The organism is Antarctobacter sediminis (assembly GCF_019218285.1).
In the GTDB taxonomy this organism is placed as follows: Bacteria; Pseudomonadota; Alphaproteobacteria; order Rhodobacterales; family Rhodobacteraceae; genus Antarctobacter; species Antarctobacter sediminis.
On the sequence record NZ_JAHUZG010000009.1, the window covers coordinates 1 to 95,684 of the forward strand.

The window sequence follows — 95,684 nt, forward strand, 5'->3', positions numbered from 1 at the left end:
ACGCGCGCATCAGGATGTCCCGGTGCAGCTCTGTCTTGCCGGGGCAATCGCCACCGATGGCATTCACGTGGACACCGGCCCCAACCATATTGTCGGTCAGGATCGTCGCATATTGTTTGTCGGCGGTGCAGGTTGTGATGATCTGGGCCCCTTCAATCGCCTCTTGCCCCGAACGGCAGGGCACGACGGTCAACCCGCTGTGTTTCAGGTTCGCCGCGCAGCGCGCGGTTGCGGCCGGGTCGATGTCATACAGCCGCACGGTGTCGATCCCGCAGATCGCCTTGAAGGCCAGACATTGAAATTCTGATTGCGCACCGTTGCCGATCATCGCCATGGTTCGCGCCTCCTTGGGCGCAAGATGCCGCGCGGCCATCGCGCTGGTTGCAGCGGTGCGCAGGGCCGTCAGCAAGGTCATTTCGGACAACAGCTTGGGATACCCCGAGGCAACATCCGCCAAAAGGCCAAAGGCGGTCACCGTTTGCAGCCCCTCGGCCATGTTCTTGGGATGACCGTTGACATATTTGAAGCCATAGGTCTCGCCGTCCGAAGTGGGCATCAACTCGATCACGCCGACATCGGAATGCGAAGCCATGCGCGGCGTCTTGTCGAACAAGGGCCAGCGGCGAAAATCAGCCTCGATTTCCGAGGCGAGGTCGCTCAGCACCTTCTCGACGCCGATATGATGAACAAGCGCCATCATGTGTTCGACCGAGACGAAAGGAACATAGGCAAGTTTGGACGGGAGGGGGGACATGGGCACCTCTTCAGCAGGGTCGGGGCGTGCGGGCGCTGAGATGCAGCCCGGCAAGCATGCAACGGACAGAGCCGCCCGCATGTTCGATGGTGGGAATTTCCAGTGGCAAAAGCCGCACATGGCGTTCCAGTGTCTTTCGTTGCTGCGCATCCAATGAACGCAACGCGCGAGATGACAGGGCCAGAACAAAACCGTCGCGGCCCTGCAATTCGATCGCATTTCCGGCGAAATCGGAGATCTGTTCATGGCTGAGCGCGATCATGTCGCGTTCGCCGCGGTACAGCCGTTCGGCCACCTCTTGGCGGCGGGCGGTGTCGGGGATGGACTCCAGCCCGACCATCGCGAAATCGGTCCCGATGCACATCAGGACGTTGGTGTGATAGATCGGCTGCCCCCGCGCATCGACCGCGTCAAAGACCACCGGTTCATAGTTGAAATGGGTGCAAAAGCGTTCCAGCAGGATCTCGCTCGTCCGTTTCGACCGGGCGGCATAGGCGACGCGTTCAAGATGATCGATCACCATGGCCCCGGTGCCTTCGAGAAAAAGACCGTCCTGCTCCAGCCCCGAGTAATCGATGATGTCCTGCACGCGGTAGTCTTGTTTGAGCCTTTCCAGCACGTCCTGTCGGCGTTCCGCCCGGCGGTTGGGCGAATACATCGGATAGACGGCAACATGGCCGCCCGAATGCGTGGAAAACCAGTTGTTCGGAAATACCGAATCCGGGGTCTCGGTGCTTTCGTCCTCGAACAGGTGAACGCACACACCGGCGGCTCGCAGGGTCTCGGCCGCGCGCGTCACCTCGGCATGGGCGGTCCGCGCCACGAGCGACGCATCAGCCGCGGCCTCGGTCTGAAAATGGTTGTCGCGGGCGGTTTCCGCGTTCGGTGTGAAATGATGCGGGCGGATCATGACGACCGCGGCCGGAGCCTGAAGCGAGGATCGTGGCATGGGCTGGGCTTTCCTGAACGAAACGACAGGCAAAACTTACCGGCCCGTGTTGACGGATTGCAGAGCCATGCTGAAAGATATGCTCAGAAGTTTTGCGCATATTGCTCAACCCCACTGTGAGATTTGCATGCACATCTATGATGGCCTCGACCGCAAACTGATTGCCATCCTCCGCGAGGATGGGCGCGCCCCGGTGTCCAAATTGGCCAGTCTGTTGGGGGTGTCGCGGGGCACGGTCCAGACCCGGCTGGACCGGCTACTGGACAGCGGCGCGGTGCTGGGTTTCACCATTCGGGCGCGCGAAGACAGCGGGCCGCAAAGCGTGCGGGCCATCATGATGATCGAGGTTTCGGGCCAGTCGACGACTCAGGTGATCCGCAGCCTGCGCGGCATTCCGGCGCTGGTCCAACTGCATTCGACGAATGGCAATTGGGACCTTGTCGCGCAACTCAGCGCCGAAAGCCTCGCCGATTTCGACCGCGTTCTGCGCGAAGTGCGCGGAATTCCCGGCATCACCAACAGCGAAACCTCGATCCTGCTCAGCTCGGTCTGACTGGGGCGCAGGACCTGGACGCCCGCATCGGCATGCGCACAACCTCCCCTATAAAGGAATCGTTGACAGTGGGCTGGAAGAGAATTAAACAAACGCTTGTTTGGCTAAGAGGCGATCATGAAACCCGAAACGCGTTCGAACAATCGGCTGGATATTCTTCTGGACAGCGCGGCCGAGCTATTTTCGACGCGCGGCTATCAGGCGACCACCATGCGCGACATCGCCAAGGCCTGCGGGATGCTGCCCGGGTCGATCTATTACCACTACGCCAACAAGGAGGCGCTTCTGGTCGCGGTCTACGATGAAGGCGTCAAACGTCTGACCGACCGCGTGACCGAAGCCCAGAACGCGACGGACGACCCCTGGACCCGTCTGGAAAAGACGTTGGCCACCCATATCGAGATGATCATCGAACCAACCGCCTATGCCAGCGTGATCATCCGCATCCTGCCCGGCACCGTCCCCTCGGCCGAGCAGGACCTGATCGACCTGCGGAACCGCTACGAAACCGTTCTGCGCGACCTGGTAGAGGCTTTGCCGCTGCCTGTTGACGTCGATCGCCGCCTGTTGCGGCTGTTCCTGATCGGCGCGGTCAACCACGTGCCGCTTTGGCACAAGCCCGGCGGGTCCACCCCTGCGGACATCGCCCGCGAGCTGGTGCGCTTTGCAAGATGCCCGGCTCTCATCCAGTCAAAAGGATCTGAATAATGGGATACCCGGAACGAGTTCTGGTCACGAAGATCGGATTTGACGGTCATGACCGCGGCAGCCGTGTGGTTGCAGCCTATCTGCGCGATGCCGGGATGGAGGTGATCTATACCCCGCCATGGCAGGAAATCGCAGCCGTGGTGAAGCTGGCCATGCAAGAGGACGTGGATGTGGTGGGCGTCAGCTCTCTGGCGACCGATCACCTGATCCTGCCCGACCTGATGGAGGCGCTGCGAGCCTCCGGTCTGGGCCATGTGCGCGTCATCGTGGGTGGCATCATTCCGCAAAACGAACAACCCGACCTGATCGCGGCGGGCGTCAGCGCGATCTTCAACCCCGGCGCGACCAGTCAGGAAATCGTCGACACCGTGCGCGGACTGGCCGCCGAGGCCCGCACCGCCCGCGAAGAAGCGGAGATGGCATGATGACCACCGATCCCAAGCTGAAGACCGCGTTCGACAATTGGTCTGAACGGTATGACCGCGAGATCGGGCAGGACCGGACCGTGGTGAACCGGTCTGGCATCGAGGTTCAGCCGCTTTACACGCCGCTGGACTGGTCCGAAGACCGCTATCAGGCGGATTTGGGCATGCCCGGCGAGGCCCCCTATACGCGCGGCATCTACAACACGATGCACCGGGGCCGGACATGGACCCAGCGCCAGCTGATCGGGCTGGGCACGCCGCAGGATTACAATGCGCGGGTACAGATGCTTCTTCAGCAGGGGGCTTCGGCCATCAGCCTGCTGCCCTGCAACTCGGGGTTTCGCGGCATCGACTGCGATGAAAGCCCGGTGCCGCTGTTGGGCACCTGCGGCACGGTCATCAACACGGTCGATCACATGGAAGCCGCGCTGGACGGCGTGCCGATTGACCGGATCTCGACCGCGATGAACGATCCCACACCCTTCACGCTGTTCGCCTTTCTCTTGGGCGTGGCACAGCGGCGCGGCATCCCCTTTGACAAGATCACCGGCACGGCGAACCAGTCCGACTATATCTCGCACTACGTTGCCAATCACATGTTCTATCGCCTCAGCCAGCCGGGCGCGCGGCGGATGTTCGTGGATCACGTCAAGTTCTGCCGCGAGAACGTGCCCAACTGGAACCCCGTATCGGTGGTGGGCCAGCATATGCAGCAGGCGGGCGCGACCCCGGCCGAAACCATGGGGCTGACCCTGTCGACGGCGATCCAATACGCCGAGGATTGCATCAACGCGGGCATGGACCCCGACAATATCCTGCCCCGCTTTACCTATTTCTTCGACATCTCGATCAGCGTCTTTGAAGAGGTGGCCAAGTTCCGCGCCGGGCGGCGCATCTGGGCGCGGATCACACGCGACCGTTTCGGAGCCAAGGATCCCCGGTCGTGGCGGTTCAAGTTCCACGGCCAGACCTCTGGCGTCGACCTGACCCAACAGCAACCGCTCAACAATATTGCGCGGGTGACGGCTCAGGCCATCGCCGGGATCTTTGGCGGGTTGCAGTCGATGCACACCGACGGTTTCGACGAGGCGCTGGCCTGCCCGACCGAAGACTCCGCCCGGATCGCCGTCGCCACGCAGAACATCCTGCGCGAAGAGGCACATCTGTGTGACGTCATCGACCCGCTGGGGGGTTCGTACTATGTCGAGGCGCTGACCAACCAGATGGAGGAAAAGATCCTCGAGGTCATGGACGTGATCGAACAGGCAGGCGGCATGTACAAGGCCGTCGATGCCGGCATCGTCCAGCGCATGATCGGAAAATCCGCCTTTGAATATCAGAACCGCATCGAAACGGGGGGCGAAAAGGTCGTCGGCGTGAACTGCTATCAGGCCGACACGGAACAGCAAGAGGTCGACACCTACCGCCCAAACCGCGCCGCGATGGAGGCGCAGGTGGCCCAGTTCCGCGCCTTCAAGGCAGGTCGCGATCAGGACGTTGTGCGCAAGGCGCTGGAGGATCTGGCCCGCGCGGCAACCGGCACCGAAAATGCCTATCAAAAGGTGGTCGACGCGGCGCTGGTCGGTGTCACCCATGGCGAAATCATCGCCTGCCTGCGACGCGAGCTTGGCTTTGGCCATCCGCAGATGGTGGCCTGAATGTCCATGGCAGAGACATCGCGCATCGAACGATTGGCGCAAAAGGTCCGGCAAGGTGACCCCATGGCGCTTGGCCGCGCGCTGACCATCGCCGAAAACGGCGGGGAAGAGGGCAAGGCGCTGTTGCGCCTGCTGGAGGCCGATACCGGCAAGGCCCGGATCATCGGCTTTACCGGCCCGCCGGGCGCGGGAAAGTCCACACTTGTCGACGCGCTGATCCGCGAATGGCGCAAGACAGGTCAGCCGGTGGCGGTGCTGGCCATCGACCCGGTCAGCCCGGTCTCGGGCGGGGCGGTTCTGGGCGACCGCACGCGCATGGGTGCGCACAGTCTGGATGACGGTGTTTTCATCCGCTCGGTTTCGGCGCGCGGGCATCTGGGCGGACTGTGCCTTGCGGCGCATGACATGGCCGACGTGATAGATGCCGCGGGCTGGCCCTTGATCCTGATCGAAACCGTCGGCGCGGGCCAGTCGGAAACCGAAATCACGCAGGTCGCGGACCAGAGCGTTGTCATTTCGGCCCCGGGTCTGGGCGACGAATTGCAGGCCATCAAGGCCGGCATCCTCGAAATCGCCGACGTGCTGGTCGTCAACAAGGCCGACCGCCCGGAGGCCGAACAGACTGCCAAGCACCTCGAAGCGATGCTGGCGCTGCGGGCCAGCGACCGGCAGGACATTCCGGTGCTGCGCGTGGCGGCCTCGACCGGCGCAGGCGTGGATGACCTGCGGGCCGTTCTGGACAGCCGCGTAACCCAAGCCCGCGCCGACCGCCGGGCCAAGCGCAACTCGCGCAGGCTGGCGCTGGCCGCGCTGGAACTGGCCAGCCGTATTTCAGCCGGGATTCCCGAAGACGGGCTGGCCGAACTGGATCAAACCGATATCGAACGGGTGCTGCGGCAATCGCTGGCCACCCTGACGGCAGAAACGGAGACCTGACATGCCTCTCGACACCTCTTGGATGACCGATGAGCACCTGATGTTCAGCGAGACCATCCGCCGTTTCTTTGCCGATGAGATCCTGCCCAACGAACCCCGCTGGGAACAGGCAGGACAAGTGGAACCGTCCCTGTGGACCCGCGCCGGCGCGATGGGCCTGCTGGGCGGCGGCATCCCCGCCGAATATGGCGGTCTGGACGCCGAAAGCGCCAACAGCAGCGGCATCGACGCGCTGATCTGCATGGAACAGGGCCGGGTGAACGCGCTTGGCTGGGGTTTTATCGTTCAGAGCATCGTCAAGAACTACGTGGTGATGCACGGCACCCCCGAGCAAAAGGCCAAATGGTTGCCAATGCTGGCCACGGGCGAGGCGATCCCCTCGATCGTGATGAGCGAACCGGGCGCAGGGTCCGACCTGAAAGGCATTCGCACACGTGCGGTGCGGGACGGCAACGACCTTGTGCTGGACGGGTCCAAGATCTTTATCAGCAACGGGCAGACCTCGAATTTCATGCTGGTGGTGGCCCGGACCGGCGACACCGGCTCTGCCCGCGACATCTCGTTGGTGGCGGTCGAGCCGGAACAGATCGGCGCGGTGGTGCGCGGCGCGAACCTCGACAAGATCGGGATGAAGGCGCAGGACACCTCGGAACTGCGATTTGACGCGGTGCGGGTGCCTGCGGCCAACATCCTTGGCGGGGTCGAAGGCCGGGGCTTTTCGCAGTTGATGCAGGAACTGCCCTGGGAACGTCTGTTGATTGCCTATTGGTCGCTGGGTGCCATCGAAGGCGCGCTGGACCTGACCCGAACCTATGTTGCCGAGCGTCAGGCCTTTGGCAAACGCATCATGGATTTCCAGAACACGCGCTTTGCCCTGGCCCGCTGCAAGGTCAAGCTGGAGGTCACCCGCGCCTTTGTCGACAAATGCATGGCCCAGTACCTCGCAGGCGACCTGGATGCCGCAACGGCCTCGATCGCCAAGCTATGGGCGACCGAGGCACAGGGAGAGGTCATCGACACCTGCCTGCAACTGCATGGCGGATATGGCTATATGACCGAATATCCGATCAGCCAGTTCTACACCAACGCCCGGGTCCAGCGGATCTATGGCGGCACATCCGAAATCATGCTGGAGCTGATTTCACGATCACTGGATCAGTGACAGGACACGCGCCGCCGGCATGGGAGGTGCCGGGCGGGGGGGTGTCCAAAAATTTTTGCCCACAGATTCCTTTATAATAGAGGCTTCTCAGGGATAAAGCAGAGAAGGGGAGGGGAATGCTTTCACTGCAGGACTACACGACCTTGTTCGTGACCGGCGCCAGCCAGGGCTGCGCCTATGGCCTGATCGCACTGGGTTTCGTGCTGATCTACAAGGCCACCGAGGTGGTCAACTTTGCACATGGCGAATTCATGATGCTGGGCGCCTTTGCGGCCATCACCTTGACCAGCCTGTTCGGCTTCTGGCCCGGCTTGATCTGCGCGGTGCTTGCGGTGGGAACCGTGGGCTATCTGCTGGACGCGGTGGTCATGCGCCGGATCATCGGGCAAAGCCAGACCAGCGTCTTTATCCTGACGGTCGCCTTCGGCTTTATCTTTCGGTCCATCGCCGGGATGATCTGGGGCTGGGACCTGCTGTCGCTGAGTACGCCCTTCTCGGGCAGCTTTGACATGGGATCAGTGTCAATCCGCAGCGACAGGATCGCGATCATCGTCCTGACCGTGGTCATGTGCGCCGGGCTGTTCTTTTTCTTTGCCCGCTCACGTCTGGGCGTTGCCATGCAGGCCGCCAGCCAGAACCAGTTGGCCGCCTACTACATGGGCATCCCTGTCAAACGTCTGGTTTCGATCGTCTGGGCCATCGGCGCGATGATCGCGGCGCTGGCGGGCGTCTTCAATGCCCCGCTGACGCAGGTCGACACGCAGATCGGCGCGCTGGGGCTCAAGGCGCTGGCCGGGTCGGTGATCGGCGGTTTTGGGTCGATCCCCGGGGCCTTGCTGGGCTGCCTGCTGATCGGCGTGGCCGAACCCTTTGCCGACTACTTCCTGCCCGCGATCAAGGGCGTCTCTGCCTACATCCTGATGCTTGTGGTCCTCTTCATCAAACCCGAGGGCCTGATCGTCCAGACCTTCCAGAAAAAGGTGTGAGCCATGCAGGTTTTGTTCAAAACCAGCTATGATCAGGACATCGACCACCTGCCCAAACGCGGAGAGAAGATCCGCGTCGGGCTGGCCCTTCTGGCCGCTGCCCTCCTGCCCCTGCTGGTCGATCCCTATTACCTGACCGAAATCGGGATGCTGTTTGTCTACATCGTGGCCGGGGTCGGCCTGATGCTGCTGGTGGGGTTTACCGGGCAGGTCAGCTTTGGTCACTCGGCCTTTCTGGGCATCGGTGCCTATGGGCATGCCGTGTTCCTGACCATGGGGCTGCCCTTTCTTGTGTCGCTGGCGCTGTCGGTTGCACTGGCCGGGATTGCGGGCCTGATCCTTGGCCGGTCGGCGTCGCGAATGCACGGGTTCTACCTTGCCATTGCGACGCTGGTCTTCGCCGTGCTGGTCGAAACCATGATCGGCGAATGGGAACATGTGACCGGCGGCCATGCCGGGATCGCGGTGCCCGACATTCAGATCCTTGGCCTGTACCTGACCGACCCGGCGCAACAGTATTACCTTGACCTTGTCATCACCGTTTTCGTTCTGCTGGCTGTCGCGAACCTGATGCGCGGACCAACCGGGCGGGCCTTTCAGGCGATCCGCGACTCGGAACTTTCGGCGCGGTCGCTGGGGGTGAATGTCGCCTGGCACAAGATCAAGGCCTTTGGTCTGAGCGCGGCCATCACCGGGCTGGCCGGGGTGCTGATGGCGCATCACCTGTTTTACCTCTCGCCCGAAACCTTTGGCATCAATGAATCGCTGCGCCTGCTGTTGATGGTTGTGGTGGGCGGCATGGGTTCGTTGCTGGGGGCGGTTCTGGGGGCGATCTTTATCACCGCACTGCCCTTCGGAATCAGCCTGTTGCGCAGCGCGCTGCCCGACGGCATCGCCAATCAGGCCGGGCTGGAGCCGCTGCTGTTCGGCGTCGTGATCGTGCTGGTGCTGATCTATGCACCCGAAGGCATGGCTGGCCGCTGGCACAAGTTCCGGCTCTTTCTTGAAACCTTCCCCTACTACAAGCGCGCGAGCTTCGTGCGGCAGAAAAGCTATCTCAAGACGGAGCGGATGCGATGAACCGGCTTGAAGTTGAAAACCTGTCCGTCGAATTCGGTGGCGTGCGGGCCGTGGACGGCGTGTCCTTCATGGTCGAACCGGGCGAGATCTTTGCCATCATCGGCCCCAACGGCGCGGGCAAATCGACGATCTTCAACCTGCTCAGCCGGATCTACACCCCTTCCGGAGGCACGCTGCGCTATGGGGCGCATGACCTGCTGGCCGCCGAACCGCACCGCGTGGTGGATTTCGGCATCGCACGGACCTTTCAGAACATCGAATTGTTCGAAAACGCGACCGTGCTGCAAAACCTGCTGGTCGGGCGTCATCGCCACACCCGCCGCAACCTGCTGGCCGAGATGATCTTTCCCGGAAAGGTCCGCGCCGAGGAACGCGAACACCGCATGGCGGTCGAGGGCGTGATCGATCTGCTCGACATGTCCCATCTGCGCGATGAACGCATCCGCGACCTGCCCTATGGCGCGCGCAAGAACGTCGAGATCGCCCGCGCCCTGTGCTCCGAACCTTCGCTGTTGCTGCTGGATGAACCGGCCTCGGGTCTGAACAACGAGGAAACCGACGATCTGGCCTTTTGGCTGGAGGACATCCGCGACGATCTGGGCATCACCATGATGATGGTCGAACACGACATGTCGCTGGTCAACCGCATGGCCGACAGAGTGCTGGCGCTGAACAACGGCGCGCCTCTCGCGCTTGGCACGGCGGCCGAGGTGCAATCCGACCCCACGGTGCAGGCCGCCTACCTTGGAGGAGCCAATGCCTGACCCTTTGCTGGAGGTGCGCAACCTCGAAACCTACTATGGCCCGATCATGGCGATCCGCGGTGTCAGCCTGTCGGTTGAACCGGGCGAGATGGTCGCCGTTCTGGGTGCCAATGGCGCGGGCAAGACCACGCTGATGAAATCCATCTCGGGCGCGCTGGACACCCGCAAGGGGCGGGTCCTGCTGGAAGGGCAGGAAATTCAGGGACGCGATCCCGACTGGGTTGCCGCGCAGGGCGTGGCCCATGTGCCCGAGGGACGCGAGGTCTTTCCCTTTCTCAGCGTCCGCGAAAACCTTGCCATGGGGGCTTTCCGGCGTCGCGACCGCCGGGCCGTCGCCGAGGACCTTGAAAAGGTCTTTGAGTTCTTCCCGGTGCTGCGCACCTACGAGGCAAAGATGGCGGGATACCTGTCCGGCGGTCAGCAACAGATGCTGGCGATCGGGCGCGGATACATGTCCCGCCCGCGCCTGATGATCCTCGACGAACCCAGCCTTGGGCTGTCACCCAAGCTGGTCGAAGAAATCTTTGGAATCGTCAAACGGCTGAACGACGAGGACGGCATGACCATCCTGCTGGTCGAGCAGAACGCCAACGTGGCGCTTCAGGTTTCGCGCCGCGCCTACGTGATGGAGGTCGGCGGCGTGGTCATGGACGGCCGATCCCGGGACCTGCTGCAAAGTCAGGACATCAAGGAATTCTACCTCGGCCAAAAGGAACAGGGCGCGCGGGAAAACCGCCGCTGGAAAAAGCAGAAAACCTGGAGGTAGGCGTGAGATGAACCAGATATCCTCGATTGACGGCAGCGCGTTTGACCCCAAGGTTCACAGGATCGACGGCTGCGACACGGTGCCAAAGCTGTTCCTGAAAAAAGCGGCCGAGCGTGGCGACCGCATCGCCATGCGCGAAAAGGACTTTGGCCTCTGGCAGACCTATTCTTGGAAGGATTTTCACGACCGGGCCATGCGCATTGCCCATGGGCTGCGCAAACTGGGCCTGAACAAAGGCGATGTGGTTTCGATCCTGTCCGAGGACTGCAAGGAATGGGTCTGGGCCGATATGGGCGTGATGCTGGCTGGTGGCACCGTCAACGGCATCTATCCCACCTACCAGCCCGCGCAATTGTCTTATGTCCTGTCCGACAGCGGCACCCGCGTGCTGTTCGTCGAGGGCGAGGAACAACTCGACAAATACATCGAGATCCGCGACGAGGTGCCCGGCGTCGAAGCCGTGTTCTTCTTCGATGACAAAGGCCTGCGTACCTTTCGGGACGACCGCATCCAGCCCATCGAACACCTGTATGAAACCGGCGGGCTGGCCTGGCGCGAACATCCGGGCGAGATCGAAAAGATCGTTGCGGACACCTCGCCCGACGATCTTGGCATCCTTTGCTACACGTCCGGCACCACCGGGCGGCCCAAGGGGGCGATGATCCCGCAGCGGGCGCTGGTCTTTCAGATGACGCTGGCCCCGGATCATTTCCGCATCGGGCCGGATGACGAACTGTTGACCTACCTGCCGCTGTGCCATGTGGCGGAACGGCTGTTTTCGCTTTGCATGCCGCTGGCGACGGGGGCGACCATCAACTTTGCCGAATCCCCGGACTCGGTGCCTCAGAACCTCAAGGAACTGTCGCCGACGGTGGTTTTCGGCGTGCCCCGCATCTGGGAGAAATCCTATTCCCGGATCAACACGCTGATGAGCGAGGCCACATGGATCGGCAAGACTGTCTATGGGCTGGCCCGCAAGCTGGGCGAACGGCGCGCGGACAAGCTGATCGCGGGTCAGCCGCTTTCACCGCTGGACAGGCTGGGGTTCGCGCTGGCCGACCGGTTGGTGTTCCACAACATCAAGCAGTTGATCGGGCTGGACCGGGCACAGTTCCTTGCCTCGGGGGCGGCACCGATTTCGGAAAGCCTGCTGCGCTGGTATCTCAGCCTCGGCCTGCCCATCGTCGAGGTCTATGGCCAGACCGAGATGGGGATCGCCACGCTGACCCGCGCGGGCACGTTCAAACCGGGCACCGTCGGCCCCGCCGTGCCCGGTGTCAGCCTCAAGCTGGCCGAAAGCGGCGAAATCCTGATCCGCTCGGACGGCGGGTTCACCGGCTACCTGAACCTGCCCGAGAAAACCGCCGAAACGCTTGTGGACGGCTGGATTCACACCGGCGATGTGGGCCAGCTGGACGAGGATGGCAGCCTGCGGATCACCGACCGGATCAAGGACATCATTATCACCGCGGGCGGCAAGAACATCACCCCCAGCCAGATCGAGAACGAGCTGAAATTCTCGCCCTACATTTCGGACAGCGTGGTGGTGGGCGACAAGCGCAAGTACCTGACGGTGCTCATCATGATCGACAAGGAAAACGTCGAACATTTCGCCCAGATGAACGCCATCCCCTTCACCGACTACCGTTCACTTTGTGCGCGGCCCGAGATCGTCGATCTGATCGACGGCGAGATCGCCAAGGTAAACACGCGGTTCTCGCCGGTGGAGCAGATCAAGAAGTTCCGCCTGATCGACGTGCTGCTGACCGCCGAGGATGAGGAACTGACGCCCACGATGAAGCTCAAGCGCAGCTTCGTCAGCGAGAAATACAGCGCGCTGATCGACCAGATGTACGGCGCGTAAACCGACGGCCAGCCATGCCGACAGATATTCAGGGAGGAGACCAGAATGACACGCAGAACACTTCAGGCCGCCGCGCTTGCGCTTTGCCTTGGCGGGGCCGCGCTGGCCGATACGCAGGGTGTGACCGATACGGAAATCCGTATAGGATCGTATTCGGACCTGTCCGGGCCGGTTGCAGTCTGGGGCGTCGCGGCCACCAACGGCCAGCGCATGCGCTATGACGAGGTGAACGCCGAAGGCGGCATTCACGGCCGCAAGATCACCTTCCTTGTCGAGGACATGCAGTATCAGGTGCCGCTGGCCGTCCGTGCCGCCAACCGCCTTGTGAACCGAGACAAGGTTTTCGCCATGGTGGCCAATGTCGGCACGCCGCACAATAACGCCACCATGCCGAAACAGCTTGCAGCGGGCGTTCCCAACGTCTTTCCGCTGACCGCGGCGCTGTCGATGTTCGAACCGGCCAACCCGCTGACCATCGGCTATCTGACCAGCTACCGCGACCAGACCGTCGGCGGGATGAAATACCTCGTCGAAGCGACCGGCAAGAAAAAGGTCTGCCTGCAAACCCAGGCCACCGATTTCGGCGCCGAGGTCGAACTTGGCTTTGACGCGGCGGTCAGGGATCTGGGCCTTGAGGTCACCGCCGTCGGACGCCACCGCACCGCCGAAACCGAATTCACCGGTTCGGTGACCAGCCTCAAGAATTCGGGCTGTGAGATCCTTGTGCTGGGCACTTTCGTCCGGGACACGTTGCAAATGTACACCGCCGTGCGCGAGGCGGGCTGGGACGTGCCGGTGATCGGGAACATGGTGCCGCTGATCCCGCTGATCGCGGAAACGCCCGAGATGGACGGATTGTACGTGGCCGCGCCTTTTGCCCTGCCGGATTTCGAGGCCGCCCGGGAAACCGCCCCAGCCGTGCACGACTGGTACACCCGCTACGTCGCGGAATTCGGGCAGGAGCCGAACCCGCAGGCGCAGATCGGCTATGTCATGGCCGACCTCGTGGTGACTGCGCTCAAGGCGGCGGGTCCGGATGTGACGGCGGAAAGCTTCATGCAGGCGTTCAACGGGATTTCCGACTATCGCGATATCTTTGACGGCCCCAATATCTCGTACAGCAAGACCAAGCGCAGCGGCATGGACAGCCTGATCCTGTCACAGGTGCAGAACGGCGAATGGGTCGTTATAAAGGAAGAACTTCCGTTTTGAGTGACAGGCGCCCGGTCCCGGCCGGGCGCAACGATACATGGAGCCCGCAATGACCGCACCCCGCGTCCGTACCATCGGTCAGGAATTCGAAGGCCAGACCGCTTCGGCGGAACCGGACCTGTTCACGATCTCGGAAATCGCCGAACAGGTCGGCGTCAGTGAAAAGACCATTCGGTTCTACGAAGAAAAAGGCCTGATCAAACCGGCGAGGCTGGGCGGGCAGCGGGTCTTTACCCGTGCCGATCGGGGGCGGATCCGGATCATCGTCCGGTCGAGCCAGCAGATCGGCCTGTCCCTGCACCAGATCGGCAAATACCTCGAAGCCTATGACGCCAGCGCCGACGAACTGGACGCGATCAAGACCCTGTATCGCTACACCTACGGCTTTCTCGAAGATTTCCAGAAACGGCGCGCCGCGCTGGACGAAGGAATCCGCGGGCTGGACCAGATCCTGACATTCGCCGTCGAACGGTTGCAGGAAAACGGCGTGACTCAGGAAGAATTCGAAGAGCTCGACCGCACGGCAGAGGCCCCGGCCCGCGCCCGCACCGGACGCAAGCCCAAAGACGCCAAGCCGGCCGGGACCGAACCGGACGGTTGATCCGCCCGGTCTGACAGACCCGGCCCGGACGGGCACAGCATCATCAGTTTCACAAGACCAGGAGTTGGGCATCCCATGACCCAAGACATCTTTCTTTGTGCCGGAAAACGGACACCCTTCGGAGATTTTGGAAAATCTCTCAAGGACATAGAAGGCACGGATCTGGCAATTCATGCCGCCCGCGCGACGCTGGCCGCCAATGCCCTGGACGCTGAGAAGGTCGATCACCTCGTCTGCGGGAATGTCATTCCCGTGGGGCAGGGCGGGCTGTTTTCGTCGCGGGTGACGGCGCTGGGGGCCGGAATGCGCGAGGACAGTTGCGCGCTGAACGTGTCGCGCGCCTGCGGGTCGGGCACACAGGCCATTGTTTCTGCCGCCGAACAGATCATCTCGGGGCACAGCCGCCTTGCGCTGGCGGGAGGCTATGAAAACGCCTCGCGCGTGCCCTACGTGCTGACCGGTGGCCGCTGGGGCATGAAGCGGGGTGCCGGAGAGGTGCTCGACATGATCGACTACGCCTACCGCGACCCGTTCGACCTGTCGCTGATGGGCGAAACCGCCGAAAACCTGACCGAGGATTACGGCTATCTGCGCCAAGACATGGACGACTATGCGCTGACTTCGCAGCAGCGCGCCGGCGCCGCGATCAGCTCTGGTTTTCTGGCCCGCCAGATTGCGCCCATCGACGTGCCCGAGAAAAAGGGCACGCGGCTGTTCGAAACGGACGAATTTCCCCGCCCCCAGATCACCCGCGACAAGCTGGCGACGCTGAAACCGGCGTTCCGCGCGGGCGGGCAGGTCACGGCTGGCAATTCCAGCGGTCTGACCGACGGCGCGGCCTTCCTTTTGGTCTGCAACAGCGATGCGGCCCGCGCCAACGGGCTCACCCCGCGCGCGCGGCTGGTAGACTGGGAAATCGTCGGTGTGCCGCCGCGCATCATGGGCTGTGGTCCGGTGCCCGCCATCGACCGGCTGCTGAAACGGCGCGGTATGACCGTGGACGACATCGACTATTTCGAGATCAACGAAGCCTTTGCCGTCGTGAACCTGCACGCCGAACGGATGCTGAACATCCCGCGTGACCGGACCAACCTTTACGGCGGCGGCATTTCCATCGGCCACCCGCCCGGCGCAACCGGCGTGCGCATGACGCTGACGGCTTTCGACCATCTTGATGACACCGGCGGGCGCTATGCGATCATCTCGATGTGTCTTGGCGCGGGGCAGGGCATGGCCGTGCTGATCGAACGTGCGGGCTGAGACCGTCATGGACGCCGCCGCGCACCCTGGCTTGTTCGACCGGCAGACGGTCGGCCAAGCCACCACGCCGCAAGAAATCCACGTCGACCGCGCCAGCCTGATCCGCTTTGCCGAGGTCATTGGCGAAACCGATCCGGTCTTTCTAAGCGTCAAGGCCGCGCGCGCGGCGGGGCACCCGGACATCGTGGCCCCGCCAACCTACGCGGCGGTCATCGACATGGCGGCGATGCAGGATGCGGCCCGTGCCGGGGTGCCGGATGTACACGCGCTGATCCGGGCCGATTTCCGCTATCTCCTGCATGGCGAGGAAACCTATCACTATCACGGTCCGATCCACGCCGGGGACAGGCTGTACCATCAGACCACCGTTCTTGGCTTTTCGGACGCAGGCGGCGGACGGATGGAACTGGCCCGGCTGGAAACCGTGATCCGCCATCCCGATCGCGGACCTTTGGTGACCTGCCAGCGGACGCTGGTGCATCGGCTGGACACAGGAGCAGAGCGATGACCGCCACGCAACCGCCCCCTGAGACCGCCCGGACAGGCGACAGCATCGGAAAGCTGACCTTCGGCCCCATCTCGCGCCGGACGCTGGCGCTTTATGCGGGGGTATCGCTGGATCACAACCCGATCCACATCGACATCGACTTTGCCCGCAAGGCAGGTCAGCCGGATGTCTTTGCGCATGGCATGTTGGGCATGGCGCAATTCGGGCGGCTGGTGACGGGATGGGCCGGGGCCGCGCGGATCAGCGCCCTGTCCGCCCGCTTTGTCGCCATCGTTCCGGTCCACGCGGAACTGCACGTGACAGGCACGGTAACGGACCGCCGCGCCCAAGGTGACGAAACTGAACTGGAGCTCGCACTGCGGGCTGTTCTTCAGGATGGAACGCCGGTGCTGAAAGGCAGCGCCACGGTCCACCTTGCCGCCGCTTCACAGATTTCCTGAACAGAAAGACGACAGATGGACAACCAAAGACTCAAGGGCAAGACAGCCTATGTCACCGGTGCCGGACGCGGGATCGGCCGTGCCGTGGCGCTGAAACTGGCGCGCGAAGGGGCGCATGTGGTCCTCAACGATCTGGACGCCGCCCCCGCCGCCGAGGTGGTCGAGGCGATCAATGCGCTTGGCGGTCGGGCCCATGCGGTGGTCGGCAGCGTGACCGAGGCGGGCTTTGCCGAACGGTTCATCCAATCCGGAATGGAAAGTTTTGGCGGCGTCGACATCATCGTGAACAACGCCGGGTACACTTGGGATTCCTTCGTCGGCAAAATGACGGACGCCCAGTTCGACGCCATGCTGAACGTCCACGTCAAAGCCCCCTTCCAGGTGCTGCGCGCCGCCGCCCCGCATATCCGCAACTTTGCCGAGACCGAGGCGACACAAGGGCAGGAAGTGTTCCGCAAGGTGGTGAATATCTCGTCCATCGCCGGGCTGGGCGGCAATGTGGGGCAGGCCAATTATGCCTCGGGCAAGGCCGCCGTCGTCGGGCTGACCAAGACGCTGGCCAAGGAATGGGGCCGCTACAAGGTCAATGTAAACTGCGCCGCTTTCGGCTTTATCGAAACCCGCCTGACCGAGGCCCGCGACACCAAGGCCAGCGTTGTCGTCGATGGAAATACTGTCGGGGTCGGCATCCCCAAGGCCGCCGCCGACGCCTTTGGCGCGCAGGTTCCGCTGGGCCGTGGCGGCACCCCCGAAGAGGCGGCGGATGGCGTCTACCTGCTCTGCGCTCCGGAATCGAATTACGTCTCGGGGCAGGTTCTGGTCATCGGCGGGGGGCTGACGATCTGACCGGCTGCCGCCGGACCCCGAAACCGGCCGGTCGGCAAGGTGCCTCCTCCGCAGCCTGACCCGGCCTGCCGCACCCTGCCCGGTCACGCGACCGGGCAGGGTTTTTTCATTTGCCGGTCAAAGGAAGGTCAGACCAACCGCAATGATGATCCCCGACAGGATCAGATGCACCACGCAAAAGCCCATGATGTCCTTGGCCCGCAGCCCCGCGATCCCAAGGATCGGCAGCGCCCAGAAAGGTTGCACCATGTTGGTCCATGCATCCCCCCAGGCCACTGCCATCGAGGTCCGCGCAATATCCGCGCCAAGCGCCTCTGCCGCAGGAAGGATCACCGGGGCCTGCACCGCCCATTGACCGCCGCCCGAAGGCACGAAAAAGTTCACGATCCCCGCCGAGATAAAGGACCAGAACGGCAGGGTCGCCGCCGAAGCCAGCCCGACCAGTTGTTCCGAGATGCTCGCCGCAAGACCGGATTTCACCATGATTGCCATGATCCCCGCGTAAAAGGGGAACTGGATCACGATGCCCGCGCCGCCTTTGACCGCGTCGGTCAGCGCGTTCAGCAGGTTCTTGGGCGTGCCATGCAACAGGATCGCCAGCGTCAGGAACAAGAAGTTGATGACGTTCAGCGACAGCCCGCCGCCCTGAGCGAAATACTGGATCAGCCATGCCGCGCCCGCGGCCCCCACCAGTACCGACAGCGCCATGCTGTTTTCCAGCCACTCTGCCGGGGTCGGGCTTTCGGGTTTCGGGCGGTCGTCTTCAGCCAGCAGGGCAGGATCGACGTAGACGGCTTCGTCCTCGCGCGGCATCATCGCACGGTTCACCAGAGGAACCGCGATGAACAACGCGACCACGATGCTCAGGTTGAACACGGAAAAGATCGTCTCCGAGGTGGGCACAACCCCGGTGATATTGGCGAAGGGATGGCCTTCGGTCGCGATGGACAAGGGCACCGATCCGGCCAGACCACCGTGCCAGACGATGAACCCGGAATAGGCCGAGGCCACCAGAAGGCGGTAGTCAACCTTGATCGTCCGCGCCAGTTCGCGGGCGAACAGCGCCCCAACGACAAGGCCAAAGCCCCAGTTGATCCAAGACGCAGCCAGCGACACCACGCTGACCAGAAGGATCGCGCTGCCGGCGCTGCTGGCCATGCCCGCCAGCGCAGAAAGCCCGCGCCGCACCAGCGGCGTGGATGCCATCATGTAACCGGTGACAAGCACCAGAAGCATCTGCATCGAAAAAGTCAGAAGCGACCAGAAACCATCGCCCCAGAAGGTCACAACCTCCATCGGGCCGGTCCCTTGCGTCAACACGGCGGCCAACCCGGCCACCAGTGTCAGCACAAGGACAAAGACAAAGGGATCCGGCAGGTAGCGGTCCACGATCCTGACCATGGGTCGTGAGATAAAACCGAGCATGAAGCTCTCCTTGCTTAGATAAAACAGCACCTTATTCGGCGACTATCAGTGCCGGGTTGCCGTTGAAAGGTCTTGCAGCCAAGGACAGGGGATTAATTTTTGGGCGCTTTGTGTACCGCTTTGACAAGGCACCGCGACGGGGAAACCGACCCGCACGAAAGATCGACGCCGCATCATTTCAGCGCCAAAATTAACATAATTCAAATTATCCGACTGCGCTCACGTGCCGTCCGACAACTGCACCCTGACGCCCCAGTCCTTGCAGCGGGCGGCAAGGTCTCCGGGCAATGGCTCGTCGGTATAAAAGGTGTCGATCCGCGCCAGCGATCCGATCCGCGCCGGGGCGTTGCGGCTGAACTTGGAATGATCCGCCACCAGAAAGACCTTGCGTGACTGGGCCATGATCGTCTGGCTGACCGCCACTTCCTGAATATCATAGTCCAGCAGGTCGCCGTCCGCATCCAGCGCCGAGCAGCCGATCACGGCAAGGTCGAATTTGAACTGGCTGATGGTATCCGCCGCAAGGTTGCCGATCAGCCCTCCGTCCGAGCGCCGCAGATGCCCACCGGTCACGATGATCTCGCATTCCGAGTTGGCAACAAGGATATTGGCCACGTTCATATTGTTGGTCACCACCATCAGTTTGCGATGGTGCAACAGCTCGCGGGCGACGGCCTCGGTCGAGGTGCCGATGTTCAGGAACAGCGAAATGTCGTTGGGGATATTGGCGGCACAAGCGCGCGCGATGGCCGTTTTCGCCTGCGGGTTCAGGGTACGCCGCTCTTCATAGCCGATATTTGTGATGCTGGAAGGCAGCACCGCCCCGCCGTGTACCCGTTCCAGCCGCCCGGCCTGCGCAAGATCGGACAAGTCGCGCCGGATCGTTTGCAGGGTTACGCCGAAATGATCGGCCAACCCTTCGACCGTCACCTTCCCTTCGCGCCGGGCAATGTCGAGGATTTCCGGGTGGCGGAAGGTTTGCGACATGTTCGTTTCCTTTCGGATCTGCCCAGAACGGCCATCGGATCGAAGAATTGACCCAGCGTATCTGCTGACGCAAGCGTCAGGCAACAGATTTTCCGGTTCATTTCTTTCGCGACGCCCGGAGATTTCGTTTGCGAAAATTAAAATGACCATTTAGATCAGCAGCTTGCGCAAAAGCGAACAGAATCGAAAACAAATCTGTTGAAAGACGCGCGCGCTTTTGAGAGTGTTCGCCATGTTTCGCGTGCAGGAGGGGAGAATCGCGTGGCACGTCCTGTCGAGACCACGACAACCGACCTGTTCATCATCGGTGGCGGCATCAATGGCTGCGGGATCGCGCGCGATGCGGCCGGCCGCGGGTTGACCGTTGCGCTGGCCGAAATGAACGACCTCGCCTCGGCGACCTCCTCTGCCTCGACCAAGCTGTTTCACGGCGGATTGCGCTATCTGGAGTATTTCGAGTTTCGGCTGGTCCGCGAGGCGCTGATCGAACGCGAAACCCTGTTGCGTGCCATGCCGCACATCAGTTGGCCTATGCGCTTTGTCCTGCCCTACCACAAGGACATGCGGTTCGAATCCGAAACGCCGACGTCGAAGCTGCTCAGCTTTGTGATGCCATGGATGAAGGGGCGCCGCCCGGCATGGCTGATCCGCCTCGGTCTTTGGCTGTATGACAATCTTGGCGGCCGCAAGATCCTGCCCGGCACCGAAACCCTGTCCTTGCAGGGCACCGCCGAAGGCGCGCCGCTTCAACCGCGCTTTGAAAAAGCCTATGAATACTCGGACTGCTGGATCGAGGACTCGCGCCTTGTGGTGCTGAATGCCCGCGACGCCGAAGCCCGTGGCGCGCGGATCATGACCCGGACCAAGGTGCTGTCCGCCAGCCGTGACGGCGATCTGTGGCGCATCGAAACCCGGACCGAAGGCCGTGACGAGGTGCAGGTGCATCACGCCCGGATGCTGGTCAACGCGGGCGGGCCCTGGGTGGGCGACATCATTCACCAGAAGGTGCGCATCAACTCGACCGAAGGCGTGCGGCTGGTGCGTGGCTCGCATATCGTGACCCGCAAGCTTTACGATCACGACAAATGCTATTTCTTTCAGGGCACCGACGGACGGATCATCTTTTCGATCCCCTACGAGACAGATTTCACCCTGATCGGCACCACCGATGCGGAACATGCCGATCCGGCGCAGAAACCGGTCTGCACCCCGGAGGAACAGCGCTATCTGATTGAATTCGCGAACCAGTATTTCGCGCAGGATCTGTCGGACGACGACGTGATCTGGACCTATTCCGGCGTCCGGCCCCTCTATGACGATGGCGCCTCCAGCGCGACGGCGGCAACACGGGACTACACGCTCAAGGTCGACACGCAGGGCGGTGCGCCGCTGCTGAACATCTTTGGCGGCAAGATCACCACCTATCGCCGGCTCGCCGAAAGCGCGTTGGAAAAGATCGGCCAACACCTGCCTGTCGACAAGGGACCCTGGACCGCCGGTGTCCCCCTGCCGGGTGGCGATTTCCCGGTCGATGGCGTTCCGGCACTGGTCGCGGATCTGCGCGCGCGCTTTGACTTTCTGACCGAAGCCTGGGCCCGCCGCCTTGTGCGCGCCTATGGTACAGAAGCCGCGTCGATCCTTGGCAACGCCAAGTCCGCCGCCGACCTTGGGCAGGACTTTGGCGCGACGCTGACCGCGGCCGAAGTCAGCTGGCTGATGACCAACGAATACGCCGTGACCGCGCAGGACGTGATCTGGCGCCGCAACAAACTCGGTCTCAGAATGACCGGGCAACAAGAACAAGAACTGGACGCATGGATGGCGCAACGCCGCTGATCCATCACCGCTTCGGCGGAACCAAGGAGGAGACCCGATGACGCTTGAACTCAAAGGCGTGTCGAAATCTGTGGATGGACAAGTACACATCCATCCCACTGATCTGACCCTTCAGAACGGCACGATGAACGTGCTGCTTGGCCCGACCCTGTCGGGCAAGACCTCGCTGATGCGTCTGATGGCCGGACTGGATGCGCCGAACACCGGGCAGATCTTCTGGGAAGGTCAGGATGTCACCGGGATGCGCGTGCAGGACCGCAAGGTCGCCATGGTCTATCAGCAGTTCATCAACTACCCGTCGATGAGCGTCTACGACAACATCGCTTCGCCGATGAAGCTGATGGGGGTCGACGCCAAGGAAATCGACCGCCGGGTTCGCGAAAGCGCCGAGTTGATGAAGCTGACGCCGATGCTGGACCGCAAGCCGCTGGAACTGTCCGGCGGGCAGCAACAGCGCTGTGCGCTGGCACGGGCGCTGGTGAAAAACGCGGGTCTGGTGCTGCTGGACGAACCGCTGGCCAACCTCGATTACAAACTGCGCGAAGAACTGCGCGTCGAGATCCCCAAGATCTTCGAAGCCTCGGGCAGCATCTTTGTCTATGCCACCACCGAACCCGAAGAGGCGCTGCTGCTGGGCGGCAATACCGCGACCCTCTGGGAAGGCCGCGTGACCCAGTTCGACCTGACGCCCAAGGTCTATCGCCAGCCCGTCGATGCCACTACGGCGCGGGTGTTCAGCGATCCGCCGATGAACTTTCTCCAAATCTCCAAGACCGGCAACCGCATCATGTTCGGCGACGGTCAAAGCGCCGAGGCCACGGGCAACCTCGCCCGGCTGGCCGATGGCCGCTATACCGCCGGGTTCCGCCCGAACCACCTCGAGATCCGCCAGCACGCGGCGGATGCGATGGAATTCAACGCCACGCTCAAGGTGACCGAGCTGACCGGTTCGGAAACCTTCGTGCACCTCGACCACCACGGCGAACGCTGGGTCGGGCTGATCCACGGCGTGCATGACCTGACGCTGGGCGCGGCGCTGTCGGTCTGGCTGGACCCGCGCCATGTCTACATTTTCGGCGAAGACGGCAAGCTGGTGGCCCCGGCGGCCTACGCGCTGGCCGCCTGAAGGAGGAACAGATGGCCAAGATCACGCTCGACAACCTCGCGCATTCCTATCTGCCTTCACCGAAATCCGAAGATGATTTCGCGCTGAAAGAGCTGAACCACGATTGGGACGACGGCGCCGCCTACGCCCTTCTGGGGTCCTCCGGCTGCGGCAAGTCCACGTTGCTCAACATCATTTCCGGCCTGTTGCAACCCAGCCAGGGCCGCATCCTGTTCGATGGCAAGGACGTGACCCACGCGCCGACCGCCGAACGCAACATCGCGCAGGTCTTTCAGTTTCCGGTTGTCTACGACACCATGACCGTGCGCGACAATCTGGCGTTCCCGCTGCGCAACCGTGGCCGCGATGAAAGCTATGTCGCCGAGCGCGTGCAGGAAATCGCCCGCATGATCGGCATGGAAGAGATGCTGAACCGCAAGGCGCGTGGCCTGACCGCCGACGCCAAGCAAAAGATCAGCCTTGGCCGCGGCATGGTTCGCAAAGACGTCAACGCGCTTTTGTTCGACGAGCCGCTGACCGTGATCGACCCCCACATGAAATGGGAGCTGCGCACCCAGCTGAAACAGCTGCACCATGATTTCGGCCACACGATGATCTACGTCACCCACGACCAGACCGAGGCGCTGACCTTCGCCGACAAGGTCGTGGTGATGTACGATGGCCGCGTTGTACAGATCGGCACGCCCGAAGAACTGTTCGAGCGGCCCGAACACACCTTTGTCGGGTATTTCATCGGTTCGCCCGGCATGAACGTCATCCCGGCGCGCATCGACGGCAACAAGGCCTATATCAACGGCTCGCACGTGGACCTGTCCAGCGGCTATGCGCCGCTCAATGGCAAGGTCGAAATCGGCGTCCGCCCGGAATTTGTCCACCTGTCCCAGACCGACGGCCTGCCGGTCAAGGTGCGCCGGGTCGAAGACGTGGGTCGGCACAAGATCATCCGCGCCGAATTCTTCGGCCATGACATCAACATCATCGCCGGTGAGGACGACCAGGTGAGCGCGGACATGAACCGCGTCACCTTCGACACCGCGCATGTGAACGTCTACGCCAACGATTGGCGGGTCCGCGCTGAAGGGGAGGCCGCGTGATGGAAAAGACAGTCAACCAAAAAGCATGGTTCCTTGTCCTGCCGGTTCTTCTGCTGGTGGCCTTCTCGGCGGTGATCCCGTTGATGACCGTGGTCAACTATTCCGTTCAGGACACTTTCGGCAACAACCAGTTCTTCTGGGCGGGGCTGGAATGGTTCAAGGACATGCTTGAATCCGAACGCATGTGGGACGCGCTGGGGCGACAGCTGATGTTCTCGCTCATCATCCTCGCGATCGAAATTCCGCTGGGCATTTTCGTCGCGCTGAACATGCCGAAGTCGGGCTTCTGGTCCTCGGTCTGCCTTGTGCTGATGTCGCTGCCGCTGCTGATTCCGTGGAACGTGGTCGGCACCATCTGGCAGATCTTTGGCCGGGTCGACATCGGCCTTCTGGGCTATACGCTGGACAAGCTAGGCATCAACTACAACTACACGCAGGACACGCTGGCCGCATGGATCACCATCATCGTGATGGATGTCTGGCACTGGACCTCGCTTGTGGCGCTTCTGGCCTTTGCCGGGCTGAAATCCATCCCCGAGGCATATTATCAGGCCGCCAAGATCGATCAGGCCAGCCGCTGGAAGGTGTTCCGCTACATCGAACTGCCCAAGATGATGGGCGTGCTGATGATCGCCATCCTGCTGCGTTTCATGGACAGCTTCATGATCTACACCGAACCGTTCGTCGTCACCGGCGGGGGGCCGGGCAACGCCACCACCCTGCTGTCGATCGACCTTGTGAAAATGGCGCTGGGGCAGTTCGACCTCGGTCCGGCGGCGGCTTTCTCGCTCATGTACTTTCTGGTGATCCTGCTGGTGAGCTGGGTGTTCTACACCGTCATGACCAACCTTGATAAGCGGGAGTCCTGAGCCATGGCCGACACGACCCTGACCCAACCCACCGCCCGCCGGTCCAGCCTGCCCAAGGTCAACAGCCGCGCCGTGGTGATGACGCTCTACCTGCTCTTTCTTCTGCTGCCGATCTACTGGCTGCTGAACATGAGCCTGAAGACCAACACCGAGATCCTGAACGAATTCACACTCTGGCCGCGCAACCTGACCTTTGCGAACTATGCCACGATCCTCACCGATCCGGCGTGGTACATGGGCTACGTGAACTCGCTGATCTACGTGGTGATGAACACGGTCATCAGCCTCGCGGTGGCCCTGCCGGCGGCCTATGCCTTTTCGCGCTATCACTTCATGGGTGACAAACACCTGTTCTTCTGGCTGCTGACCAACCGCATGGCGCCGCCCGCGGTGTTCGCCCTGCCCTTCTTCCAGCTCTATTCCTCGGTCGGGTTGTTCGACACCCATATCGCCGTGGCACTGGCGCACTGCCTGTTCAACGTGCCGCTGGCGGTCTGGATTCTTGAGGGGTTCATGCGCGGCGTGCCCAAGGAAATCGACGAGACAGCCTATATCGACGGCTACAGCTTTGGGCGCTTCTTCGTAAAGATCTTCATGCCGCTGATCGCCAGCGGGATCGGGGTTGCCGCCTTCTTCTGTTTTATGTTCTCTTGGGTTGAGCTGCTGCTCTCGCGCACACTTACAACGGTAGATGCCAAACCCATCTCGGCCATCATGACCCGCACGCAGGGGGCCTCGGGGATCGACTGGGGCGTGCTGGCGGCTGCCGGGGTGCTGACCATCGTGCCGGGCGCGCTCGTGATCTACTTTGTCCGCAACTACATCGCCAAGGGCTTTGCCCTGGGCCGCGTCTGAACCGGAAAAAGGGAGGAAATCCAATGGACTGGATGGCATGGACATGGCCGACCGCGATCTTTTTCGGGGTCATCGCGACGCTGCTCATCATCTTTACGATCCTTGCGATCAAGTTCCCGGAAACGCCCCGCACGGGCATTCTGCGGATCGAAACCACACGCGGCGACCGGTTGTTCATCACCTTGCTCGGCTCGGCCTTCATCAACCTGGCCTGGCTGGGCCTTGTGGGCGTGCAACAACCGCTCGCCCTTGTCGTTTGCCTGATCTACGCCGCCGCGGTTTTTCGCTGGGTGTAGGTCCGACATCGTGACCGGGAGTTCGAGGAGCCCGGCCCACGCAAGAACCGTCCTCGACAAGAATGGTACCATGGGAGGATACCAATGAATCACAAATTCAGATCCACAACGGCAGCGCTGCTGATCCTTGCGGGTCCGGCCTTTGCCGACATGGACGCGGCCCGCGCGTTCCTGGACGCAGAGATCGGCGACCTGTCCAGCCTGCCGCGCGCGGCGCAAGAGGCAGAGATGCAGTTCTTCGTCGACGCGGCCAAGCCGTTCGAAGGCATGGAAATCAAGGTCGTCTCGGAAACGATCACCACCCATGTCTATGAATCGCAGGTGCTGGCCCCGGCCTTTACCGCGATCACCGGCATCAAGGTCACGCATGACCTGATTGGCGAAGGTGACGTGGTTGAAAAGCTGCAAACGCAGATGCAGTCCGGCCAGAACATCTATGACGGCTACATCAACGACTCTGACCTGATCGGCACGCACTGGCGTTACCAGCAGGTGCGCAACCTGACCGACTGGATCGACGGAGAAGGCGCGGACGTGACCTCGCCCACGCTGGACCTTGAGGATTTCATCGGCCTCAGCTTTACCACCGGCCCGGACGGCAAGGTCTATCAGCTGCCGACACAGCAGTTCGCGAACCTCTACTGGTTCCGCTACGACTGGTTCAACGACCCCAAGAACCAGGAAGACTTCAAGGCCGCCTACGGCTATGACCTTGGCGTTCCGGTCAACTGGTCGGCCTACGAGGACATCGCTGAATTCTTCACCGGTCGCGACCTGTCGCACATGGGTGTCGAAGGCGAAGTCTTTGGCAACATGGACTACGGCAAGAAAGATCCCAGCCTTGGCTGGCGTTACACCGATGCGTGGATGTCCATGGCTGGCATGGGAGACATCGGCGAACCGAACGGCCTGCCCGTCGACGAATGGGGCATTCGCGTCAACGACCAGAGCCAGCCCGTCGGCTCCTGCGTTGCACGTGGCGGCGCCACCAACTCGCCCGCAGCCGTCTATGCCGTGACCAAGGCCATCGAATGGCTGGAGAAATACACGCCCCCGGCCGCCGCGGGCATGACCTTCTCCGAAGCAGGTCCGATCCCGGCGCAGGGCAACATCGCCCAGCAGATGTTCTGGTACACCGCCTTTACCGCCGACACGGTCAAGCCGGGCTTGCCGGTCATGAACGAGGACGGCACGCCCAAGTGGCGCATGGCCCCCTCGCCGCATGGTGTCTACTGGAAAGAAGGCCAGAAGGTCGGCTATCAGGACGCGGGTTCCTGGACGCTGATGAAATCGACCCCGGTCGACCGCGCCAAGGCGGCCTGGCTCTATGCCCAGTTCGTCACCTCGAAAACCGTGGACGTCAAGAAATCCCACGTGGGCCTGACCTTCATCCGCGAATCCACCGTGCAGCATGACAGCTTCACCGATCGCGCGGACAAGCTGGGCGGCCTGGTCGAGTTCTACCGCTCGCCCGCACGTGTGGCGTGGTCGCCGACCGGCACCAACGTCCCGGACTACCCCAAGCTGGCACAGCTGTGGTGGCAGAACATCGGTGATGCCATGTCCGGCGCCAAGACCCCGCAAGAGGCGCTGGACGCGCTTTGCGCGGATCAGGAACGCGTGCTCGAGCGTCTGGAACGCGCAGGCATTCAGGGTGACATCGGTCCCAAGCTGAACGATGAAAGCGACGCCGACTACTGGTTCTCGCAGCCCGGCGCGCCCTACGCCAAGCTGGACGACGAAGACGAAGAGCCCAAGACCGTCAGCTATGACGAGCTGATCAAGTCCTGGGAATAAGACTTCCTCCCTTGCCGGGGCCCTTCGGGGCCTCGGCACCTCCATTTGTTCCGAACAGTTCAGATACCGGGTGGCGCACCCGACGCTTGCTCCAAGGAGACGTGGACCATGACTCATGTTCTTGCCATCGATCAGGGAACGACATCGACACGGGCCATCCTGTTCGACGGCGCCCTGTCGGTCGTCAGCCGCGCCCAAGAAGAATTCGAACAGCACTTCCCCGCCAGCGGCTGGGTCGAACATGACCCGCTCGACCTTTGGTCGACAACCGCCGCCACCTGCCGTGCCGCCATCGAAAAGGCCGGCGTCCGGGTCGAGGACATTGCCGCCATCGGCATCACCAACCAGCGCGAAACCACGCTGGTCTGGGACCGCAAGACCGGCAAGCCTATTCACAATGCCATTGTGTGGCAGGACCGCCGCACCTCGGATCTGTGCCGCACGCTCAAGGACGACGGTTTCGAAGAGGTCGTGACCGACCGCACCGGCCTGTTGCTGGACCCCTATTTCAGCGGCACGAAACTGGCGTGGCTGCTGGATAATGTCGACGGCGCACGCGCCCGCGCCGAGGCTGGAGACCTGGTGTTTGGCACCGTGGACAGCTGGCTGGTCTGGAACCTGACCGGCGGCGCGCTGCACGTGACCGACGCCACCAATGCCGCGCGCACCATGCTGTACGACATCCGCAAGGGGCGCTGGTCACAAACCATCTGCGACCGGCTGGGCATCCCCATGTCGATGCTGCCCGAAGTGCGCGACAGCGCCGCCGAATTTGGCGAAACACGCCCCGATCTGTTTGGTCGCCCGATCCCGATCATGGGCATAGCCGGCGATCAGCAGGCCGCCACCGTGGGGCAGGCCTGTTTCCAGCCCGGCATGTTGAAATCCACCTATGGCACCGGCTGCTTTGCCCTGCTGAACACTGGCGAAACGCCGGTCCGGTCACAAAACCGCCTGCTGACCACCATCGCCTACCAGCTTGACGGCAAGCCGACCTACGCGCTCGAAGGGTCGATTTTCATCGCCGGGGCCGTGGTGCAATGGCTCCGCGACGGGTTGAAGATCATCCGCGACGCCAAGGAAACCCACCCGCTGGCCGAACGCGCCGACCCGGCACAGCAAGTGATGCTGGTGCCCGCCTTCACCGGGCTGGGCGCGCCCTATTGGAACGCCGACTGCCGCGGCGCGGTCTTTGGCCTGACCCGCAATTCCGGCCCCGAAGAATTCGCCAAGGCCGCGCTGGAAAGCGTCGGCTTTCAGACCCGCGACCTGCTGGAGGCGATGAAATCCGACTGGAACGCCGAGGCCGAGGCCGCCACCCTGCGCGTTGACGGCGGGATGAGCGCCTCTGACTATGCGATGCAATTCCTCTCCGACATCATCGGCGCGCGGGTCGACCGCCCCAAGGTGTTGGAAACCACCGCCATGGGCGCGGCCTGGCTGGCAGGGCAACGCGCCGGGATCTACCCCGCGCAGGCTGAATTTGCCGCAAGCTGGGCGCTGGAACGCAGTTTCGAACCAGCCATGCAGGACGAAACCCGCAGCGCGAAATACGCCGCGTGGCAACGCGCCGTCGACGCGACAATGCGGTTCTGATCCGCGGGACAAACACGATGTCGATTTTCGGTCTGACCACCCCGCGCCAGATGCTCTTTGGCCGTGACTGCCGGCAACAGGCCGCGCAGCACGTCGCGGCGCTGGGGCGGCGGGTGCTTTTGGTGCGCGGACGTTCGGTGGCATGGGTCGATACCTTCGCCGCCGATCTGCGCGACAGAGAGGGCGTCGCGGTGACCGAGGTATTCTCGGCCGGGGAACCGACGCTGGACTTCCTGCGCGAAGGTCTGATCCATGCCCGCCAGTCCGCGCCGGACTGCGTGGTCGCCATCGGCGGCGGCGCGACGCTGGATTACGGCAAGGCGCTTGCCGCGCTCATCCGGTCCCAAGACGATCCCGTCGTCCATCTAGAAGTGGTCGGAGAGGGCAGGCCCATCGGGCCGGACCCCCTGCCCTTTGTCGCCCTGCCCACCACCTCCGGCACCGGGGCCGAGGCCACGCGCAACGCCGTCATCACCGTGCCCGAGGCCGCGATCAAGGTCAGCCTGCGCGACGCCCGCATGGTGCCGCAGCTTGCCATCGTCGATCCGGCGCTGACCGATGGCGCGCCAAGGGGACTGACGCTGGCGACGGGGCTGGATGCCATCACCCAGTTGATCGAAAGCTATCTCAGCAATCGCGCCAACCCCGTCACGGACGCCCTGTGCCAAGGCGCGATCCCGCCTGCCATCGCCGCCCTTGCGCGGCTGATGCAGGGCGAAGATCCGGCGGCGCGGGATGCGCTGGCCCGTGGCAGTTTCCTCAGCGGCATCGCGCTGGCCAATGTCGGGCTGGGCATCGTGCATGGGCTGGCTGCGGTCATCGGCGGCCATGGCGGTGCCCACGGCGCGATCTGCGGCCGCTTGCTGCCCGCCGCGCTCGAAATCAATCGGCAGGCCGCCCGTGACATCGGGATGGACACGGCGCGCTTTGATCAGGTGGACAACTGGCTGAAGGCGGCGCTTGACCCGCAGGCCACATCGGGCACCCGCGCGCTGCGCCGTTTCATCGATGACATGGGGCTGGAGGATCTGGCCGCGCTTGGCTGCCCGGCAGATCGGTTTGCCGAAACGGCCGAGGGCGCGCTGCGCGCCTCTTCGACCAAGGCCAATCCCGTGACGCTGAGCGCCGCGCAGGTCATCGACCTGCTGGACCGCACCGCGGCCCCGGCCTGACGCGCGCCCCGCGGGCGCGCGCCAAGGTTTTTCTGAACCGGATCAATCCGCGGTGAAATACTTGACCTTGACCTGATCGTCCGCGTCCACCGCCGCGCCGACGCTGGTCTTCATCGCCCAGTTCAGCATCTGGTGGTGGATCGGCAGATAAACCGCGTCCGCCTTGGCCATATCCCACATCTCGGCAATCATGGCGTCACGCTTGTCCAGATCGACCTCGGCCGCAATCGCCTTGGTCATCTCGTCCAGCTTGGGATTGGAATAGCGGGTGCCGTTCCACGTGCCGTAAAGGTCCTCTTTCGAATGGTAGAGGAAGTTGAAGATATACTCCGAATCATAGCTCGGCACCCCCCACCCCAGCATGTAGAAATCCGACGCCAGCCCGTTCACCAGCGGGAAATGCTGCGCCTTGGGTTGGGCGTTCAGGTTCACCTTGACCCCGATCTGCGCCAGCATTCCGACCGCCGCCTGACAGATCGCCTCATCGTTGATGTAGCGGTCGTTCGGGCAATCCAGCTGCACCGAGAAACCGTCTTCCCACCCGGCCTCGGCCAGTTTTGCCCTGGCCGCCGCGATGTCATGCGCGGGAACGCTGTTCAGCGCCTCGTTCCAGCCGTTCACGAAGGGCGGCATGATGACCCCCGCCGGGATCGACTGACCGCGCATCACCACCTTCTGGATGGCCTCGCGGTTGATCGCCATGTTCATCGCCTCGCGGACCCGCACATCCGCCATCGGATTGGCTCCGTCCGTGGTCGCATTGACCAGCGCGTCGCCGGTGTTCAGCCCGAAAAAGATCACCCGGTTCTGCGGCGAGGACATGATCTTGAGATCCGGATCCTGTTCAACCCGCTGAAGGTCCTGCACCGGAACGTCCTGAATGAAATCCACCTCGCCCGACAACAGCGCCGCCATGCGGGTCGAGGGGTTCTGGATCGGCGTATAGATGATGTCACTGTATCCCAGCGCGAAATCGTCCTTGCCCCAATAGCCGTCAAAAACCGTCATGACCGTTTTTGCATCGGCTTCGCGGCTCACCAGCCTGTACGGCCCGGTGCCGTTCACATTCTGCGAGGCAAAGGTCTCTTCCCCGCCTTCCACGTCCTGAACGCGCACCGCGTTGTTCGCCTCGGCCCAGTCCTTGTCGATCATCAGGATATTCGGCATCGCCGCCGGCAACAGCGGGTTCGGGCCTTTGGTGGTGATTGCCACCGTGTAGTCATCCAGCGCCTCGACCTTGTCGATGGACGAGATCAGCCCCTTCACATCGCTGTTTTCGCTTAGCGCCCGCTCCATCGAAAACACCACGTCTTCGGCGGTGAAATCGGCACCGTCATGAAACTTGACGCCCTGCCGCAGGTCAAAGGTCCAGACCTCGGGCTGATCCGGGCTGACGGTCCAGCTGGTGGCCAGCGCGCCTTCCAGCTCTCCGGCCGGATTGCGCAGGACCAGCGGCTCCATCATCTGATGCATCAGCGCCAGCGTCGGCCCTTCGTTCTGGGCGTGGGGATCCAGCGTCAGCGCATCCCCGGCCCGCGCCCACCGCAGGGTTTCCGCCTGCGCGGCCCCCAGCGTCAAGGACAAGGCCGTAGCGGCCAGCAGCATGTGTTTGGTCATGTTCGACTCCCTGTTTTTTGTGTTTTTGATGGCCCGCTCTGCGGGCTTTGCGGTCTTAGCCCTCAGAGGCGGAAACCTGCACGTCACGCGGCAGCGTCGACAGGATCTCGACCCCGTCGGCACGCAGGATGACGATATCCTCCAGCCGGATGCCAAACCGGCCCGGGATGTAGATCCCCGGCTCGATGGAAAAGACCATGCCCTCTTGCAGCACCGTCTGGGACGAAGAGGTCAGGTAGGGCGGTTCGTGGATCTCAAGCCCCAGCCCATGCCCGGTGCGATGCACGAAATATTCGCCATAGCCCGCGTCGGTGATCACCTTGCGCGCGGCATCGTCGACCACATGCGCCTTGACGCCCGGACGCGCGGCCTCTGCCGCCGCCTGCCACGCGCGTTCGACAACCTGATGCACCTCGTCATAGCCCGCAGGCAAACTGCCCACCGCCGCCATGCGGGTGATGTCGCTGGGATAGCCGCCATAGCCCGCGCCGATGTCAAAGACGATGGCATCGCCCTCTTGCAGCACCCGATCCCCCGTCGAATGGTGCGGAAAAGCGCCGTTCGGACCGCTGGCACACAGGGTAAAGGCCACCGCCGCGCCCTCGGCGGCAAAGCTGTCACGCATCGCCTGCGCCACCTGCGTTTCGGTCAGACCGGGGCGAATCGCGGCGAAACCCGCCTGCATGGCGCGGTCGGCCACCCCTGCGCTGGCCTTCAGCGCCGCCAGTTCCCCGGCGTCCTTGACCATGCGCAACGCACCGACCAACCGATCCGCAAAAACCGGCGTCGCGCCCTGAAATGCATCCATCAGCGGCAGCGAGAAATCGGTCCGCATGGTTTCATCCAGCACCAGCCGGGTCACGCCGCCGATCTTTTGGGCAAGGCTGCGCAGCGCGCCTTCGGGGCCGTCTTCGTCCCGCCACGTGATCAGCGGCAGCCCGGCATTTGCGCCCGCCTGCTCGGCGTTGACCGAAGGCACCACGAAATAGGCGCTGTCCCGCCCGATCGCCAGCAGGGTCAGCCGCTCGTCCGGATGCGGGTGCCAGTCCAGCACCCATTGCATATGCGCACCCGGCCCAAGGGCGCAAAGTTCCACGCCCTGTTCAGCCATAGCGGCGCGGATGGCGGATAGCTTGTCGTCAGTACGGCTCATGTCGTTTCCTCTCAGGCCGCGCGCGGACGGGCGTCCGGCGTCAGCGGGCTTTCATAGGGGGTCTTGCCGGTGCGCGCCTCGAAATCGGCCCGCGCCGCCTCCAGCACCGCCGGGGTGGTCAGCAGTTCCGCCGCCGCGCCCGCCAGCGCCTTGCTGATCTGCACCATGGCCTTGTGCGCCGCTGGCGTCTTGCCCTGCGCCGTGGTCTGCCACGTGTGCAGCGGCGTGCCGATGGCCATGGTTCCGCCGCCCAGTTGCGCAAAGGGCACCGCCCAGCTGACATCGCCCAGATCGGTCGACCCCAGCATCGGCACCCCGCGGGTTTCATAGGGCACCACGAAATCGCAAATCGGCGTGTCCTGCGGTTCGACCCCGGAGGCCTGATAGACGGCTTCGATATCGGCCTCGGTCAGCGTCGCCTGAATCCGGCGGGCATAGTCGCGATCCGCGGCGTCGAACCGGGCCGCGCCCGCGGCCTCCATATGGCGCTGCAACAGCTTGTACAGCGGCGGGTTGTCCAGCATCTCGGACATGGCCGAGATGAAATCCACCTCCACCTGTGTGTCGGTCATCATCGCCGCGCCCTTGGCCACATTTGTCACCCGGTCGACCAGCGCCTGCATATCCTTGCGTTTCAGCGACCGGACCGAATAGCGCACCGTCGCGCGTTCCTGCACCACGTTGGGGGCGATGCCGCCGGAATCGGTCACCGCATAGTGGATGCGGCTGTCCTGGGGCACGTGTTCACGCAGATAGTTCACGCCCACGCTCATCAGTTCCACCGCGTCCAGCGCGCTGCGGCCCAGATGCGGCGAAACCGCGGCATGGGACGTCCGCCCCTTGAAATGGAAATCCACCATCGCCACGGCCAGCGTCAGCGGCGGGATGATGCCGTTAAAGCTCATCGGATGCCATGACAGCGCCGCGTCCACATCCTTGAACAGGCCGTCGCGCACCATGAATGTCTTGGCCGCGCCGCCCTCTTCTGCCGGGCAGCCATAATAGCGCACGCGGCCCGGCAGGTTGTTGGCCGCCAGCCAGTCCTTGACCGCCGTCGCCGCCAACAGAGCCCCCGCGCCCAACAGGTTATGCCCGCAGCCGTGGCCGCTGCCGCCTTTTTCCAGCGGCGCGGGGTAATCCACGCCCGCCTCTTGGCTCAACCCCGGCAACGCGTCGTATTCGCCAAGGATGGCGATCACCGGGCCGCCCTCGCCCGCCTCGCCCATCACGGCTGTTTCGATCCCCGCCAGACCATCGGTCACGCGAAAGCCCTCGGCCTCCAGCATCTCACGATGAGCCGCGGCAGAACGGTGTTCCTCGTACAACAGTTCCGGTGTTTCCCAGACGCTGTCCGCCAACCGGCAATAGCCGTCGCGCTTTGCCTCGACAAAGGACCAGAGCGTGTTTTCGTTGCTCATGAAGAGTTTTCCCCGCCGTTAAAACTTTTTTACTTCGAACATCTGTTCGGGATTGCATGCGCCTGTCAAGCATTCTCCGCCCCGACACGCCCGCGATGAACGACAGGCCGTGGGACCGGGCGCAGCAGATCGCAAACGGCCCGCGGTTCCGGCGCGGGCCGCGGGACCACGCGGGTCAGTCCAGTTCGGCCTCTGCCTCGATTTCGACCGCGTAGCCGCCGATCAAAGCCTTGACCACGACCATCGTATTGGCCGGGCGAATGTCTCCGAAATAGCGCGCATGCACTTCGGACACAGCCTGCCAGTCGGCCTCGTTGGTGACAAAGATCCGGGTCCGCAGCACATCCTCCAGCGATCCGCCCAGCGACGACACCGCGCCGGCGATCTTGTCGAGGATATAGACCGCCTGCCCCGCCGCGTCGCCGTCACAAATCGCATTGCCATGCGGATCGGTCGCCGTGGTGCCGCTGACAAGGATGCGTTTGCCCTTGCGCACGGCACGGGCGAACCCGGCCTTTTCCTCCCAGATCGACCCGCTTTCGGCGCGCTGCCGCCCCGGGCGCGGCTCGGACACCGCCATGACCGGCGGCAACGCGTCCAGATGGTGCGACAGGTCGCCAGAGGCGGTCAGGAACGGCGGCTTGCGGTATTCATCGCCGCAATCCCCGGGAATCGGAGCCATCGCCGCCGCGTCGATCGCCGCGTGGTCCTCGGCATCCAGTGCAAAGCCCTGCATCCGTCGATTGTCCGCGCGGTGAGCGTTTTCCCCCAACCGCACACCGACGATGACACCGGCTGTCGCGCCCTGTTCCAGAACCCAGCGGCTGGCCACGTTGGACAGCGACACGCCGTGCCGTTCGCCCACCTGCGCCAGCGCCGCCAGCAGCCTCTGGAACCGCTCCCAACCGCCCGCCGTTTCAATGAAGCGCATGTATTTCATGCGGCTCCAGTCCTCGATCTGCGCCGGTTTCTCCACACCCAGCCATTTCTGCGACAGGAACCCGCCGCAAAGCGTGCCGAACCCAAGGATGCCCACGCCGTTTTCTGCCGCGACGCGGGTCAGCTCTCCGGCTGCACGCCGGTCCACGACCGAGAAACAGACCTGATTGGTGGCGATCTCGATCCCCTGTTTCAGCACCATGCGCAGATGCGCCGCGTCGAAATTGGTCAGGCCGATATGCCCCACCAGCCCCTCTTCGCGCAGCTTCATCAGCTCGGTCAGCGCGTCGAGGTATTCCGGCGACTGGTACTGCCACCAGTGGAACTGCATCACGTCCACGCGGTCCATGGCCAGCCGCTCCAGCGCGGTTTCGACCCCGCGCCGCACCGTGCCCGCATCCATTTCCCCCGGTTCGGGGCACCATTTGGTCAGGATCGTCGGGCGCGGCCCACCCTCGGCCGCAAGAATCCGCGCGGCCTTGCCAGCGACGATCTCGGCGCTGCCGTAATGGTCGGCCATGTCGAAGGTGGTAAAGCCGTCGCGCGCGTAATCCGCCAGCGCCTCGGCCGCCGCCTCCAGATCAAAGGCCTTACCGTCCCGTTCCTGATCGGCCATCTGCCACAGCCCGGTGACAACCCGTGAAAGCGACAGGCCCGAAGGCAGGGTGATCTGGTCAAGAGTGTCTTTCATTTCGTCACTTTCCGTACAGGTGTTCGATTTACTTGCGGCGCACCATCCCGCGCCGCCGCCAAAGTTTCAAGCCCGTTCCGCCACCGGTCCGGCTCCGCAAATCCCTGTCAAAACAGGAAATTCACGCGGCGGAAGGAACAGGCAAAACCTGGCATTCAACGCCCCGGCAAGGCGTGTCCCGAAAAAATCATTGACCGAGCGAAAACCGTTCGTCAAACTATTTTCGGACATTTGTGCGCATAACGAACACACCAACCAAAGAATCCAAAACCCACCAACAGGAGAACCGAACCATGAAAAACTGGATCATCGCAGGGGTTACCGCCCTTGGGCTGGCGCTGACCGCCGCCCCCGAGGCACAGGCCAAATCGCTTGAGGACATCCTCTCTGACGGCACCATCCGCATCGGGATCAACCCCAACTTCCCGAACATGAGCACCCGGGACGAAAACGGCGACTGGCAGGGCTTCGACATCGAAATCGGCCAGATGATCGCCGACAAACTGGGCGTCGAGGTCGAATGGGTGCCCACCGAAACCGCGCAGCGCGTGCCTTTCCTTGTCTCTGACCGCATCGACATTTCCATGGGCGCGCTGACCCGCAATTCCGAACGCGCCAAGCTGATCGACTACACGGCCCCCCTGCACACCGAAGTGCTGGCCGTGCTGGCCACCGACAAGATCGAAGGCGACAGCTGGCAGGACTTCAACAAGGACGGCGTCGTTCTGGCCAACATGCGCGGCAACTGGACCGTCGGCTGGATCGAGGAAAACATGCCCGAGGTCGAACTGGAACTGGTCGACAGCATCGCTGACACCGTGCGCCTTGTGGCCCAGGGCCGGGCCGACGCCATTGTCGAGAATATCGACTTTTTCATGGGCTTCACCGAAAACCACGAAGGCACCAACTGGCGCGTCGTGTCAGAGCCGATCTTCGTGGCCTACTGCGCGCTTGGCGTCAGCCAGGGCAACGACAACCTGACCGAAGTGCTGAACATCATCCTCTATGACCTGCACTCCTCCGGCACCGTCAAAGAGGTCTGGGAAGCGAACTATGGCGCGCCGATGCTGCGCGAAGTGCCCGTCACCCCCTGGTTTTGATCCCTGAACGGGGCGCGGCCCGCCCGCGCCCCCTGCCCTCCCGACGAAAGCCCGGCTGATCCCCCGCATGGACTATAATTTTCAATTCAACGTCGTCTGGCGCAACTTCGACGCCCTGCTCGAAGGGGCTTGGCTGACGCTGCAACTGGGCGTCTTCGCCTTCACCTGCGGCTGTCTCATCGGCCTTGTCGGTGCCGCCTGCCTGTCCTTCGCGCCGCGCCCGATCCGCTGGCTGGTCATGGGGTTCGTGATTTTCATCACCAACACGCCCGCCCTGATCCAGATTTATTTCCTGTATTTCGGCCTGCCCGAATTCGGCATTCGCTGGTCCAATGAGGCCTGCGTGCTGATCGGCCTGACGCTGAACGCCGGGGCCTATCTGACGATGATCCTGCGCGCCGGCTTCCTCTCCGTCCGCGCCACGGAAATGGAGGCGGGCGAAACCATGGGCATGTCCCTGCCCCAGCGCATCCGCTACATCGTCGTGCCGCATATCGCCAAGTCGATCTATCCGGCGCTGGCCAATTTCTTCATCGTGATCCTTGTCATGGGCACATCCGTCGGGGCCGTCATTGGCGTGGATGAACTGACCGGACAGGCGATCAACCTGTCGACCGTGAATTACCGCTGGCTGGAATATTTCACCGTGGTCGCGCTGATCTATGTCGTCCTGACCTTCATCGCCTCCATCGGGCTGGCGCTGCTGGGCCGCTGGGCCTTCCGCGTCAAGGCGAGGATCTTCTGATGGACCGTATCCTTGCCCAACTGCCCGATTTCTTCACATGGAAAAACATTGCCCTGCTGGGCGAAAGCGCGGGCCTGACCCTTGCCATGACCTTGCTGGGCTGCCTGATCGGCTTTGGCCTTGCGCTGATGCTGGTCTACCTGCGCACCACGCCCGGCCTTTGGGCGCTGCCCTTGCGGGTGGCCTGCATTGCCTATGTCGAGGTGTTCCGCCGCATTCCCTTTCTGGTGGTCATCTACCTCGTGCTGTTCTTCATCCAGACGGTCGCCTCGGATGTGTCGCTGTTTTCCATCGCGGTGATCTCGATCTGTATCTACGCCGTGGCCTATACCGCCGACATCATTCGCGGCGGTATCGAAAGCGTCCCGAAAACCCAGATCGAGGCCGCACAGGCCATGAACCTGTCGCGGTTTCAGACCATGCGCCTGTGTGTCCTGCCGCAGGCGCTGCCGGTCATCATCCCGCCCGCCATCGCCTTTGCCGTCAGCTTTATCAAGGATACCGCGCTGGTCAGCCAGATCGGTGTCTTTGAACTGACATTTCGCGGCAAGGAACTGAACAACCAAGGATATTCCGGGGTTCTGGTCTTTGGCACCATCGCCTTTTGCTACTTCCTGATGTCCTTCCCGCTGAGCCTCCTCGGCCAATACCTGGAGAAACGACTTGCCACACCTCGCGGTCAACGACATTCACGCTAACTACGGCAAGATGGCCGTCCTGCACGGGATCGATTTCAAGGTCGACCGGGGCGAGGTGGTTTCACTTGTCGGCCCCTCCGGCTCGGGCAAATCCACTGTCCTGCGGGCGCTGGTCGGGCTGACGCCGGTCACCTCCGGCAGCGTCGAGGTCGATGGCACCAGCATCGACTATTCCGCCCCCCGCGCGGTCAAGGCGGCGCGCGACCGTATGGCCATCGTGTTCCAGCAGTACAACCTGTTCCAGAACATGACCGTGCTGCGCAACGTCACGCTCGCCCCGACGCGGGTCAAGGGCCGCAAGCGCGCCGAGGTCGAGGCCGAGGCGATGGACCTGCTCAAACTCGTCGGCATGGATCACAAGGCAAACGCCTACCCCGACGAATTGTCCGGCGGCCAGCAACAGCGCGTCGCCATCGCCCGCGCGCTGGCGCTGAAACCGGAAATCCTGCTGCTGGACGAAGTCACATCGGCGCTGGACCCCGAACTGGTGAACGAGGTTCTGGACGCCATCCGCCGCCTTGCCGCCGAAGGGATGACCATGCTGCTGGTCAGCCACGAAATGGCTTTCGTGCGCGAGGTTTCGTCCAAGGTCGTCTTCATGGATGCCGGAAAGGTGGTCGAGGCAGGCGCACCCGCCGCCATTTTCGACACCCCCAAAAGCGACCGCGCCCGCGACTTTTTCGGCAAGGTCCTGCGATGACCGAAAACCCCTACCACTGGCCCGAAAGCCGCTGGCGCGAACGTGTGAACACCGTCCGCGCCGGGCGGCGGTTGTGTCCGCCATGGCCGAACGGGGCCAAGGCGGCGCTGGCGCTCTCCTTCGACTGCGACCACGAGACATTCGAACTGGGCGGCGGACGCAGCGCCGTGGGCCGCCTCGCCTGGGGCGAATACGGCCGTCGCAAGGGCGTGCCACGCATCCTGAAAACGCTTGCGAAACACGACGCACGGGCCACCTTTTTCACCCCCGCCGTCTCTGCCCTGATCGACCCCGAAGAACCCCGCCGCATCGTGGCGGAGGGCCACGAGATCGGCGTGCATGGCTGGATACACGAGGTCAACGGCACGCTGACCCCGGAGGAAGAGGCCGAGTCCCTCGCCCGCTCCCGCGACACGCTGGAACAGATCACCGGTCAGCGCCCGGTCGGCCACCGCGCCGCCCATTGGGATCTGTCGAACAATACTATCCGCCTCGTGGCAGAGGCCGGTTTCCTCTACGATTCCAGCATGATGGCCGACGATGACCCCTATGAGTTGGTCACGGCAGGCACCTCCACCGGCCTGATCGAACTGCCCGTCGACTGGAACCGCGATGACGCGGTCTATCTGCTGTACAACCGCACCCCGCCGACGCGCCCCACCCTGACGCCGGACCAGGTGGCCGACATCTTTCTGGCCGAACTCGACGGCGCCCGCGCCGAGGGCGGTTTGTGCCAGTTGGTCATGCACCCTTTTGTGATCGGCTATCGGTCGCGCATCGCCATCCTCGACCGGCTGCTGGCCCACGCCCGCGACCAAGGCGACGTCTGGATCGCCACCCACGCCGATATTGCCCGCCACTGTGCCCAAGGACTGACATGACGTTCGAAACCGACCTCGCCGCCGCCCAAACGCCCGATGCCGCATGGCTGGCGCTGCAACAGCTTGTGCAATCCACCGTCGGCGCGAAACTCTTTACCATCATGACCATCGACATGCAGGCGATGCTGGCCCGGCGCGCCTATAGCAGCGATCCGGTCAACTATCCCGCCGCCGGGACCAAACCGATCACCCCCAACCGCTGGCTGGATCATGTCCACGGGCAGGGCCAGACCTTTGTCGCCAACACGCTGGCCGAAATCGATACCGTCTTTCCCGATGCCGAACTGATCGGCAAACTGGGCTGCGGTTCGGTCATCAACCTGCCGATCCGGGACGAGGGCAAGCTGGTGGCCACCATGAACATCCTGCATGAGGAACAGCACTACACGCCCGACCGCGTGACCGTCACCGAGGAAACGCTGGCCGGCCCGGCACAGGCCGCCTACGTCAAGGCGCGCTCACTCGGCCGGCTGCTCTGATACCCCCCGGTCCCCGAACAGGTCGATCGTGCCGGTCCACAGCACCTGCGCGGTCTCTTCGTAGGGGTTGGCCCATGCGTGATCGCGGGTGGAATCGTAATGCGCGCTGTCTCCGGCGGCCAGTTCCATCCGCTGACCGTCCAGCGTGAACTCCAGCCGCCCGGACAAGACGTAAAAGGTTTCCTCGCCGCCATGTCCCGTCGATTCAGACCGGTAACCGGGGTCGATGGTCATGACGAAACAGGACAGCTCCGATCCCGGGAACACCGCACCCAGCCGTTCATAGCGCACCAGCGTCGACCCCAGCAGGAACTGCGGCCTCTCGCCCGCCCGGGTGATACAATCGGCGGGCTGCGGCTTGCCGACAAAGGCGTCGATCCCCACCCCCAGCGCCGCCGCGATCCGCGACAGCGTGGTCAGCGTGGGCGTCGCCTTGTCCCGCTCGATCAGGCTCAGATAGCCGGTGGAAATCCCCGCCGCCTCCGACACTTCCTGCAAGGTCAGGTCCAGCTTTTGCCGCCGCGCCCGGATCATGTTGCCGATCCACATCTCGGTGCTTTCGGTTCCCGCGTCCAACCTCTGTCCTCCTGACCTGCTGTCACCATGGCACGACAGGGCAGCCGCCGAAAGATCGCGTTACCCCGCACGGCGTGTCCTGTCCCCTGCCCCAAGGCTGGCCGCGTACAAATCGCGCGCATAAGCCTGCCGGAACCCGCCGCTGCGCAGCACCGAAACATCCGCCTCTTCGACCAACCCGCCCTTGTGCAGCACGCCCAGCCGGTCACAAAGGAAACTGACCACCGGCAAGGCGTGGGTCACAAGGACATAAGTCAGCCCGCGCTCTTCGCGCAGCCGCACCAGCAGGTTCAGGATCTCGGCCTGTACGCTGACGTCCAGCGCGCTGGTCGGTTCGTCCAGCAACAACAGCTTGGGGTCCAGCATCAGCGCCCGCGCAATCGCCACCCGCTGCCGCTGGCCACCGGACAACTGGTGCGGAAAGCGGAAGCGGTATCGCGGGTCCAGCCCCACGTCGCGCATCATCCCCACCACACGGTCGGCATGGTCGCCAATACCGTGAATGCGCAGCGGCTCGGACAGGGTGGCATCCACCGTCCGGCGCGGATGCAGAGAGGCGAAAGGATCCTGAAACACCATCTGGCAATGACGGGCAAAAGCCCCCTGCCCCATCGCGGCGCGTGGCGCGCCATCAACCTCGATTGTCCCGCGCCAGTCGCTGGCCATGCCCACGACCGCACGCAGGATCGTCGATTTCCCCGAACCGCTTTCCCCGACCAGGGCATAGCTTTCGCCCTGCCCCACCCGGATCGACACGTCCCTAACCACGTCCTTGGTGCCATAGCGGACAAAGAGGTTCTCGATGTTCAGCGCGTTCATGTACCCATCCCCGCCGCCCGGTCCATGACCGGCAGAAAGCGCCGCGTCTCGTTCATGCGCGGCACCGAGTCCAACAGCCCGCGCGTATAGGGATGCTGCGCCGATTGCAGCGCCCCGGCCTGCAACTCCTCGACCACCTTGCCCCGGTTCATCACCAGAACCCGGTCGCAATAGCGCGCCACAAGGTCCAGATCATGACTGATCAGGATCAGCCCCATGCCGTTCTCGGCGATCATTTCCTCGATCAAGTCCAGAACCTGCGCCTGCACGCTGACGTCCAGCGCGCTGGTCGGCTCATCCGCGATCAGGATGTCCGGTTTCGGGATCAGCATCATTGCGATCATGACCCGCTGGCCCATCCCGCCCGACACTTCGTGCGGATACAGGCGCATGACATGTTCGGGATCGTGGATGCGCACCTTTTCCAGCATGTCCAGCACCCGCGCCCGCACCGCGCGGCGCGGGATGCGTTCATGCACCCGCAGCGCCTCGGCGATCTGGTCGCCCACGGTCATCACCGGGTTCAGCGAATAGCGCGGGTCCTGCATCACCATGCTGATCCGCGCGCCCCGAACCGCCCGCATCTGCCGGTCGCTCATCGCCATCATGTCCTGCCCGTCGAACCGCAGGTGATCCACGCTGACCTTGGCCGGCGGGCGCAACAGCCGCAGGATCGACCGCCCCGTCAGCGACTTGCCCGACCCGCTTTCGCCCACGATGCCCAGCCGTTCACGCCCAAGGTCAAAGGACACGCCCCGCACCACATCGACCGGGCCGCGCGGGCCGGGAAAGCTCACCCGAAGGTTCTTCAACTCCAACAGCGGCGGCATCAGCGGCCCTCCCTCTGCTTTGGGTCCAGCACGTCGCGCAGCCCATCGCCCAGGAAGCAAAAGCCCAGCGACACGATGATGATGGCAAAGCCCGGCATCGTCGCCACCCACCACTGATCCAGGATGAACGACCGCCCGCGCGAGATCATCGCCCCCCACTCCGGCAAGGGCGGCTGCGCACCAAGGCCCAGAAAGCCCAATCCGGCGGCGGTCAGGATGATCCCCGCCATGTCCAGCGTCACCCGGATGATCGTCGACGACAGGCACAGGGGCACCACGTGCAGCCCGATCACCCGCAGATGTGACGCCCCTTGCAGGCGCACGGCGGCGATGAACTCGGCATTCCTGAAGGTCAGCGTCTCGGCCCGGGCGATCCGCGCATAGGCGGGCCATGCCGTCACCGCGATGGCGATGATCGCATTCTGCAACCCCGCCCCCAAGGCCGCGACAAAGGCCAGCGCCATGATCAGTTTCGGCAAGGACAGAAAGACATCCGTCAGCGCCATCAGCACCCGGTCCACCCAGCCGCCGAAATAGCCCGCCACCGCCCCGATCAACAGCCCCAGCGGGGCCGAGATCAGCGCCACCATGACCACGATCACCAGAGTGATCCGCGCACCGTACAGGATGCGGCTGTAAATATCCCGGCCCAGCTCATCCGTGCCCAGCCAGTGCTCGGCCGAGGGCGGCAACAGTCGCGACCCAAGGTCCTGCCCCACCGGCGAATAAGGCGCCAGCCAAGGCGCGAACACCGCGACAAAGACCAGGGCCCCGATGATCACCGCCCCCAGCATCGCCAGGGGGTTCCTCGCAAAGGCCCGCGCGATGGACCACAGCTGCCCCGCCTGCGCCTGAAGCCGCGACGCAGGCGCATCATCCGTCAACCAATCCAGCACAGACATCAGCGGCTCCTCGGGTCAAAGACGCGGTACAACAGGTCCGACAGCCGGTTGATCACGATGAACACCGTCCCGATCAGGATCGTCGCGCCCAGAACCGCCGCCATATCCGCGCGCAACAGCGCCGTGGTCAGGTAGTTGCCGATCCCGGGCCAGCTGAACACGATCTCGACCATGACCGACCCTTCCAGCAGCACCGCATAGCTGAGGCCGATCACCGTCACCAATTGCACCCGGATCGGGTAAAACGCGTGTTTCCAGATCACCGCCCGCTCGCTCACGCCTTTGACGCGCGCCGTGGTCACGAACTCCTGCGCCAGTTGATCCAGCATGAAACTGCGCGTCATCCGCGCGATATAGGCAAGGCTGAAGAACCCAAGGATCGCGGCGGGCAGGATCAGATGCGACACCGCGTTGGCAAAGATCGTCCAATCCCCGGCCAATAGCGCATCCACTGTCAACAGCCCCGTCACCGTGGGCACCATGCCGTCATAGAAAATGTCGATCCGTCCCGGCCCCGCGACCCAGCCGAGGCCCGCATAGAACACCGCCAGCCCCACAAGCCCCATCCAGAAGGCAGGCACCGAATAGCCCAGCAGCCCCAGCACCCGGATCACCTGATCCAGCCAGCTGCCAGCCCGCGCCGCGGCGATCACGCCCATCGGCACGCCCAGCAGGACGCCGATCAGGATGCCCGCCGTCGCCATTTCCACCGTCGCCGGAAAGAACCGCGCCAGATCCTCGACCACCGGCCGCCCGGTAGTCAGCGACACGCCCAGATCGCCGGTCAGAACGTCCCGCACATAAATGCCGAATTGCACCAGCAAAGGGCGGTCCAGACCCAGCGCCAGCCGCGTCGCCTCATATACCTCTTGCGTGGCCCGGTCGCCCACCACGGCCACGACCGGATCAATCGGAACGACCCGTCCGATGAAAAACGTGATCGCCAGAAGCCCAAGAAAGGTCAGCCCGGTGACCAGAAGGAATCGCGCAAGTCCCGCGGCCAGAATTCCGGCGCGGGTGGTCACGGAATGGGCAGGTTCGGACAAATGCCCCGACAAAACGGCAATCTCCCTTGGTTAGCTCCGCAGAATGTACGCATTACGAACAAAAGTTCTTCCCATGTAAAGATCAATCTGCTTACAGTAAAAATATTTTACGACACCCGGCACAGGCCGGTCACGTGAAACCGTAAAAACCGCGCGCCAATGCGCGGCACATAACGTTCAACAGGAGGTCATCCCATGAAGACACCCCTCAGACTCGTCGCGGCAGCCCTGACCGGCTTTGCCCTGATGGGCGCCCCCGCCCAGGCGGACACGCCGCCCAATGTGCTTGTCGTGGCACAAAACATCGACGACATCGTCGCGCTGGACCCGGCGCAAGCCTATGAATTCACCTCGTCGGAATACATGGCCAATGTCTATGACCGGCTTGTGCAATACGATGCCGAGGATACGACCAAGCTGGTCGGCGGTCTTGCCGAGTCGTGGGAGATCGACGCGGAAAACCGCACCATCACCTTTACCCTGCGCGATGGTGTCAGCTTTCATTCCGGCAATGCGCTCAGCGCCGCCGATGTGATCTACAGCTTCAAGCGCGTCGTCGCGCTGAACAAGAACCCGGCCTTTATCCTGACGCAGCTGGGCTGGACCGCCGAAAACATCCAAGACATGGTGTCCGGCGACGGCAAGACCGTCACGCTGAAATACGCGGGTGATTTTTCTCCGGCTTTCGTGATGAACGTGCTGGCGGCCCGCCCTGCCTCGATTGTCGATAGTCAACTTGTCATGGCCAATGAGGTCGACGGCGACATGGGCAACGCCTGGCTGAACACGAATTCGGCGGGCTCCGGTGCCTTCTCGATGCAGATGTACCGCCCGGCCGAAATGCTGCGGCTGGTGGCGAACCCCGATTACTACAAGGGCGCGCCGAAGATGCAGCAGATCATCATCCGCCACGTGGCCGAGGCCGCGACCCAGCAGCTTTTGCTGGAACAGGGCGATGTGGACATCGCGCGCAACATGACGCCGGAACAGATCGCCGCCCTGCCCGAGGACGGGTTCAAGGTTGGCGTTTATCCGCAGGCGGCGATCCACTTTATCTCGTTCAACCAAAAAGTCCCTGCCCTTCAGCATGAGGCCCTCTGGGAAGCATCGCGTTACCTGATCGACTACAAGGGTCTGACCGACACGCTGCTGAAAGGTCAGATGGACGTGCATCAGGCATTCTGGCCCAAGGGCTTCCCCGGCGCGTTGGAGGATACGCCGTTCTCCTATGACCCGGAAAAGGCCAAGCAGATCCTCGCGGATGCCGGTGTCGAGTTGCCGATCAACGTGGAAATGGACGTGTTCAACTTTGCGCCCTTCACCGATGTAGCGCAGTCGATCCAGGCCAGCTTTGCCGAGGCAGACATCAATTTCGATATCGTTCCCGGAACGACCGCTGCGATCATCACCAAGTACCGCGCCCGCGAACATGAGGCGATCATGTTGTACTGGGGTCCGGACTTCAACGATCCGCATTCGAACGCCAAGGCCTTTGCCTACAACAAGGACAATTCGGACGACGGTTATGCCTCGACGACCACATGGCGCAACGCCTGGGCGGTCAGCAAGGAAATGAACGAACGCACGATGGCGGCCCTGACCGAAAGCGATCCTGCCAAGCGTGAAGAGATGTACCTGAGCCTGCAAAAAGACGTTCAGGCCAAGGCACCGTTCGTCATCATGTTCCAGGCAACGCTTCAGGTTGGCATGGATGCTGATGTCGACGGCTACGTCCACGGCGCAAGTTCGGATCTGGTGTTCTATCGGCTCGTCGAAAAGAACTGAGCTTTAACATAGCGAACGCCCTGTTAACCGCGGTCTTCGGGCCGCGGTTTTTTCATGCGGGTCTGGCATCGGGTCGGTTGACAGCTGTCAACAGGGCCAGAACCATCGGCAATGGTGTGAACAGATGCGCGCGTGCCTTCATCGACAAATGCCGCAGATAGGCACCGGGCGACCGGATCCTGTCAAAGCGTTGCAGGATACAGGCCACCGTGGTCGCCGCCTGTTCCGGCCCCATGGCCTCACAGGCATCGGCCCAGGTTTCGGTCTTTATCCCCATCATCGCAGCCGCCATCTGTGCCGCCCGGGTAAACCGGTTCCAATCGCGTAATCCCTCGGGATCATAGCTCTGCACTTCTGGGCAAGCCTCCCCGATCAGGCCAAGCGTCAACGCAGGCGGTTTCACCTTCTCGCGGGTCTTGGGTTCAGAAGTATCGGTATCTTTATTTGAATTATTATGGTGCCGCTCATTTTCGCGGGCACTGGCGCTCAGATCTTCTGTTGGCCTCGGCAAAAGCGGCTGTTCCTCGGGCTCCGGGCGCGGCAGCCGTGTGTGCAGGTCATCCCGCAGACAGGTCAATTCGGCATACAATTCGCCAAGCACGTCCGTCCGGGGTTTGCGCCGCAGGACGCGCTGAGCAAGGATCAGCCGGTCGGCGATTTCGTCGCCGTCCATCTTCACAAGCGTGGCCAGTCCGGTCACGTCGCGCAGCAACAGAACACAGGACTCGCGCAGCAGTTTCAGGTGCTCGGCGGCATCCTCCGCCGCGCGGGCGGCCTGGGCGATCTCCTCGGCCTTGTGCAGCAGCGGCGTCAGGTCAAAGCCAAAGGCCCGCCGGATGGCACCGCTACGGTCGCGGCGCGCATAGCGTTTTCCGTTCGGGCTGTCGTGACGGGCGATCACACCGGATTGGACCAGCTTGGCGATATGCCGGCGCAGCGTGCTTTCGGGCATGCCGTGGGCGCGTGCAGAAAGCGTGGCGTTCGAGGGAAAGACGATCAACCCGCCGTCGGGGTCAAGCGCGTCCTCGGGTAGGAAGGTCAGCAGGGCGTTCAGCACCACCAGATCCCGGTCGCCCAGACCATAGGCCTGCCGTGCGGTGGTGAGATCGCGAAAAACCTGCCATTTGGGCACAGCCGTCCGGTCCGTGGCGGCGCGATCAAGCGCCTCCAACAGTTGGCCAGCCGTGACCGGCCCACGCCCGAAGGGCGTCAGTGTCACTTGTTCCATTAAATTTTCACGGGGCAAAGATTTCCCGCCCGGTTTCACGAAACCGCCGTTGACAGCTGTCAACTATAGGGGCTACCTTGAGATTGCTACATAACAGGGAAGCCTTCCGGAATGCGTTCTGGGGGGCTTTTCTTTTGTCTCCTTGCCGGGTCGTGCCTCCTGTATCCTTGTTGTTTTCTGCTCGCCGGTCGCTTAGCCGCGGCCGTCTTCTTCGTCGCGCGTGGCTAGCCAGTCGCGGTGAAGTCTTTCGATGTTATCCTCCAGCCAGGTGTCGAACCCTTCGGCGCTTTTGCCGGCCAGTTCGATCCTCAGCTTGTCGCCTTTGCGGGTGATCTGACCCAGACGTTTGCCATCGGGCCGGGTCAGCGCGCGTTTCTGCGCTGCCGGGGCAGGGGGGCTATCCGGGGCGGGCGCGGAACTGGGCACACGCTTTTCCAGCCAGCTGAACAGCGCGTCGAACCGATCGTCGGATTTGCCAAGCGCGTGGGCGCTCAGCATGTCCAGACCCAGATCGGTTTCGATGCCCTGATCGGTCCAGCGCGTGGCAAAGGCCAGCCATCGGTCCCGCCCGACAGAGGGGGCGGCACCGATGTGTTCGATGATCTCGACGGGGATCGCCTCGGCCACCTGCAAAAGGCGCGAAATCAGCGTTTTGTCCGTGGTCAGCGCGTCGGCGATGATCTTGCGATCATAACCGGCCTCGACCATCTGCCGGGCAAAGTTTGCCTTTTCGATAAAGGAGAGATCGCGCCGGGCCGAGTTTTCCTGACCCTGCGCAAGAATCGCCTCGCGGTCGTCCAGATCGCGGATCATCGCCTTGACCGGCAGGCCAAGGTCGCGCAGCGCCAGCACCCGGCGCCGACCGTAAACGATGCGGTAGCGTTCGGAATCCTGCGGATCGGGGCGGACCAGCACCGGGACCTGCTGGCCATAGGTGCGGATGGACTCCATCAGCGTGGCGTGTTCGGCCTCGTCATGTTCGACGCGATCGCGCAACCCGCCTTCGATGATGGTGTTAGGATCCAGTTCCACCACCGAACGGCTTTTCAGGTCCGCGATGGATTGCGACACGGCCCCGATGGCACCCTTGGCATAGCGGGGCGCGCGGGTCTGCGGATCGTCAGGGGCAGGGGGCTGGGATTTTGCCTGATCCATCAGGCCCTGCAAAAGATTCTTGCGTGCCATCAGCGCCCCCATGCTTTCTGGATCAGATCCTGAATTTCGCCGTTCACCGCATCAAGGCTTTCGCGGGCGCGGTCATAGGTCGAGCGGGTGAACTGGCTGCGTTCGACCTCGTAGAGGGTTTGTTTGGTGATGCCCGCATCGGAAATGGCGGTGGATTTCAAAACCGTGTGATTCAGCACATGTTCCCCGAACATCGAGCGCATGAAGCTGACCATCTGGTTCTGTGGCCCGTCGCCCGGTTCATACCTTGTTATAACATAACGCAGCCAGTCATAAGACATGTCGCCGCCCGCCTCGGCCACAACGGACAAGAGGTTCGACGTCATCAGCAGGAACTGACACATGGACATCACGTCGAGCATCTGCGGATGCACGGTGACAAGCACCGCCGTGGCCGCCGACAGGGCCGACATGGTCAGAAAGCCCAGCTGTGGCGGGCAATCCATGACCACGATGTCATAATCGTCGGCCACCTGCGCCAGCGCCGAACCGATGCGGGTAAAGAAGGTGTCGCCGTCCCGGTTCAGGATCGCGCGGGGGGTGTCGTGCTCGAACTCCATCAGGTCGAGGTTGCCGGGCACGATGTCGAGCGAGGGGTAATAGCTGCGCTGGATCACATCGCGCAGCGGCACCGGATCGTCATAGCGGATCGCATCGTACAGCGTGCCGCCATCCATCAGGTCAAATTCCGGCTGATAGCCATGCAGGGCCGAGAGCGAGGCCTGCGGGTCAAGGTCCACCGCCAGAACGCGATAGCCGTCCAGCGCGCATTTCTGCGCAAGATGGGCCGAGGTGGTCGTCTTGCCCGACCCGCCCTTGAAGTTGATCACGGTGATGACCTGAAGGTGATCGCCCTCACGCCGCCCGGGCAGATAGGTGCCCGGCACCTTGGCGCCCTGTTCCAGATACTGGCGCAGGCCGACGATGTCTTCGGCGGAATAGAGCCGGCGACCGCCGGGGCCGGTTTCGGGCTGCGGTCCCTTGTCGTCGAGGCTGAGCTTGCGCAGGTAGGCGTCTTTGACCCCCAAAAGCGCCGCGACCTCGCCGCTGGTGAATTTGCGCAGTTGCTTGCGCGCATGCGGGGGGAACAGCTGGGCGCGATGCGCCTGCAACCGTTCGGAAAGTTTCTCGGCATGGATGCCGACAAGCGTATCGATTCTGTCCTGACTGCCCATAACCGCCGTTAACCTTGTTATTCGCCGCTTGTTGTTACGCTTCGCGGCGTGTTTTTCGGTTTATGGCGTAATTAGATGCCGCCATTCGGGGATTCGAGCAAGCCTTTTTATCCCCATCTTGTGGATAACTCGGGACTTTCCACAAGAAACACGGCCCTGAGACAGGATCGTGGGGCGGATTCCCGGTCGAGTCCAGAGCGCGGGGGCCTTGCTACGGGTCGGGGGGATTTTTCCGCTTGCGCGAGTCGGAGGGATTCGGCAGTGTTTCATTATGCGAACAAAAGTGCGTAAAATGATCGGATCGGCATGGCGCGACTGGGATTGGTGATCAACCCGGTGGCGGGATTGGGCGGTGCCATGGCGCGCAAGGGCAGCGATGAGCCCGATATTGCCGCCCGTGCCCTTGCCGAAGGACGGATGCCGCTGGCCCCGATCCGGGCCGCGCGCGCCTTGGACGCATTTTGGCAGACCAGTGGCGCCGAAGTCCTGGCCGGCCCCTTGGCGCCGAGCCGAACCCGTCTTGTTGGCCCAGGGGCCCAAAGCCACAGCGCCGAGGATACCCGCGCGGCGGTGGCGGCAATGCAGGGCGAGGTGGACCTGATCCTGTTCGCCGGGGGCGACGGCACGGCGCGCGATATTTGCGCGGCAAATGAGAGCGGCGTGCCGATCCTTGGCATTCCCAGCGGGGTCAAGATGCACTCTGGCGTCTTTGCCCGCTCACCGGAACGGGCGGGCCGTTTGGCGGCGGCTTTCCTGAGTGACGCGCGGCGGCGCACCGAACTGGTCGAGATCCTTGATCTGGACGAGGCGGCGCGGCGCGCGGGGCGGCTGACCGCGCGGCTGTTCACCGTGGCGCGCACGCCGCTGGACGGGCAGGGCGCCCGGCAGAACCCCAAGGCCGGCAATACCGACACGGTGGGCGAACTGGATGCCGCGCTGGCCGCCTATGTCGCCGGAATGCGCGACGACTGGCTGTATGTTCTGGGGCCGGGGGCGACGATGATGGCGCTGAAGGACCGGCTGGGCGGTGGCAGCCTGCTGGGCGTGGACCTTGCGCGGGGCGGGCGGATCGTGGCCCGCGATCTGGACGAAACCGCGCTACTGACATGGGCCGAGGGGCACCGCCTGCGGATCGCGCTGACGGTGGTTGGCGGGCAGGGTTTTGTCCTTGGTCGCGGCAATCAGCAGATCTCGGCCCGGGTGCTGCGGGCGGCGGGGCTGCCGCCCATCGATGTGATCTGCGGGCCGGACAAGCTGGCCGCGCTGAACCCGAGTGAACTGACCATCGACACCGGCGATCCCGGTCTGGACGCGGAACTGGCCGGATATTGGCCGGTGATGACCGGGCCGGGACGCAAACAGGTGATGCGCGTGGTCGCATAGCAACAAGAACAGGAGAGGACGATGAAAGCGCATCCATGGATGGCGAATTCCGGCGGATCGGCCAAGCAGGAGATGCTGGCCGCGCTGGGGGTGAATGATGTCGAGGCGCTGTTTGCGCAGATCCCCGAGGATCACCGCATGACGCGGCCCTTGGACCTGCCGCCGCAACTGTCATCGGAGGTGGCGCTGTCGCGGCATCTGGACGACCTGATGGCCAAGAACACGGTTTTCCCGGTCGGGTCCTGTTTCCGCGGCGCGGGGGCATGGCCGCATTACGTGCCCGCGATCTGCGACGAGGTGGTGGGGCGCTATGAATGGCAGACCTCGGTCTTTGGCTCGCCCACCTCGGACCACGGGCGCAATCAGGCCTGGTTCGAATTCACCAGCCAGATCGGCGCGCTGGTGGAAATGGATTTCGTCGGCCTGCCGGTCTATTCGTGGGGCTGTGCGGTGGGCCATGCGGTGCGCATGGCCAGCCGGATGACCGGGCGGCGCAAGGTCGTTGTTCCTGCGGTCATGGACCCCGAGCGCCGGATGGTGCTGGAGACCTATTGCGAACCCACGGAAATGGCGCGGCATATCGAGATCGTGACCGTGGCCATGGGCGCGGATGGCACGATTGACCGCGCGGAGCTGAAGGCCAAGCTGGAGGGCGCGGCGGCGCTGTATTTCGAGACGCCCGGCTATCTGGGTGTGATCGACGCCGATCCCGGCGAGTTGTGCGCTTTGGCACGTGAGGCGGGGGCCGAGGCAATCGTGGGTGTCGATCCGCTGTCGCTGGGCCTGCTGGAGGCGCCGGGCGCCTATGGCGCGACGATTGCCGTGGGGCCGACGCAGCCTTTGGGCGTGCATATGTACGCCGGCGGCGGGGTAGGGGGCTTTATCGCCTCGCCCGACGAGGAACGCTATGCGCGCGAATACAACACGCTGAACATCTCGATTTCCGAAACGCGCGAGCCGGGGGAGTTTGGTTTTGGCCTGACGCTGTTCCACCAGTCGTCCTATGGGATGCGGGACGAGGGCAAGGACTGGACCGGCAATTCCACCTATCTTTGGTCGCTGGCCAATGCCGCCTATATGGCCGCGATGGGGCCGGAAGGCTTTGCCGAGGTGGGCCGGTTGATCATGGCGCGGGCCAAGGCTGCGGCGGAGGCGCTGAATGCGCTGGAGGGTGTGGCGGTCGACCTGTCGCGCCCGGTGTTCAAGGAATTCGTCGCCCGTTTCGACAAGCCGGTGGCAGAGGTCAACGCGGCGCTGCGCGCGGCGGGCATCCTTGGTGGCAAGGACCTGACCGGAGAGCCGGGGATCAGCGGTAACGCGATGCTGGTTTGCGTGACCGAAGTACATACCGAAGACGACATCGACCGACTGGTCGCAGCAGTGAAGGAGGCCGTGGCATGACCGCCCCCGTCAAGGAGTATCTCAAGCAGTCCAAGGGCTTTCATTCGGCCAAATGGTCCGAGCCGGTGGTCATGGAAATGACCGGCACGGGCCGCCGCGGCGTGGTCTTTGACGATGCGCCCGCGCCCGTGCTGCCGGGCAAGGCCGCCCGCAAGACGGCGCCGGCGCTGCCCGAGGTGACAGAGCATGACGCGCTGCGCCATTATCTGCACCTGTCCCAGATGTGCCTTGGCATGATGGGCGTGTCGCTGTTTGGCACCTGCACGATGAAATACAACCCGCGCATCGGTGAGCGTGCGACGCTGGAACATCTGCGCGGCCTGCATCCGTTGCAAGAGGCAGAGACCCTGCAAGGGGTGCTGGAGCTATACGATAATTTCAGCGATTTCCTGTGCGAAGTCAGCGGCATGGACCAGTTCGTCTTTCAGGCGGGGGGCGGCGCGGACGCGGCCTATACCCATGCCTGCGTAACGCGGGCCTATCACGCCAGCCGGGGCGAATTGCAGCAACGTGACCAGATCATCACCACGATCCAGACGCACCCCTGTTCGCCCGCGACCGCCAATACGGCGGGGTTCGAGGTCATCACGCTGTCGTTGGAGGAAAACGGCTATCCCTCGATCGAGCAGCTGAAATCGGTGGTCGGACCGCGCACCGCGGCGCTGATGGTGAACAACCCCGACGACATGGGGATCTACAACCCGGACATAAAGGAATGGGTGCGGATCGTGCATGAGGCCGGAGGCCTGTGTTTCTACGATCATGCCAATTTCAACGGGGTGATGAGCCGCTTGCGTGCGCGGGAACTGGGCTTTGATGCCTGCATGTACATGCTGCACAAGACATTCGGCGCGCCCAAAGGTGGCGGCGGGCCTGCCGTGGGGGCCTATGGCTGTGCCGAACATCTGGTGCCTTTCCTGCCTGCGCCCGTGGTGGTCAAGGAGGGCGACGGCTATAAGCTGGACGAGGATCGCCCGCAGAGCATCGGCCGGGTGCGCGAGTTCTGGGGCAATGCCCCGCAGGTGATGAAGGCCTATGCCTGGGCCCGTGCGATGGGCGCCGAGGGGCTGCGCGAGGCGGCGGATATTTCGGTGCTGTCGAACAACTACATGGATTGGCGTCTGGGTCAGGCCAAGGGCGTGAGCCGGTCGAACCCCGGCATCGACGCGCCGCGCATGGAGATGACGCGCCATTCCGTGGAACAGGTGACGGCGGACACAGGCTGTACCGTCTTTGAGATCTCGAACCGGATGACGGATTTCGGCATCGACGCGCTGTGGTTGAGCCATGAGCCTTGGCTGGTGGCGGAACCGTTCACACCGGAGGCGGGCGAGCTGTGGTCGAAGGAGGACATCGACTATTGGATCGACGTGCTGGAACATGTGATCGGCGAGGCCTACGCCGATGCCGAGATCGTCAAGACCGCGCCGCATAACGGGCCGATCAAGGCGCTGACCTCGGCGCTGGACGATCCGGCGGTCTGGGCGACCACGTGGCGCGCCTATGAACGCAAACATCTGAAGCGGATGGCGGCGGAGTAGCGGATCGGGTGCGCCCCGCCGGGGCGGCCGCGCCTGCGGCGCGGTTGTTGGGGGCGCTGCCCCCGTCCCCTGCGGGGCCTCCCCCGGGATATTTCACGACAGAAGAAGCCCGGATCAGCGTGTGCCGATGCGGGCCTGCCAGTTGGCGCCGCCCCAGGCGATCAGGTGGATGAGGACGGTCTGTGTTTCGTCATCCACGGAGAAGCAGATCACGCCGCGTCGTCCCGAGGGGATCGCGCGGAGGCCCGGCAGGATGTCATCGCGGGTGGTGCCGCGATGCGGCGTTTCCGCGAGGCTGCGGGCACTGTCGCGCAACTGGTTCAGGATGGCGTTGGTGGTCTTTGGTCCGGCATGGGGCAGCATGGCGCGGGCGATGCCGCGCAGGTCCTGTGCCACCTTTGGGTGGAAACGGATTTGGTAGTTCACGCTTGTTTCAGATCGTCGAAAGCGGCGGCGAAGGTTGTTTCCTCGTCGAGGTAGTCTTTGGCCGGGGTTTCTGCGCGGTTGCGGAGCTCTTCGGCCACGGCGTCGAGCATCGTGGCGCGCAGTTCCTCGTCCTGCATCAAGCGTTCGAGGGCGGCGGCGACGCCTGCGCTGGCGGTGGCATAGACGCCCTTGTCCACCTGTTCCCTGAGAAAGCGGTGGTGGCGGTCGGTGAAGCTGAGCGTGGTCTTGACGGTCATGGTGCGGCCTCCGGTATGACAATATCATACCGGAGGGGCGGTTTGGCAAGGGCTCAGATGAAAGGTTCGAGCCGGGTGTTGACGACGATTTCCGGCAGGCTGGCCTGATTGGGCAGGGAGAGGACCAGTGAGACGATTTCGGCCACGTCGTCCGGTTGCAGGCGCTTGTCCTTGGGGGTGACGCCGGGGATGTCGGCGATCATTTCGGTGTCGATGGCGCCGGGGCAGATGGCGGTGCCGCGCAGGCCCTCGTCCCAGCCCTGAAAGCGGACCGCCTGTGTCATCGACAAAAGCGCGCCCTTGGTCATGACGTAGCCCAGCGAGGCGGAGGGGTCGCGGTAGCGTTTGGCGTCGGTCGAGGCGATGGACACGACGCGGCCCCTGCCTGACGCCTTGAGATGGGGCAGGGCGGCGCGGATCAGGCGGAAGGGGGCCTTGACGTTGACCGTCCAGAGGTCATCGAGGTCGGCCTCTGTGCCGCGGGTGAAATCGACCATCTTGAGGATGCCGGCGTTGTTGATCAGCGCGTCGGGCGCGCCCATCTGCGCCACGGTCGCATCGACCCAGGCCTGGGCGGTTTCGGGCGCGTCGGCATCGAAGCGGTGGGCCTGAAGCTGGTCCGGGTCGGCATCCGGGAAGGCCTGTGCCAGCTTTTCGGGCTGACGCAGGCCGACCGAGACGCGGTGCCCGTCCGCAAGGCAGCGGGCGGTGATGGCGGCGCCGAGGCCCCGCGCACCGCCCGAGATCATGACGATCCGGCCCATCAGAACAGGCCCTGATAGACGCCGCCGTCGTTGATGATGTTCTGACCGACGATGAAGCCCGCCTGTGCCGAGCAGAGGAAGGCCACGAGGTCGCCGCATTCGCTGGGATCGGCAAAGCGGCCCGCGGGGACGCTTTGGATGCGGTTTTCCACGATGGCCTCGTAGGTGGTGTTGCCGCGTCGGGCGTGGTTGTGGAGATTGGTGTGCAGCGCGTCCGTGTCGAAGAAGCCGGGGCAGACGGTGTTGATCGTCACGTTGTCGCGCACGGTTTCCTTGACCAGCGAGGCGATGGCCCCGGACAGCGCGAGGCGGGCGCTGTGGCTGTGGGCGAAATGCGGTTGCGGGAACTTGATGAAGCTGACCGAGATATTGACGATGCGGCCGAACTTGCGTTCGCGCATGCCGGGCAGGACGCCGGTGATCATTTCCAGCGAGGAAAAGAAATGCGCGTTGAACCATTCGTCCCAGTCGGCGCGGGTCCAGTCCTGATATTCGCCGGGGATCTGGCGAATGCCGGGATTGGTCACCAGAATATCGGCGCCTTCCCCTTTGGCCAGCAGTTCGGCCCGGCCTTCGGCAGAGTTGAAATCCGCCGCTACGGTGGTGACATTCACGCCATGCGCGGCGCGGATTTCCTCGGCGGTGGCGTCCAGCGCATCGGCGCTGCGGGCGTTCAGCACGAGATCCACACCTTCGGCGGCCAGCGAAAAGGCGCAGGCGCGGCCCAGCCCCTTGCTGGCGGCGGAAACGATGGCGCGGCGGCCGTTCAAACCCAGGTCCATGGGTATTCCTTCCTTGGTCTTTTCCGTCAGTTGGCGCGAATTCCGCGCCGTGTTCAACCGGGTTCAGGCCGCGTCGTCGGCGCGTTCCAGAATCCGGTCCAGCCCGCGATGCAGCCCGGCCAGCGCCTCGCCGCCCAGCGGTTGCAGGGGCGCGCGGGGGGCGCCGCCTCCGGGCAGGCCGAGGTAATCCATCGCCGCCTTGGTGGCGGGATAGAGTGTGCGGCCCTCGGTGATGAAGAGATTTGTCAATTCCTGCGCGCGGGTCTGCAGGGCCCAGGCCTGTTCGAATTCGCCGCGCTGGATCATCGGCCAGACATCCAGCAAGGCCGTCCAGACGTTGGGGAAACAATCCACCAGCCCGTCGCATTTGGCCAGCATGGCCGGCACGCCGATGGTGGAGGACGGCCCGCAGAACACGCGGATCCGGTCGCTGGCGCAGGCCAGTGTGCGGTGGAAATTCAGCCAGTCGCCCGAGCTTTCCTTGATGGCGACGACGTTTTCAAGATCGGCCAGTTCGTCGACGATGTCGGGTGTCAGGGCGTTCCCGGCATTTCCGGGGATGTTGTACAGCATCACCGGCAGCGGGGCCGCCGCGTCGATGGCACGGAAATGGGCGATGATTTCGTCCCGGCTGAGGTGGGCGAAGAACGGCGGCATGACCAGCGCGGCATCCGCCCCTTCGGCGGCGGCGTCCTGCATGGCGGCGATCACATCGCGGGGCGTGATGCCCGCCGCGCCAACGATGGCGGTGCCGTCCTTGCCGACGGCCTTGCGCGCGGTGGCGTAGATGGCGCGCCGTTCCTCGGGGCGGAGTGCCCAGAATTCACCGGTACAGCCGGCAGCGACGACGCCGGTGGCTCCCTGTTGCATGAGGCGGCGGATGTTGGCGGCCATGGCGTCGTGATCGACTTCGTCCCGCTTGGTGAAGGGGGTGGTGATCGCGGGCATGGCGCCCGACCAGGAAATGGAATGTCTGTCCACGGGGATAGTCCTTGAAAGAATTACAGGGGCGCCAGCGCGTCTTCGGCGCGCAGCGCATCGCAGACCGATTGCGCGGCCTTGCGGACGGTCGAGACGGCGAGGTCGATCTCTTCCGGGGTGACGGTGAAAGGCGGCGAAAAGCTGATCGCGTCGCCATTGGGCAGGGCACGGCTGATGACCCCGTCTTGCAGGGCGGCGCGGATGATGCGCGGCCCGACCTGAAGCGCCGGATCGAATTTCTGCCAGCCCTCACGCGAGGGACGGGCAAATTCGACGGCGGCCATCAGCCCCTTGCCGCGCACCTCGGCGACGATGGGCAGATCGTCGAAGGCCTTGGCCAGTGCCTGGTTCAGGTAGTCGCCCATGCGGCCCGCGCGGTCGACCAGGTTGTCTTCTTCGACGATGTCGAGGTTCGCCAGCGCGGCGGCGGCCATGACGGGATGGGCCGTGTAGGTATAGCCGTGGCCAAAGGCGCCGTATTTGGCGGCGGCCTCACCGGCGATCACCTGCCAGACCTTGTCGCCCACAAGCACGCCGGACAGCGGGGCATAGCCCGAGGTGATGCCCTTGGCGATCGACATCATGTCGGGCGTCATGTCCAGCGCCTGCGCGCCGAACCATGTGCCGAGGCGGCCAAAGCCACAGATGACCTCATCCGCGATCAGCAGCACGTCGTGACGGTCCAGCACCTCGCGGATGGCGGGGAAATAGCCCTGCGGTGGCACGATCACGCCGCCCGCGCCCATGACCGGTTCCGCGATGAAGGCGGCGACGGTGTCGGGGCCTTCGGCGACGATCATGTCGTCCAGTTCCTTGGCCAGCCGGGCCGAAAAGGCGGCGTCGTCCTCGTCGGGCAGGCGGGTCCAGAGGTTATGCGGCGCCGAGACGTGGCGGATCATCGGCAGCGGCAGGTCAAAACCCGCGTGCAGGCCCGGCAGGCCGGTCAGGCCGCCGGACAGGACGGTGACGCCGTGATAGCCGCGGTCACGGGCGATGATCTTTTTCTTTTGCGGCAGGCCGCGGGCGTTGTTGTAGTACCAGACCAGCTTGGCCTGCGTGTCGTTGGCGTCCGAGCCGGAAGCGCCGAAGAAGACCTTGGAAAAGCCCTTGGGCGCCTTTTCGATCACCCGTTCGGCAAGGATCGCGGCGGGTTCGGTCGCCATCGAGCTGAAGCCGTGGAAGTAGGACAGCTTGCGCGCCTGATCGGCCATGGCATCGGCGATGCGGTCGCGGCCATAGCCGACGTTGACGCACCACAGGCCCGCCATCGCATCCAGATAGCGCTTGCCACTGTCATCGGTGATCCAGCAGCCCTCGGCGCTTTGCGCCATCATCAGCGCGCCGCTTTGCTCGTGGGTCTGCGCCATGCTGAAGGGGTGAAAGACATAACGCCTGTCCTGATCGCGGGTCTCGGTCATGTCCGGCCTCCTTTTCTGTCGTGGTTCATTTGGACCGCATCGGGATCACCGAGGCAGGGGGTTCGTCGCGATTGAGGCGGGCGCCGTTTTCGGTTGCCTCGAAGAGATGCATGGCCGCCGGGTCAAAGCTCAGCGCCACGGACTGGCCAACATCCATCCGGCGGGTCGCTTCGACCCGCGCGGCGATGCGGCTGTGATCGGGCAGTTCCAACGTGACGATGGTTTCATGGCCGGTGTTTTCGGCCAGCCGCACGGTGGCGGGCAGGCCTTCGCCGGTGGCGATGGTGATGGCCTCGGGGCGGACGCCCAGAACGGCGGGACCGTCGCGCAGGCTGTCGACAAAAGCGGTGCGGTCAAAGGGCACGCGGTGCCCGGCGACAAGGAAATCGCCGCCATCGACCGCGCCTTCGATCTGGTTCATCGGCGGGGTGCCGATAAAACCGGCCACAAAGCGATTTGCGGGGCGGTTGTAGATCGCGTCGGGTGTGTCGAACTGCTGGACGCGGCCCGCGTGCATCACGGCGATGCGGCTGGCCATGGTCATGGCTTCCAGCTGGTCGTGGGTGACATAGACCATGGTCTTGCCCAGCCTGCGGTGCAGCTCGATCAGTTCGGCGCGCATGTAGCTGCGCAGCTTGGCGTCGAGGTTGGACAAGGGTTCGTCCAGCAGGAAGACCTGCGGTTCACGTACCAGCGCCCGGCCAAGGGCGACGCGCTGTTGCTGACCCCCGGAAAGCTGTTTCGGCTTGCGGTCCAGCAGCGGTTCCAGTTGCAGCAGCGCGGCGGCCTTTTGCACCGCCTCTTCGCGGGCGCGGCCCTTGATGCCGCGCTTTTTCAGCGGATAGCCGATGTTTTCGCCCACGGTCATATGCGGGTAAAGCGCGTAGCTTTGGAACACCATGGCGATGTCACGCTTGCCCGGGGCAAGATCATTGACCACCCGGTCCCCGATCAGGATGTCGCCGCGGGTCGGAAAATCCAGCCCCGCCAGCATCCGCAGAGTGGTGGATTTGCCACAGCCCGAAGGCCCCAGCAGGGCGACGAATTCGCCGTCATGGATTTCAAGGTCCAGCTTTTCCAGCGCGACATAGGTGCCAAAGGCTTTGTGGACGTTTCGGAAGGTTACGTTGGCCAATTCAGGCTCCTTTTTCTTCAGCCCTTGACGCCGCCGGCACCGAAGCCGCTGGTCAGGTAACTTTGCAGGAAGGCGAAGACGACGATCAGCGGCAGGCTCATCATCACCGAGGCCGCCATGAGCAGGGACCATTCGATGTTGAACGCCGAGATCAGCATGGACATCACGCCGGTTGTCAGGGGGGCGACCGCCTCGGAGTTCACCAGCACCAGCGCGTAGAGATATTCGTTCCACGACAGGATGAAGGTAAACAGCGCGGTCGAGATGATGCCCGGCAGAAGCTGGGGAAAAATCACGTCGCGGAAGGCGCCAAGACGGGATGCGCCATCCACAAGCGCCGCGTTTTCCAGATCTTCGGGGATGCCCTCCATGAAGCTGCGCAGAAGCCACAGCGCGTAGGGCAGGGCAAAGGTGGTGTGCGCGAGGATCAGGCTGAACAGCGTGTTCGACAGGCCCAGCGAGACCATCATCAGGTAGAGCGGGATGATCAGCACCACCGAGGGCAGCAGGTAGGTGAACAGCACCAGCATCGCCAGCGTTTCGCGCCCGCGATAGGTAAAGCGCACGAGGCTGTAGGCCCCCAGCGTCCCCAGCGCGACGACAAAGATCGTGGTCGTCGTGGCCAGCACCACCGAGTTGCGGAAGTAGCGCAGGAAGGGCGTTTCGCTCAGCAGGCGCCAGTAATGTTCAAAGGTGACGGTTTCGGGAATCCATGTGGGCGGGATGCGAAAGAGTTCCGTCTGTGGCTTGACCGAGGTGACGATCATCCAGATCAGCGGAAAGGAGATCAGCAGGACCAGCGCCCATGTGATGACGTTCAGAAGGACGGGGCGGAGCAGTTTCATGCCTTCTTCTCCTTGGTCTGGCGGATGTAGAGCACCATGAAGACCAGCATCACCAGCATCATGCCCACGGAATAGGCCGCCGCCTGGCCCATCTGGTTCAGGCCAAAGGCCTCTTGGTAGACCAGCAGCGACAGGGTCTGGGTCGAGGTCACGGGACCGCCGCCCGTCAGCAGGTACAGCAGGTCGAATTCCTTGAAGTCCCAGATGGCTCGCAAGAGGATGATGACCGTCAGGACCGAGCGCAGTTGCGGCAGGGTCACGTCAAAGAAGCGAGCGATCGGGCCGGCGCCGTCGATGCGGGCGGCCTCGTAGAGGTTTTCGGGGATCGTTTGCAGCCGGGCCAGCACGGCGATCACGACGAAGGGAAAGTACTTCCAGGCCCCCACAAGGATCACGCCGATCATGGCGTTGGGCATGGAGCCAAGCCAATCCAGCGGCATGTCGATGATGCCCAGTTGCATCAGGCCCTGATTCAGCGCGCCGTAAAGATCGTTGAACAGCCATTTCCAGACCAGAACCGCCACGACGGTGGACAGGAAATAGGGAAACAGCACAAGGCTGCGCGCCAGCGACCGGAACCAGATGTTCTGGTGCAGCAGCAGCGCAAGGCCGACACCGGCCACGATTTGCAGTGTCAGCGTGCCGACCGTCCAGATCAGCGTGACGCCCAGCGAATTCCAGAAGGCCTTGCCGGTCAGCAGTTCGATGTAGTTGTCCGCGCCGACAAAACCGCCCTGAAGCGTGGGCGTGTAGATCGAAAAGACGGAAAGGTAGATCGCCGCCAAAAGCGGGTAGACGATCACGAGGCTGAACACGAGGATGGTCGGTGCGATCAGCAGCACGCCAAGCCGCGCGTAGGCCCGTTCGAGGGGCGGCGCCGCGGCCTGCGGCAGGTTGGTTGCGATTGCGGTCATGTAACGTCCTGGGAAAAAGCGCCCGGCGGCACAGGGAGAAGCCGCCGGGCCGGAGTATGACGGGCCGGGGAGGGTCAGCCTGCCATGATCTCTTCGATGCGCTTGGCCGTGTCGCCAAGAACCGCATCGACGTTTTCGTCGTTCAGGACGACGCGCTGCACCATCTCGGCGATGACGCCCGAGTTGACGATCTCACCGGCCTTGACGTTGGGTTTATGCGCGGTGCTTTCCCAGCCAAGGTTGAACCCGTTGGCGGCCGCCGCGGCCATCTTGTCGACCTCTGCCGAGTATTTCTCGATGATCGGGTTTTTCTGGTATTCCGGCATCTCGGCGATGGTCGAGAGCACCGGCAGAACGTGGCCCGGCGCCGCGTGCAACTGCTGGATGTAGCCTTCGGGATCATAGAGGAAGGCGGCGAACTGCTTGGTTGCTTCCATGTCCGACGCCGCCTTGGGAATAAAGACCGAGGGGAAGTCGTTGAAGGTCCAGGGCGCGATGTCCTCGGATTTCGTCGGGTAGAGATCGCAGGTGACGTGATCCGCGATGCCCGGGTTCTGGTTGTTGACGTTGATCAACACGCGCCCGGTGTAGATGCCGGTGGCGCAGGCGCCCGAAACAAAGGCCGTCAGGCTGTCGCCCCAGCTGTAGTTGGTGGCGCCCGGCGGGCAGTACTGGCGCATCGCCTTGTAAAATTCCAGCGCGTCGCGGGTTTCGGGGCTGTCGATGGCCACGTCCAGATCGGGGCTGAACACCATTCCGCCGGCCTGATGGATCACGCCGATGAAGATCAGCGTCGTCATCGAGTTGCGGCCATAGGGCAGGGGCGCGCCGTAGATGCCGCCGCCCTGCATTTTGCCGCAAGCGGACAGAAGTTCGTCCCACGTACGCGGGTTCTTGTCGATGCCGGCCTTTTCCATCAGATCCTTGCGCAGCCAGATCACGTTGGCGGCCGAGTTGCCGATCGAGGTGCCCGCGTATTGGCCCTTGTCGATCTCATAGATGCGGTTCACCCCGTCGTAGAATTTCTCGGGGCCGATCATCTCGATCACGTCGTTGAAGGGCTCCAGGAGGCCGTTGCGCCAGTAGTTGGACACCGCGAAGCTGGGCAGGTGCGTGACGATGTTCGGGACGTCGCCGCTTGCAAAAGCGGCAGCAAGTTGAGGGGCATAGCCCTCGTCCGAGGTTTTCTCGAACACCACTTTGACGTTCTGGTGCAGCGCCTCGAAGTTGGCGATCTGGGTTTTGTAGGCGGCCAGCTGCTCTGGCGAGGACTGGGGCGACCACCAGCGCAGGGTGATCTGCTCTTGCGCCTGGATGCGGCGCGGCATGAGGGCCGCAGCGCCAGCCGCGGCCATTCCGGTCAGAACTGTGCGACGCGGCAGTCCCGCGTTCATCCGTTTGTTGGTGGTCATGTGACACTCCCCTGTTGGCAATGTTCGCATATCGAACATATGTTCGTAACATTGCCGATGCGAGACTCGAATCGCAAGTGTTTTTTGACGCGGCCCGCAGTTCAAACTGGGTTCCGCTTCGAGTTTTGCGGTGATAGTTCGTATTGCGCACAACAAGTGAGACGTCAGATGGCGAAACCCGTTAAGACCAAGCCCGTTCAGGCCAAGAGTGAAACCCGCCTTGGAACCGTGACACCCGACGCGGGGGAAGAGCAGGAAAAGCTGTCCAGCCGCGATTTCGTCAGTTCGCTGTCCCGCGGGCTGGAAATCCTGTCCAGCTTCAGCCGCACCTCGCGCAAGATGACCCTGTCAGAGGTCGCCGCCGAGACCGGGATGAGCCGGGCCACCGCGCGGCGGTTCCTGCTGACGCTGGTCAAGGAGGGCTATGTCATCACCGACGGCAAGCTGTTCGACCTGACGCCCAAGGTGCTGGACCTCGGCTTTTCCGTGTTGTCCAAGATCGGCATCTGGGACCGCGCCCGCCCCTTTATGGAACGACTGTCGGAACAGACCGGCGAAAGCTGTACGGCGGCGATCCTCGACGGGCTGGAGGTGGTCTATGTGGCCGGTGTACAGGCGCATAATATCATCAGCGTCGGTATCACGGTTGGCAGCCGTCAATCGGCCTTTTACACGGCGAATGGCCGGGTCTTGCTGGCGGCACAGCCAGAGGAGAACTGGGACGGGATCATCGCCAATGCGCGCCTTGTCCCCCGCACGCGCCACAGCGTGACCAACAAGACCGAACTGCGCAACATCCTTGAACAGGTGCGCAAACAGGGCTGGGCGCTGGTGGACCAGGAACTGGAAGAGGGCCTGCTGTCCATCGCGATCCCGCTGCAATACCGTTCCGGCATTCTGGCCGGGTCGATCAACATCGCGGTGCCCTCGATCCGGGCGACACCGGAGACCATGATCGAAACCTACCTGCCCAAGCTTCAGGCCACGGCGGAAGAAATCCAGCTGTCACTGGCGCATTAAGCGCGCCAGCGGGCCGGGGCATAGGGAGCCGGGTCGATCGGCGGTTCGGTCCCGGTTGCCAGGGCGGCCGCCGTCCGGCCCGTCACCGGCCCCAGCGTATAGCCCGCGTCCCCCGGCAGGGCGAGGAACACGCGGCTTTGCGGATGGGCGGGGCCGATGGTGGCTTTGCCGTCGACCGGCGTGTTGTATCCCGCCCATGTGCGCAGCACGCGCAGCCCGCCGATGCCCGGCGCGATCTGTGCCGCCAGCGCCACATTGCCCAGAAGGCTGGTCTTGCGGATGGTCGGCGCGTGGCGCTGGTCCCGGGCAAGGTTGGCATCCCAGCCGCCGCCGATCACCACCTGACCGGACCGAAACTGTTTCAGCGTGATCGGCCGTTCGGCGTGCTGGACAAGGTGGTGGATTTGGTACTCCCCCGCCTCTGTGATGTTCATGTGCAGCGGTTCGGGCGGGGTGCGCAGGGTCAGCCCCAAAGGGCCGGTCAGCGCCTCGGCCCCCCATGCGGCGGCGATCAGGATAGCGTCGGCGCGGTAGTCGGTGGTGCCGTGGGCGACGGGGCGGGCGCCGTCCTCGATCGCGGTGATGCGGTCATGAACGTGACGGACGCCAAGCGCGTCCAGCGTGGCGCGCATCTTGCGGTTGGCGACCAGCGGGTTCAGCTTGCCTTCGTTCCGGCACAGTTCGGCCCCGACGATCCGCGAGGACAGCCACGGTGCGATGGCGTGCAGCGCGTCGCGGTTCAGGATCTCGACATCCAGCCCCTTGCGCCGTTCGCGTTCGGCCTTTTCGTGCAGAAAGGCAAGTTGCGCATCGTTTTCGGCCAGCATCAGGCCGCCTTCACGGGTCAGTTCGACGCCGCCAAGCCGGACATCCAGCCTCTCCCATTCGGTCACGGCAGAGAGGTACAGCGGCAAGGAGCTTTCGAGGTTCTCCGCCAGATGCGGGTTCAGCCGCAAAAAGCGGCTTTGCATCTGGACGTGCAGGCTGCCTGCGTTGGCATGAGAGCCGGCGTTGCGCTGTGCGTCGACAATGGTCACGCGGGCCCCCGCCTCGGCGGCGGTGAGGGCGGCCACCTGCCCGGTGATGCCGCCGCCGATGATCAGCAGATCGGTCATTCCTCGCCGTCCAACAGGGTTTCGGCGGCGGTGATCGCGGCGATGTCCACCGGCTTGATCGGCACGCGGGGCGCGAAATAGGACAGGTCCTCCAGCTGGCGGCCCTGACGTCGGGCCATGATCCCGGCCACGGCGGGCGCGCAATAGCGGCCCTGACAGCGGCCCATGCCGATGCGCGTGGCGCGTTTCAGCGCGCCGATGTCGGTGGGATTATCGGCCAGCGCGGCGTCCAGTTGCGCCTTGGTCACTTCTTCGCAGCGGCAGATATGCGTGTCCGGCGGGGCGCTTTCAGGCAGCGGCAGATCGGCGGCATAGACGCGCCAGAGCGCCTCCTGAAAGCCGCGGTGACGGGCCAGTTCGGCCTGATCTGCCGCTCTGGGGGCGTGGCCGGTGGCGGCGCGGCCCGCGATCCGGCCCTCGGTCACGGCGGCGGGGGCACCGCCAAGGCCGCAGCAATCGCCGATCGCATAGACGTTCGGGACGGAGGTTTCGCAGGTTTCCGAGCGGGTCACGCGAAGATGGTCGAACCGCGCGTCATAGGACATGTCGCAGCCCAAAAGGCGCAGCACCTCGTTCGAAGGTTGAAAACCATAGTTCAGGCAGACCGCATCGGCGGTCACGCTCTGCGTCTGGCCGCCCACGGTATAGGTGACTTCCAGCCCCTCGTCGGTCTGGCGGATGGCGCGGGGCAGGGCGTCATGGGTCGGGCGGATCTTGTGACCGCGCAGACCGGCCAGCATCCGCAGACCCTTGACCGCAAGCGCCCGGTCACGGCGCAGCATGTCCGCCCCGGCCAGCGGGCGGCGCAACGGGTGCGGCGCGGCCTCGGCCAGAAGCGCGACTTCGGCCCCGCCTTCGGCCAGTTCCAGCGCGACCTGCGCCACCAGCGGGCCATTGCCGAAGAGGGCAACACGTTTGCCCGGCAAGGTGCGATAGCTGCGCCAGAGCGTTTGCGCCGCGCCCACCGTCATCACGCCGGGCAGCGTCCAGCCGGGGATCATCGCGGGGCGTTCATAGGCACCGGTGGCGACGATCAGCTTTTGCGGCGCGATGGCATAGACGGCGTCGGGCGCGGTGGCCATGATCTCGGGCCCGTCGAACGCGCCCCAGACCTCGGCCTGCGCAATAAGGGTCACCCCGGCATCGCGCGCGGCCTGCACCAGCGCGCGGCCCTCGGCCTGCTGGTCGTCCAGCGGATCGCCCTGCGCGGCTTGCTTGTAATACTGCCCGCCCGGCACCTTGCGTTCGTCCAGCAAGACCACCTCGGCGCCGCTGTCGCGCGCGGCAATGGCGGCGGACAGGCCGCCAGCACCGCCGCCTATCACCAGAACCGTGGGTGTCAGGCGGCGCGGGGTCAGGTCGCGCGGGGCAGGGGGCGTCAGCGACGGGCGGGCGGATTGCGTTTCGACCGACATGCCCTCCCGCGCCGGGGTCATACAGGCGCGTTGGTTCGGGCGACCATCAACGGTGACAAGGCAATCCTGACAGACACCCATTCCGCAAAAGATGCCGCGCCGCGCGTCCTGTTCGGTTTCACGAAAGGCGCGGTGCCCGGCGGCGGTCAGCGCGGCAGCCAGAGAAGAGTCATCGGGGCAGGTGATGTCCCGCCCGTCGAAGGTAAAGCGAAGCGTCATGTGGCGGCACTTTCAAGGATTTCCCGACGAGCGTCCAGCAGCCGCGCCAAGGCCTGTTCGCGCCATGCGCGGCGGGCGGGCAGGGCGCTTTCTGGCAGGGTGGCGCGGCGTTCGGCCTCGACCCGGTCGACCAGTTCCGGTGGCCAGCCGGGCGCATGTTCGCCACGGTCCCGGCCAATTGCGGCATAGGCGGGGCCAAGCCGTTCGGCATGGCCGCGAATGCCGCCGGCGGTGTTCAGGTCGGCGGTTTCAAACGGACCGGACAGCGCCCAGCGGGGGCCAAGCCCGTCGCGCACCAGCGCGTCCAGCGCGGCCACCCCGATCACGCCCTCGTCGACCAACCGATAGGCCTCACGCAGGAGGGCGCTTTGCAGCCGGTTGAAGACAAAGGCAGGCACCTCATGGCCCAGCCGGGCGGGATCAAAGCCACCTTGCCGGAACAGGGTTTCGGCAAGATCCAGCGTTTCCGGCGCGGTGCCCGGGGCGGGCACCAGTTCCAGCACGCGCAGCAGGCTGGGCGGATTGGCGGGATGCGCCACAAGACAGCGGGTTTGATGGGCCGGGTCCGGCAGGATCTGCGAGATGGTGATCGCAGAAGAGGCCGTTGCTAGAATCGCGGCTCCGCTGCGCGCCAGAAGGTCGTGAAACAGCGCCTGCTTGGCCTCAAGGCGTTCCGGTCCGGCCTCGATCACCAAGGGGGCGGTGATGCGGTCGGGCAGCGTGCCGACGATCTGCGCCGCGCCACTGGGCGCGGGCAACCCGGCGAGTTCCATCGCTTGGCCATGGCGGGCGACCAGATCCGGCGCGGCGCGGCGCGCGGCCTCCGCCGGATCGCAGAGCGTCACCGTGAAACCGGCGCCCAGAAAGGCGGCGGCAAAGCCGGTGCCGATGGGGCCTGCGCCAAGGATCAGGACCGATTGCGCGTCATTCATGTTGCCCGACTCCCTTGTGTTCGTTATGTGAACATTTGTGCGAAATATGGAAAGGCGTCAAGGGCGCCGTAAAGGAGAGGCGGATGTTGGACGGCAAGACGGTGCTGGTGACCGGCGCATCAAAGGGCATCGGACAAGAGATCGCGCGCGAAGCGGCCGCGCAGGGCGCGCGGGTCGTGGCGCATTACGGACGCGACCGTGACGGCGCGGCCGAGGCACTGTCGGGCGTGCCCGCCGAACGCGCAATCCTCTTGCAGGGGGATCTTGCCACGCCAGGCGGTGCCGAGGACATGTTCGCCGAGGCGGTGCGCCTGACCGGGGGGCTGGACGGGATCGTCAACAATGCCGCGGTGATGCATTTCGCAGGCGGCATCGACGACCCCGAGGACGAATGGGACCGGGTCTGGGCCGAGACCTTTCAGGTCAATGTCTTTTCCGCCTCGGTCCTGCTGCGGGCAGCAGTCCGGCATTTCCGCGAACGTGGCGGCGGCGAAATCGTCGGCATCAGCAGTTGGGCCGCGCAGAAGGGTGTGACCAACCCCCAGACCATCGGCTATGCCGCCTCCAAGGCCGCGTTCAAGGCCGCGCTGCAAACGGTGGCCACGGGCTATGCGCGTGAGGGCATCCGCACCTATATCATCGCGCCGGGCGTGGTGGACACCAAGATGAGCCGCGATTTCGCCGAGAGCCAAGGCGGGCGGCACGTGGTCGAAAACCGTTTGACGATGGGAGAGTTCGTGCCGCCGTCCGACATTGCCGCGCTGACGGCCTTTTGCCTGTCCGGGCGGTGCCGCCACTTGTCCGGGGCAACGCTGGACGTCAACGGGGCCAGCTATATCCGCTGAAGCGTCGGCCCCCGTCAGGGGGCCGATGCCGTCACACCGGGTCGGGCGCGAAGATCTGGGGATAGAGGCTGCGCATGGCGACCTCATCGAATTCAGCCTTGAACTGGTGGTGATCCTTCAGCGCCTGCGCCCGCGCGGCGGCGGGGCGGGCGTCGATGGCTTTCATCAACCGGTCGAGGTTCGGGTATTTCTGCATGATGTTGTCATCCCCCAGCATGTAGGTCAGACGCGATCCCCAGCCCCAGACCGCCATGTCGACGATGGAATATTGCTCGCCCATCATCCATTCGCCTTTTGCCAGCTGGTCATCCACGATCTGCCAGTGGCGGCGCGCTTCGAAATCATAACGTTTCACGGCATAGGGTGGCTTTTCCGGCGCGAAGTTGCGGAAATGGACCGCTTGCCCGGAAAACGGCCCAAGGCCCGAGGCCACGAACATCATCCAGGACAAAAGCTGGCCGCGCTGGTCCGGCGTCCCCATGAACCGCCCGGTCTTTTCGCCGAGGTAGAGCAGGATGGCGTTGCTGTCGAAAACGACCGTTTCTCCATCGGTCAGCACCGGCAGCTTGGCGTTCGGGTTCAGCGCCTTGAAAGTGTCGCTGTGCTGTTCGGCCTTGCGGGTGTCGATGGGGACGGGTTCATACTCCAGCCCGGACTCTTCGAGGAACAGCGCCACCTTCATCGGGTTGGGCGCCATGTTGTAGAAAAACCGGATCATGTCGGCTCCTTGCAATGAAAAACCGGCGCCCGGGGTGGGGCGCCGGCGGGGCGGTCAGGACGCCAGTTTCAGGTAGAAGGCGTAAAGCTTTGGCAGGATCGAGGCCGGTTCCGGATGCCCCAGCGCCTGCGCGGCGTGATAGGGCCATGCCGGATCGCGCAACATCCCGCGCGCCAGCGCCACCAGATCGGCCTTGCCGGTGGCGACGATGTCATTGGCCATTTCGGCCTCGGTGATCATGCCGACGGCGACGGTGGCCAGCCCGGTGTCCGCCTTGATACGGTCGGCAAAGGGCACCTGAAAGCCGGGTTCCGGTTTCTGTTGCGCCAGCCGCATCCCGGCGGGAATGCCACCGCCAGAGGCGTCGATCATATCGACCCCTTCGGCCTTGAGCGCGTGCGACAACGCCACACTGTCGTCCAGCGTCAGCCCGCCGCCTTCGCCGTCCACGCAGGACGCACGGTAGAGCAGTGGCATGTCATCGGGCAGAACGGCGCGCACGGCACGCGCCACCTCGACGGCAAAGCGCATCCGGTTTTCCACCGGGCCGCCGTAATCGTCGGTGCGGCGGTTGGAATAGGGCGACATGAATTCATGCAGCAAATAGCCATGCGCGCCGTGGATCTCGACCCCGTCGAACCCGGCGGCAACCGCGCGTTCGGCGGCGCGGGCGAAATCCTGCACGATGCCTGCGATCTGTTCGACCGTCAGCGGCTGAGGCGTGTGCCAGCCGTCACGCGCGGGAACGGCAGAGGGGCCATAGGTTTGCCACGGCGGTTCGGCGCTGTTGGGCTCCAGCGGCCCGGCCCCGTCCCATGGGCGCATGGTCGAAGACTTGGCCCCCGCGTGGTTGATCTGGACAAAAACGGGGATGCCCTGCGCGCGATACAGATCGGTGATCTCGCGCCATGCGGCGACCTGTTCGTCATTGTACAGGCCGGTGCAGCCGGGGCTGATGCGGCCCTCGGCGCTGATGCCCGTCGCCTCGACCACAACCGAACCCACGCCCGAGGTGGCATAGCGCCCGTGATGCGCGCGGTGCCAGTCGTTCGGGACGCCGTCGATGGCCTGATACTGGCACATGGGGGCCAGCATGATCCGGTTCGGAAAGGTGACGCCCCTCAGTGTGAAGGGCGTGAAAAGGGGGATCTCTGTCATGCGGCCTTGCTTTCCAGCTCATCCATCAGGCGGTCAAGCTCATCCATGATGCCCTTGAGCCGTTCTGCCTTGGCCAGATCCTCTACCCCCAGCGAGGCGAAGGTGGTCAGCGGCGGGCGCACGTCGCCCACGGGATAGCCCGCCTTGGCCGCCAGCGCCTTGGAATAGCACTGGTGCCCGTAGGTGGGATGACCCTCGGCAATGACATGTTCGATGACGGTGATATGGCGCTGGATGCGCTTGGCGTCCTCGATCCGGCCCGCCAGCAGCAGATCCCAGATGCGGGTCGAGGCGCGCGGGATGTAGTTGCCAAAGGGGTTCACATAGCCGACCGCCCCCAAAAGGAAGCTTTCGACGATGCGTTCCCCGGCAAAGACGTTCATCACACCTTCGGTTTCCTCGATGATGTCATAGACGCGGGCGACGTCCATGGACGCCTCTTTGATGTAACGCACCGTGTCGAATTCGCGGGTCAGGCGACCAACCAGCTTGGCCGACATGTCCACGTTCGACGTGACCGGGTTGTTATACAGCATGATCGGCAGATCGCAGGTGCGCGTGATACCGTCGTAATAGCCGAGGATCTCATCCTCGGTCGGGGTGTAGTAATAGGGCGGGATGATCATCAGCCCCTGCGCGCCGGCCTCTTGCGCCTCGCGCGCATAGCGCGCCGCGGTCGGCGTATGTGCATTGGCCGCGCCGACCAGCACGTCGATGCGCCCGTTCACATGGGCCACCGTGTCCTCGACATAGCGGCGGCGTTCGTCGTCGGTGACGGTCAGGAACTCGCCCGATGTGCCAAGGATGATGATCCCCGGCACGCCCTGCGCGATCTGCCAGTCGATGAACCGGCGGTTGGCCGCAAGGTCGATGTCACCCCCGTCTTCGGTAAAGGGGGTGACGTTGACGGAATAGCTTCCGCGAAACTCTTTCATGGTCTGTCTCCGGGAATTACAGCGCCGCCCAGCCGTGTTCGGCAAGGATGGCGTGGGATTTGCGATAGTCGCTGTCGGGGTCATTGGCCGGGTCATTCGCGTCGGCGATGATCTCCAGCACGGTCATCTTGTCATAACCGATGTCCTTGAGCGCCTGCATCGTCGGGCCGGGATCGACGATCCCGGTGCCAAGGCAATCATGTTTGAACACATCGGCGGGCGTGTCCGAGATATGCACGTTCTCGACAAGGTCGCCCAACATGCGGATCGCCTCGGCGGCGTCCTCCTTGATGTAGATCGAGTTGCAGACGTCAAAGTTCACGCCCACGTCGCCGATCCGGTCGCAGAGGTCTTTCATGTCCTGCGCGCTGGGGCGATGGGTGAAAGGCACGTTTTCCAGGAGGATGCGGACACCCGCGCCCTTGGCATGTTCGACGACCTTCTGCGCGCTTTCCACGAACCAGTCATCCAGCCACGGTTTCGGCGGGTCGATCAGCCCGCCATAGACGCCGGGGATCATGACCACGTAGGGGCAGTTCAGCTCTGCCGAAAGGTCGATGGCCTCTTTGTAGCGGTCCACCGTGTAGTCGCGCATCAGACGATCCGGCGCATTGGGGTTATTGTCGATCAGCGGATAGCAGAACGATGTGATCTGCGTGCCTTCGCCGTCCAGCCACGCCTTGTATTCGGCGATCTGGTCGCGCGTCAGGTCCGCCGGCCAGCAATGCGGCGGAAAGATCATCAGTTCGAACTTCCGGTAGCCCAGCCCTTGCAGGTGGCGCAGCGAGTCAAGGCCGGTGGTCGAGTAAAGATGGGGAAAGGTGCTGGCGGCGACTTCAAGAGCCATTTGGGGGAAACCTCCGTGTCGGTGAATTCTCTATGTTCATTATGCGGACAAAAGTTAGTATAGCGAACGAAAAATGTGGTTCAACGGGGATTTTGTCCATGCGCTACGATCTTGCGATCATCGGCGGCGGTCTCGCCGGGACGGCAACGGCCTATTATGCCGCCCGCGCGGGCGCGCGCGTGGTGGTGATCGAACGGCGGGACGTGAATCTTGGGGCGTCAGGTTCCAATGCCGGGTCGATCCACGCGCAGATCCCCTTTGATCCGTTCCGCCATCTGGGGGCCGATTGGGCGCGTCGCTATTCTGAGGTGCTGCCGCTGTTCACCGAGTCGATTCGCCTGTGGTCAGGGCTGGAGTCCGAACTGGGCGGGTCGCTGGGGTTCGTCGCCAAGGGCGGGCTGATGGTGGCCGGGTCCGACCACGAGATGCAGATGCTGCGCGAGAAATCCGCCATCGAAAAGGCGCAGGGCCTGCGGATCGACCTGTGGGGGGCCGAGGATCTGGCCCTGCGCGCGCCCTTCCTGACCGGGGGGTTTCCGGGCGGGGCGTTTTGCCCGATCGAAGGCAAGGCCGATCCGTTCAAGGTGGCACCGCTGTTCCTGAAACGCGCGCGCGAGGCAGGGGCGGATTTGCTGCGAAATGCGCCTGTGACCGCGATTGAACGCGATTCGGGCGGGTTTCTGGTCACGGCGGGCGGGCAAGACATCCGGGCCGCGCGCGTGGTCAACGCCGCCGGGGCGCAGGCCGCCGAAGTGGCGCAGATGGTCGGCGTCAGCGTTCCCATCGAGGCCCATGCCATTCAGGTCAGCGTCACGGAAAAACGTCCGCCGCTGCTGCCTTGGCTGCTGTATTTCACCTCGGAAAAGCTGACGCTGAAGCAGGCGGTCGAGGGCGGGTTCCTGATCGGCGGCGGCTGGCCGGCGCGGATGCGGGGCGGACCGGTGGTCGATCATCGCTCGACCCTGCGCAACCTCGCGCTGGCGCAGCGGTTGGTGCCGGGGCTGGCGGATGTTCAAATCGTGCGCAGCTGGGCCGCGATGGTGAACGGCACCCCCGACTGGCGACCCGTCCTGGGCGAGGTGCCGCAGGTGCCGGGCTTTTTCCTGAACCTGTTCCCGTGGATGGGATTCACCGCCGGGCCCGTGGTGTCGCGCGCCATTGCCGCCCTGGCGCTGGGGCAGCAGGCAGAGGTCGATCTGGCGCCCTTTTCCCTGTGACATTCCGTTCGCAGTGCGAACAGCTGTTGCCAGAATTGCGATTCGTGCGCTATACGAACAAAAGTACGATAATTCGCGAAGGGAGAGTCACATGTCGGACTTGCTGCGGCAGGCCAACCTTGTTGGGGGTGAATGGGTGGGGGCCGATGATGGCGGCACTCTTGATGTGACGGACCCGTCCAGCGGCACCGTCATCGGCCAGATCCCGAACGCGGGGGCCGTCGAAACACGCCGCGCGATCGAGGCCGCGCATGCCGCCTTTCCCGCATTTGCCGCAAAGACAGTGACGGAACGCGCAGCCCTGCTGCGCGCACTGTCGGCCGAGATCACCGCCAATGCCGACGAACTTGCTCGCATCCTGACCATGGAACAGGGCAAACCGCTGGCCGAGGCCAAGGGCGAGGTGCTGTCCTCTGCTGCCTATGTGCAATGGTTTGCCGAGGAAATCCGCCGCGCGCGGGGCGAGGTCATTCCCTCGCCATGGCCGAACCGCCGCCTGATGACAACCAAACATCCGGTCGGCGTGGTGGCCGCCATCACGCCGTGGAACTTCCCCTCGTCGATGTTGGCGCGCAAGCTGGGCCCGGCCCTGGCCGCAGGCTGTCCTGTGGTTGTGAAACCGGCCACGGCAACGCCCTATAGCGGCCTTGCATGGGGTGTGCTGGCCGAACGCGCGGGGTTCCCGCCCGGCGTGGTCAATATCCTGACCGGCTCCGCCCGCGCCATCGGGGGAGAGATCATGGACAACCCCAAGGTCCGCAAGGTGACATTCACCGGCTCGACCGAGATCGGCAAGGAACTGCTGCGCGGGGCGGCCGGGACGGTCAAGAAGGTCAGCATGGAACTGGGTGGCAACGCGCCCTTCATCGTCTTCGATGACGCGGATCTGGATCGTGCGGTCGACGGCGCGATGATCGCCAAGTTCCGCAACGCGGGTCAGACCTGCATCTGTTCCAACCGGGTTTATGTTCAGGCGGGCATTTATGACGCCTTTGTCGAACGTCTGGCCGAACGGGCCAAGGCGCTGAAGGTCGCGCCGGGGCTGGAAGAGGGGGCCGAACAGGGCCCGATGGTGGATGCCCCGGCCCTGGAGAAGATTTCCGAACTGGTGCAGGACGCCGTGGACAAAGGCGGCCGCGTGCTGGCCGGAGGTGGCGCGCATGAACGCGGCGGGCTGTTTTATGCGCCCACCGTGATCGCCGGCGCCACGCCAGAGATGCGCGTCACGCAGGAAGAAATCTTTGGCCCCGTGGCCCCCGTCTATCGATTCGACACCGAAGACGAGGTGATCGAGATGGCCAATGACACGGTCTATGGACTGGCCGCCTATGCCTATACCGGCGACCTTGGGCGGGCGTTCCGGCTTCAGGACGGGCTGGAATACGGGCTGATCGGCATCAACGAGGTTCTGATCGTTACGCCCGAGATTCCCTTTGGCGGGCTGAAAGAGTCCGGCATGGGCAAGGAAGGCGGCTGGCAGGGGCTCGATGACTATCTCGAGACGCGCTACACCTGCATCGGAGGTTTGTGAACGAAAGTTCGCCCTGTGAAACTTCTGGACCGAATCGGCTTGGCACGTTAAAAAAGTTTTACAACAGTTAACGGATTTAACCGTTGCGCCCTCATCGCGCCCCTCACGGGGCGCAGACATCCAACAAGGAGATGATCCATGAAACACTGGATAACCGGCGCGCTTTGCGCCGCGCTGATGGCGGCTGCGCCCGTCGTGGCCGAGGAGGTCCTGACCATCGGCGTCAGGTCCGAGGCAAGCTCGCTGGACCCGCATTGGACCCAGCTTTCCGCCGATGTGCAGGTGCACGAACATATCTTTGAAAAGCTGGTGGCGCTGGATTCCGCCTCGCAGCCGATCCCCGGACTGGCCGTGTCCTGGCAGCCGCTGGACGACACCACCTGGGAATTCAAACTGCGCGAGGGCGTGACCTGGCACGATGGTGAACCCTTCACCGCCGATGATGTCATCTTTACCTTCGACCGGCTCAAGGCCGGGATTTCGGGCGCGCCCGCCTCGCCGGCCTTCCAGCTGGACAAGGGCGGCAAGCAGTGGACCAAGATCGACGATCTGACCGTCCACATCACCACCGATGGCCCTTATCCGACCGTGGCCGAGGATCTGGCCATGCTGCCGATCGTGGCCGAACACGCGGCCAAGGGTGCCACGGAATCGGTGGATTTCAACAGCGGCAAGGCCACCATCGGCACCGGCCCGTTCAAGTATGACACCTTCACCCCCGGCGACAGCGTCACCGTGGTCAAGAACCCCGACTGGTGGGGTGGTGACGTGGAATGGGACAAGGTTGTCTTTCGCCCCGTCACGCAGGACGCCTCGCGCCTTGCGGCGCTGCTGAACGGCGACGTGGACATTATCGACTATCCGCCCACAGTTGACCTGCCGCAGCTGCGCGACAACCCGGATTTCACCGTCTCGACCATCCCGTCGGACCGGCTGATCTATCTGATGCCCGGTTACAAGCATGTCGAACGGTTCATCACCGACAACGACGGCAATGTTCTGGTGCCGAACCCGCTGCGCGACTGGCGCGTGCGCAAGGCGCTGAGCCTGTCGATCAACCGCGAAGCGATCCGCGACCGGATCATGGGCGGGGCCTCGCTTCCGGCCAAGAACATCGTGCCGCCGGGCTTCTTCGGCTATGTCGACGGGCTGGAGGCCGACCCCTATGATCCGGCCGCCGCGCAGGCCCTGCTGGAAGAGGCAGGCTATGGCGACGGTTTCCGCATCACGCTGCACGGCCCGAACGACCGCTACATCAACGACGCCCGCATCCTTGAGGCGGTGGCACAGATGTGGACCCGCGTGGGCATCACGACCGAAGTCGATGCCATGCCGCGCAACATCTTCTTTTCGCGCCTGATCCGTGGCGATGAACTGTCGATGCCCGGTTTCGACGTGCCGGAATTCTCCATGTCGCTGACCGGCTGGGGCACCGTGGCGGGCGAGGCGACCTATACGGTCTCTGGCACGTTGGAAACCTACAACGCGGCAACCGGCGGCGGGAACGGCAACTTTGGCCGCTATTCCAACCCGGAAATCGACGCCCGTTCGGTTTTGGCCAAGCGGACTGTCGACCCTGAAAAGCGCCTTGCCCTTCTGCAAGAGGCGATCCGCATCGGCATGGAGGACTACGCCTACATCCCGCTGCACTTCCAGGTGAACAGCTGGGCGATGCGGTCCGGTCTGAGCCACGAGCCGCGCACCAACGAGCGCACGCTGGCGACCGAAATCCACCGGGTCGACTGACCAACAGGCGAGGCGAAGACAATGGCCGAATATATCACCCGGCGCGTGCTACAGGCATTGCTCGTGCTGACCGTCATGACGCTGCTGGTGTTTTTCGGCGTCAACGTCGTCGGAAACCCGGTCTACATCTTCGCCTCGTCCGAATGCGATCAGGCCTGCCTGACCGCGATCATCAAGGACCTTGGTCTGGATCAGCCGATTTGGCGGCAATACCTGACCTTTGTCGGCAACATGCTGCAAGGCGACATGGGCAAAAGCTTTACCCACGGGGTGCCTGCCTTGCACCTGATCTTTGAACGGCTGCCCGCCACGCTGGAACTGGCCTTTGCGGCGCTGGTTCTGGCGTTGGTCTTCGGCCTGCCGATGGGCGTCTACGCCGGGCTCCGTCCCGAGGGCTGGGGCGCCAAACTGATCATGAGCTTTTCCATGGTGGCTTTTTCGCTGCCGGTTTTCTGGATCGGCATCATCATGATCCTGACCTTCTCCGTGCAACTGGGCTGGATGCCCTCTGTCGGGCGGGGCGACACGCTGGATCTTGGCGTGGTTGAAACCAGCCTGCTGACGCTTGACGGGCTGCACCATCTGGCGATGCCGGCCTTTACCCTGTCGCTGATCATGATGGCGATGGTGATCCGGCTGGCCCGCGCCGGGATGCGCGAGGTCATGTTCACCGATTACATCAAGTTCGCCCGCGCCAATGGCGTGCCCGAACGCCGCGTTCTGGGCGTGCACGCGCTGAAGAATATCCTGATCCCCATCGTCACCGTTCTGGGGATGGAGTTCGGCGGCGTCATCGCCTTTGCCGTGGTGATCGAGTCGATCTTTTCATGGCCCGGCGTGGGCAAGATGCTGATCGATGCGATTGCCGTGCTGGACCGGCCGCTGATCGTGGCCTACCTGATCTGCGTCGTCTTCATGTTCGTGACGCTGAACCTGTTGGTCGACATCCTCTATTCGCTGCTGGATCCGCGCATTCGTCTTGGCGGAGGCCGGGCATGAGCGCCGTGACCACAGCCCCCGCCGCCGGATCGGCCCGTGATCTGACCCGCCGGTTCCTGTCCAACCCGGGCGCGGTGATCGCCCTGATCGTCTTTGTCGGTTTCTGCATCGCGGGCTTTGGCGCGCCATGGATCGCGCCGCAGAACCCCTATGACCTGCGGCAGGTCGATATCCTCGACAGCCTGATGCCGCCGGGATCGGAAAGCTTTACCGGCATGACCTATTGGCTGGGCACCGACGGGCAGGGGCGCGACATGCTGTCGGCCATGCTGTACGGCATCCGGATTTCGCTGGTCGTCGGGCTGGCCTCGGGTCTGCTGGCGCTGGCCCTTGGCACGCTGGTCGGGCTGGTGGCCGCCTATCGGCGCGGCTGGGTCGATACCGTGCTGATGCGTATCGTCGATTTGCAGCTGAGCTTTCCGACGATCCTTGTCGCGCTGATCCTGCTCGTGATCCTTGGCCGCGGCGTGGACAAGATCATCTTTGCGCTGGTGGTGGTGCAATGGGCCTATTTCGCCCGCACCGTGCGTGGTGTCGCGCTGGTCGAAGGCGCGCGTGATTACGTCGAAGCGGCGCGGGGCCTGCGGCTTGGCGGATTGCGCATTCTCCTGGGTCACATCCTGCCCAACTGCCTGCCGACCATGCTTGTCGTCGCCACCATGCAGATGGCCATGGCGATCTCACTGGAGGCGACGCTGAGCTTCCTCGGCCTTGGCCTGCCGCCCACGCGGCCCTCTCTGGGTCTGCTGATCGCCAATGGCTTCGACTACCTGCAATCCGGCCGCTACTGGATCTCGGTCCTTCCGGGGCTGGTGCTGCTGGCCATCATCATCAGCGTCAACGTGCTGGGCGACCGGCTGCGTGACGTGCTGAACCCGAGGCTGTGACCATGACCGCCGTTCTGGAACTTTGCGGGCTGCAAACCAGCTTTGTCACCCCCGCCGCCACCATTCACGCCCTGCGCGACCTGTCCCTGACCGTGGCGCGCGGTGAAATCCTTGGGCTTGTGGGCGAAAGCGGGTCCGGCAAATCGCTGACCGGATTTTCCATCAACCGCCTGATCAGCCCACCGGGACGGGTGACAAAGGGCGAGGTGCGCCTGCACGGGCAGAATATCCTGGCCTTGTCCGAACCCGAAATGCGGGGCCTGCGCGGGCGCAAGATCGCGATGATCTTTCAGGATCCGATGATGACGCTGAACCCGGTTTTGCGCATCGGCACCCAGATCCGGGACGCGCTGCTGGCGCATGAAAAGCTGGACAAGGCAGAGGTGCGCCGCCGCGCCATTGCCGCGCTGGACGAGGTGGGCATTCCCGCACCCGAGGATCGACTGTCGGCCTACCCTCACCAATTGTCCGGCGGGATGAGGCAGCGGGTGGCAATTGCCATCGCACTTTTGCATCAGCCCGACCTGATCATCGCGGACGAACCGACCACGGCGCTGGACGTGACCATTCAGGGCCAGATCCTTGCTCTGGTGCAGCGCCTGTGCCGGGATCGGGGCACGGCGCTGATCTGGATCAGCCATGACCTGGCCGTGGTGGCCGGTCTGGCGGACCGGGTTGCGGTCATGTACGCGGGCCGGATCGTCGAAGAGGGACCGGTGGATGACATCCTCGACGCGCCGGCGCATCCCTATACGCAGGGGCTGATTGCCTCGGTGCCGGTGCCCGGCCACCGGGGCGGGCGATTGCAGCAGATCCCCGGCCGGATGCCTGCGCTTTCCGATCTGCCGCCCGGCTGCGCCTTTGCGCCCCGTTGCCCCCGCGCGACCGAGGCCTGCGGAACAATGCCCGCGTTGACACCTGTCAACAGCACCCGCGCCGTGCGCTGTGTTCACCCGCTGACCGAGGGAGCCGAGGCATGAGCGAAACCGTCCTTTCCGTCCGCAACCTTGGCCGCCGCTTTGGCTCTGAGGGGGATTTCGTCACCCGCAGCTTGCGCCGAGTGGGCCTTGCGCCACCGCCTGCGGTGGTGCGTGCCGTCGAAGACGTGAGCTTTGATCTGAAACGCGGCGAAGTGCTTGGCGTTGTTGGAGAATCCGGCTGTGGGAAATCCACGCTGGGCCGTATGGTGGCGGGGCTGCTGGACCCAAGTTCGGGGACCATCGACCGCCCCGATACGGGGGGAAAGGCGCTGCCCATGCAGATGATCTTTCAGGATCCGTTCTCCTCGCTCAACCCCCGCAAACGGGTGAAAACCCTGATCGGAGAGGCCCCGCGCGTCCATCGCCTGACCTCACCCGCCGAGGCCGAAACCTATGTCGCCGAGCTGATGGAACGTTGCGGCATCGACCCCAGCTATGCGGACCGCTTTCCGCACGCCTTTTCCGGCGGTCAGCGGCAGCGCGTGGGCATCGCCCGTGCGCTGGCGGTGCAACCGGAAATCCTTGTCTGCGATGAGGCGGTCAGCGCGCTGGACGTGTCCATTCAGGCGCAGATCGTCAATCTTTTCATGGACCTGCGGGACGAGTTTGATCTGACTTACCTGTTCATCAGTCATGATTTGGGGATTGTCGAACATATCTCGGACCGGGTGCTGGTCATGTACCTTGGCCGCGTCGTCGAGATGGGCAGCGTCGACCGCATCTTTGACGCACCGGCGCACCCCTACACCCGTGCGCTGATCGAAGGGGTGCCGCGGCTGGACCGCCGCCGCACGGTCTATGCGCCGATCAAGGGCGACATTCCCTCACCGCTGAACCCGCCGTCAGGCTGCGCCTTTCATCCGCGCTGCCCGCTGGCGACCGACCTGTGCCGGGCCGAACGGCCCGAATTGCGCGACATGGGCGATGGCCGGCAGGCCGCCTGTCACCACGCCGAAGATTTGACCAAGGAAGGAGAGCCCCAGTGGCCAGCTACTCAGACCGGATGACCCGGTTCCGCAACAGCATTGACGGACAGGCAGACCTGATCTTTTTCCCGATCGGGACCGACCTCGACTACCTGACGGGCATTCACCGCGATATTCCCAACTATGGCCGCAACCTGCACCCCGGTCACTGGATCGAAGGCATGTGGATTGCACCGGGCCGCGAGCCGATCCTGACCCTGCCGCGCATGACTGCCGAATTTGGCAGCGCAGGCGGGATCGAGGGCGTCGACCTGCGTGTTCTGGGCGACTGGGACGACCCGGTGGAAATGGCGCGGGGTATCCTCAAGGATCTGGGCGTGGGCGAAGGTGCCACCGTTGCCGTATCCGAGGACGGCGAGGCCGAAACGCTGATGGAGCTGCAAAAGCTGCTGCCCGGCGTGGTTTTCGCCAATGGGACCAAGCTGTTGCGCCCCATTCGTGTCATCAAGGATCAGGACGAGATCGACCTTTTGCGCCGCGCGGGCGAGATCACGGAAAAGGCCTTTGCCGCGACGGTCAAGAACCTGAAATTCGGCATGACCGAATTGGAGATCAGCGCCGAGATCGACTATCAGATGAAGGCGCATGGCTCTTTGGGACCGTCCTTCACCACCTCGCTGTATAACTCCGGCCCGGATCATCCGCTGATCTTTGGTGACAAGCTGAAGACATGGCCGCGCAAGTTGGACAAACCGGTGTCCGTCAACTTTGACTTTGGCGCGGTGCTGGACGGCATGTGCTATGACTTTGGCCGGACCGTGGCCTTTGGCGCCCCGACCGAGGAACAGCGGCTGGTACACAAGCTGGTCATGGAAAGCCAGGCGGCGGGCATCGCCGCGCTGAAGGCCGGTGAAGTGACATGCGAGCAGGTCGACAAGGCGGCGCGAGACGTGCTGGAAGACGCCGGCTATGGCAAGGACTTCCGCCACCGCCTGGGCCACGGCATCGGCTGGGACGTGCACGAACCGCCCTTCCTGACCAAAGGGGACGAAACGCCGGTGCGCGAGGGCATGATCTTTACCATCGAGCCGTCGATCTTCCGCGATGGCGATTTCAGCGCCCGGGTCGAAGATTGCATCGTGGCCCGTCCGGGCGGCGGTGAGGCGCTGACAAGCGGCTTTCAAGAGCTGATCGTCATCGAATGACGCTGTTGCGCCCCCGGTTCACGGGGGCGCCCTGCCACGGGGGGGATGCCATGATCGATCTGTCGGGAAAAACCGTGCTTGTGACCGGCGGCGCGCGCGGGCTGGGCCGGGCCATTGCCGGAACCTTGGAACGGGCCGGGGCGCAGGTCTGTGTGCTGGATCTGCCGGAGGTTTTGCAGGAGGCTGCGCTGCCGACGGGTTGGCGCGCCATCGCGATGGACCTGACCGCCCCCGATGCCGAGACGGTATTGAACGCGGCGCTGACCGATCTGGGGGCCCTCGACATCCTGATCGCCAATGCCGGGATGGTGCCGCCGTGGCGGCGGATCGCGGCGCTGGATCTGGACGAATGGGACCGCGTCTTTGCGCTGAACGTGCGCGGCATGGCGCTCAGCCTGAAATGCACCGCGCCGTGGCTTGCGGCGGGTCAGGGCGCCGTGGTGCTCATGGCCTCGATCAACGGCTATACGGCGCATCCCGATCAGGCGCTTTATACGGCAACGAAACATGCGGTGCTTGGGCTGACCCGGGCGGCGGCGCTGGACATGGGCCGCGACGGCGTGCGGGTGAATGCGCTGGCGCCAGGGCCGATCCTGACCGACGCCTTGCAAGGGCGGATCGAGGCGCGCGCCGCGACTGGCGGCACACCTGCGGATCAGGCGATTGCCGCGCTTCGGTCCGAGACCGCGCTGGGGCGGCTGGCGACCGAGGAGGACGTGGCCCACGCCGCCTGTTTCCTTGCCTCGCCCCTCGCAGCCGGGATCACCGGCACCTGCCTGCCGGTCGAGGCCGGGCTGGCGTGACCCACATCTTCTGACCTTACGGGACTTCCATGACTGACACGACACCCGCCATCATCTGCGTGGCGATCACCGGATCCTTGCCGACCAAGGCCGACAATCCCGCCGTGCCGATCACGGTCAGCGAACAGGTTGAAAGCACCCATGCGGCATACGAGGCCGGGGCCACCATCTGCCATGCGCATGTGCGCAACGATGACGGCACCCCCAGTTCGGACCCGGAACGATTTGCGCGGCTCAAAGAGGGTCTGAACGCGCATTGCCCCGGCATGATCGTGCAGTTTTCCACTGGCGGCCGGTCTGGTGCGGGACAGGCGCGGGGCGGGATGCTGCCGCTCTGCCCGGAAATGGCCTCGCTTTCGGTCGGGTCGAATAATTTTCCGACGCGGGTCTATGAAAACCCGCCCGATCTGGTGCAGTGGCTGGCCGCCGAGATGCGCGAATACGGCATCAAACCCGAGATCGAGGCCTTTGACCTGAGCCACATCCTGCAAGCCCGCGCGATGATGGACCGGGGCGAATTGGCCGCGCCGCCTTACGTCCAGTTCGTCATGGGCGTGCGAAACGCCATGCCTGCGGATCGTGAGGTCTTTGATTTCTATGTGAAAACTCTGCGCCGCCTGTTTGGTGACGTGCCTTGGTGCGCCGCGGGCATCGGACGTCACCAGTTGGAACTGAACAGATGGGCGGCAGAGGCCGGTGGCCACCTGCGCACCGGGCTGGAGGACAATATCCGGCTGGACAAGACGCGACTGGCCCCGTCGAACGCCGCGCTGGTGGCGCGTGCCGTCGACATCTGCGCCGAGAGCGGGCGCCGCCCCGCCAGCCCGGCCGAAGCGCGCCGGATCCTCGGCCTGCCCGCAGCGGCCTGACCGGCGCGCGGGGCGGCTGTTTATGCCGCCCGCGCGCCCGCCGGGGCCGACCGGCCCAGCGGCACCATCATCGGGACAAGCGCCGCTGCGGCAAAGGCGATCTGCGCAAGGAAAATCCCGCCATAGGGGGCGGAGGTTGCGCCCGTGACCATCATCCAGATCTGGCTTGCGACCTCGAACAGTTCCAGCCCGGCCTCGGTCCCGATGATGACCACGAAGGCCAGCATCAGCCCGGCACCGCTGGACCGGTCACCCTGCGAAGACAACGCAAAGACCGCCGCCGTGGTCGCAAGACCGGTGCCAAAGCCCGTGACCGCGCGCGACCCGATGTAGAGCACCGGCTCCGGGATCGGCAAAAGCGCCAGAGAGATCACCCCCGGATAGGCGAGGTACAGGCTTAGCCCCGCGATGGCGCAAAGCACCCCGATCACCACCAGCAGGCGGTGCACGGCAAACCGGGCCAGCAGCGCCGTGGCCAACGCCGCCGCCGCAACCTGTGCAAGGCCCGCAAGGGTCGCACGGTCGGCGATCAGGGTGTTGGAGCAGGAATGCAGCACAAGGAACGACGTGTCGTAAAACCCGGTTGTGGCGATGTTCAGCAGGAACAGCATGGCAAAAAGCGCCATGACCTGCGGCGACAGGCGGCTTGGCGCGACCTGCCCCGCGTGCTGACGGCGCGACACCCACCAGAGCGCCGCAAGTGTCACGATCAGAAGCACCGAAAGATAAGGCACGCCCGTCGCCTTGAGCCCGGCAAGCGAAATCAGGATGGTCAGGGCCTGAAAGGCCAGCACGGCTGCAAGCCCCGCGGCCAGGATGCGCCCGCTCAGCACCGGTTTGCTGTCGCCTTGGCCGGTGGTCAGACGCGACCGCCACAGCCAAAGAACCGGCACCATCGCGGCGGTCACAAGGGCAAACCCGGCAAAGAAGGTGTCCAGCCCATAGCGCGGCGCGATGACCCGAACCAGTTGCGGGGTTGCGAGAAAGGCAAGCGGCATGGCCAGCGACCATGCCCCCAGCAACAGGCGCGATCCCCTGTCCCCGCCCAGCGTCGCCCAGTTCTGCGAAATCGGCGCCAGCGTTGCCAGGGCAAAGCCGATCAGCGGAAACAGCAGGATGACACCCGCGATCCGCGTGTCCACCGGCGGACGAAGCTGGAACAGACCCGCAAGACCAAGCGCCGCCAGCGCGGCCACCGCCGCCATGCCGATGGCCAGCGTGATCGGCGCGACACGCTGCATCAGCCACGGCGCGGCCAAAAGCGAAACCAGCACCGCGCCCATCAAAAGCTCTGTCACAGCAGCTGTGGATTCCACGGTGATGGACAGGAAACTGGCAAAGCTCGCCTCGGACATGAAGATCGACGAGGTGACAACGGACCGCAGTCCGTTGCCCAAAAGGATCATCACGGCCAGCAGGAGCAACCCGGCCTTAGTCATGCGCCGCCGCGTTCAGATGTTCGGCCAGCCGGATGCCAAGGGCCGAAACAGTCAGCGTGGGCGCGTTAACCGGACAGCTGACATGCGTGCTGGTGCCAAGGATATAAAGGTTGTCATGCTCATGGCTGCGCAGATCCGGCCCCACCACCGATTGCGCCGGATCTGTGCCCATGCGGGTCGTCCCGCCAATGATCGCGTTCGACAGATACGGCGTGTTGACCTGCACATCGGTCGCGCCCATGCGGTCCAGCACCTCGCGGCTGACCTTTTCCGCGACCTCCAGCCCCGCCTTGGAATAAGCGTCGACGGCGAAGGTGATCCGCGGTTTGGGGACACCGGCACTGTCCAACTGGTCGGACAGGGTGATGCGGTTATCGGCGACGCCCAGCGTTTCCGCCGAAGAGTTCAGCCGAACGTGCCGCGCGATCTGGTCGTTGAGCGCCGAAACCAGCGCCTCGCCCCGCAGACCCTGCTTGATCAGGGTTTGCGACAGCTTGGTCGCGTCGGAGTTCCCGCTCCACCCGTTGTTCATGAACGAGGTGCCGAAAGGCGCGTAATCCTTGCGGAAATCGCCATCACGATACTGGGTGATGCCGGATGTCTGCTGTGGCCCGCGGTAGGGAAAGACCGGATCGGTGACCGTGCCCCAGACGTCGATATTCCACTGCGAAACAAGGTAGCGGCCAACGTGGTCGTTGCCATTGGCCACGCCGTTCGGTGCGCCCTCTTGGCGCGAGTTCAACAAAAGGCGCGGCGTTTCGATGGCGTGGGCGGCCAGAACAAAGGTCCGGGCCGTCACCGTCTGCGTGCTGCCATCGGGGCGGCGGATCACCAGCCCGGACACACGGCGGTCAGCGTCCAGTTCAATCCGCGTCACAAGCGCCTGCAATTCGACCCTTGTGCCGGCGGCAACCGATTTGTCCATCTCGACCGAGCCGTCATACTTGGCATTGATCGGGCAGATCGGCACGCAGGTGTTGTTGCCGCAACAGGGCGGGCGGTTGTCATAGATGACCGAGTTGCGCGCATGCGAAAAGATGCCAGCGGTCAGATCCATGCCGTCCAGCGCCTTGGACTGGATTTCCTTGTCCATCCACGAGGCCGGAATGGGCGGCATCGGATAGGGGTCATCGGCCTCACGCGGGGCACCCCAGACATGGTTCGGATCCCCGGCAACGCCCCAGCGCCGCTCTGCCTGCTGGTAATAGGGTTGCAGATCCTCATAGCGGATCGGCCAGTCCGTGCCGCGCCCATAGAGCGTGGCGGCCTGAAAATCCTCGGGGCGCAGCCGATCTGCGAAACCGGTCCAGTGCCAAGTGGTGCCGCCGTAGATGCGCAGGTAGGCCCCCACGAATTCCGGGCCGCCCGCCTGATCGTAAAAGCTGCTGTAATCGGTGTCCGTCGGGTGGGGCGCGAAATCCTGAGACGGGTAGGGGGCCTGTGGTCCCTTGACCGGATTGGCGTAGAAATCGGCCAGATATTCGCCGCGCGTCTTGCGGCCGCCTGCCTCCAGCACCAGCACGTCGCGCCCGGCCTCGGCCAGGCTGCGCGACAGATGCGCGCCCCCCATGCCCGCGCCGACGATGACGATATCCGCTTCGAAATCGGCCATTACACCGTGCTCCACTCTGCTGCCCAATAGCCAAACTCCGGCCCGGCACAGAGGCCCGGCGCCTTGGCGAAAGACAAGGATTTCCAACCCAGAGACAGGGGATAGTTGACCACCCGTGCGTCGCTGTCGGATGGATCCGCCGACCCGGTGAACAGGGCGGCGGTCAGCCATTGCAGCTGTGCCTCGATCGTCGGGTCGTCTTGCGGGTCCAGCGCCGAGGCAAGGCCGTTGCGGGCCACATGGGCCGTCAGGCTGTCGACCGCGCCGGCACCGAATTTCGTCACGAACAGCTGTTCAACGCTTGTCAGCAGGGCAGGGGCAACTTCGACCGGTCCCGCCAGCGCATAGAGAAGCGAGGTAAAAAGCGCCGTGTCACGCGCCCTGTTCAATGACTGCGCCAGACCGGCAACGGGCATGACCGCAAGGGCGGCGGCGCTGCCCATCAGCGCGCGCCGCGTCAGACCCGCCCCCGTCATGGCGCCGACACAACGACAAAGCCGCGGGATTTGCCAGAACCGGAATCCGTCATCATCATGCCCGCGTGCAGGGTTTCGATGGTGATCCAGACCGGCGGATACTTGTATTTCGCCACGTCGAGGATCAGCACCGTGTCGGTTTCGGCATCGTAGGCCGCAACAGGAGAGATGTGGCCGTCGCCTTCCTGGGGCAGGGCCTTGCGCGAGTAATTGGCCACAAAACGGCTTTTGGGATCAGAAAGCGTCGCCTTGATCGCATCGCGCAGCCCGTCCACATCCACGTCCGATGCGAAATGATGCTCGGCCATCATGCCAAGGTTTTCGATGAATGTGTCCAGTTCGGCCAGTGTCAGCCCCTCATGTTCGACCATGGCATAGGGCTTCAGCTTTTGGTTGGCGTCGTTGAACAGCAGGTCCTGCGTGAACAATGTCCACGGATACAGGCGATCCGGTGCAGGGCGCGGGATGGCCAGCGCATTGGCCACGGCCGCCACCGTGGCCGGCCCGCAAAAGGTCACGACCTGCTCATATTCCAGATAGCTGGCAAGGCTGAAGTAATCGCCATGCAGTTCGGACTCCATGAACCGGGTCTGGCCCTCGGGGTCGGTCAGGTAGACAAGATCGGCGGCGGCGGCCTGCCCGATCAGGCCAAGACACAGCGCCAGCGCTGTCAGTTTTCGCTGAACCATTTTGCAATCTCCTCGATTTCGCTGTCGCTGAGCGGTTTGGCATAGGCCTGCATTACGTCCGCGGGACCGCCGGTACGGCGCCCGGCCCGATAAGCCTTGAGCGCGCTTTGCAGGTAATCGGCGCGTTGCCCGGCAAGGATCGGCACGCCCGCGACCAGCGGGTTGCCGTCCGCCGAATGGCAGGACACACAAGAGGACACGACGGCCGGAACAGCATCGTCCGCCAGCGCCGCACCCGGCAAGAGCAGCGCCAGCAGCGCCGGTTTATGCCATGATTTGAACATTCAACATCATCCCCAGGTCTTCGTGCGGTAGAATGTGACAGTGCATGACGAACCGACCGTCGAAATCGGTGAAACGCATGCGCAGGGTCACGGTGCCAGCGGCGGGCACGGCGATCGTGTCCTGCCAATGTTTGTGGTCCAGCGGTTCGCCGTTGATGGCGATCACCTGCATCGGGTTGACGTGCACATGGATCGGATGCGGGAAAGGGGTCAGGTTGACCAGTTCCCATTCCTCGGCCTCTCCCAGTTTGGCCACGATGTCATTGCGCTGGGGATCGAAGGGTTGACCGTTCAGCGTAAAGACCATGCCCTTGTACATGCCTTCGACATCCTGAGCGCCCAGTTCAATCTTGCGCTTGCGCACGACTTCGGCGTCGGTGATGTCTGTCAGGATCTTGTTCTTGGGCAGCGGGCCCGAGGGGATCTCGGTGCCCATTTTGACGCCCGCCGGAACGCGGTCTGTGTCCTTGGGCAGGACAATCACCTCGGCCATCCGGGCATCGGGGATCGCAGTCTTGCCCTGCATAAAGGCCGGGCGATCAAGGACATAGGTTCCCGGCGCGCCCGCCTTGACCATAAGGTTCATGCGGTTGCCCGGCGCGACAAAAATCTCCTTGGTTTCGCGCGCCTCGGGGTAGGGGTTGCCGTCAAAGCCGATTTCCCAGAGGTCCAGACCGTCAAGGTTCATGGGCAGGAACTGTTCATCGCCGGCATTGAGAATGCGCCAGTGCTGAACCTCGCCCTCGCGCATGTAGATCCGCGGTTTGTAGACACCGTTGATCAGCCAATATCGTTCCGAGGTGAGGTCCCAGATCGTGTCATAGCTGTCCAGTTCGTCGGTCGTCGTGTCGACCACCGGCGCCTGAAACACAAGCACCCGTTCGATTGCGGCCGCGACCTCGGGCACCTCGTCCAGCGTGCCCTGCACGATCATCATCCCGGCACAGCCCGACGCAACCTGAACCGCGACAGAGCCGTGCCGGTGCGGGTGATACCAGTAGTTGCCCGCCGGGTGGTCGTCCGGCAGCCGCACGACGTAGTTAAAGCTCTCACCCGGGTTGATCTGAAGATAGACGTTGTCCGAATTGCCCTTGGGGCTGACGTGAAATCCGTGGAAATGCAGATTTGTGGAATTGAATTCGTTTGGCGTGTTCAGAACCGGGGGAGAAGTATCCTTGTTCGGCGGCATATTGTTATGCAGCGTGATTTCCATCTCATCCCCGGGATTTACCCGGAAGGTGGGCGCGGGAATTTCGCCAAGATATGTGCGCAGCCGCGCCTTGGCATAGGGCAGTTCGATATCCGCCATTTCCATCGGAAGATCGAGCTGAAACCGCCCGCCGCTGGAAAGAACCTCGCGCGGGTTCTTCAGATCGTCCTCCATCTGCAAGGGGGACTGCGCGGGAACAGACGTCGCATCCTGCGCCAAGGCGGACCGCGAGTAGGCCGCCAGAACACCAATCCCGCCGGCGGCGGTGGCCCCCATCAACAAGGCGCGCCGCGTGAGCCGCCCGGACAGAGGCGACAGGGAGCTGATGTTGGTCATACAACCTATCCTTTAAATGAAATTCCGTGGCGTCAAGGTATCAGCCCTGCCAGACCCCGCAAGGAAAAATCCCGGACGATGCTTAAAGACTTGTAAGACGGCGCAGGGATTCGGGTGGTGAAATGGGAAAAACCTAAAGAAATGTAAACAAAATTGCCAATTTACCGGGTTTTTAACGGCTGCTTTCTGTCCCGGCTGGGCGGGATGGCAACCGTCCATTTCCAACCTCGGGAACACAGAGGCCATCCTTGCGGTAAATCTCCCTTAAGGTGAATCCGAAATTCCTCCGCCAAGCAAAGGCACAACGATCGACGGCGGCGCATCTGCCTCGGCACCCTGATCAGAGCCATCTTGGCATCGGCGGAAAATCTTCCCAAGGTGGCCGTGTCCCCCTCCCCCGGTCCGGCCATCGGCTTCACCGGCAATCTGGCAGATTGGGGCCGCGGGGAAATACATTGACCACAGGCCCATTCGGCGAAAGAGTGCCCCCAGAGGCGCGCGGATTTTGGCGCGCTGTTTTTTTGACACCCGAAAGGATTGAACATGGAATTGGCTTCCCGGCTTCGGACGGTCCGAAATTTGTGCCTTGGTGCCGCATCATTTCTGGCAATTTCCGTCACCACGGAACTGCATGCCGCCGAAACGGCAGAACAGGCCCTGCTGACGGACATTGCGCAGATGTACCAACTCTTGCTTGATTACCAGGTCGAACCACCCGCCGGTATTCTTGTCGCCGTGATGGGCGATGCCAGCTATATCGGCACGGTCGGAGAGGGACCGGACGGCGAAGCCCCCGCCGAGGACGGGATCTTTCGCATCGGGTCGATCTCGAAGGTGCTGGCCGGGCAGGTCATGGCGGCGATGATCGCCGAGGGCAAGATCCGGGCCGAAGATCCGGTCACCGATTACCTGCCGGATCTGCCCAATGCCAGCCTCAACGGCAAACCCCTTCGGCTGATCGACCTCGCCGGTCAGGCCGCCGGGCTGCCGCGCGACCTGCCGGTGACACCGAAGCCGGGCGAAACCGTGGACATGGCCAAGACCCTGCCCGCGATCCAAGACTGGATGTCCGGCAACGCGCTGATGTTCGAACCCGGTTCGCGCCTGTTCTATTCCAACTTTGGCTACCAGATCCTTGGCGCGGCCCTTGGGGCGGCCAATGGCACCACCTACGGCGAGGCGCTTGCGCAATATGTGACCGGCCCGCTGGGGATGCCGGACACCGCCAATACCGTCGCCCCCGAGGCGATGGACCGTGTGATCCCGGCCTTTTTCTTCGATGAAAGCGAATTGCCCATGGTCGACGGTAGCGATCTTGTCGGCGCATCCGGAGGCATTTTCACCACCGCGCTGGATATTGAAACATGGCTGCGCTGGAATCTCGCACAGGATGCCGATCCGGTGCGAGACATCTTTCACACGCCACATGCCAACCGCGAGGCCTATGCCTCGGTGTCGTTGATGGATGAATCCGGCCCGCTGGACGCGATGGGACTGGGCTGGGTCTTTATGAAGGGCACGGATTACACCCCGTTCACCATCCAAAAGGCCGGCGCGCATGCAGGCTATATGGCCTATGTCGCCATGGCGCCGGAACGTCAGGCAGCGGTTTTCATGGGCATCAACCAATATGAATTCACCAAGGACATTGCGATGACCGAATTGGTGAATTCGATGCTGGCCAGCCTGCCGGGCGCGATGGACTGAACAGAATGCGGCCAAGGCCCCGCCTGACGGGTCACTTGGCCGAACCGCCCGGCGCGGGGCCAAAGGTTTCAAAGCGGATATGTTCGGGCGGCACGCCCGCGTCCTCCAGCCCCTGCGTCAGCTCAGCGACAAAGCCGGTTGGCCCGCACAGCATGTATCGCGCGTCCGGGCCCGCCAGCAAACCCAGCACATCCTGAACGGTCACCCGCCCGGCCATATCAAAATCACGCCCCGGCACATCGCCCGGGTCGGGCTGACTGTAAAACAGGCGCTGCCGCAGATGCGGGTGGCTGGCCACCAGCCCTGCGATCTCGGCGCGATGGGCATGGCTGCGGCCGTTCCGGGCACCGTGAATGAACCAAGCGGGCCGACCGCTGGCCGCCGCGCCATGTAGCAGCGACAGCATGGGTGTCAGACCGACACCGGCGCCGACCAGAACAAGCACAGAGCTTTTGCCCCCGTCGTCGGCGGTGAACTCTCCGGTCGGGGACTGCGCCTCGATCACATCGCCGATCTGTAACCGATCGTGCAGGGCGCGTGACATCACCCCCTGCGGCTCTCGCTTGACGCTTAGCCGGTACAGCGGATCGGTCGGCGCGCCAGACAGGGAATAGCTGCGGCTGACGGGCGCTGTCTGTCCGGGGATCCGCAGGGTGATCGGAAGATGTTGACCGGGCGAAAACGGTTCAAGCGCGCGCCCGTCCGCCGGAGCAAAGTAAAACGCCGTGACCGTATCGCTTTCCTGCTGCCGCCGCTCCAGCCGCAACCGGCGCCTGCGATGATCCAGACGCGCCCACCGCAGGGACAGCGCGGCGGGACGGTCCAGCACTGTTTCGATCTCGACCGTGATCATGCGCCATGCGTCGGGATCATGCGCCCCGACAGGCGACCAATCGACCGTCGCACGCCCGCTGAGATGCAAAAGACCGCCGGTTTCGAAATCCACAAAGACCAGCCCAACACGCGGATCGGCGATGATATTGCCGATCGTGTTGAAGAAATTATTGCCCATGTAGTCCGGTATTTGCAGTTGGGTCGGGCTGGTGACGCGGACAAATCCGGGCGCGCCACCACGGTGCGACGCATCATAGCCGTTGGAGGCCAGCGGTTTTGACACGTGATGGCCGGATCCGATGAACAAAGTATCCGCCGCATGGATGCGGTCGATTTGCGCGGGGGTCAGTTTGCTCGACCGACGGGGGGCCAAAGGCCTGTTCGGCACCCGCGCAAGGCTGCGTTCGTGGATGTATTGCGGGCAATTGCCAAAGGTCTGGGCCATCGCGATCAAATAGCCCCCGGCTTGCGCGGAGACCGAACCGCTGAACCGGTTGCGGCGGCGCGTGGCAAGGTCGATCCCCACCGCGCCGATCTGGCCGCCGGCGGCAAAACGGCTGTGGAGCGGGTCGGCCTGCGGAACCTCTGTTGCCAGATGCAGATGGCGCGGATCGGGCGAGGTCACGAACCCGTCGGATCCTTCGATCACGCTGACCCATGTCCGGCCCTCGGGATCGCCACCGGCAACAACAAGGAAGGGCAGCGCGGTGTGAAAAGCGCGGTGCTGTTCGGGCAGGTGATCGCGGATAAAACCACCGGCCCATTGCGCCACGTCCCCGACGCCTGCGCGCTCTTGCGCCGCGCGTTCACCGTGGTGGAACGGGTTTTCAACAGTCTTGGTCATCATGGGAACCTCTGGACAGACGAAAAGGCCGGGGCGCCGAACCCCGGCCGGGGCACTACGCCAGTTCGGGCAGGGGCGAGGTGGCCATGGCAACAAAGCCTTTCTGCGCCTCGATCCGCGCAAGCCAGGCCCGGAGGTTCGGATAGGGGGCCAGATCAACCCCGCCTTCGGGCGCATGAGCAATATAGCTGTAGCCCGCAACATCGGCGATTGTGATGACCTCTGCCGCCAGCCAGTCACGTCCGGCCAGATGCGCTTCCATCACGGCAAACAGCGCATGCGCCTTTTGCACGGCGGCCGAATGGTCATGCGCGGTTCCAAAAACCTTGACCAGACGCGCCGCAGCCGGTCCCGAATAGATATTGTCGGCGGCAACGCTCAGCCAGCGCTGCACCTCGGCCAGCGCCTTGGGGTCACCGGGCAACCAGGACGTGCCCTTGGCATAGGCCTGCACAAGGTAGACCAGGATCGCATTGCTGTCCGACAGGGTATAGCCGTTGTCATCGATGGCAGGGACAAGGCCGAAGGGGCTGATCTTGAGGTACTCGGGCGCCTTGTGCGCGCCGTTCGCCATGTCGAGATCGACAGTTTGATAAGGCAGACCGAGAAAGGACAGCATCAGTTCGACGCGATGACAATGGCCGGACTTGGGGTTCCGATACAGTTTGATGGGGGTCATGGGCTTTCCTTGGTGTTGTTGGATGCCCTGCAAGCTAATTTGCGCCACCATTCGAATTAATATACCCAATGCAAAAGGTACTATTCCACAAGTTGATGCTAATCGGATCTCATGGACCGTCTGCAAAGCCTGGAAGTCTTTATCGCCGTGGCCGAAGCCCAAAGCTTTGCCGAAGGCGCGCGCCGCATGGGATTAAGCGCGCCATCCGCCACGCGGGGTGTCAACGCCCTGGAAGAGCGCCTTGGCGCACGGCTGTTCACGCGCACCACGCGGCGGGTGCGGCTGACCGATGTGGGGCGGGCCTATCTGGAGGACGCACGCCACATCCTTGCCCAGCTTCAGGCGGCGGACGATGCGGCGGCGGGCGCGGCCTCCAACCCCAAGGGCGAACTGCGGCTCACCTGTTCCAATGAATTCGGGCGCATCTATGTGACCCCGATCCTGACCGAATTCCTGAACACCCATCCTGAGGTTTCCGCCGATGTGGTCATGGTCGACCGCGTGGTGAACATGGTCGAAGAAGGGTATGATGTCGCCGTGCGGATCGGCCCGCTGCCGCCATCCGGCCTTGTGGCCGTGCGCGTAGGCAGCGTGCGCCGGATCGTCTGCGGCGCGCCCGGATATTTCGAAACCCACGGCATCCCCCAAGACCCGGCGGACCTGATCCGGCATCAGATCGCGGTCGCGGCGCCTGTCAGCCCGGTGACCGAATGGCGTTTCGGTCGCGACCAGTCACAGGTGGTTCGGGTTACGCCGCGCCTGCGGCTCAGCAGCGTGGCGGCGGCGATTTCGGTTGCGCGCGAAGGCTGGGGACTGACGCGGGTGCTGTCCTACCAAGTGGGGCCGGATCTGATCGACGGTCGACTGCAAAGCGTTCTGGAGGACTTTGAGCCGGAACCCCTGCCGATTCACCTGGTGCATGTCGAAGGCCGGCGCGCCCCGGCCAAGGTCCGCAGCTTTATCGACCTTGCCAAGGCGCGACTGCGCGCTGTCGCCGTATTGCAATGACCGGGCGACAGGCGGGGATCATGCCGGGACGGCACTCGGCCTGGCCCGTTCGAACATCCCGAAAAGATCTCGCGGGTCGTCCGGGTCGGCAATCATGTCCAGCCGGGTGAAATAGGGCGTGCCCCGGATCGCACGCGCGACATAGCGCAGGGCGCTGAAATCCTCGATGGCAAAACCCACACTGTCGAACAGGGTGATTTGCCGGTGCTCCGTGCGTCCCGGGGCCTGACCCGCGATGACCTGCCAGAGCTCGGTCACCGGGTGATCGGGGGCCAGTTGCTGGATTTCGCCTTCGATCCGGGTTTGTGGCGGGTATTCGACAAAGATCGACGCGCGCATCAGGATGTCCCGGTGCAGCTCTGTCTTGCCGGGGCAATCGCCACCGATGGCATTCACGTGGACACCGGCCCCAACCATATTGTCGGTCAGGATCGTCGCATATTGTTTG

At 63.8% G+C, this 95,684-nt stretch carries 92 protein-coding genes; 50 read left to right on the plus strand and 42 right to left on the minus strand.

The window, feature by feature from the left end; genetic code table 11:
* Together ocd and ctlX are read right to left on the minus strand one after the other, a co-directional pair.
* On the minus strand, nucleotides 1-754 hold a 754-nt coding region (ocd, locus tag KJP30_RS23650; RefSeq protein ID WP_218452016.1), incomplete at its 3' end, for an ornithine cyclodeaminase.
* 10 nt (nucleotides 755-764) lie between these two features.
* Nucleotides 765-1,703 (minus strand): citrulline utilization hydrolase CtlX, encoded by a 939-nt coding sequence (gene ctlX / locus KJP30_RS23655; RefSeq protein WP_218452017.1) that lies wholly within the window; start codon nucleotides 1,701-1,703, stop codon nucleotides 765-767.
* Nucleotides 1,704-1,830: 127 nt separating this feature from the next.
* On the opposite strand from ctlX, the gene KJP30_RS23660 reads away from it, so the two are divergent.
* The 17 genes from KJP30_RS23660 to KJP30_RS23740 all read left to right on the plus strand — a co-directional run bounded on the left by KJP30_RS23660 (nucleotide 1,831) and on the right by KJP30_RS23740 (nucleotide 17,472).
* Entirely contained in the window at nucleotides 1,831-2,256 is a 426-nt protein-coding gene (locus tag KJP30_RS23660; RefSeq protein ID WP_218452018.1) for an Lrp/AsnC family transcriptional regulator, read from the plus strand.
* A gap of 117 nt (nucleotides 2,257-2,373) precedes the next feature.
* The gene (locus tag KJP30_RS23665; RefSeq protein WP_218452019.1) at nucleotides 2,374-2,964 is read left to right on the plus strand and encodes a TetR/AcrR family transcriptional regulator; all 591 of its coding nucleotides are present in this window, start codon (nucleotides 2,374-2,376) and stop codon (nucleotides 2,962-2,964) included.
* Nucleotides 2,964-3,389 (plus strand): cobalamin B12-binding domain-containing protein, encoded by a 426-nt coding sequence (locus KJP30_RS23670; RefSeq protein ID WP_218452020.1) that lies wholly within the window; start codon nucleotides 2,964-2,966, stop codon nucleotides 3,387-3,389. The genes KJP30_RS23665 and KJP30_RS23670 overlap by 1 nt, the downstream gene beginning before the upstream one ends.
* Complete coding sequence (locus KJP30_RS23675) at nucleotides 3,389-5,047, plus strand: acyl-CoA mutase large subunit family protein (RefSeq protein ID WP_281421460.1); 1,659 nt, start codon at nucleotides 3,389-3,391, stop codon at nucleotides 5,045-5,047. Before KJP30_RS23670 ends, KJP30_RS23675 begins: the two co-directional genes overlap by 1 nt.
* Nucleotides 5,048-5,053: 6 nt before the next feature.
* Nucleotides 5,054-5,983 carry a methylmalonyl Co-A mutase-associated GTPase MeaB gene (meaB, locus tag KJP30_RS23680; RefSeq protein WP_218452022.1) on the plus strand — a complete coding sequence of 310 codons (930 nt, stop codon included), beginning with the start codon at nucleotides 5,054-5,056 and terminating at the stop codon, nucleotides 5,981-5,983.
* Nucleotide 5,984: 1 nt separating this feature from the next.
* Entirely contained in the window at nucleotides 5,985-7,145 is a 1,161-nt protein-coding gene (locus tag KJP30_RS23685) for an acyl-CoA dehydrogenase family protein (protein ID WP_218452023.1), read from the plus strand.
* Nucleotides 7,146-7,261: 116 nt separating this feature from the next.
* Nucleotides 7,262-8,131: a branched-chain amino acid ABC transporter permease gene (locus KJP30_RS23690; RefSeq protein ID WP_218452024.1), complete on the plus strand. Its 870-nt coding sequence runs from the start codon at nucleotides 7,262-7,264 to the stop codon at nucleotides 8,129-8,131.
* A 3-nt stretch (nucleotides 8,132-8,134) separates the two neighbouring features.
* Nucleotides 8,135-9,211 (plus strand): branched-chain amino acid ABC transporter permease, encoded by a 1,077-nt coding sequence (locus tag KJP30_RS23695; RefSeq protein WP_218452025.1) that lies wholly within the window; start codon nucleotides 8,135-8,137, stop codon nucleotides 9,209-9,211.
* Nucleotides 9,208-9,975 carry an ABC transporter ATP-binding protein gene (locus tag KJP30_RS23700; RefSeq protein WP_218452026.1) on the plus strand — a complete coding sequence of 256 codons (768 nt, stop codon included), beginning with the start codon at nucleotides 9,208-9,210 and terminating at the stop codon, nucleotides 9,973-9,975. Before KJP30_RS23695 ends, KJP30_RS23700 begins: the two co-directional genes overlap by 4 nt.
* Entirely contained in the window at nucleotides 9,968-10,741 is a 774-nt protein-coding gene (locus KJP30_RS23705; RefSeq protein WP_218452027.1) for an ABC transporter ATP-binding protein, read from the plus strand. Before KJP30_RS23700 ends, KJP30_RS23705 begins: the two co-directional genes overlap by 8 nt.
* Nucleotides 10,742-10,748: 7 nt before the next feature.
* The gene (locus KJP30_RS23710; protein WP_218452028.1) at nucleotides 10,749-12,605 is read left to right on the plus strand and encodes an AMP-dependent synthetase/ligase; all 1,857 of its coding nucleotides are present in this window, start codon (nucleotides 10,749-10,751) and stop codon (nucleotides 12,603-12,605) included.
* A 45-nt stretch (nucleotides 12,606-12,650) separates the two neighbouring features.
* Nucleotides 12,651-13,817 (plus strand): ABC transporter substrate-binding protein, encoded by a 1,167-nt coding sequence (locus KJP30_RS23715; RefSeq protein ID WP_218452029.1) that lies wholly within the window; start codon nucleotides 12,651-12,653, stop codon nucleotides 13,815-13,817.
* 49 nt (nucleotides 13,818-13,866) lie between these two features.
* Complete coding sequence (locus tag KJP30_RS23720) at nucleotides 13,867-14,418, plus strand: MerR family transcriptional regulator (RefSeq protein ID WP_218452030.1); 552 nt, start codon at nucleotides 13,867-13,869, stop codon at nucleotides 14,416-14,418.
* A gap of 75 nt (nucleotides 14,419-14,493) precedes the next feature.
* Nucleotides 14,494-15,678, plus strand: a complete 1,185-nt coding sequence (locus KJP30_RS23725; RefSeq protein WP_218452031.1) for a thiolase family protein — start codon at nucleotides 14,494-14,496, stop codon at nucleotides 15,676-15,678.
* A 7-nt stretch (nucleotides 15,679-15,685) separates the two neighbouring features.
* A complete protein-coding gene (locus KJP30_RS23730) occupies nucleotides 15,686-16,186 on the plus strand; it encodes an FAS1-like dehydratase domain-containing protein (protein WP_218452032.1) in 501 nt (166 codons plus the stop codon).
* The gene (locus tag KJP30_RS23735) at nucleotides 16,183-16,626 is read left to right on the plus strand and encodes a MaoC/PaaZ C-terminal domain-containing protein (protein ID WP_218452033.1); all 444 of its coding nucleotides are present in this window, start codon (nucleotides 16,183-16,185) and stop codon (nucleotides 16,624-16,626) included. Before KJP30_RS23730 ends, KJP30_RS23735 begins: the two co-directional genes overlap by 4 nt.
* 15 nt (nucleotides 16,627-16,641) lie before the next feature.
* Entirely contained in the window at nucleotides 16,642-17,472 is an 831-nt protein-coding gene (locus KJP30_RS23740; protein ID WP_218452034.1) for an SDR family NAD(P)-dependent oxidoreductase, read from the plus strand.
* Nucleotides 17,473-17,589: 117 nt separating this feature from the next.
* Here KJP30_RS23740 and KJP30_RS23745 read toward each other — a convergent pair whose 3' ends face one another.
* Nucleotides 17,590-18,897, minus strand: coding sequence for a short-chain fatty acid transporter (locus KJP30_RS23745; RefSeq protein WP_218452035.1), 1,308 nt, complete (start codon nucleotides 18,895-18,897; stop codon nucleotides 17,590-17,592).
* Nucleotides 18,898-19,116: 219 nt separating this feature from the next.
* The gene (locus KJP30_RS23750; protein ID WP_218452036.1) at nucleotides 19,117-19,884 is read right to left on the minus strand and encodes a DeoR/GlpR family DNA-binding transcription regulator; all 768 of its coding nucleotides are present in this window, start codon (nucleotides 19,882-19,884) and stop codon (nucleotides 19,117-19,119) included.
* Between the two features lie 261 nt (nucleotides 19,885-20,145).
* On the opposite strand from KJP30_RS23750, the gene glpD reads away from it, so the two are divergent.
* From glpD to KJP30_RS23795, 9 genes are all read left to right on the plus strand, one after another.
* Entirely contained in the window at nucleotides 20,146-21,720 is a 1,575-nt protein-coding gene (glpD, locus tag KJP30_RS23755; RefSeq protein WP_218452037.1) for a glycerol-3-phosphate dehydrogenase, read from the plus strand.
* Between the two features lie 37 nt (nucleotides 21,721-21,757).
* Nucleotides 21,758-22,846 carry an ABC transporter ATP-binding protein gene (locus KJP30_RS23760; RefSeq protein WP_218452038.1) on the plus strand — a complete coding sequence of 363 codons (1,089 nt, stop codon included), beginning with the start codon at nucleotides 21,758-21,760 and terminating at the stop codon, nucleotides 22,844-22,846.
* An 11-nt stretch (nucleotides 22,847-22,857) separates the two neighbouring features.
* Nucleotides 22,858-23,940, plus strand: a complete 1,083-nt coding sequence (locus KJP30_RS23765) for an ABC transporter ATP-binding protein (RefSeq protein WP_218452039.1) — start codon at nucleotides 22,858-22,860, stop codon at nucleotides 23,938-23,940.
* On the plus strand, nucleotides 23,940-24,809 hold the full coding sequence (locus KJP30_RS23770) for a carbohydrate ABC transporter permease (RefSeq protein WP_218452040.1): 870 nt from the start codon (nucleotides 23,940-23,942) through the stop codon (nucleotides 24,807-24,809). The genes KJP30_RS23765 and KJP30_RS23770 overlap by 1 nt, the downstream gene beginning before the upstream one ends.
* 3 nt (nucleotides 24,810-24,812) lie before the next feature.
* Nucleotides 24,813-25,664 (plus strand): carbohydrate ABC transporter permease, encoded by an 852-nt coding sequence (locus tag KJP30_RS23775; protein ID WP_218452041.1) that lies wholly within the window; start codon nucleotides 24,813-24,815, stop codon nucleotides 25,662-25,664.
* Between the two features lie 23 nt (nucleotides 25,665-25,687).
* The gene (locus tag KJP30_RS23780; RefSeq protein ID WP_218452042.1) at nucleotides 25,688-25,960 is read left to right on the plus strand and encodes a DUF2160 domain-containing protein; all 273 of its coding nucleotides are present in this window, start codon (nucleotides 25,688-25,690) and stop codon (nucleotides 25,958-25,960) included.
* Between the two features lie 84 nt (nucleotides 25,961-26,044).
* A complete protein-coding gene (locus KJP30_RS23785) occupies nucleotides 26,045-27,757 on the plus strand; it encodes an ABC transporter substrate-binding protein (protein ID WP_218452043.1) in 1,713 nt (570 codons plus the stop codon).
* Nucleotides 27,758-27,865: 108 nt separating this feature from the next.
* On the plus strand, nucleotides 27,866-29,353 hold the full coding sequence (gene glpK, locus KJP30_RS23790) for a glycerol kinase GlpK (RefSeq protein WP_218452044.1): 1,488 nt from the start codon (nucleotides 27,866-27,868) through the stop codon (nucleotides 29,351-29,353).
* Nucleotides 29,354-29,370: 17 nt separating this feature from the next.
* Entirely contained in the window at nucleotides 29,371-30,525 is a 1,155-nt protein-coding gene (locus tag KJP30_RS23795) for an iron-containing alcohol dehydrogenase (protein ID WP_218452045.1), read from the plus strand.
* Between the two features lie 42 nt (nucleotides 30,526-30,567).
* On the opposite strand, the gene KJP30_RS23800 is transcribed toward KJP30_RS23795, so the two are convergent.
* From KJP30_RS23800 to KJP30_RS23815, 4 genes are all read right to left on the minus strand, one after another.
* Complete coding sequence (locus tag KJP30_RS23800; RefSeq protein WP_218452046.1) at nucleotides 30,568-32,142, minus strand: ABC transporter substrate-binding protein; 1,575 nt, start codon at nucleotides 32,140-32,142, stop codon at nucleotides 30,568-30,570.
* A 55-nt stretch (nucleotides 32,143-32,197) separates the two neighbouring features.
* Nucleotides 32,198-33,295: a M24 family metallopeptidase gene (locus KJP30_RS23805; RefSeq protein WP_218452047.1), complete on the minus strand. Its 1,098-nt coding sequence runs from the start codon at nucleotides 33,293-33,295 to the stop codon at nucleotides 32,198-32,200.
* 11 nt (nucleotides 33,296-33,306) lie between these two features.
* On the minus strand, nucleotides 33,307-34,713 hold the full coding sequence (locus KJP30_RS23810) for an amidohydrolase (RefSeq protein WP_218452048.1): 1,407 nt from the start codon (nucleotides 34,711-34,713) through the stop codon (nucleotides 33,307-33,309).
* Nucleotides 34,714-34,888: 175 nt separating this feature from the next.
* Complete coding sequence (locus tag KJP30_RS23815) at nucleotides 34,889-36,343, minus strand: aldo/keto reductase (RefSeq protein WP_218452049.1); 1,455 nt, start codon at nucleotides 36,341-36,343, stop codon at nucleotides 34,889-34,891.
* Between the two features lie 293 nt (nucleotides 36,344-36,636).
* Here KJP30_RS23815 and KJP30_RS23820 point away from each other — a divergent pair, with 293 nt between their 5' ends.
* The 6 genes from KJP30_RS23820 (at nucleotide 36,637) to KJP30_RS23845 (ending at nucleotide 40,946) form a co-directional block, all read left to right on the plus strand.
* Complete coding sequence (locus KJP30_RS23820; protein ID WP_218452050.1) at nucleotides 36,637-37,443, plus strand: transporter substrate-binding domain-containing protein; 807 nt, start codon at nucleotides 36,637-36,639, stop codon at nucleotides 37,441-37,443.
* A gap of 67 nt (nucleotides 37,444-37,510) precedes the next feature.
* Nucleotides 37,511-38,188, plus strand: a complete 678-nt coding sequence (locus KJP30_RS23825) for an amino acid ABC transporter permease (protein ID WP_218452051.1) — start codon at nucleotides 37,511-37,513, stop codon at nucleotides 38,186-38,188.
* A complete protein-coding gene (locus tag KJP30_RS23830; RefSeq protein ID WP_218452052.1) occupies nucleotides 38,188-38,886 on the plus strand; it encodes an amino acid ABC transporter permease in 699 nt (232 codons plus the stop codon). Before KJP30_RS23825 ends, KJP30_RS23830 begins: the two co-directional genes overlap by 1 nt.
* The gene (locus KJP30_RS23835; protein ID WP_281421463.1) at nucleotides 38,852-39,586 is read left to right on the plus strand and encodes an amino acid ABC transporter ATP-binding protein; all 735 of its coding nucleotides are present in this window, start codon (nucleotides 38,852-38,854) and stop codon (nucleotides 39,584-39,586) included. Before KJP30_RS23830 ends, KJP30_RS23835 begins: the two co-directional genes overlap by 35 nt.
* Entirely contained in the window at nucleotides 39,583-40,467 is an 885-nt protein-coding gene (locus KJP30_RS23840) for a polysaccharide deacetylase family protein (protein ID WP_218452053.1), read from the plus strand. Before KJP30_RS23835 ends, KJP30_RS23840 begins: the two co-directional genes overlap by 4 nt.
* On the plus strand, nucleotides 40,464-40,946 hold the full coding sequence (locus tag KJP30_RS23845) for a GAF domain-containing protein (RefSeq protein ID WP_218452054.1): 483 nt from the start codon (nucleotides 40,464-40,466) through the stop codon (nucleotides 40,944-40,946). Before KJP30_RS23840 ends, KJP30_RS23845 begins: the two co-directional genes overlap by 4 nt.
* On the opposite strand, the gene KJP30_RS23850 is transcribed toward KJP30_RS23845, so the two are convergent.
* Genes KJP30_RS23850 through KJP30_RS23870 form a run of 5 tightly spaced genes read right to left on the minus strand, consistent with a single transcriptional unit; the run spans nucleotide 40,926 to nucleotide 45,098 of the window.
* Nucleotides 40,926-41,522: a helix-turn-helix domain-containing protein gene (locus KJP30_RS23850; protein WP_246594732.1), complete on the minus strand. Its 597-nt coding sequence runs from the start codon at nucleotides 41,520-41,522 to the stop codon at nucleotides 40,926-40,928. The genes KJP30_RS23845 and KJP30_RS23850 overlap by 21 nt on opposite strands.
* Before the next feature lie 60 nt (nucleotides 41,523-41,582).
* Nucleotides 41,583-42,341: an ABC transporter ATP-binding protein gene (locus KJP30_RS23855; RefSeq protein ID WP_218452055.1), complete on the minus strand. Its 759-nt coding sequence runs from the start codon at nucleotides 42,339-42,341 to the stop codon at nucleotides 41,583-41,585.
* Nucleotides 42,338-43,171: an ABC transporter ATP-binding protein gene (locus tag KJP30_RS23860; protein WP_218452056.1), complete on the minus strand. Its 834-nt coding sequence runs from the start codon at nucleotides 43,169-43,171 to the stop codon at nucleotides 42,338-42,340. Before KJP30_RS23860 ends, KJP30_RS23855 begins: the two co-directional genes overlap by 4 nt.
* Nucleotides 43,171-44,073, minus strand: a complete 903-nt coding sequence (locus KJP30_RS23865; RefSeq protein WP_218452057.1) for an ABC transporter permease — start codon at nucleotides 44,071-44,073, stop codon at nucleotides 43,171-43,173. The genes KJP30_RS23860 and KJP30_RS23865 overlap by 1 nt, the downstream gene beginning before the upstream one ends.
* The gene (locus tag KJP30_RS23870) at nucleotides 44,073-45,098 is read right to left on the minus strand and encodes an ABC transporter permease (protein WP_343222812.1); all 1,026 of its coding nucleotides are present in this window, start codon (nucleotides 45,096-45,098) and stop codon (nucleotides 44,073-44,075) included. The genes KJP30_RS23865 and KJP30_RS23870 overlap by 1 nt, the downstream gene beginning before the upstream one ends.
* A 216-nt stretch (nucleotides 45,099-45,314) precedes the next feature.
* Between KJP30_RS23870 and KJP30_RS23875 the strand changes: the two genes are divergently transcribed.
* The gene (locus KJP30_RS23875; RefSeq protein WP_218452058.1) at nucleotides 45,315-46,904 is read left to right on the plus strand and encodes an ABC transporter substrate-binding protein; all 1,590 of its coding nucleotides are present in this window, start codon (nucleotides 45,315-45,317) and stop codon (nucleotides 46,902-46,904) included.
* 52 nt (nucleotides 46,905-46,956) lie between these two features.
* Here the strand turns inward: KJP30_RS23875 and repC are convergent, their stop codons facing one another.
* The 3 genes from repC to repA all read right to left on the minus strand — a co-directional run bounded on the left by repC (nucleotide 46,957) and on the right by repA (nucleotide 50,492).
* Nucleotides 46,957-48,132, minus strand: coding sequence for a plasmid replication protein RepC (gene repC, locus KJP30_RS23880; RefSeq protein ID WP_218452059.1), 1,176 nt, complete (start codon nucleotides 48,130-48,132; stop codon nucleotides 46,957-46,959).
* 192 nt (nucleotides 48,133-48,324) lie between these two features.
* Nucleotides 48,325-49,317, minus strand: coding sequence for a plasmid partitioning protein RepB (gene repB, locus KJP30_RS23885; RefSeq protein WP_218452060.1), 993 nt, complete (start codon nucleotides 49,315-49,317; stop codon nucleotides 48,325-48,327).
* Nucleotides 49,317-50,492 carry a plasmid partitioning protein RepA gene (repA, locus tag KJP30_RS23890; RefSeq protein ID WP_218452061.1) on the minus strand — a complete coding sequence of 392 codons (1,176 nt, stop codon included), beginning with the start codon at nucleotides 50,490-50,492 and terminating at the stop codon, nucleotides 49,317-49,319. Before repA ends, repB begins: the two co-directional genes overlap by 1 nt.
* Before the next feature lie 306 nt (nucleotides 50,493-50,798).
* Between repA and KJP30_RS23895 the strand changes: the two genes are divergently transcribed.
* The 3 genes from KJP30_RS23895 to gcvPB are packed head-to-tail and all read left to right on the plus strand — an operon-like array spanning nucleotide 50,799 to nucleotide 54,817.
* Nucleotides 50,799-51,875: an ATP-NAD kinase family protein gene (locus KJP30_RS23895; protein ID WP_218452062.1), complete on the plus strand. Its 1,077-nt coding sequence runs from the start codon at nucleotides 50,799-50,801 to the stop codon at nucleotides 51,873-51,875.
* A 21-nt stretch (nucleotides 51,876-51,896) separates the two neighbouring features.
* A complete protein-coding gene (gene gcvPA / locus KJP30_RS23900; protein ID WP_218452063.1) occupies nucleotides 51,897-53,276 on the plus strand; it encodes an aminomethyl-transferring glycine dehydrogenase subunit GcvPA in 1,380 nt (459 codons plus the stop codon).
* On the plus strand, nucleotides 53,273-54,817 hold the full coding sequence (gene gcvPB, locus KJP30_RS23905) for an aminomethyl-transferring glycine dehydrogenase subunit GcvPB (protein ID WP_218452064.1): 1,545 nt from the start codon (nucleotides 53,273-53,275) through the stop codon (nucleotides 54,815-54,817). Before gcvPA ends, gcvPB begins: the two co-directional genes overlap by 4 nt.
* Before the next feature lie 114 nt (nucleotides 54,818-54,931).
* On the opposite strand, the gene KJP30_RS23910 is transcribed toward gcvPB, so the two are convergent.
* The 10 genes from KJP30_RS23910 to KJP30_RS23955 form a co-directional block, all read right to left on the minus strand.
* A complete protein-coding gene (locus KJP30_RS23910) occupies nucleotides 54,932-55,243 on the minus strand; it encodes a type II toxin-antitoxin system RelE/ParE family toxin (RefSeq protein WP_218452065.1) in 312 nt (103 codons plus the stop codon).
* Entirely contained in the window at nucleotides 55,240-55,500 is a 261-nt protein-coding gene (locus tag KJP30_RS23915; protein WP_218452066.1) for a type II toxin-antitoxin system ParD family antitoxin, read from the minus strand. Before KJP30_RS23915 ends, KJP30_RS23910 begins: the two co-directional genes overlap by 4 nt.
* A gap of 53 nt (nucleotides 55,501-55,553) precedes the next feature.
* On the minus strand, nucleotides 55,554-56,264 hold the full coding sequence (locus KJP30_RS23920; protein ID WP_218452067.1) for an SDR family NAD(P)-dependent oxidoreductase: 711 nt from the start codon (nucleotides 56,262-56,264) through the stop codon (nucleotides 55,554-55,556).
* Entirely contained in the window at nucleotides 56,264-57,046 is a 783-nt protein-coding gene (locus KJP30_RS23925) for an SDR family oxidoreductase (RefSeq protein WP_218452068.1), read from the minus strand. Before KJP30_RS23925 ends, KJP30_RS23920 begins: the two co-directional genes overlap by 1 nt.
* A 63-nt stretch (nucleotides 57,047-57,109) precedes the next feature.
* Nucleotides 57,110-58,027: a dihydrodipicolinate synthase family protein gene (locus KJP30_RS23930; protein WP_218452069.1), complete on the minus strand. Its 918-nt coding sequence runs from the start codon at nucleotides 58,025-58,027 to the stop codon at nucleotides 57,110-57,112.
* 20 nt (nucleotides 58,028-58,047) lie between these two features.
* Nucleotides 58,048-59,445 (minus strand): aminotransferase, encoded by a 1,398-nt coding sequence (locus tag KJP30_RS23935; RefSeq protein ID WP_218452070.1) that lies wholly within the window; start codon nucleotides 59,443-59,445, stop codon nucleotides 58,048-58,050.
* A gap of 25 nt (nucleotides 59,446-59,470) precedes the next feature.
* A complete protein-coding gene (locus tag KJP30_RS23940) occupies nucleotides 59,471-60,580 on the minus strand; it encodes an ABC transporter ATP-binding protein (RefSeq protein WP_218452071.1) in 1,110 nt (369 codons plus the stop codon).
* A gap of 17 nt (nucleotides 60,581-60,597) precedes the next feature.
* Nucleotides 60,598-61,425: a carbohydrate ABC transporter permease gene (locus KJP30_RS23945; protein WP_218452072.1), complete on the minus strand. Its 828-nt coding sequence runs from the start codon at nucleotides 61,423-61,425 to the stop codon at nucleotides 60,598-60,600.
* Nucleotides 61,422-62,339: a carbohydrate ABC transporter permease gene (locus tag KJP30_RS23950; RefSeq protein WP_218452073.1), complete on the minus strand. Its 918-nt coding sequence runs from the start codon at nucleotides 62,337-62,339 to the stop codon at nucleotides 61,422-61,424. Before KJP30_RS23950 ends, KJP30_RS23945 begins: the two co-directional genes overlap by 4 nt.
* A 74-nt stretch (nucleotides 62,340-62,413) precedes the next feature.
* Nucleotides 62,414-63,751 (minus strand): ABC transporter substrate-binding protein, encoded by a 1,338-nt coding sequence (locus KJP30_RS23955; protein ID WP_218452074.1) that lies wholly within the window; start codon nucleotides 63,749-63,751, stop codon nucleotides 62,414-62,416.
* A gap of 168 nt (nucleotides 63,752-63,919) precedes the next feature.
* On the opposite strand from KJP30_RS23955, the gene KJP30_RS23960 reads away from it, so the two are divergent.
* Entirely contained in the window at nucleotides 63,920-64,771 is an 852-nt protein-coding gene (locus KJP30_RS23960) for an IclR family transcriptional regulator domain-containing protein (RefSeq protein WP_218452075.1), read from the plus strand.
* On the opposite strand, the gene KJP30_RS23965 is transcribed toward KJP30_RS23960, so the two are convergent.
* The 3 genes from KJP30_RS23965 to KJP30_RS23975 are packed head-to-tail and all read right to left on the minus strand — an operon-like array spanning nucleotide 64,768 to nucleotide 68,452.
* Nucleotides 64,768-65,886, minus strand: coding sequence for an NAD(P)/FAD-dependent oxidoreductase (locus KJP30_RS23965; RefSeq protein WP_218452076.1), 1,119 nt, complete (start codon nucleotides 65,884-65,886; stop codon nucleotides 64,768-64,770). The two genes, KJP30_RS23960 and KJP30_RS23965, sit on opposite strands and share 4 nt — an antisense overlap.
* Nucleotides 65,883-67,520, minus strand: a complete 1,638-nt coding sequence (locus KJP30_RS23970; RefSeq protein WP_218452077.1) for a 2Fe-2S iron-sulfur cluster-binding protein — start codon at nucleotides 67,518-67,520, stop codon at nucleotides 65,883-65,885. Before KJP30_RS23970 ends, KJP30_RS23965 begins: the two co-directional genes overlap by 4 nt.
* Entirely contained in the window at nucleotides 67,517-68,452 is a 936-nt protein-coding gene (locus tag KJP30_RS23975; RefSeq protein WP_218452078.1) for a 3-hydroxyacyl-CoA dehydrogenase NAD-binding domain-containing protein, read from the minus strand. The genes KJP30_RS23970 and KJP30_RS23975 overlap by 4 nt, the downstream gene beginning before the upstream one ends.
* 83 nt (nucleotides 68,453-68,535) lie before the next feature.
* Here KJP30_RS23975 and KJP30_RS23980 point away from each other — a divergent pair, with 83 nt between their 5' ends.
* Complete coding sequence (locus tag KJP30_RS23980) at nucleotides 68,536-69,297, plus strand: SDR family NAD(P)-dependent oxidoreductase (protein WP_218452079.1); 762 nt, start codon at nucleotides 68,536-68,538, stop codon at nucleotides 69,295-69,297.
* Nucleotides 69,298-69,328: 31 nt separating this feature from the next.
* Here KJP30_RS23980 and KJP30_RS23985 read toward each other — a convergent pair whose 3' ends face one another.
* From KJP30_RS23985 to KJP30_RS24000, 4 genes are read right to left on the minus strand one after another with little or no spacing between them, the layout of a single operon-like run.
* Nucleotides 69,329-70,015: a glutathione S-transferase family protein gene (locus KJP30_RS23985; RefSeq protein ID WP_218452080.1), complete on the minus strand. Its 687-nt coding sequence runs from the start codon at nucleotides 70,013-70,015 to the stop codon at nucleotides 69,329-69,331.
* Between the two features lie 54 nt (nucleotides 70,016-70,069).
* Nucleotides 70,070-71,173 carry an NADH:flavin oxidoreductase/NADH oxidase gene (locus tag KJP30_RS23990; RefSeq protein WP_218452081.1) on the minus strand — a complete coding sequence of 368 codons (1,104 nt, stop codon included), beginning with the start codon at nucleotides 71,171-71,173 and terminating at the stop codon, nucleotides 70,070-70,072.
* Nucleotides 71,170-72,108 (minus strand): dihydrodipicolinate synthase family protein, encoded by a 939-nt coding sequence (locus KJP30_RS23995; protein ID WP_218452082.1) that lies wholly within the window; start codon nucleotides 72,106-72,108, stop codon nucleotides 71,170-71,172. Before KJP30_RS23995 ends, KJP30_RS23990 begins: the two co-directional genes overlap by 4 nt.
* 16 nt (nucleotides 72,109-72,124) lie before the next feature.
* Nucleotides 72,125-72,955: a sugar phosphate isomerase/epimerase family protein gene (locus tag KJP30_RS24000; RefSeq protein WP_218452083.1), complete on the minus strand. Its 831-nt coding sequence runs from the start codon at nucleotides 72,953-72,955 to the stop codon at nucleotides 72,125-72,127.
* A 98-nt stretch (nucleotides 72,956-73,053) separates the two neighbouring features.
* Between KJP30_RS24000 and KJP30_RS24005 the strand changes: the two genes are divergently transcribed.
* The 10 genes from KJP30_RS24005 to KJP30_RS24050 all read left to right on the plus strand — a co-directional run bounded on the left by KJP30_RS24005 (nucleotide 73,054) and on the right by KJP30_RS24050 (nucleotide 84,118).
* Entirely contained in the window at nucleotides 73,054-74,172 is a 1,119-nt protein-coding gene (locus KJP30_RS24005; RefSeq protein WP_218452084.1) for an NAD(P)/FAD-dependent oxidoreductase, read from the plus strand.
* 91 nt (nucleotides 74,173-74,263) lie between these two features.
* On the plus strand, nucleotides 74,264-75,703 hold the full coding sequence (locus tag KJP30_RS24010; protein WP_218452085.1) for an NAD-dependent succinate-semialdehyde dehydrogenase: 1,440 nt from the start codon (nucleotides 74,264-74,266) through the stop codon (nucleotides 75,701-75,703).
* A gap of 138 nt (nucleotides 75,704-75,841) precedes the next feature.
* Nucleotides 75,842-77,449 carry an ABC transporter substrate-binding protein gene (locus KJP30_RS24015; protein ID WP_218452086.1) on the plus strand — a complete coding sequence of 536 codons (1,608 nt, stop codon included), beginning with the start codon at nucleotides 75,842-75,844 and terminating at the stop codon, nucleotides 77,447-77,449.
* A 21-nt stretch (nucleotides 77,450-77,470) separates the two neighbouring features.
* Nucleotides 77,471-78,448 carry an ABC transporter permease gene (locus tag KJP30_RS24020; RefSeq protein ID WP_218452087.1) on the plus strand — a complete coding sequence of 326 codons (978 nt, stop codon included), beginning with the start codon at nucleotides 77,471-77,473 and terminating at the stop codon, nucleotides 78,446-78,448.
* Nucleotides 78,445-79,335 carry an ABC transporter permease gene (locus KJP30_RS24025; protein WP_218452088.1) on the plus strand — a complete coding sequence of 297 codons (891 nt, stop codon included), beginning with the start codon at nucleotides 78,445-78,447 and terminating at the stop codon, nucleotides 79,333-79,335. Before KJP30_RS24020 ends, KJP30_RS24025 begins: the two co-directional genes overlap by 4 nt.
* 2 nt (nucleotides 79,336-79,337) lie before the next feature.
* Nucleotides 79,338-80,315 (plus strand): ABC transporter ATP-binding protein, encoded by a 978-nt coding sequence (locus KJP30_RS24030; RefSeq protein ID WP_218452089.1) that lies wholly within the window; start codon nucleotides 79,338-79,340, stop codon nucleotides 80,313-80,315.
* Nucleotides 80,312-81,322, plus strand: a complete 1,011-nt coding sequence (locus KJP30_RS24035) for an ABC transporter ATP-binding protein (protein ID WP_218452090.1) — start codon at nucleotides 80,312-80,314, stop codon at nucleotides 81,320-81,322. Before KJP30_RS24030 ends, KJP30_RS24035 begins: the two co-directional genes overlap by 4 nt.
* The gene (locus KJP30_RS24040; protein WP_218452091.1) at nucleotides 81,298-82,446 is read left to right on the plus strand and encodes a M24 family metallopeptidase; all 1,149 of its coding nucleotides are present in this window, start codon (nucleotides 81,298-81,300) and stop codon (nucleotides 82,444-82,446) included. The genes KJP30_RS24035 and KJP30_RS24040 overlap by 25 nt, the downstream gene beginning before the upstream one ends.
* Before the next feature lie 50 nt (nucleotides 82,447-82,496).
* Nucleotides 82,497-83,249, plus strand: a complete 753-nt coding sequence (locus KJP30_RS24045) for an SDR family NAD(P)-dependent oxidoreductase (protein WP_218452092.1) — start codon at nucleotides 82,497-82,499, stop codon at nucleotides 83,247-83,249.
* Between the two features lie 29 nt (nucleotides 83,250-83,278).
* On the plus strand, nucleotides 83,279-84,118 hold the full coding sequence (locus KJP30_RS24050) for a 3-oxoadipate:acetyl-CoA acetyltransferase (RefSeq protein WP_218452093.1): 840 nt from the start codon (nucleotides 83,279-83,281) through the stop codon (nucleotides 84,116-84,118).
* Nucleotides 84,119-84,138: 20 nt separating this feature from the next.
* On the opposite strand, the gene KJP30_RS24055 is transcribed toward KJP30_RS24050, so the two are convergent.
* Genes KJP30_RS24055 through KJP30_RS24080 form a run of 6 tightly spaced genes read right to left on the minus strand, consistent with a single transcriptional unit; the run spans nucleotide 84,139 to nucleotide 90,164 of the window.
* Entirely contained in the window at nucleotides 84,139-85,557 is a 1,419-nt protein-coding gene (locus KJP30_RS24055; protein ID WP_218452094.1) for a hypothetical protein, read from the minus strand.
* Nucleotides 85,550-87,169 carry a GMC oxidoreductase gene (locus KJP30_RS24060; RefSeq protein WP_218452095.1) on the minus strand — a complete coding sequence of 540 codons (1,620 nt, stop codon included), beginning with the start codon at nucleotides 87,167-87,169 and terminating at the stop codon, nucleotides 85,550-85,552. Before KJP30_RS24060 ends, KJP30_RS24055 begins: the two co-directional genes overlap by 8 nt.
* Nucleotides 87,169-87,645, minus strand: coding sequence for a hypothetical protein (locus KJP30_RS24065; protein ID WP_218452096.1), 477 nt, complete (start codon nucleotides 87,643-87,645; stop codon nucleotides 87,169-87,171). Before KJP30_RS24065 ends, KJP30_RS24060 begins: the two co-directional genes overlap by 1 nt.
* Entirely contained in the window at nucleotides 87,642-88,334 is a 693-nt protein-coding gene (locus KJP30_RS24070) for a phytochelatin synthase family protein (RefSeq protein ID WP_218452097.1), read from the minus strand. The genes KJP30_RS24065 and KJP30_RS24070 overlap by 4 nt, the downstream gene beginning before the upstream one ends.
* Nucleotides 88,316-88,618, minus strand: a complete 303-nt coding sequence (locus tag KJP30_RS24075) for a c-type cytochrome (RefSeq protein ID WP_218452098.1) — start codon at nucleotides 88,616-88,618, stop codon at nucleotides 88,316-88,318. The genes KJP30_RS24070 and KJP30_RS24075 overlap by 19 nt, the downstream gene beginning before the upstream one ends.
* Nucleotides 88,599-90,164, minus strand: a complete 1,566-nt coding sequence (locus tag KJP30_RS24080; protein WP_246594733.1) for a multicopper oxidase family protein — start codon at nucleotides 90,162-90,164, stop codon at nucleotides 88,599-88,601. Before KJP30_RS24080 ends, KJP30_RS24075 begins: the two co-directional genes overlap by 20 nt.
* A 543-nt stretch (nucleotides 90,165-90,707) precedes the next feature.
* On the opposite strand from KJP30_RS24080, the gene KJP30_RS24085 reads away from it, so the two are divergent.
* Nucleotides 90,708-91,871: a serine hydrolase gene (locus KJP30_RS24085; RefSeq protein WP_218452099.1), complete on the plus strand. Its 1,164-nt coding sequence runs from the start codon at nucleotides 90,708-90,710 to the stop codon at nucleotides 91,869-91,871.
* A gap of 31 nt (nucleotides 91,872-91,902) precedes the next feature.
* Here KJP30_RS24085 and KJP30_RS24090 read toward each other — a convergent pair whose 3' ends face one another.
* Together KJP30_RS24090 and KJP30_RS24095 are read right to left on the minus strand one after the other, a co-directional pair.
* A complete protein-coding gene (locus KJP30_RS24090) occupies nucleotides 91,903-93,549 on the minus strand; it encodes an FAD-binding oxidoreductase (RefSeq protein ID WP_218452100.1) in 1,647 nt (548 codons plus the stop codon).
* Nucleotides 93,550-93,604: 55 nt separating this feature from the next.
* Nucleotides 93,605-94,228 carry a glutathione S-transferase family protein gene (locus KJP30_RS24095; protein ID WP_218452101.1) on the minus strand — a complete coding sequence of 208 codons (624 nt, stop codon included), beginning with the start codon at nucleotides 94,226-94,228 and terminating at the stop codon, nucleotides 93,605-93,607.
* Nucleotides 94,229-94,339: 111 nt separating this feature from the next.
* On the opposite strand from KJP30_RS24095, the gene KJP30_RS24100 reads away from it, so the two are divergent.
* Nucleotides 94,340-95,236, plus strand: a complete 897-nt coding sequence (locus KJP30_RS24100; protein ID WP_218452102.1) for a LysR family transcriptional regulator — start codon at nucleotides 94,340-94,342, stop codon at nucleotides 95,234-95,236.
* An 18-nt stretch (nucleotides 95,237-95,254) separates the two neighbouring features.
* Here the strand turns inward: KJP30_RS24100 and KJP30_RS24105 are convergent.
* Nucleotides 95,255-95,684: Rossmann-fold NAD(P)-binding domain-containing protein (locus tag KJP30_RS24105; protein ID WP_485020616.1), on the minus strand; the 430-nt coding region annotated here is incomplete at its 5' end.

Coding starts and splice junctions, on each gene's coding strand:
- ctlX (WP_218452017.1), bottom strand. CDS start 1,703: ATGCCACGATCCTCGCTTCAGGCTCCGGCCGCGGTCGTCATGATCCGC.
- KJP30_RS23660 (WP_218452018.1), top strand. CDS start 1,831: ATGCACATCTATGATGGCCTCGACCGCAAACTGATTGCCATCCTCCGC.
- KJP30_RS23665 (WP_218452019.1), top strand. CDS start 2,374: ATGAAACCCGAAACGCGTTCGAACAATCGGCTGGATATTCTTCTGGAC.
- KJP30_RS23670 (WP_218452020.1), top strand. CDS start 2,964: ATGGGATACCCGGAACGAGTTCTGGTCACGAAGATCGGATTTGACGGT.
- KJP30_RS23675 (WP_281421460.1), top strand. CDS start 3,389: ATGACCACCGATCCCAAGCTGAAGACCGCGTTCGACAATTGGTCTGAA.
- meaB (WP_218452022.1), top strand. CDS start 5,054: ATGGCAGAGACATCGCGCATCGAACGATTGGCGCAAAAGGTCCGGCAA.
- KJP30_RS23685 (WP_218452023.1), top strand. CDS start 5,985: ATGCCTCTCGACACCTCTTGGATGACCGATGAGCACCTGATGTTCAGC.
- KJP30_RS23690 (WP_218452024.1), top strand. CDS start 7,262: ATGCTTTCACTGCAGGACTACACGACCTTGTTCGTGACCGGCGCCAGC.
- KJP30_RS23695 (WP_218452025.1), top strand. CDS start 8,135: ATGCAGGTTTTGTTCAAAACCAGCTATGATCAGGACATCGACCACCTG.
- KJP30_RS23700 (WP_218452026.1), top strand. CDS start 9,208: ATGAACCGGCTTGAAGTTGAAAACCTGTCCGTCGAATTCGGTGGCGTG.
- KJP30_RS23705 (WP_218452027.1), top strand. CDS start 9,968: ATGCCTGACCCTTTGCTGGAGGTGCGCAACCTCGAAACCTACTATGGC.
- KJP30_RS23710 (WP_218452028.1), top strand. CDS start 10,749: ATGAACCAGATATCCTCGATTGACGGCAGCGCGTTTGACCCCAAGGTT.
- KJP30_RS23715 (WP_218452029.1), top strand. CDS start 12,651: ATGACACGCAGAACACTTCAGGCCGCCGCGCTTGCGCTTTGCCTTGGC.
- KJP30_RS23720 (WP_218452030.1), top strand. CDS start 13,867: ATGACCGCACCCCGCGTCCGTACCATCGGTCAGGAATTCGAAGGCCAG.
- KJP30_RS23725 (WP_218452031.1), top strand. CDS start 14,494: ATGACCCAAGACATCTTTCTTTGTGCCGGAAAACGGACACCCTTCGGA.
- KJP30_RS23730 (WP_218452032.1), top strand. CDS start 15,686: ATGGACGCCGCCGCGCACCCTGGCTTGTTCGACCGGCAGACGGTCGGC.
- KJP30_RS23735 (WP_218452033.1), top strand. CDS start 16,183: ATGACCGCCACGCAACCGCCCCCTGAGACCGCCCGGACAGGCGACAGC.
- KJP30_RS23740 (WP_218452034.1), top strand. CDS start 16,642: ATGGACAACCAAAGACTCAAGGGCAAGACAGCCTATGTCACCGGTGCC.
- KJP30_RS23745 (WP_218452035.1), bottom strand. CDS start 18,897: ATGCTCGGTTTTATCTCACGACCCATGGTCAGGATCGTGGACCGCTAC.
- KJP30_RS23750 (WP_218452036.1), bottom strand. CDS start 19,884: ATGTCGCAAACCTTCCGCCACCCGGAAATCCTCGACATTGCCCGGCGC.
- KJP30_RS23760 (WP_218452038.1), top strand. CDS start 21,758: ATGACGCTTGAACTCAAAGGCGTGTCGAAATCTGTGGATGGACAAGTA.
- KJP30_RS23765 (WP_218452039.1), top strand. CDS start 22,858: ATGGCCAAGATCACGCTCGACAACCTCGCGCATTCCTATCTGCCTTCA.
- KJP30_RS23770 (WP_218452040.1), top strand. CDS start 23,940: ATGGAAAAGACAGTCAACCAAAAAGCATGGTTCCTTGTCCTGCCGGTT.
- KJP30_RS23775 (WP_218452041.1), top strand. CDS start 24,813: ATGGCCGACACGACCCTGACCCAACCCACCGCCCGCCGGTCCAGCCTG.
- KJP30_RS23780 (WP_218452042.1), top strand. CDS start 25,688: ATGGACTGGATGGCATGGACATGGCCGACCGCGATCTTTTTCGGGGTC.
- KJP30_RS23785 (WP_218452043.1), top strand. CDS start 26,045: ATGAATCACAAATTCAGATCCACAACGGCAGCGCTGCTGATCCTTGCG.
- glpK (WP_218452044.1), top strand. CDS start 27,866: ATGACTCATGTTCTTGCCATCGATCAGGGAACGACATCGACACGGGCC.
- KJP30_RS23795 (WP_218452045.1), top strand. CDS start 29,371: ATGTCGATTTTCGGTCTGACCACCCCGCGCCAGATGCTCTTTGGCCGT.
- KJP30_RS23800 (WP_218452046.1), bottom strand. CDS start 32,142: ATGACCAAACACATGCTGCTGGCCGCTACGGCCTTGTCCTTGACGCTG.
- KJP30_RS23805 (WP_218452047.1), bottom strand. CDS start 33,295: ATGAGCCGTACTGACGACAAGCTATCCGCCATCCGCGCCGCTATGGCT.
- KJP30_RS23810 (WP_218452048.1), bottom strand. CDS start 34,713: ATGAGCAACGAAAACACGCTCTGGTCCTTTGTCGAGGCAAAGCGCGAC.
- KJP30_RS23815 (WP_218452049.1), bottom strand. CDS start 36,343: ATGAAAGACACTCTTGACCAGATCACCCTGCCTTCGGGCCTGTCGCTT.
- KJP30_RS23820 (WP_218452050.1), top strand. CDS start 36,637: ATGAAAAACTGGATCATCGCAGGGGTTACCGCCCTTGGGCTGGCGCTG.
- KJP30_RS23825 (WP_218452051.1), top strand. CDS start 37,511: ATGGACTATAATTTTCAATTCAACGTCGTCTGGCGCAACTTCGACGCC.
- KJP30_RS23830 (WP_218452052.1), top strand. CDS start 38,188: ATGGACCGTATCCTTGCCCAACTGCCCGATTTCTTCACATGGAAAAAC.
- KJP30_RS23840 (WP_218452053.1), top strand. CDS start 39,583: ATGACCGAAAACCCCTACCACTGGCCCGAAAGCCGCTGGCGCGAACGT.
- KJP30_RS23845 (WP_218452054.1), top strand. CDS start 40,464: ATGACGTTCGAAACCGACCTCGCCGCCGCCCAAACGCCCGATGCCGCA.
- KJP30_RS23855 (WP_218452055.1), bottom strand. CDS start 42,341: ATGAACGCGCTGAACATCGAGAACCTCTTTGTCCGCTATGGCACCAAG.
- KJP30_RS23860 (WP_218452056.1), bottom strand. CDS start 43,171: ATGCCGCCGCTGTTGGAGTTGAAGAACCTTCGGGTGAGCTTTCCCGGC.
- KJP30_RS23865 (WP_218452057.1), bottom strand. CDS start 44,073: ATGTCTGTGCTGGATTGGTTGACGGATGATGCGCCTGCGTCGCGGCTT.
- KJP30_RS23875 (WP_218452058.1), top strand. CDS start 45,315: ATGAAGACACCCCTCAGACTCGTCGCGGCAGCCCTGACCGGCTTTGCC.
- repC (WP_218452059.1), bottom strand. CDS start 48,132: ATGGAACAAGTGACACTGACGCCCTTCGGGCGTGGGCCGGTCACGGCT.
- repB (WP_218452060.1), bottom strand. CDS start 49,317: ATGGCACGCAAGAATCTTTTGCAGGGCCTGATGGATCAGGCAAAATCC.
- repA (WP_218452061.1), bottom strand. CDS start 50,492: ATGGGCAGTCAGGACAGAATCGATACGCTTGTCGGCATCCATGCCGAG.
- KJP30_RS23895 (WP_218452062.1), top strand. CDS start 50,799: ATGGCGCGACTGGGATTGGTGATCAACCCGGTGGCGGGATTGGGCGGT.
- gcvPA (WP_218452063.1), top strand. CDS start 51,897: ATGAAAGCGCATCCATGGATGGCGAATTCCGGCGGATCGGCCAAGCAG.
- gcvPB (WP_218452064.1), top strand. CDS start 53,273: ATGACCGCCCCCGTCAAGGAGTATCTCAAGCAGTCCAAGGGCTTTCAT.
- KJP30_RS23915 (WP_218452066.1), bottom strand. CDS start 55,500: ATGACCGTCAAGACCACGCTCAGCTTCACCGACCGCCACCACCGCTTT.
- KJP30_RS23920 (WP_218452067.1), bottom strand. CDS start 56,264: ATGGGCCGGATCGTCATGATCTCGGGCGGTGCGCGGGGCCTCGGCGCC.
- KJP30_RS23925 (WP_218452068.1), bottom strand. CDS start 57,046: ATGGACCTGGGTTTGAACGGCCGCCGCGCCATCGTTTCCGCCGCCAGC.
- KJP30_RS23935 (WP_218452070.1), bottom strand. CDS start 59,445: ATGACCGAGACCCGCGATCAGGACAGGCGTTATGTCTTTCACCCCTTC.
- KJP30_RS23945 (WP_218452072.1), bottom strand. CDS start 61,425: ATGAAACTGCTCCGCCCCGTCCTTCTGAACGTCATCACATGGGCGCTG.
- KJP30_RS23950 (WP_218452073.1), bottom strand. CDS start 62,339: ATGACCGCAATCGCAACCAACCTGCCGCAGGCCGCGGCGCCGCCCCTC.
- KJP30_RS23955 (WP_218452074.1), bottom strand. CDS start 63,751: ATGACCACCAACAAACGGATGAACGCGGGACTGCCGCGTCGCACAGTT.
- KJP30_RS23960 (WP_218452075.1), top strand. CDS start 63,920: ATGGCGAAACCCGTTAAGACCAAGCCCGTTCAGGCCAAGAGTGAAACC.
- KJP30_RS23965 (WP_218452076.1), bottom strand. CDS start 65,886: ATGACCGATCTGCTGATCATCGGCGGCGGCATCACCGGGCAGGTGGCC.
- KJP30_RS23970 (WP_218452077.1), bottom strand. CDS start 67,520: ATGACGCTTCGCTTTACCTTCGACGGGCGGGACATCACCTGCCCCGAT.
- KJP30_RS23975 (WP_218452078.1), bottom strand. CDS start 68,452: ATGAATGACGCGCAATCGGTCCTGATCCTTGGCGCAGGCCCCATCGGC.
- KJP30_RS23980 (WP_218452079.1), top strand. CDS start 68,536: ATGTTGGACGGCAAGACGGTGCTGGTGACCGGCGCATCAAAGGGCATC.
- KJP30_RS23985 (WP_218452080.1), bottom strand. CDS start 70,015: ATGATCCGGTTTTTCTACAACATGGCGCCCAACCCGATGAAGGTGGCG.
- KJP30_RS23990 (WP_218452081.1), bottom strand. CDS start 71,173: ATGACAGAGATCCCCCTTTTCACGCCCTTCACACTGAGGGGCGTCACC.
- KJP30_RS23995 (WP_218452082.1), bottom strand. CDS start 72,108: ATGAAAGAGTTTCGCGGAAGCTATTCCGTCAACGTCACCCCCTTTACC.
- KJP30_RS24000 (WP_218452083.1), bottom strand. CDS start 72,955: ATGGCTCTTGAAGTCGCCGCCAGCACCTTTCCCCATCTTTACTCGACC.
- KJP30_RS24005 (WP_218452084.1), top strand. CDS start 73,054: ATGCGCTACGATCTTGCGATCATCGGCGGCGGTCTCGCCGGGACGGCA.
- KJP30_RS24010 (WP_218452085.1), top strand. CDS start 74,264: ATGTCGGACTTGCTGCGGCAGGCCAACCTTGTTGGGGGTGAATGGGTG.
- KJP30_RS24015 (WP_218452086.1), top strand. CDS start 75,842: ATGAAACACTGGATAACCGGCGCGCTTTGCGCCGCGCTGATGGCGGCT.
- KJP30_RS24020 (WP_218452087.1), top strand. CDS start 77,471: ATGGCCGAATATATCACCCGGCGCGTGCTACAGGCATTGCTCGTGCTG.
- KJP30_RS24025 (WP_218452088.1), top strand. CDS start 78,445: ATGAGCGCCGTGACCACAGCCCCCGCCGCCGGATCGGCCCGTGATCTG.
- KJP30_RS24030 (WP_218452089.1), top strand. CDS start 79,338: ATGACCGCCGTTCTGGAACTTTGCGGGCTGCAAACCAGCTTTGTCACC.
- KJP30_RS24035 (WP_218452090.1), top strand. CDS start 80,312: ATGAGCGAAACCGTCCTTTCCGTCCGCAACCTTGGCCGCCGCTTTGGC.
- KJP30_RS24045 (WP_218452092.1), top strand. CDS start 82,497: ATGATCGATCTGTCGGGAAAAACCGTGCTTGTGACCGGCGGCGCGCGC.
- KJP30_RS24050 (WP_218452093.1), top strand. CDS start 83,279: ATGACTGACACGACACCCGCCATCATCTGCGTGGCGATCACCGGATCC.
- KJP30_RS24055 (WP_218452094.1), bottom strand. CDS start 85,557: ATGACTAAGGCCGGGTTGCTCCTGCTGGCCGTGATGATCCTTTTGGGC.
- KJP30_RS24060 (WP_218452095.1), bottom strand. CDS start 87,169: ATGGCCGATTTCGAAGCGGATATCGTCATCGTCGGCGCGGGCATGGGG.
- KJP30_RS24065 (WP_218452096.1), bottom strand. CDS start 87,645: ATGACGGGGGCGGGTCTGACGCGGCGCGCGCTGATGGGCAGCGCCGCC.
- KJP30_RS24070 (WP_218452097.1), bottom strand. CDS start 88,334: ATGGTTCAGCGAAAACTGACAGCGCTGGCGCTGTGTCTTGGCCTGATC.
- KJP30_RS24075 (WP_218452098.1), bottom strand. CDS start 88,618: ATGTTCAAATCATGGCATAAACCGGCGCTGCTGGCGCTGCTCTTGCCG.
- KJP30_RS24080 (WP_246594733.1), bottom strand. CDS start 90,164: ATGACCAACATCAGCTCCCTGTCGCCTCTGTCCGGGCGGCTCACGCGG.
- KJP30_RS24085 (WP_218452099.1), top strand. CDS start 90,708: ATGGAATTGGCTTCCCGGCTTCGGACGGTCCGAAATTTGTGCCTTGGT.
- KJP30_RS24090 (WP_218452100.1), bottom strand. CDS start 93,549: ATGACCAAGACTGTTGAAAACCCGTTCCACCACGGTGAACGCGCGGCG.
- KJP30_RS24095 (WP_218452101.1), bottom strand. CDS start 94,228: ATGACCCCCATCAAACTGTATCGGAACCCCAAGTCCGGCCATTGTCAT.
- KJP30_RS24100 (WP_218452102.1), top strand. CDS start 94,340: ATGGACCGTCTGCAAAGCCTGGAAGTCTTTATCGCCGTGGCCGAAGCC.